Source organism: Rhizobium sp. WYCCWR 11128 (genome assembly GCF_013416305.1).
GTDB classification, from domain to species: domain Bacteria; phylum Pseudomonadota; class Alphaproteobacteria; order Rhizobiales; family Rhizobiaceae; genus Rhizobium; species Rhizobium indicum.
In genome coordinates this window covers 1,241,816-1,354,555 of sequence record NZ_JACCEZ010000001.1, presented here as the reverse complement: position 1 = coordinate 1,354,555, position 112,740 = coordinate 1,241,816, and the positions used below count along the sequence as shown (strand labels likewise).

At 60.8% G+C, this 112,740-nt stretch carries 114 protein-coding genes, 1 tRNA gene and 2 pseudogenes (2 of these 117 only partly in view); 71 read left to right on the top strand and 46 right to left on the bottom strand.

Features of this window, described 5'->3' with window-relative positions; translation table 11 throughout:
• A pseudogene (locus HX898_RS06580) lies at positions 1–33 on the top strand (isocitrate lyase/phosphoenolpyruvate mutase family protein); it begins 806 nt to the left of the window's first position.
• 83 nt (positions 34–116) lie between these two features.
• On the opposite strand, the gene HX898_RS06575 reads toward HX898_RS06580, so the two are convergent.
• Entirely contained in the window at positions 117–407 is a 291-nt protein-coding gene (locus HX898_RS06575; RefSeq protein WP_011651794.1) for a DUF982 domain-containing protein, read from the bottom strand.
• 408 nt (positions 408–815) lie between these two features.
• On the opposite strand from HX898_RS06575, the gene HX898_RS06570 reads away from it, so the two are divergent.
• A complete protein-coding gene (locus HX898_RS06570) occupies positions 816–995 on the top strand; it encodes a hypothetical protein (protein WP_131663925.1) in 180 nt (59 codons plus the stop codon).
• A gap of 189 nt (positions 996–1,184) precedes the next feature.
• Here HX898_RS06570 and HX898_RS06565 read toward each other — a convergent pair whose 3' ends face one another.
• On the bottom strand, positions 1,185–1,496 hold the full coding sequence (locus HX898_RS06565; protein WP_138329663.1) for a hypothetical protein: 312 nt from the start codon (positions 1,494–1,496) through the stop codon (positions 1,185–1,187).
• Between the two features lie 162 nt (positions 1,497–1,658).
• Complete coding sequence (locus HX898_RS06560) at positions 1,659–2,108, bottom strand: DUF3597 domain-containing protein (RefSeq protein WP_180194261.1); 450 nt, start codon at positions 2,106–2,108, stop codon at positions 1,659–1,661.
• A gap of 469 nt (positions 2,109–2,577) precedes the next feature.
• On the opposite strand from HX898_RS06560, the gene HX898_RS06555 reads away from it, so the two are divergent.
• Complete coding sequence (locus tag HX898_RS06555; RefSeq protein WP_180194260.1) at positions 2,578–3,183, top strand: hypothetical protein; 606 nt, start codon at positions 2,578–2,580, stop codon at positions 3,181–3,183.
• Positions 3,184–3,241: 58 nt separating this feature from the next.
• Here HX898_RS06555 and HX898_RS06550 read toward each other — a convergent pair whose 3' ends face one another.
• The 4 genes from HX898_RS06550 to HX898_RS06535 all read right to left on the bottom strand — a co-directional run bounded on the left by HX898_RS06550 (position 3,242) and on the right by HX898_RS06535 (position 7,539).
• Positions 3,242–4,015, bottom strand: a complete 774-nt coding sequence (locus tag HX898_RS06550) for an amino acid ABC transporter ATP-binding protein (RefSeq protein ID WP_180194259.1) — start codon at positions 4,013–4,015, stop codon at positions 3,242–3,244.
• A 35-nt stretch (positions 4,016–4,050) separates the two neighbouring features.
• Entirely contained in the window at positions 4,051–5,205 is a 1,155-nt protein-coding gene (locus tag HX898_RS06545) for an amino acid ABC transporter permease (protein ID WP_138329657.1), read from the bottom strand.
• A 1-nt stretch (position 5,206) separates the two neighbouring features.
• Positions 5,207–6,409: an amino acid ABC transporter permease gene (locus HX898_RS06540; RefSeq protein WP_138389279.1), complete on the bottom strand. Its 1,203-nt coding sequence runs from the start codon at positions 6,407–6,409 to the stop codon at positions 5,207–5,209.
• Between the two features lie 104 nt (positions 6,410–6,513).
• Positions 6,514–7,539: an amino acid ABC transporter substrate-binding protein gene (locus HX898_RS06535; protein ID WP_003559026.1), complete on the bottom strand. Its 1,026-nt coding sequence runs from the start codon at positions 7,537–7,539 to the stop codon at positions 6,514–6,516.
• 358 nt (positions 7,540–7,897) lie between these two features.
• On the opposite strand from HX898_RS06535, the gene HX898_RS06530 reads away from it, so the two are divergent.
• A complete protein-coding gene (locus tag HX898_RS06530; protein ID WP_180194258.1) occupies positions 7,898–9,088 on the top strand; it encodes a cystathionine beta-lyase in 1,191 nt (396 codons plus the stop codon).
• A 31-nt stretch (positions 9,089–9,119) separates the two neighbouring features.
• Here the strand turns inward: HX898_RS06530 and HX898_RS06525 are convergent, their stop codons facing one another.
• Together HX898_RS06525 and HX898_RS06520 are read right to left on the bottom strand one after the other, a co-directional pair.
• A complete protein-coding gene (locus HX898_RS06525; protein WP_180194257.1) occupies positions 9,120–10,274 on the bottom strand; it encodes an FAD-dependent monooxygenase in 1,155 nt (384 codons plus the stop codon).
• 28 nt (positions 10,275–10,302) lie between these two features.
• Positions 10,303–10,548 carry a zinc-finger domain-containing protein gene (locus tag HX898_RS06520; protein ID WP_003539274.1) on the bottom strand — a complete coding sequence of 82 codons (246 nt, stop codon included), beginning with the start codon at positions 10,546–10,548 and terminating at the stop codon, positions 10,303–10,305.
• A 159-nt stretch (positions 10,549–10,707) separates the two neighbouring features.
• On the opposite strand from HX898_RS06520, the gene HX898_RS06515 reads away from it, so the two are divergent.
• The 6 genes from HX898_RS06515 to clpA all read left to right on the top strand — a co-directional run bounded on the left by HX898_RS06515 (position 10,708) and on the right by clpA (position 16,566).
• The gene (locus tag HX898_RS06515; protein ID WP_180194256.1) at positions 10,708–11,493 is read left to right on the top strand and encodes an alpha/beta fold hydrolase; all 786 of its coding nucleotides are present in this window, start codon (positions 10,708–10,710) and stop codon (positions 11,491–11,493) included.
• Positions 11,494–11,621: 128 nt separating this feature from the next.
• On the top strand, positions 11,622–12,455 hold the full coding sequence (cysE, locus tag HX898_RS06510) for a serine O-acetyltransferase (protein ID WP_017960263.1): 834 nt from the start codon (positions 11,622–11,624) through the stop codon (positions 12,453–12,455).
• Between the two features lie 140 nt (positions 12,456–12,595).
• Complete coding sequence (locus tag HX898_RS33140; RefSeq protein ID WP_003539277.1) at positions 12,596–12,799, top strand: DUF3126 family protein; 204 nt, start codon at positions 12,596–12,598, stop codon at positions 12,797–12,799.
• Positions 12,800–13,073: 274 nt separating this feature from the next.
• Positions 13,074–13,436 carry a phasin family protein gene (locus HX898_RS06500; RefSeq protein ID WP_138329646.1) on the top strand — a complete coding sequence of 121 codons (363 nt, stop codon included), beginning with the start codon at positions 13,074–13,076 and terminating at the stop codon, positions 13,434–13,436.
• A 276-nt stretch (positions 13,437–13,712) separates the two neighbouring features.
• Positions 13,713–14,063 (top strand): ATP-dependent Clp protease adapter ClpS, encoded by a 351-nt coding sequence (gene clpS / locus HX898_RS06495; RefSeq protein ID WP_017988219.1) that lies wholly within the window; start codon positions 13,713–13,715, stop codon positions 14,061–14,063.
• Between the two features lie 10 nt (positions 14,064–14,073).
• The gene (clpA, locus tag HX898_RS06490) at positions 14,074–16,566 is read left to right on the top strand and encodes an ATP-dependent Clp protease ATP-binding subunit ClpA (protein WP_017993976.1); all 2,493 of its coding nucleotides are present in this window, start codon (positions 14,074–14,076) and stop codon (positions 16,564–16,566) included.
• A gap of 73 nt (positions 16,567–16,639) precedes the next feature.
• On the opposite strand, the gene HX898_RS06485 is transcribed toward clpA, so the two are convergent.
• The 5 genes from HX898_RS06485 to HX898_RS06465 all read right to left on the bottom strand — a co-directional run bounded on the left by HX898_RS06485 (position 16,640) and on the right by HX898_RS06465 (position 20,128).
• A complete protein-coding gene (locus HX898_RS06485) occupies positions 16,640–16,930 on the bottom strand; it encodes a Dabb family protein (protein WP_180194255.1) in 291 nt (96 codons plus the stop codon).
• Positions 16,931–16,987: 57 nt separating this feature from the next.
• Positions 16,988–17,419, bottom strand: coding sequence for an HIT family protein (locus HX898_RS06480; protein ID WP_138329641.1), 432 nt, complete (start codon positions 17,417–17,419; stop codon positions 16,988–16,990).
• 152 nt (positions 17,420–17,571) lie between these two features.
• The gene (locus tag HX898_RS06475) at positions 17,572–18,762 is read right to left on the bottom strand and encodes a GNAT family N-acetyltransferase (protein ID WP_138329639.1); all 1,191 of its coding nucleotides are present in this window, start codon (positions 18,760–18,762) and stop codon (positions 17,572–17,574) included.
• A gap of 179 nt (positions 18,763–18,941) precedes the next feature.
• Positions 18,942–19,661, bottom strand: coding sequence for a glycerophosphodiester phosphodiesterase (locus HX898_RS06470; protein ID WP_180194254.1), 720 nt, complete (start codon positions 19,659–19,661; stop codon positions 18,942–18,944).
• Complete coding sequence (locus tag HX898_RS06465; RefSeq protein ID WP_180194253.1) at positions 19,658–20,128, bottom strand: RidA family protein; 471 nt, start codon at positions 20,126–20,128, stop codon at positions 19,658–19,660. Before HX898_RS06465 ends, HX898_RS06470 begins: the two co-directional genes overlap by 4 nt.
• A gap of 136 nt (positions 20,129–20,264) precedes the next feature.
• On the opposite strand from HX898_RS06465, the gene HX898_RS06460 reads away from it, so the two are divergent.
• The 18 genes from HX898_RS06460 to lpxB all read left to right on the top strand — a co-directional run bounded on the left by HX898_RS06460 (position 20,265) and on the right by lpxB (position 39,100).
• Positions 20,265–21,101: a cell envelope integrity EipB family protein gene (locus HX898_RS06460; protein ID WP_020049770.1), complete on the top strand. Its 837-nt coding sequence runs from the start codon at positions 20,265–20,267 to the stop codon at positions 21,099–21,101.
• Positions 21,102–21,291: 190 nt separating this feature from the next.
• Positions 21,292–22,368: a toxic anion resistance protein gene (locus HX898_RS06455; RefSeq protein ID WP_180194252.1), complete on the top strand. Its 1,077-nt coding sequence runs from the start codon at positions 21,292–21,294 to the stop codon at positions 22,366–22,368.
• A gap of 14 nt (positions 22,369–22,382) precedes the next feature.
• Positions 22,383–23,951: a substrate-binding domain-containing protein gene (locus HX898_RS06450; RefSeq protein ID WP_180194364.1), complete on the top strand. Its 1,569-nt coding sequence runs from the start codon at positions 22,383–22,385 to the stop codon at positions 23,949–23,951.
• Between the two features lie 7 nt (positions 23,952–23,958).
• Positions 23,959–24,576, top strand: a complete 618-nt coding sequence (locus HX898_RS06445; RefSeq protein WP_138329632.1) for a 5-bromo-4-chloroindolyl phosphate hydrolysis family protein — start codon at positions 23,959–23,961, stop codon at positions 24,574–24,576.
• Positions 24,576–25,682: a substrate-binding domain-containing protein gene (locus HX898_RS06440; protein WP_180194251.1), complete on the top strand. Its 1,107-nt coding sequence runs from the start codon at positions 24,576–24,578 to the stop codon at positions 25,680–25,682. The genes HX898_RS06445 and HX898_RS06440 overlap by 1 nt, the downstream gene beginning before the upstream one ends.
• A 181-nt stretch (positions 25,683–25,863) precedes the next feature.
• Positions 25,864–26,631 carry a 30S ribosomal protein S2 gene (gene rpsB, locus HX898_RS06435; protein ID WP_003539287.1) on the top strand — a complete coding sequence of 256 codons (768 nt, stop codon included), beginning with the start codon at positions 25,864–25,866 and terminating at the stop codon, positions 26,629–26,631.
• 242 nt (positions 26,632–26,873) lie between these two features.
• Positions 26,874–27,800 carry a translation elongation factor Ts gene (gene tsf, locus HX898_RS06430; RefSeq protein ID WP_029873155.1) on the top strand — a complete coding sequence of 309 codons (927 nt, stop codon included), beginning with the start codon at positions 26,874–26,876 and terminating at the stop codon, positions 27,798–27,800.
• Positions 27,801–27,896: 96 nt separating this feature from the next.
• Positions 27,897–28,619, top strand: coding sequence for a UMP kinase (gene pyrH, locus HX898_RS06425; protein WP_003539289.1), 723 nt, complete (start codon positions 27,897–27,899; stop codon positions 28,617–28,619).
• 164 nt (positions 28,620–28,783) lie between these two features.
• The gene (frr, locus tag HX898_RS06420) at positions 28,784–29,344 is read left to right on the top strand and encodes a ribosome recycling factor (RefSeq protein ID WP_003559065.1); all 561 of its coding nucleotides are present in this window, start codon (positions 28,784–28,786) and stop codon (positions 29,342–29,344) included.
• A gap of 37 nt (positions 29,345–29,381) precedes the next feature.
• Complete coding sequence (locus HX898_RS06415; protein WP_003539291.1) at positions 29,382–30,125, top strand: isoprenyl transferase; 744 nt, start codon at positions 29,382–29,384, stop codon at positions 30,123–30,125.
• Positions 30,125–30,955 (top strand): phosphatidate cytidylyltransferase, encoded by an 831-nt coding sequence (locus tag HX898_RS06410; protein WP_180194250.1) that lies wholly within the window; start codon positions 30,125–30,127, stop codon positions 30,953–30,955. The genes HX898_RS06415 and HX898_RS06410 overlap by 1 nt, the downstream gene beginning before the upstream one ends.
• 28 nt (positions 30,956–30,983) lie before the next feature.
• Positions 30,984–32,117, top strand: a complete 1,134-nt coding sequence (gene rseP / locus HX898_RS06405; RefSeq protein WP_064654224.1) for an RIP metalloprotease RseP — start codon at positions 30,984–30,986, stop codon at positions 32,115–32,117.
• A 199-nt stretch (positions 32,118–32,316) separates the two neighbouring features.
• Positions 32,317–34,650, top strand: coding sequence for an outer membrane protein assembly factor BamA (gene bamA, locus HX898_RS06400; protein WP_180194249.1), 2,334 nt, complete (start codon positions 32,317–32,319; stop codon positions 34,648–34,650).
• A 50-nt stretch (positions 34,651–34,700) separates the two neighbouring features.
• Positions 34,701–35,765 (top strand): UDP-3-O-(3-hydroxymyristoyl)glucosamine N-acyltransferase, encoded by a 1,065-nt coding sequence (lpxD, locus tag HX898_RS06395; RefSeq protein WP_138329622.1) that lies wholly within the window; start codon positions 34,701–34,703, stop codon positions 35,763–35,765.
• Positions 35,758–36,225, top strand: a complete 468-nt coding sequence (gene fabZ / locus HX898_RS06390) for a 3-hydroxyacyl-ACP dehydratase FabZ (protein ID WP_003539296.1) — start codon at positions 35,758–35,760, stop codon at positions 36,223–36,225. The genes lpxD and fabZ overlap by 8 nt, the downstream gene beginning before the upstream one ends.
• Entirely contained in the window at positions 36,222–37,040 is an 819-nt protein-coding gene (gene lpxA / locus HX898_RS06385) for an acyl-ACP--UDP-N-acetylglucosamine O-acyltransferase (protein WP_003559078.1), read from the top strand. Before fabZ ends, lpxA begins: the two co-directional genes overlap by 4 nt.
• A gap of 3 nt (positions 37,041–37,043) precedes the next feature.
• Positions 37,044–37,925 carry an LpxI family protein gene (locus tag HX898_RS06380; protein ID WP_180194248.1) on the top strand — a complete coding sequence of 294 codons (882 nt, stop codon included), beginning with the start codon at positions 37,044–37,046 and terminating at the stop codon, positions 37,923–37,925.
• A complete protein-coding gene (lpxB, locus tag HX898_RS06375) occupies positions 37,922–39,100 on the top strand; it encodes a lipid-A-disaccharide synthase (protein ID WP_138329620.1) in 1,179 nt (392 codons plus the stop codon). Before HX898_RS06380 ends, lpxB begins: the two co-directional genes overlap by 4 nt.
• Before the next feature lie 30 nt (positions 39,101–39,130).
• Here the strand turns inward: lpxB and gltA are convergent, their stop codons facing one another.
• Positions 39,131–40,420, bottom strand: a complete 1,290-nt coding sequence (gene gltA / locus HX898_RS06370; protein ID WP_003539304.1) for a citrate synthase — start codon at positions 40,418–40,420, stop codon at positions 39,131–39,133.
• 290 nt (positions 40,421–40,710) lie between these two features.
• On the opposite strand from gltA, the gene HX898_RS06365 reads away from it, so the two are divergent.
• Positions 40,711–43,143 (top strand): ComEC/Rec2 family competence protein, encoded by a 2,433-nt coding sequence (locus HX898_RS06365; RefSeq protein WP_180194247.1) that lies wholly within the window; start codon positions 40,711–40,713, stop codon positions 43,141–43,143.
• On the opposite strand, the gene lexA is transcribed toward HX898_RS06365, so the two are convergent.
• Positions 43,124–43,843, bottom strand: coding sequence for a transcriptional repressor LexA (lexA, locus tag HX898_RS06360; protein WP_062943637.1), 720 nt, complete (start codon positions 43,841–43,843; stop codon positions 43,124–43,126). The two genes, HX898_RS06365 and lexA, sit on opposite strands and share 20 nt — an antisense overlap.
• 198 nt (positions 43,844–44,041) lie before the next feature.
• Here lexA and HX898_RS06355 point away from each other — a divergent pair, with 198 nt between their 5' ends.
• From HX898_RS06355 to HX898_RS06285, 15 genes are all read left to right on the top strand, one after another.
• Positions 44,042–44,935: a VOC family protein gene (locus HX898_RS06355; RefSeq protein WP_180194246.1), complete on the top strand. Its 894-nt coding sequence runs from the start codon at positions 44,042–44,044 to the stop codon at positions 44,933–44,935.
• A complete protein-coding gene (gene kdsA, locus HX898_RS06350) occupies positions 44,932–45,777 on the top strand; it encodes a 3-deoxy-8-phosphooctulonate synthase (protein ID WP_138389266.1) in 846 nt (281 codons plus the stop codon). The genes HX898_RS06355 and kdsA overlap by 4 nt, the downstream gene beginning before the upstream one ends.
• Before the next feature lie 149 nt (positions 45,778–45,926).
• Positions 45,927–47,201: a phosphopyruvate hydratase gene (eno, locus tag HX898_RS06345; RefSeq protein WP_033182549.1), complete on the top strand. Its 1,275-nt coding sequence runs from the start codon at positions 45,927–45,929 to the stop codon at positions 47,199–47,201.
• A gap of 136 nt (positions 47,202–47,337) precedes the next feature.
• On the top strand, positions 47,338–47,658 hold the full coding sequence (locus HX898_RS06340) for a septum formation initiator family protein (RefSeq protein WP_017988232.1): 321 nt from the start codon (positions 47,338–47,340) through the stop codon (positions 47,656–47,658).
• Positions 47,659–47,803: 145 nt separating this feature from the next.
• Positions 47,804–48,850 carry a pyruvate dehydrogenase (acetyl-transferring) E1 component subunit alpha gene (pdhA, locus tag HX898_RS06335; protein ID WP_180194245.1) on the top strand — a complete coding sequence of 349 codons (1,047 nt, stop codon included), beginning with the start codon at positions 47,804–47,806 and terminating at the stop codon, positions 48,848–48,850.
• A 15-nt stretch (positions 48,851–48,865) separates the two neighbouring features.
• Positions 48,866–50,251: a pyruvate dehydrogenase complex E1 component subunit beta gene (locus tag HX898_RS06330; RefSeq protein WP_171598836.1), complete on the top strand. Its 1,386-nt coding sequence runs from the start codon at positions 48,866–48,868 to the stop codon at positions 50,249–50,251.
• 15 nt (positions 50,252–50,266) lie between these two features.
• Positions 50,267–51,616, top strand: a complete 1,350-nt coding sequence (locus HX898_RS06325; RefSeq protein WP_180194244.1) for a pyruvate dehydrogenase complex dihydrolipoamide acetyltransferase — start codon at positions 50,267–50,269, stop codon at positions 51,614–51,616.
• A gap of 19 nt (positions 51,617–51,635) precedes the next feature.
• Entirely contained in the window at positions 51,636–52,277 is a 642-nt protein-coding gene (locus HX898_RS06320; RefSeq protein ID WP_180194243.1) for an SGNH/GDSL hydrolase family protein, read from the top strand.
• 2 nt (positions 52,278–52,279) lie between these two features.
• On the top strand, positions 52,280–52,861 hold the full coding sequence (locus HX898_RS06315; RefSeq protein WP_138329606.1) for a GNAT family N-acetyltransferase: 582 nt from the start codon (positions 52,280–52,282) through the stop codon (positions 52,859–52,861).
• Between the two features lie 16 nt (positions 52,862–52,877).
• Complete coding sequence (gene lpdA, locus HX898_RS06310; protein WP_180194242.1) at positions 52,878–54,326, top strand: dihydrolipoyl dehydrogenase; 1,449 nt, start codon at positions 52,878–52,880, stop codon at positions 54,324–54,326.
• Positions 54,327–54,423: 97 nt separating this feature from the next.
• Entirely contained in the window at positions 54,424–54,678 is a 255-nt protein-coding gene (locus HX898_RS06305; RefSeq protein WP_003539329.1) for a GlsB/YeaQ/YmgE family stress response membrane protein, read from the top strand.
• Between the two features lie 37 nt (positions 54,679–54,715).
• Entirely contained in the window at positions 54,716–54,964 is a 249-nt protein-coding gene (locus HX898_RS06300) for a GlsB/YeaQ/YmgE family stress response membrane protein (protein WP_003539331.1), read from the top strand.
• Positions 54,965–55,012: 48 nt separating this feature from the next.
• The gene (lipA, locus tag HX898_RS06295; protein WP_138329602.1) at positions 55,013–55,984 is read left to right on the top strand and encodes a lipoyl synthase; all 972 of its coding nucleotides are present in this window, start codon (positions 55,013–55,015) and stop codon (positions 55,982–55,984) included.
• 63 nt (positions 55,985–56,047) lie between these two features.
• Positions 56,048–56,350 carry a hypothetical protein gene (locus HX898_RS06290; RefSeq protein ID WP_281411917.1) on the top strand — a complete coding sequence of 101 codons (303 nt, stop codon included), beginning with the start codon at positions 56,048–56,050 and terminating at the stop codon, positions 56,348–56,350.
• A gap of 9 nt (positions 56,351–56,359) precedes the next feature.
• Complete coding sequence (locus HX898_RS06285; protein WP_129420805.1) at positions 56,360–56,812, top strand: type II toxin-antitoxin system RatA family toxin; 453 nt, start codon at positions 56,360–56,362, stop codon at positions 56,810–56,812.
• Between the two features lie 14 nt (positions 56,813–56,826).
• Here HX898_RS06285 and HX898_RS06280 read toward each other — a convergent pair whose 3' ends face one another.
• Positions 56,827–57,330 carry a CinA family protein gene (locus HX898_RS06280; RefSeq protein ID WP_171598834.1) on the bottom strand — a complete coding sequence of 168 codons (504 nt, stop codon included), beginning with the start codon at positions 57,328–57,330 and terminating at the stop codon, positions 56,827–56,829.
• Positions 57,327–58,544: a bifunctional 2-C-methyl-D-erythritol 4-phosphate cytidylyltransferase/2-C-methyl-D-erythritol 2,4-cyclodiphosphate synthase gene (locus tag HX898_RS06275; RefSeq protein WP_171598833.1), complete on the bottom strand. Its 1,218-nt coding sequence runs from the start codon at positions 58,542–58,544 to the stop codon at positions 57,327–57,329. The genes HX898_RS06280 and HX898_RS06275 overlap by 4 nt, the downstream gene beginning before the upstream one ends.
• A 145-nt stretch (positions 58,545–58,689) precedes the next feature.
• On the opposite strand from HX898_RS06275, the gene dusB reads away from it, so the two are divergent.
• From dusB to ntrC, 3 genes are read left to right on the top strand one after another with little or no spacing between them, the layout of a single operon-like run.
• Positions 58,690–59,706 (top strand): tRNA dihydrouridine synthase DusB, encoded by a 1,017-nt coding sequence (dusB, locus tag HX898_RS06270; RefSeq protein WP_173883528.1) that lies wholly within the window; start codon positions 58,690–58,692, stop codon positions 59,704–59,706.
• Positions 59,703–60,857: a nitrogen regulation protein NR(II) gene (locus tag HX898_RS06265; RefSeq protein ID WP_138389259.1), complete on the top strand. Its 1,155-nt coding sequence runs from the start codon at positions 59,703–59,705 to the stop codon at positions 60,855–60,857. The genes dusB and HX898_RS06265 overlap by 4 nt, the downstream gene beginning before the upstream one ends.
• On the top strand, positions 60,854–62,305 hold the full coding sequence (ntrC, locus tag HX898_RS06260; protein WP_003539347.1) for a nitrogen regulation protein NR(I): 1,452 nt from the start codon (positions 60,854–60,856) through the stop codon (positions 62,303–62,305). The genes HX898_RS06265 and ntrC overlap by 4 nt, the downstream gene beginning before the upstream one ends.
• Positions 62,306–62,420: 115 nt before the next feature.
• Here the strand turns inward: ntrC and HX898_RS06255 are convergent, their stop codons facing one another.
• The 7 genes and pseudogenes from HX898_RS06255 to HX898_RS06225 form a co-directional block, all read right to left on the bottom strand.
• Positions 62,421–63,215 carry a transporter gene (locus HX898_RS06255; protein ID WP_246697897.1) on the bottom strand — a complete coding sequence of 265 codons (795 nt, stop codon included), beginning with the start codon at positions 63,213–63,215 and terminating at the stop codon, positions 62,421–62,423.
• A 57-nt stretch (positions 63,216–63,272) separates the two neighbouring features.
• Positions 63,273–64,061: a hypothetical protein gene (locus tag HX898_RS06250; protein ID WP_180194241.1), complete on the bottom strand. Its 789-nt coding sequence runs from the start codon at positions 64,059–64,061 to the stop codon at positions 63,273–63,275.
• A 162-nt stretch (positions 64,062–64,223) separates the two neighbouring features.
• A complete protein-coding gene (locus HX898_RS06245; RefSeq protein ID WP_210273052.1) occupies positions 64,224–65,414 on the bottom strand; it encodes an alpha/beta hydrolase in 1,191 nt (396 codons plus the stop codon).
• Positions 65,415–65,627: 213 nt separating this feature from the next.
• Positions 65,628–65,840 (bottom strand): hypothetical protein, encoded by a 213-nt coding sequence (locus HX898_RS06240; protein ID WP_138329586.1) that lies wholly within the window; start codon positions 65,838–65,840, stop codon positions 65,628–65,630.
• Positions 65,837–66,642: pseudogene (locus tag HX898_RS06235) on the bottom strand (DUF2092 domain-containing protein). The gene HX898_RS06240 and the pseudogene HX898_RS06235 overlap by 4 nt, the downstream one beginning before the upstream one ends.
• 159 nt (positions 66,643–66,801) lie before the next feature.
• Positions 66,802–68,640 (bottom strand): adenylate cyclase, encoded by a 1,839-nt coding sequence (locus tag HX898_RS06230; protein ID WP_180194240.1) that lies wholly within the window; start codon positions 68,638–68,640, stop codon positions 66,802–66,804.
• A 263-nt stretch (positions 68,641–68,903) separates the two neighbouring features.
• Positions 68,904–69,293 (bottom strand): hypothetical protein, encoded by a 390-nt coding sequence (locus tag HX898_RS06225; protein ID WP_180194239.1) that lies wholly within the window; start codon positions 69,291–69,293, stop codon positions 68,904–68,906.
• Positions 69,294–69,772: 479 nt separating this feature from the next.
• On the opposite strand from HX898_RS06225, the gene HX898_RS06220 reads away from it, so the two are divergent.
• A complete protein-coding gene (locus HX898_RS06220) occupies positions 69,773–70,777 on the top strand; it encodes an HAD family hydrolase (RefSeq protein WP_180194238.1) in 1,005 nt (334 codons plus the stop codon).
• A gap of 26 nt (positions 70,778–70,803) precedes the next feature.
• On the opposite strand, the gene HX898_RS06215 is transcribed toward HX898_RS06220, so the two are convergent.
• A complete protein-coding gene (locus tag HX898_RS06215) occupies positions 70,804–71,076 on the bottom strand; it encodes a hypothetical protein (RefSeq protein ID WP_180194237.1) in 273 nt (90 codons plus the stop codon).
• A 301-nt stretch (positions 71,077–71,377) separates the two neighbouring features.
• Positions 71,378–72,331, bottom strand: a complete 954-nt coding sequence (locus tag HX898_RS06210) for a formylglycine-generating enzyme family protein (protein ID WP_138329577.1) — start codon at positions 72,329–72,331, stop codon at positions 71,378–71,380.
• A 275-nt stretch (positions 72,332–72,606) separates the two neighbouring features.
• Between HX898_RS06210 and HX898_RS06205 the strand changes: the two genes are divergently transcribed.
• The 8 genes from HX898_RS06205 to hflX all read left to right on the top strand — a co-directional run bounded on the left by HX898_RS06205 (position 72,607) and on the right by hflX (position 85,494).
• A complete protein-coding gene (locus tag HX898_RS06205) occupies positions 72,607–75,006 on the top strand; it encodes an arylsulfatase (RefSeq protein WP_180194236.1) in 2,400 nt (799 codons plus the stop codon).
• A gap of 379 nt (positions 75,007–75,385) precedes the next feature.
• Positions 75,386–77,044 (top strand): arylsulfatase, encoded by a 1,659-nt coding sequence (locus tag HX898_RS06200; RefSeq protein WP_138329573.1) that lies wholly within the window; start codon positions 75,386–75,388, stop codon positions 77,042–77,044.
• 836 nt (positions 77,045–77,880) lie between these two features.
• Positions 77,881–78,870: an aldo/keto reductase gene (locus HX898_RS06190; protein WP_138389253.1), complete on the top strand. Its 990-nt coding sequence runs from the start codon at positions 77,881–77,883 to the stop codon at positions 78,868–78,870.
• A gap of 312 nt (positions 78,871–79,182) precedes the next feature.
• Positions 79,183–81,453: a PAS domain-containing sensor histidine kinase gene (locus tag HX898_RS06185; protein WP_138329570.1), complete on the top strand. Its 2,271-nt coding sequence runs from the start codon at positions 79,183–79,185 to the stop codon at positions 81,451–81,453.
• Positions 81,443–82,807: a sigma-54 dependent transcriptional regulator gene (locus tag HX898_RS06180; RefSeq protein WP_003559163.1), complete on the top strand. Its 1,365-nt coding sequence runs from the start codon at positions 81,443–81,445 to the stop codon at positions 82,805–82,807. Before HX898_RS06185 ends, HX898_RS06180 begins: the two co-directional genes overlap by 11 nt.
• Positions 82,808–82,872: 65 nt before the next feature.
• Entirely contained in the window at positions 82,873–83,736 is an 864-nt protein-coding gene (locus HX898_RS06175) for a D-amino-acid transaminase (RefSeq protein WP_180194235.1), read from the top strand.
• A 112-nt stretch (positions 83,737–83,848) separates the two neighbouring features.
• Positions 83,849–84,091 carry an RNA chaperone Hfq gene (gene hfq / locus HX898_RS06170; protein ID WP_003539403.1) on the top strand — a complete coding sequence of 81 codons (243 nt, stop codon included), beginning with the start codon at positions 83,849–83,851 and terminating at the stop codon, positions 84,089–84,091.
• A 77-nt stretch (positions 84,092–84,168) separates the two neighbouring features.
• The gene (gene hflX, locus HX898_RS06165; protein WP_180194234.1) at positions 84,169–85,494 is read left to right on the top strand and encodes a GTPase HflX; all 1,326 of its coding nucleotides are present in this window, start codon (positions 84,169–84,171) and stop codon (positions 85,492–85,494) included.
• A 181-nt stretch (positions 85,495–85,675) separates the two neighbouring features.
• Here hflX and mazG read toward each other — a convergent pair whose 3' ends face one another.
• Together mazG and HX898_RS06155 are read right to left on the bottom strand one after the other, a co-directional pair.
• Positions 85,676–86,521 (bottom strand): nucleoside triphosphate pyrophosphohydrolase, encoded by an 846-nt coding sequence (gene mazG, locus HX898_RS06160; protein WP_180194233.1) that lies wholly within the window; start codon positions 86,519–86,521, stop codon positions 85,676–85,678.
• A gap of 64 nt (positions 86,522–86,585) precedes the next feature.
• Positions 86,586–87,173: a nucleoside deaminase gene (locus tag HX898_RS06155; RefSeq protein ID WP_180194232.1), complete on the bottom strand. Its 588-nt coding sequence runs from the start codon at positions 87,171–87,173 to the stop codon at positions 86,586–86,588.
• Positions 87,174–87,441: 268 nt separating this feature from the next.
• On the opposite strand from HX898_RS06155, the gene cysG reads away from it, so the two are divergent.
• Genes cysG through HX898_RS06130 form a run of 5 tightly spaced genes read left to right on the top strand, consistent with a single transcriptional unit; the run spans position 87,442 to position 92,647 of the window.
• Positions 87,442–88,878 (top strand): siroheme synthase CysG, encoded by a 1,437-nt coding sequence (cysG, locus tag HX898_RS06150; RefSeq protein ID WP_180194362.1) that lies wholly within the window; start codon positions 87,442–87,444, stop codon positions 88,876–88,878.
• A 2-nt stretch (positions 88,879–88,880) separates the two neighbouring features.
• Positions 88,881–89,195, top strand: a complete 315-nt coding sequence (locus HX898_RS06145; protein WP_011651871.1) for a DUF2849 domain-containing protein — start codon at positions 88,881–88,883, stop codon at positions 89,193–89,195.
• Between the two features lie 8 nt (positions 89,196–89,203).
• Positions 89,204–90,874, top strand: coding sequence for a nitrite/sulfite reductase (locus HX898_RS06140; RefSeq protein WP_180194231.1), 1,671 nt, complete (start codon positions 89,204–89,206; stop codon positions 90,872–90,874).
• 10 nt (positions 90,875–90,884) lie between these two features.
• Entirely contained in the window at positions 90,885–91,397 is a 513-nt protein-coding gene (locus HX898_RS06135) for a DUF934 domain-containing protein (RefSeq protein WP_138329556.1), read from the top strand.
• Between the two features lie 38 nt (positions 91,398–91,435).
• The gene (locus tag HX898_RS06130) at positions 91,436–92,647 is read left to right on the top strand and encodes a UbiH/UbiF family hydroxylase (RefSeq protein ID WP_138389247.1); all 1,212 of its coding nucleotides are present in this window, start codon (positions 91,436–91,438) and stop codon (positions 92,645–92,647) included.
• Here HX898_RS06130 and HX898_RS06125 read toward each other — a convergent pair.
• The 8 genes from HX898_RS06125 to HX898_RS06090 all read right to left on the bottom strand — a co-directional run bounded on the left by HX898_RS06125 (position 92,615) and on the right by HX898_RS06090 (position 99,862).
• Entirely contained in the window at positions 92,615–93,577 is a 963-nt protein-coding gene (locus HX898_RS06125; RefSeq protein WP_138389246.1) for an AEC family transporter, read from the bottom strand. The genes HX898_RS06130 and HX898_RS06125 overlap by 33 nt on opposite strands.
• A 220-nt stretch (positions 93,578–93,797) precedes the next feature.
• Complete coding sequence (locus HX898_RS06120; RefSeq protein WP_138330061.1) at positions 93,798–94,733, bottom strand: MBL fold metallo-hydrolase; 936 nt, start codon at positions 94,731–94,733, stop codon at positions 93,798–93,800.
• Positions 94,734–94,942: 209 nt separating this feature from the next.
• Positions 94,943–95,431 carry a cupin gene (locus tag HX898_RS06115; RefSeq protein WP_180194230.1) on the bottom strand — a complete coding sequence of 163 codons (489 nt, stop codon included), beginning with the start codon at positions 95,429–95,431 and terminating at the stop codon, positions 94,943–94,945.
• Between the two features lie 120 nt (positions 95,432–95,551).
• Positions 95,552–95,773: a hypothetical protein gene (locus HX898_RS06110; protein ID WP_180193656.1), complete on the bottom strand. Its 222-nt coding sequence runs from the start codon at positions 95,771–95,773 to the stop codon at positions 95,552–95,554.
• A 141-nt stretch (positions 95,774–95,914) separates the two neighbouring features.
• Entirely contained in the window at positions 95,915–96,706 is a 792-nt protein-coding gene (locus HX898_RS06105; RefSeq protein ID WP_180194229.1) for an SDR family oxidoreductase, read from the bottom strand.
• Positions 96,707–97,049: 343 nt separating this feature from the next.
• Positions 97,050–97,844 carry a potassium channel family protein gene (locus HX898_RS06100; protein WP_138329548.1) on the bottom strand — a complete coding sequence of 265 codons (795 nt, stop codon included), beginning with the start codon at positions 97,842–97,844 and terminating at the stop codon, positions 97,050–97,052.
• A 251-nt stretch (positions 97,845–98,095) separates the two neighbouring features.
• A complete protein-coding gene (locus HX898_RS06095; protein ID WP_180194361.1) occupies positions 98,096–98,866 on the bottom strand; it encodes a glucose 1-dehydrogenase in 771 nt (256 codons plus the stop codon).
• A gap of 246 nt (positions 98,867–99,112) precedes the next feature.
• Positions 99,113–99,862 carry a cytochrome c biogenesis CcdA family protein gene (locus HX898_RS06090; protein WP_025394453.1) on the bottom strand — a complete coding sequence of 250 codons (750 nt, stop codon included), beginning with the start codon at positions 99,860–99,862 and terminating at the stop codon, positions 99,113–99,115.
• Between the two features lie 253 nt (positions 99,863–100,115).
• Between HX898_RS06090 and HX898_RS06085 the strand changes: the two genes are divergently transcribed.
• Positions 100,116–100,191, top strand: a tRNA-Lys gene (locus HX898_RS06085).
• 190 nt (positions 100,192–100,381) lie between these two features.
• Here the strand turns inward: HX898_RS06085 and HX898_RS06080 are convergent.
• From HX898_RS06080 to HX898_RS06075, 3 genes are all read right to left on the bottom strand, one after another.
• Positions 100,382–100,687: an ATPase inhibitor subunit zeta gene (locus HX898_RS06080; protein WP_180194228.1), complete on the bottom strand. Its 306-nt coding sequence runs from the start codon at positions 100,685–100,687 to the stop codon at positions 100,382–100,384.
• A gap of 240 nt (positions 100,688–100,927) precedes the next feature.
• The gene (locus tag HX898_RS33135; protein WP_138329542.1) at positions 100,928–101,128 is read right to left on the bottom strand and encodes a hypothetical protein; all 201 of its coding nucleotides are present in this window, start codon (positions 101,126–101,128) and stop codon (positions 100,928–100,930) included.
• A 127-nt stretch (positions 101,129–101,255) separates the two neighbouring features.
• Positions 101,256–101,450: a hypothetical protein gene (locus tag HX898_RS06075; protein ID WP_138329540.1), complete on the bottom strand. Its 195-nt coding sequence runs from the start codon at positions 101,448–101,450 to the stop codon at positions 101,256–101,258.
• A gap of 253 nt (positions 101,451–101,703) precedes the next feature.
• On the opposite strand from HX898_RS06075, the gene HX898_RS06070 reads away from it, so the two are divergent.
• The gene (locus HX898_RS06070; protein WP_012757373.1) at positions 101,704–101,907 is read left to right on the top strand and encodes a CsbD family protein; all 204 of its coding nucleotides are present in this window, start codon (positions 101,704–101,706) and stop codon (positions 101,905–101,907) included.
• A gap of 89 nt (positions 101,908–101,996) precedes the next feature.
• On the opposite strand, the gene HX898_RS06065 is transcribed toward HX898_RS06070, so the two are convergent.
• Positions 101,997–102,224 carry a hypothetical protein gene (locus tag HX898_RS06065; protein WP_138329538.1) on the bottom strand — a complete coding sequence of 76 codons (228 nt, stop codon included), beginning with the start codon at positions 102,222–102,224 and terminating at the stop codon, positions 101,997–101,999.
• A gap of 146 nt (positions 102,225–102,370) precedes the next feature.
• Between HX898_RS06065 and HX898_RS06060 the strand changes: the two genes are divergently transcribed.
• Positions 102,371–102,541, top strand: a complete 171-nt coding sequence (locus tag HX898_RS06060) for a hypothetical protein (protein WP_012757375.1) — start codon at positions 102,371–102,373, stop codon at positions 102,539–102,541.
• A gap of 331 nt (positions 102,542–102,872) precedes the next feature.
• Positions 102,873–104,366 carry an FAD-dependent monooxygenase gene (locus tag HX898_RS06055; RefSeq protein ID WP_180194227.1) on the top strand — a complete coding sequence of 498 codons (1,494 nt, stop codon included), beginning with the start codon at positions 102,873–102,875 and terminating at the stop codon, positions 104,364–104,366.
• Positions 104,367–104,384: 18 nt separating this feature from the next.
• Here the strand turns inward: HX898_RS06055 and HX898_RS06050 are convergent, their stop codons facing one another.
• Positions 104,385–105,122: a hypothetical protein gene (locus HX898_RS06050; protein ID WP_180194360.1), complete on the bottom strand. Its 738-nt coding sequence runs from the start codon at positions 105,120–105,122 to the stop codon at positions 104,385–104,387.
• Positions 105,123–106,171: 1,049 nt separating this feature from the next.
• Between HX898_RS06050 and HX898_RS06045 the strand changes: the two genes are divergently transcribed.
• Entirely contained in the window at positions 106,172–106,462 is a 291-nt protein-coding gene (locus HX898_RS06045) for a DUF982 domain-containing protein (RefSeq protein WP_012757379.1), read from the top strand.
• A 184-nt stretch (positions 106,463–106,646) separates the two neighbouring features.
• Here HX898_RS06045 and HX898_RS06040 read toward each other — a convergent pair whose 3' ends face one another.
• Positions 106,647–107,474: a nickel-binding protein gene (locus HX898_RS06040; RefSeq protein ID WP_138329534.1), complete on the bottom strand. Its 828-nt coding sequence runs from the start codon at positions 107,472–107,474 to the stop codon at positions 106,647–106,649.
• Between the two features lie 548 nt (positions 107,475–108,022).
• Between HX898_RS06040 and HX898_RS06035 the strand changes: the two genes are divergently transcribed.
• The 3 genes from HX898_RS06035 (at position 108,023) to HX898_RS06025 (ending at position 108,824) form a co-directional block, all read left to right on the top strand.
• On the top strand, positions 108,023–108,280 hold the full coding sequence (locus HX898_RS06035) for a DUF982 domain-containing protein (RefSeq protein ID WP_011651896.1): 258 nt from the start codon (positions 108,023–108,025) through the stop codon (positions 108,278–108,280).
• Between the two features lie 107 nt (positions 108,281–108,387).
• Positions 108,388–108,558 (top strand): hypothetical protein, encoded by a 171-nt coding sequence (locus tag HX898_RS06030; RefSeq protein WP_162039352.1) that lies wholly within the window; start codon positions 108,388–108,390, stop codon positions 108,556–108,558.
• Entirely contained in the window at positions 108,558–108,824 is a 267-nt protein-coding gene (locus HX898_RS06025) for a hypothetical protein (protein WP_138389242.1), read from the top strand. Before HX898_RS06030 ends, HX898_RS06025 begins: the two co-directional genes overlap by 1 nt.
• Positions 108,825–108,997: 173 nt before the next feature.
• Here the strand turns inward: HX898_RS06025 and HX898_RS06020 are convergent, their stop codons facing one another.
• Positions 108,998–110,494 (bottom strand): FAD-dependent oxidoreductase, encoded by a 1,497-nt coding sequence (locus HX898_RS06020; RefSeq protein ID WP_180194226.1) that lies wholly within the window; start codon positions 110,492–110,494, stop codon positions 108,998–109,000.
• A gap of 44 nt (positions 110,495–110,538) precedes the next feature.
• Here HX898_RS06020 and HX898_RS06015 point away from each other — a divergent pair, with 44 nt between their 5' ends.
• Positions 110,539–111,063: a MarR family winged helix-turn-helix transcriptional regulator gene (locus HX898_RS06015; protein ID WP_138389240.1), complete on the top strand. Its 525-nt coding sequence runs from the start codon at positions 110,539–110,541 to the stop codon at positions 111,061–111,063.
• 111 nt (positions 111,064–111,174) lie between these two features.
• Positions 111,175–111,651, top strand: a complete 477-nt coding sequence (locus HX898_RS06010; RefSeq protein ID WP_180194225.1) for a DUF2938 domain-containing protein — start codon at positions 111,175–111,177, stop codon at positions 111,649–111,651.
• 249 nt (positions 111,652–111,900) lie between these two features.
• Here the strand turns inward: HX898_RS06010 and HX898_RS06005 are convergent, their stop codons facing one another.
• On the bottom strand, positions 111,901–112,542 hold the full coding sequence (locus HX898_RS06005) for a ThuA domain-containing protein (protein WP_168308854.1): 642 nt from the start codon (positions 112,540–112,542) through the stop codon (positions 111,901–111,903).
• An 18-nt stretch (positions 112,543–112,560) separates the two neighbouring features.
• Positions 112,561–112,740: the final stretch of a Gfo/Idh/MocA family oxidoreductase gene (locus HX898_RS06000; protein WP_180194224.1), read on the bottom strand. The gene runs 921 nt beyond the window's last position; 180 of the gene's 1,101 nt are visible here — the last part of the coding sequence; its start codon lies beyond the right edge, outside the window — the gene reads right to left on this strand; it ends in the stop codon at positions 112,561–112,563.

Genomic DNA, 112,740 nt, shown 5'->3' with positions numbered 1-112,740 from the left:
ATGTCACGGGAGAAACGCCAGGACAGGCTATGAGCTGGGCAGAAACCAAAGTCGCGGCGGATTTGCACTGCTCGAGCGTTTCCGCAAATCCTTCTCTGGAATCTGCTCGAGCGATCTCAGTGAACGACCGAGAGGTAGCGGATGCCGGCTTCATCAGCCGCTCTCATCAGCGCTTCCCGCGCGGCGCCCGGGGGCGTGGTTCCGCGGATGGCGTCGAGGCATGTCCTTACCGCCACGACATACTCCTCGCCGTCATCACCCGGCCATTCGGAAATGAGCATGGTGGCTGCATCGCCGAGGGTCCTGACGACGCTGTATTTTTCCTGGCCGCTCATGAGGATCCTCAGTGCGGGAAACTGATGCGATGTGTACCGATTCATTACATTTGGTCCTTGCATCATAAACATATTAGTAACTCTGCAAGAAGCGTTCCAACTGACACCGCAGGATGATTATCTTCTATGAATCGGCAAAAGCAGTCGGCAACGCTTCTCCAGGCAGGAAGCCGGGAACTTGTTTTCAACACATTGCCGTCATATTGATTCATCTATCGAAATTGCTTGTCGAGCTTGGTTTGCGCTCTGGCGTCCCGGCTGATCTTTCCTTTCAAAATCGATTTCTGCGCCGTCCGGCAGCCGCCGGAGGGTGATTGTCATGCCGGTTGAGGGGGAATCGTCATGAATGCAGGCAAGTCTTTGATCGACGCAAGCCTCCGCCAAACGCACATCGTCGCTGCCTGATATGCCTTCGGTCTTTGACCGCGGAAGTCAGTGCCGGCATTCCGGCTGGGTTTTCCAGCCATTGAGGAGAATTTCATGAGCAAGACCAATGCAGAGGCACTGTTGCGCAAAGCGCAGCGCCAGGTTGCCAATACCAGCGGCGGTGGCCATCTCGGCGGCACCAACTTCGGTCAGGGCAATGACGCCAAGACTGCGTCCGGAAGCGGCAATCGCCCGGCGGGCAAGGGCCGGCCACCAACTGGCGGCAAACGCTGACGACAGCGTCGCGCGTCTTTTGAGACGCGCAAAGGACGCTGCAGCACTTTGAACTGCTGCATAATTTTGTCCGTAAAACGATTCGGATTTAACGGAATTATGCAGTAGCGGCAGCATCGCGATTGAAGACAGACCCGCCAAGTTTGGCGGGTTTTTTGTTAGATAGGCCTCTGAAGGGCTCGGCTCTTCTCAGCGATCCAGGAAATGATCGAAGTAGACCTGGGGGATGGGGTAGGCGTAGACGCCTCTGTCGACGAAGCTGCGTCTATAGAGGCAATTTCTGAGAGCCGCGTTGTAATGCAGGCTTCGCGGGTCCGACGAGCCTCGTCGCCATGAGCTTGCCTCCGGCAGGCAGTGTTGGAGTGCCTTGTCGTATCGAGCCAGGAGGACCGGGTCGGTATCGACCCGAATGCCGCTGTAGGATTGATAGTTTGAAGGAGATTCTGCGGCCGATATACAGGCCAGGCTGAGTGCAACACCAACGACTGCCATCAATCTCATTGGACTTAATTCTCCCCTGATCGATTATCGAAGTATCGAGTGAAACGTTATTGGTTCCAGCGCCTGCGGGCAAGGGGACGCGCCTTGTTCCGGCGTCCCCTTGCCCGAGACGTTAACCGCATAGCTGCCGCCACAGAAATGGCGGCAGCTATCCGTCATCGATCAATCCAGGAGGTCGGCCGGTACCTTGCCGCCGTTGTCCGAAAGCCGCTTCATCAGTGCCTTGTGCAGCCACATGTTCATTTTTGCGGAATCGTTGGTGTCGCCGGTATAGCCAAGTTCAGCGGCAAGTTCCTTGCGCTCGGTCAGGCTCGCATCCATCCCGACGGCTTTCATCAGGTCTACGATCGAGCGGCGCCAATCGAGTTTCTGACCGCTCTTCTTTACCGCCGCGTCGAGGATCGGGACGATATCCACTGTAGCTGTGCCTGGTGCGGTGGCCGTGGGGACCGGCTTGCTCTGCGGGGCAGGGGCCGCAGGCGCCGGACTGGGGGCTGCCGACGGTGAGGCAGGCGCTTGCGCCGGCTCTGTCTTCGGTGCGCCGGCCGCAACGGGTTCGGCTGCTTTCGCCTCTCCGAAGATTGCATGTTTGATCTTGTCGAAAATGCCCATTCTAAACCTCCAGTTCCATCAGATGAGAACATGCTGAAACATGGACTTCCCGCTTGATATATCCAGGCGGAAAGGGAGTTATTTTTAGTATGTTCAATCGCTGATGGAAAAGCCGATGCCCGCGACAGCTGTGGTCGATCTCAAGGAAAAGCTGCCATCGGATTATTCGCCGCCGGTTGAAGATTGCTGGCGCCATCGGAGGGAATACTTCAGCAGCCTTCCGGCTGTCAGCCGACATGCCCGCTTTTGGCACAGTCGGTCGGGCGATTCGGAATTCAATAACCGCGAAACATCATTATACGCCGCCGAACCGACTTGCCGCGCCCTGTCGTGAAACATTCGTCATCTCTTCACGTTGCCTTGCCATGGACGTCCTGTAGTTGCAGGCGTCCGATCGATCGAAGGCACGCGCGTTCCTCGATTTCGAACTGCCGGGCAGATCGTTCGGCGGAATGAAACGGAGGAAAACATGACCCATAACCACAATAGACTGTCCTTTGCAGTGCTCGCATCCACCTGCGCCCTCCTTGCCATGCCGGCAAGCGATGCGCGTGCGATCGATGTCGGTGTGTCGGTGAATGCAGGCAATGCCGTCAGCGCCGATGTCGGGGCTTCGATTGGCAGTGGGAGCGGCATCAGCGCCGATGCCAATGCTTCCGTCGGCGGCTCGAACGGCGTCAATGCCGATGCGACCGCCAATGCCGGCGGTGGCCGGGGCATCGATGCCGATGTCAATGCCAGTGTCGGCGGCGGTCGCGGCGTCAACGCCGATCTCAATGCACGCACCGGCGGTTCCGATGGAATCGATGCCAACGCCACGGCCTCGATCGGCAGCGGTAATGGCGTCGATGCCAACCTCGCCATCGGCAGGGTAGATGGGGCAGGCAGCAGCGGCAGACCCGCGGGCGAGCGCAGCCTCAGCGCGTCCCAGATCCGCACCCTGGAGGCCTTCCAGGCGAGGCCTATCAATGAGCAGCGCAAGATGCTCGTCCGTTGCGCCGATATCTCCGCCTCCGGCGGTGATTCCGGTCTTGCCGGTCTCTGCAGTCTGCTGCAGGCGACAGCCTCCCGCTGAACGTGAAAGACCCGCCGAACCGGAAGGTGCGGCGGGTCTTTTCAAGGGACGCTTCGATCTAGTGCAGGATCTGGCTGAGGAACAGTATGGTGCGTTCATGCTGCGGATTGTCGAAGAACTCGGCCGGTGAATTCTGCTCGACGATCTGGCCCTGGTCCATGAAAATGACCCGGTTGGCCACCTGACGGGCAAAGCCCATTTCATGCGTGACGCAGAGCATGGTCATGCCTTCCTCGGCAAGACCCACCATGGTGTCGAGCACTTCCTTGATCATTTCGGGATCGAGCGCCGAGGTCGGCTCGTCGAACAGCATGATCTTCGGGTTCATGCACAGCGACCGGGCGATCGCCACGCGCTGTTGCTGGCCGCCGGAGAGCTGGCCCGGATATTTGTTGGCCTGCTCCGGGATCTTGACCCGCTTCAGGAAGTGCATGGCCACTTCTTCGGCCTGCTTCTTCGGCATCTTGCGGACCCAAATTGGCGCCAGCGTGCAGTTTTCGAGGATCGTCAGATGCGGGAAGAGGTTGAAGTGCTGGAACACCATGCCGACTTCGCGCCGCACCTCGTCGATCTTTTTCAGATCGTTGGTGAGCTCGGTGCCGTCGACGACGATCTTGCCTTTCTGATGCTCTTCAAGGCGGTTGATGCAGCGGATCATCGTTGACTTGCCCGAACCCGACGGGCCGGCAATGACGATGCGCTCGCCGCGCATGACCTTCAGGTTGATGTCGCGCAGCACGTGGAAATCGCCGTACCACTTGTTCATGTTGACGATCTCGACCGCCACTTCCGTTGCGGAAACGGTGAGCTTTTTCGCTGGAGCTTCAGCCATGACTATTTTCCCTCATTCTTATCGTTGTAGCGTTCTTATCGTTTGTGGCCGGTATCGAGATGGCGCTCCATGAAACCTGAATAGCGCGACATGCCGAAGCAGAACAGCCAGAAGATGAAGCCCGCGAAGATCAGGCCCGTGATCGGCGTGACGGCGCTTGCCCAATTGGCATCGGAGAAGTTCAGCTTAACGATGCCAAGCAGGTCGAACATGCCGATAATGGTGACCAGCGACGTGTCCTTGAACGTTCCGATGAAGGTGTTCACGATGCTCGGGATGACCAGCTTGATGGCCTGCGGCATGATGATCAGCCGGGTCTTCTGCCAATAGCCGAGGCCGAGTGAATCGGCGCCTTCGAACTGTCCCTTCGGGATCGCCTGAAGGCCGCCGCGGATCACTTCAGCCATATAGGCCGACGTGAAGATCGACACGCCGATCAGCGCCCGAAGCAATTTGTCCACGTTCCAGCCTGTCGGAAGGAAGAGCGGCAGCATGACACTTGCCATGAACAGAACGGTGATCAGCGGAACGCCTCGAATGACCTCGATGAAGGTAACGCAGAGCATCCGGATGACGGGCATCTTCGAGCGGCGTCCCAGCGCAAGCAGAATGCCGACGGGTAGGGAGACGGCAATACCGACAAAGGACAGGACGAGCGTCACCATCAACCCGCCCCAGAGCGGAGTCTCCACCACTTCGAGGCCGAAGCCGCCGTGAAGAAGCCAGAAGGCGATGACCGGCAGGACGGCGAACAGAAGAATGGCGTTCAGGCCCTTGCGCGGCGCCGACGGGATCAACATCGGAACCAGCAGCAGAATGAACAGGATCCCGACGATCGCCGGCCTCCAACGCTCACCGAGCGGATAGCGGCCGAAGATAAACTGATCGTACTTGGCGCTGATGAAAGCCCAGCATGCGCCACTCCAGCCGTCAGGCTGGATGCCGCCCTGGATCGTCGTCGCGCAGAATGTGCGGTCCGGGCCGGACCATACGGCCTGGATGAACAGCCAGTTGACGAGATGCGGCACGGCCCATGCGATGAGCGCAAGAGCCAGGATCGTCAGGATCACGTCCTTCGGAGTTGCCAGGAGATTGCGGCGTATCCAGGCGACGGCTCCCCTCTCGCCGGGGGGCGGCGGTTCGGCGGCAAGGATGGACGTTCTGACAAAGGGTTTATCGGCGACCGACATCTTATCTCTCCACCAGTGCCATCTTGGCATTGAACCAATTCATGAACAGCGACGTGAGAATGCTCAAGCTGAGATAGACGATACCCCAGATGCAGACGATCTCGATCGCTTGACCGCTCTGATTGAGGATCGTGCCACCGACGGCAACGAGATCCGAGAAACCGATCGCGATGGCGAGTGAGGAGTTCTTGGTCAGGTTCAGGTACTGGCTCGTCAGCGGCGGGATGATGATGCGCAGCGCCTGCGGCACCACGACAAGTCTCGTCACGCTCGACGGATGCAGCCCCAGCGCGCCGGCTGCTTCGGATTGTCCCTTAGGAACGCCGCGAATGCCGCCGCGAACGATCTCGGCGATGAACGAGGCGGTATAGAAGGACAGAGCGAGAAACAGCGACATGAATTCGGGGCCGACGACGGAGCCGCCCGTCAGGTTGAACTTTCCGGCGACCGGAACGTCGAAGGTGAGCGGAAAGCCGGAGACAACGAAGACCAGCAATGGCAAGCCGACGATCAGCGCGATCGCCGTCCACACGGTGTGGAACGGCTGGCCGGTTGCGGCTTGGCGTTTGTGAGCCCAACGCGCGATGATGATGGTGGCGACAATCGCAATCAGCAGGGCGATGCCGACCGCTATCATGCCTGTCTCGAAGATCGCCTTCGGGAAGGCTAGTCCTCTGTTGTTGAGGAACATGTTGAAGGGCAGGCCGACCGACTCGCGCGGCTGCGGCAAGACGGAGAGAACGCCGAGATACCAGAAAAAGATGACGAGCAGCGGCGGAATGTTGCGGAAAACCTCGACATAGACCGTGCAGAGCTTGGCAATCAGCCAATTGCGCGACAGCCGGCCGATCCCGATCAGGAAGCCGATGATGGTCGCCGTGAAGATACCGGTCACCGCCACCAGCAAGGTATTCAGAATGCCGACGAGAAGTGCGCGCGCATAAGTCGAGTCACTCGAAAAGCTGATCAGCGACTGGCCGATTTCGAAACCGGCGCGGCCGCGAAGAAAGCCGAAACCCGATGCCGTATTGCTGCGCGCAAGGTTCACGGCTGTGTTGTGGGCCACCCACCACACAAAGCCCACGAGAATAACGATTGTTAGGACCTGGTAAAATATACTCCGGTATTTCGGGTCGTACATTGCCGACCGGAAACTCCAGCCGGTGTCATGCAAAGGTGTCCTATCCACAGCCCCATGCGTCATGCCGCGCCAATCCCCTTGTGCCCGTTTTCGGGCTTTCTTTTTAACTTTTTGGAAGCGGGAAGGCGGCTTGGCCGCCTTCCCGGTATTTCATTGCCAGTGCTCGATTAACGAACCGGCGGTGCGTACTGGATGCCGCCCTTGTTCCAGAGAGCATTCAAGCCGCGTGCGATCTTGAGCGGGCTGCCCTGGCCGATGTTGCGCTCGAAGATTTCGCCATAATTGCCGACGCCCTTGATGACGTTGGCGGCCCAATCATTGGTCAGGCCGAGATCGGTACCGATCTTGGTGTCGGTCTCGCTGCCGAGGAAGCGCTTGATATCAGGATTCGGCGAGTTCTTCATCTCATCGACATTTGCCTGGGTGATACCGAACTCTTCGGCATTGATCAGCGCATAAGCCGTCCAGGAAACGATATCGAACCACTGATCATCACCCTGACGGACGGCCGGGCCAAGCGGCTCCTTGGAGATGATCTCAGGAAGGATGACGTGTTCGTCGGGATTCTTCAGCGTCAGACGCAACGAATAGAGACCGGACTGGTCGGTCGTGTAAACGTCGCAACGACCGGCGTCGTAGGCTGCGTTGACCTCAGGAAGATTTTCGAAGACGACCGGATTGTACTGTAGATTGTTCGTCTTGAAATAATCGGCGAGGTTCAGTTCCGTGGTCGTGCCCGACTGCACGCAGATTGCGGCGCCGGAGAGTTCGAGAGCCGACTTCACGTTCAGGCCCTTGCGCACCATGAAGCCCTGGCCGTCATAATAGGTGACGGGACGGAAATTGAAGCCGAGTGCGGTGTCGCGATTGATCGTCCAGGTCGTATTGCGCGAGAGGACGTCGATTTCGCCGGACTGCAGAGCGGTGAAGCGTTCCTTCGCATTTGTCGGCGTGTACTTGACCTTTGTGGGGTCGCCGAACACGGCCGAAGCGACGGCCTTGCAGAAGTCGACGTCGAAGCCGGCCCAATTGCCGGAAGCGTCAGGTGCGGCAAAGCCTGTAAGGCCGGTGTTGACGCCGCACTGAACGAAACCCTTTGCCTTGACGTCTGAGAGAGTGGTGGCGGAGGCGGCCGAGGCGCCAACTGCCAAAACTGCTGCGCCGATGGCGGCGGACAGGAGCTTATTTTTCATTTTCCCAACCTTTTCCGTTGTCTTATCTTTTCTTGTGGGGAGTGCGTGCCGACAATCCGTGCGCCTCCCCATTGTCTCGACACCCTCCCGGCGCGAGTGGGTCTATCACAGTCGTAAATGTCACTATGGTCAAGTGTCGCGCTCAATAATTGCGGCAAAATTCAGAATTTTGGTAGATCGCGCTGCATTCATGGGCACTTGGCCATGAAATAGGCGTCTGGTTGCGGAAAAATAACGCGAAAATCGACAATTCCATCATTCCAGGCCGTCGCTTGCATCAATCTTCAAGGGTTGACCGGAAACGGCGCGACGTCCAAAAGTCTGGTTTCGCGACCCTTCGCCAAAGGCTATTTCCGACATGAACGACAAAGACAGCTTGCTGCAGAATGCTGGCATCAACACCCGCCTGACCCATATCGGCAACGACCCCTTCGATTATCACGGTTTCATCAATCCGCCGGTCGTGCATGCCTCGACGGTGTTGTTTCCGAATGCGCGGGCGATGGAGACGCGCACGCAGAAATATACCTACGGAACGCGCGGCACCCCGACGACGGATGCGCTCTGCGAGGCGATCGACGCACTCGAAGGCTCGGCCGGCACGATCCTTGTGCCGTCGGGCCTTGCGGCCGTCACCATTCCGTTTCTGGGTTTCGTCGCAGCCGGCGATCATGCGCTGGTGGTCGATTCGGTCTATGGCCCGACGCGCCATTTCTGCGACACGATGCTGAAGCGCCTCGGCGTCGAGGTGGAATATTACCACCCGGAGATCGGCGCCGGCATCGAGGCGCTGTTCCGGCCGAACACCAAGCTCGTTCATACCGAGGCCCCAGGCTCCAATACTTTCGAAATGCAGGATATTCCGGCGATCTCGGCGGTTGCGCACCGCCACGGCGCCGTCGTCATGATGGACAATACCTGGGCGACGCCGGTCTATTTCAGGCCGCTCGATTACGGCGTCGACATATCCATCCACGCATCGACGAAATATCCGTCCGGCCATTCCGATATCCTGCTCGGAACGGTTTCGGCCAATGCCGAGCACTGGGAGCGGCTGAAGGAAGCAAACGGTGTGCTCGGCATCTGCGGCGCACCCGATGATGCCTACCAGATTCTGCGCGGATTGCGCACCATGGGCCTGCGCCTCGAGCGCCATTATGAAAGCGCGCTTGATATCGCGAAATGGCTGGAGGGCAGGGAGGATGTCGCCCGCGTGCTGCATCCGGCCCTGCCGAGTTTCCCCTCGCACCATCTCTGGAAGCGCGATTTCAAAGGCGCCAGCGGCATCTTTTCCTTCGTGCTTGCCGCCGACGGCCCCGAGAAATCAAGAGCAAAGGCGCATGCCTTCCTCGACGCGCTCAGGATTTTCGGTCTCGGCTATTCCTGGGGCGGCTTTGAAAGCCTCGCTTTGCATGCCTATCTCAACGATCGCAAGGTCGCCAAGGCGCCGATGGACGGCCCGGTCATCCGCCTGCAGATCGGCATCGAGGACGTGGCCGACCTCAAGGCCGATATCGAGCGGGGTTTTGCCGCGGCAAGCGCGGTCTGATCAGAGACGCTTTGTCGCCGATGGCGGCGCCTCAAGGCAGATCGACAGCCCGATAACCGTAGATCCAGTCGAGATCTGCCGCGAGGCTTAGCGGCGGCTTGAGGCCGAGCACGAGATCGCGGCCGATCCGGATCGGCCCTTTCGCATGATAGGCAAACCGGTTGAAGGCGCCGCGCTGGCGAAGCCTCGCAATGCGCGGCGCCCGATGTCTTTCGAACCGCGCCAGCGCTTCTGCCGCGGGACGGTTTGAAAGAAACGTCGCCAGTTCGTAGGCGTCTTCGATCGCCATCGCTGCTCCCTGTCCGGCAAAAGGCATCATCGCATGCGCGGCGTCGCCGATCAGAACCGTCTTTCGGCCGTCCTGCCAGGCGCCTGATGTGGTTTCGAACAGCGGCCAGAAGGTCAGCTTCCTATTTCTGTCGAGCAGCGAGACGATCGCTGAGTTCCAGCCGGAAAGGCGCGCCCGCAGCTGCGCCCGCTGTTCTTCCGTCGCCTCGCTTTGCCAGGCCTGCGGCGCGATATTGCCGGCGGTGATCGCCACCATGTTGAAGCTGCCGGTCTCCCTCAGCGGATAGCAGACGAGATGCGCCGAACCGCCGAGAAAAGCCGAAACGCTTGCCCGGTCGAGGAATCCGGGCGCTTCCGTTTCGGCAATCGTAAAACGGTAGGCGATATTGCCGGAAAAGCGCGGCGAGGGGCTGCCCGGAACGAATTGCCGGAGCTTCGACCAAACGCCGTCAGCGCCGATCACAATATCGGGCGTCCGCTCGAAAGGCGGTAGGGTCGAATCTATCCGCACGCCAAGGTGAAGCCGGCAGAGCGGATCGGCCGTGACCGCATCCAAAAGCGCTTTCTGCAATGTGGTGCGGTGGAGGACGCCATAAGGAGCACCCCAGCGTTCCCGCGCGAATTTGCCGGCCGGCACCGCCGCGAGTTGGCGCAGCGACCCACCCGATATCAGCCGGATCGCGTCCGGCTCGAGCCAGACCTTTGACAGTCCCTCAAGGATACCAAGTTCGGCAAGGATGCGGGAGGCGTTCGGCGAAACCTGTAATCCGGCGCCGATGTCGGTGAGTTCACCTGCCTGCTCGAATATCTCAGAGCTGATACCCCGGCGCGAAAGCGCAAGGGCAGCAGTCAGCCCTGATATCCCGGCGCCGATGATGGCGGCATGTTCGATCGGCATTGCCCGTCCGATCCCGGATCTGGACTGACTACGCCGCCTTCACGTGGAAAACGCAGCCGGCCGGATTGGTTTGGCTGGGCTTGAGCGCGGAATTGAAGCGATAGAGCGTCGAGCAGTAGGAACAGACCTTCTCGTTGTCGTCGCCCATGTCGATGAAGATATGCGGATGATCGAAGGGAGCCGAAGCGCCGGTGCACATGAATTCCTTGACGCCGACTTCGATAACGCGGTGACCGCCGTCGTTCTGGAAGTGGGGAATGTTGTGGCCGGCCATGTCGCTCTCCGAATGCTTTGAAATGTGCGCGAACCTTATAAGCCTTCGCCGCAAATGTGTAGAGCCAAACCGCCGCGCCGGGCACAGTTTTTAGCCACAGTTTTTGGCTTCACCATGAAAGGCCGCTCGACTATGGTCGCGCCCAAAAAGGAAGGCCCGATGAACCTGAATACGCCCACATTTTCGAGCTTCACCCATGACGGACTGCAGCTCGCCTTCTTCGATGAAGGCGATCCGGCCGGTGTGCCCGTGTTGTTGATCCACGGCTTTGCCTCGACCGCAAACGTCAACTGGGTGCATCCGGGCTGGCTAAAGACGCTCGGCGATGCCGGCTACCGGGTGATCGCCATGGACAATCGCGGCCACGGCGCAAGCGACAAGCCGCATGATGCCGAAGCCTATCGTCCCTGGGTCATGGCCGGCGATGCGATCGCCTTGCTCGATCATCTCGGCATCCCGGAGGCCAATGTCATGGGCTATTCGATGGGCGCGCGCATTTCCGTTTTTGCCGCGCTTGCCAATCCGCATCGCGTCCGTTCGCTGGTGCTCGGCGGCCTCGGCATCGGCATGACCGACGGCGTCGGCGACTGGGACCCGATCGCCGATGCGCTGCTGGCTCCTTCGCTGGAGGCGGTGACGCATGCCCGCGGCCGTATGTTCCGCGCCTTCGCCGAGCAGACGAAGAGCGACCGGGTCGCTCTTGCCGATTGCATCCGCGGCTCGCGCGATCTGGTCGCCCGCTCCGATATGGCCAAGCTCGATATGCCGACGCTGATCGGCGTCGGCACCAAGGATGATATCGCCGGCTCGCCGCAGGAGTTGGCGGCGCTGATGCAAAATGCCGAAGCACTCGATATTCCGGGCCGCGATCATATGCTCGCCGTCGGCGACAGGGTTTTCAAGCAGGCGATGCTGGCCTTCTATGCAAGGGTCGCCCATCGCTGACAACATCGTGATGCTGAAAAACCATGCTAAAAAACCATGGCGACGGCACCCATTTATGTTATTGGCGTTTTCCTCTATATATTGGCATTCCGAAAACGGCATTCCTTCCGGCAACGAGGAGAGCGGCGATGGTCGCAAAGACTGACATCCGTGCTTTTGACACAGGCCATCCGGTGAAGGTGATGGATCCCATCTGGGACAGCCTGCGCGAGGAAGCACGGCTCGCCGCCGAACGGGACCCGGTTCTCGCCGCCTTCCTCTATTCGACCGTGATCAACTACCATTCGCTCGAGGAATGCGTCATCCACCGCATCTGCGAACGTCTCGATCACCCCGACATGCAGGCGAACCTGCTTCGCCAGACCTTCGAGGAAATGCTCCTCGACTGGCCGGACTGGAGCTCCATCCTGCGCGTCGATATCCAGGCGATCTATGACCGCGATCCCGCCTGCCTGCGCTTTATGGAGGCGGTGCTTTATTTCAAGGGCTTCCATGCGCTGCAGACACATCGTCTCGCCCATTGGCTGCTGAACCGCGGCCGGCGTGATTTTGCGCTCTATCTGCAGAGCCGCTCCTCCAGCGTCTTCCAGACCGACATCAACCCGGCCGCCCGTATCGGCAAGGGCATCTTCCTCGATCACGCCACCGGCCTCGTCGTCGGCGAGACGGCCGTCATCGGCGACAACGTCTCGATCCTGCACGGCGTCACACTCGGCGGCACCGGCAAGGAGGGCGCTGACCGCCATCCGAAGATCGGCTCCGGCGTCATGATCGGCGCCGGCGCGAAGATCCTCGGCAATATCGAGATCGGCTACTGCTCACGCGTCGCCGCCGGCTCCGTCGTCCTGAAGGCGGTGCCGCCCAAGAAGACGGTGGCGGGCGTGCCGGCCAAGGTCGTCGGCGAGGCCGGTTGTTCCGAGCCGTCGCGCAACATGGACCAGGTGATCGGCGCCGATATCTGAGCGCCCATTGGAAACAAGGATAGGAAAAGTCGGCGGGATCCGAGCGGGGAGGGCCATGAGCAAACGGCAACCTTGCCTTTACACCGCTGCATTTCCTGTGCAAGAAGCGGCCAATCAAGACCGCTTACGGAGATGACAGAGTGAAGCCAGAAGAAATCAAGAAGCTCGACGCCTATTTCAAGCGCATGTTCAACCCGCAGATGATCGTCAAGGCGCGTCCGCGCAAGGATGATTCTGCGGAAGTCTATCTCGGCGAAGAATTTCTGGGTGTCGTCTATATCGATGACGAGGACGGCGACCGCTCCTACAACTTTTCGATGGCGATCCTCGACGTCGATCTCTGATCGCGCTCGAAAGTGTCAAAAGGACCGAATGGCGCGATCCGTTCGGTCCTTTTTTCGTTTTTTCGATTCGGAACGAGAATTTATTCAAAACTTCCGGTTGCGGCATTCTGATATATTTTAGCAAAATCAATTAAAGACGTACGTGCCCCGGCGCGCCGGCTTTGTTATATTATTGTAATGCAACTACTGGATGTTTTGCAATGCACAAGACTACTTGACTATTTGTGCATTGCAGCTACCCTGCCGCCACCAACAGCCCAACGGAGGATGGCTCATGTTCAACATTGAAGACGCCAACAAGAAGAGCAAGGAAGCCGTCGACACGGCCCTGAAAACTTATTCCGACACGACCAAGGGCTTTCAGGCGATCGCCGCTGAAGCCACTGAATATTCGAAGAAATCCTTTCAGGACGCGGTGACGCATTTCGAAACGCTGGCCGGCGTCAAGAGCTTCGAGGCCGCTTTCGAGCTGCAGACGAACTACGTCAAGGCGTATTTTGAAGGCTTTGTCTCCGAGACGACGAAGCTCAGTGAGATGTATGCCGATCTCGCCAAATCAGCCTATAAGCCCTATGAAGCGCCGATCGCCGCTGCCGTCGTCAAGACCGCCAAGTCGGCGACGCCTGCTGCTGCATGAACTGATTTCAAAGGCGCAACCTGCGCTACATATTGAAAAACGAGGACCGGCTACGCATCTGTAGCCGGTCTTTTTGTTTCCGCTTTCGCTGCAGCGCCCGCATGGGATCGACCAGGGACTTTTTTGGTCTTTCCCGTGCATGCTGGCCATTTCTTGATTGCAGTGTCTGACAGGGGGCTTAAAATCAGCCTATTATGAACTAAGTTAGTGTTTCAGATATTCGGCGGGAAAAGCACCCTCCCATGCTCCGCCGGATTGCTTGAGGAATGAATGACAATGATCGCAAAGCCGATCCGGATGCAGAACGACAGCGAAAGGAACGGGGACAACGCAAATCGAACCTCGGTCATCACACGCACCAAGCCGAAGACCAAGAAGCCCAATCTTTATCGTGTGCTGCTTTTGAATGACGACTACACTCCCATGGAATTCGTCATCCATATTCTGGAGCGGTTTTTTCAGAAGGATCGTGAAAGTGCCACCCGCATCATGCTCCATGTCCATAACCACGGCGTCGGCGAATGCGGAATATTCACATACGAGGTAGCGGAAACGAAGGTCAGCCAGGTGATGGACTTCGCCCGGCAACACCAGCATCCGCTGCAATGCGTCATGGAAAAGAAGTGAGGATCTGAACGTGCCAACATTTTCGCCTAGTTTAGAGAAGGCGCTCCATCAGGCACTGACCTTTGCCAACGAGCGGCACCACGAATATGCGACGCTCGAGCATCTGCTGCTCGCCCTGATCGACGATGCCGATGCGGCCGCGGTCATGGGTGCCTGCAATGTCGATCTCGACGCGTTGCGCAAGACGCTCGTCGAATATGTCGATAACGAACTTTCCAACCTGATCACCGGATATGACGAGGATTCGAAGCCGACCTCCGGCTTCCAGCGCGTCATCCAGCGTGCCGTCATCCATGTGCAATCGTCCGGCCGCGAAGAGGTGACCGGCGCTAACGTGCTGGTCGCGATCTTCGCCGAGCGCGAAAGCCATGCCGCCTATTTCCTGCAGGAGCAGGAGATGACCCGCTACGATGCCGTCAACTATATCTCCCACGGCATCGGCAAGCGGCCGGGCGCTTCGGATGTGCGTCCCCCGCGCGGCGCCGAGGATGAGGCCGAAAGCAGCAAGCCGACGGCGCGCGGCGGCGAGGAAGAGGGCGGCCCGAAGAAGCAGCAGGATGCGCTCAAGGCCTATTGCGTCAATCTCAATGAGAAGGCCAAGGGCGGCAAGATCGATCCGCTGATCGGCCGTCACGCCGAGGTCAGCCGCACGATCCAGATCCTGTGCCGCCGTTCGAAGAACAATCCGCTCTATGTCGGTGATCCCGGCGTCGGCAAGACGGCGATCGCCGAAGGCCTTGCCAAGCGCATCGTCGAAGGCAAGGTTCCAGAAGCGCTCGCCGATGCGACGATCTTCTCGCTCGACATGGGCACGCTGCTCGCCGGCACGCGCTACCGTGGCGACTTCGAAGAGCGCCTGAAGCAGGTCGTCAAGGAACTGGAAGAATATCCGGGCGCCGTGCTCTTCATCGACGAGATCCACACGGTGATCGGCGCCGGCGCCACTTCGGGCGGCGCAATGGATGCATCGAACCTCCTGAAGCCGGCCCTGTCATCGGGCGCGATTCGCTGCATCGGATCGACCACCTACAAGGAATACCGCCAGTTCTTCGAGAAGGATCGGGCGCTGGTCCGTCGTTTCCAGAAGATCGACGTCAGCGAGCCGTCGATCGAAGATGCGATCGAGATCATGAAGGGCCTGAAGCCCTATTTCGAAGAGTATCACCACCTGCGTTATTCGAACGACGCCATCAAGTCGGCCGTCGAATTGTCGGCCCGCTACATCTCCGACCGCAAACTGCCCGACAAGGCGATCGACGTGATCGACGAAACCGGTGCGGCGCAGATGCTGCTGCCGCCGTCCAAGCGCCGCAAGCTGATCACCGAAAAGGAAATCGAGGCAACGGTCGCGACGATGGCGCGCATTCCGCCGAAGACCGTCTCCAAGGACGATGAAGCCGTGCTTGCCAATCTCGAGAAGGAACTGCGCTCGGTCGTCTACGGCCAGGATATCGCCATCGAAGCGCTTTCGACCTCGATCAAGCTGGCGCGCGCCGGTCTTCGTGAGCCGAACAAGCCGATCGGCGCCTATGTCTTCTCCGGTCCGACCGGCGTCGGCAAGACCGAGGTGGCAAAGCAACTGGCATCGTCGCTCGGCGTCGAACTCCTGCGCTTCGACATGTCGGAATATATGGAGCGGCACACGGTTTCGCGCCTGCTCGGCGCGCCTCCCGGCTATGTCGGCTTCGACCAGGGCGGCCTTCTCACCGATGGCGTCGATCAGCACCCGCATTGCGTGGTTCTGCTCGACGAAATCGAGAAGGCGCATCCCGACATCTACAATATCCTGCTGCAGGTCATGGACCACGGCACGCTGACCGACCACAACGGCAAGAAGATCGACTTCCGCAACGTCATCCTGATCATGACGACCAATGCGGGTGCATCCGAAATGGCCAAGGCGGCGATCGGCTTCGGCTCGTCCAAGCGCACCGGCGAGGACGAGGAGGCGCTCACCCGCCTGTTCACGCCGGAATTCCGCAACCGTCTCGACGCGATCATTCCTTTCGCGGCGTTGCCGACGGCCGTCATCCACAAGGTCGTGCAGAAGTTCATCATGCAGCTGGAGGCCCAGCTTTCCGAAAGGAACGTCACCTTCGACCTGCATGAGGACGCGATCGCCTGGCTGGCGGAAAAGGGTTACGACGAGAAGATGGGCGCCCGCCCGCTTGCTCGCGTCATTCAGGATACGATCAAGAAGCCGCTCGCCAACGAAATCCTCTTCGGCAAGCTGAAGAAGGGCGGCGTCGTCAACGTCACTGTCGGCCCGAAGGAAGACGGCAAGCCCGGCATCGTGCTCGAAGCCATTTCGGAAACGGCGCCGATCAAGCCGAAGCCCGAAGCTGAAGTCGTGCATCCCGAAGGCGATGATGGGGATGACGGCGAGCTGAAGACGAAGGCGGCCCGCAAGACCCGCGCCAAAGCAGTGCCGCAGGCCGAGCCCGAGGTTCGCGACGCCCCGAAGAAGGGAAGCGCGGTTCCGAAGGTTCCACGCAAGAAGTAAGATACCGTCACCGAATTGGAAAAGGCCGCGTCACCCGCGGCCTTTTTCGTTTTCGGATCTGCATGCGCCCTTTTCAGAGCCTGGTGTAGTCGATCTCGAGAAAGTCGGCGACCTCGGGCACCCAGCGGTCGCGCACGAAGGCGACATGCAGGGGATGGAGGTTGTAGACGTCATAGCCAGCCTGATCGTCGAATTCCATCGAAAAGCCGAAGGCAAAAGCATTCTTTGGACTCGTCTGCCGAAGCTGCTCGAAATTCCGCACGCTCGGGATCTTGGCAAGCACCAGCGCGTCGGTGAGGAACGACGTTTCTTCAGCCGAGCCGGCTTCGTGTTTCAGGCGGAATGCGACAGTATGGCGGATCATGATTGTGTTCCAAATGATTGTCCGGATTGAATTCTCTGAAATCGACGGGTGTTGACCCTACGCCAGTGCGGCCCTGATCTTTTCGGCATTGGCGGCGAGCACGGCGCCGTCCTCCATCTTGCCGGAATGCGGCTTCAGCGCCGCGCCCTCATGCCGCGGGATGACGTGGAAATGCAGATGGAACACCGTTTGCCCGGCGGCCGGCTCGTTGAACTGGGCGATGAATACGCCATCGGCGTCGAAGACGTCCTTCACCGCATTGGCGATCTTCTGGACGACAGTAATTGCGTGGGTGAGGGTGGCTGGATCGGCATCGAGGAGATTGCGGGACGGCGCCTTGGGAAGGACGAGCACATGGCCCGGCGCTTGCGGCATCACATCCATGAAGGCGATGGTATGCTCGTCCTCGTAAACCCGGTGCGAGGGGATTTCGCCGCGGAGGATCTTGGCGAAGATGTTGTCGTCGTCGTAATCGGCCTGCCTAGTCATCGCTAAATCTCCTCGTTTTTCGCAGGGCGTGCGTCTTTGCAAACGTGCACAGGACGCCGTAGCACTTTGAATTACTGCATAATTTTATTCCTAAATCGATTCCGATTTAGAGAGTTATGCGTTGATCGGGTAACGCGGCCGGTGCGGCGGCGTCAATCCTCCTGCAGGCGCTCGCCCTTGCGGAAAGGACTGTGTTCGGTCAGCAACTCGCTCATCTGTTCGACATCGGCGCGCTCTCGCGCGAGATAGTCGCCGATCGCCCGGCGAAGGCCGGCATGCGCGACATAATGGGCGGAATGCGTTGTCACCGGCAGGTAACCGCGGGCGAGCTTGTGTTCGCCCTGCGCTCCGGCCTCGACCCGTTTCAGCCCTTTCGAAAGGGCGAAGTCGATCGCCTGGTGATAGCAGACCTCGAAATGCAGGAAGGGATGATCCTCGATGCAGCCCCAGTGACGGCCGTAGAGCGTATCGCCGCCGATGAAGTTGATCGCGCCGGCGATATAGCGTCCGTCGCGCTTGGCCATGACGAGCAGGATATCGTCTGCCATGCGTTCGCCGATCAGCGAATAGAACTTACGGGTGAGGTAGGGCCGGCCCCACTTGCGCCCGCCGGTATCCATGTAAAACTTGAAGAACTGGTCCCAGATGCGTTCCGTCAGGTCGCGGCCGGTCAGCCAGTCGATGCTGATACCGTTTTCGAGTGCGGCGCGGCGCTCCTTGCGCAATGCCTTGCGTTTGCGCGAGGCGAGCGTTTCGAGAAATTCCTCGTGATTGGCATAGCCGTCATTGATGAAATGGAACTGCTGGTCGGTGCGGTGCAGATAGCCATCCATCTCGAAGACGCCGATCTCTTCGTCCGGCACGAAGGTGATATGGGCCGAAGAGATGCCGAGCCGGCGCACCACCTCCTTCAGGCCTTCGGCGATCGCGCTCTGGATCGGCAGCCGCTGCAGCCCCTCGGCGACGAGAAGACGCGGGCCTGTCGCCGGCGTGAACGGGATCGAGCACTGAAGTTTGGGGTAATAACGCCCGCCGGCCCGCTCGAAGGCGTCGGCCCAGCCATGGTCGAAGACATATTCGCCCTGGCTGTGGTTCTTGAGGTAGCCGGGCAGGGCGCCGATCAGTTCGCCGCGCCCGGTCTCGAGCAGCAGATGATGACCGAGCCAGCCGCTCTCGGCGTCGGCCGAGCCCGATTCTTCCAGCGACGATAAAAAGGCGTGCGAAACGAAAGGGTTGTAGGCAATCGTAGCGCAGGTCTTCGACGCCCCGGAAAGCCTGGACCAGCTCTCCGGGGAAATCGCGGTGAAGGAGCGTTCTACGCGAATGGATAATTCATCAGTCATGGGACAAATGCGAAACCTGTGGGAGGATAGTCTCGGCTCTGCCTTACAGCGCCGTGCGTCTTTCAGACGCGCAAAGGACGCTGTAACACTTCGAGTTCCTGCATAATTTTATCCTGAAATCGATCCGATTTAAGGAATTATGCAGCAGTCTGCGCATGATCTTGGCCTAAAAGCGAGCGTCAAGCAGCCACACGCGGATCGAAGCCTTCGAAGGTCATCTGGTCTGCGTTTGCGAATGTATGCCGGCGCGCCTCTTCGTCACGCACCGTCCAGGTAATAACGGGAATGCCCTTTTCGCGTTCGCCGGTGATAAAGGCGTTCGGCAGGTCGCCATAATGATAGGAGATGAAATCGAGACCGATCTCCATCGCCTTCGCATGCGCCTTGAATTCCTCCGGCGTGTTGCCGTTAGCGGTTAGCCCCAGCGGGTAGGGTGAGCCAAGCGCCTTCAGGTCGCGCAGCAGCCAGTGGTCGAAGCTCATCAGCGCCGCCTTGCCCTGATAACCTTCGAGGACCTCGAGCACAGCTTCGGCGAAACCTTCGTCATCGGCCTCGCGCCCCTTGAGCTCCAGCACCAGCGGCACCTTGCCCTCGACGAGGTCGAGGAGTTGGCGCAACGTCGGCACCTTGTCGCTGGTGCCGCCGACGGCGATCAGTCCGAGTTCCCGAGAGGTGCGCTCGCGGATGTCGCCGTGGAGGTTGCATAGGCGCTGCAGATCCTCGTCGTGAAAAATGACCGGCACGCCGTCGGAGGCGTAGTGCAGGTCGCATTCGATCGCAAAGCCCGCTTCGACGGCGCGCGAGAATGCCGAAAGCGTGTTTTCCCAGACATGCGTGTTGAGGTCGTGATAGCCACGATGGGCGACCGGCAGGTCCCTGATCCAGGCAACATTGGTCATTCTGCGATTTCCATGATAGCGTCTATCTCGACGGCGGCATTCAGCGGCAGGGCCGCCATGCCGACGGCGGCACGCGCATGTTTGCCTGCTTCGCCAAGCACGCCGGCAATCAGGTTCGAAGCGCCGTTGATGACGAGATGCTGCTCGACGAAGTCGGGCGCCGAGGCGACGAAGCCGTTCAGCTTGATGACGCGCCGGACGCGGCCGAGATCGCCGCCAAGTGCCGCCTTCGCCTGGGCAAGGATGTTGATGGCGCAGAGTTCGGCGCCGCGCTGGCCCGTTGCAACGTCGATGGTCTTACCGAGATGGCCCGAGACGGCGACCTTGCCGCCTTCGAGCGGCAGCTGGCCGGAGATGTAGAGAAGATTGCCGCTGATGACATAGGGAACGTAATTTGCAGCAGGTGCTGCGGCTTCGGGCAGGGTTATCCCCATCTCAATCAGGCGCGCTGCAATTTCATCGGACATTTTCGTCTCCGCTTTTGTTGTCAATTCTTCAAAAATTATGCATCAAGACTAGAATCTTTAATATGACAGTTTCGAGCCTCGATTTGGCCGAAAGCGTTCTTATAACATCGCGACCGAGTCCAACAGGAGTTAATGAATGTTCCGATCGAGTCTTGTCGCTCTGCTTCTCGCCAGCGTTTCCGCCAATGCATGGGCGGCTGCGCCCGCGGTGAGCGCTGCGATCGCGACCGGCCTCGTCGCCCATCGCGCGGTCTACGATCTGGAACTGAAGGACGCTTCGGACCGCTCCGGCATCGCCGGCATGTACGGTCGCATGGTCTATGAGTTCGACGGCAGCTATTGCCAGGGCTTCACCACCAATTTCCGCTTCGTGACGCAGATCGACACCGGCGACAGCGTGCGTGTCAGCGACCAGCAGACCAAGACCTTCGAGAACCTGAAGGACGGCAAGTTCACCTTCGACACCAAATCCTTTACCGACGAGCAGCTCGATAAAGAGGTCAACGGTGCGGCGCAGGACCAGCCTGATGGCGTCAAGGTCGATCTCAAGCAGCCGGCGAGCCGCGAGCTGCAGCTTTTAGAAAGCCGTTTTCCCACGGAACATATGCTCGATGTGATCCAGCACGCCAAGGACGGCAAGCGCTTCTTCGAGGCGCGCGTCTTCGACGGTTCCGACGACGGCGACAAGTCGCTGGCGACGACGACGATCGTCGGCAAGCAGGAGACGCCGATCGCCGAGGAGGCCGATGCCGGCAATGCCGGCGCCTTCTCCAAGACTGCCTTCTGGCCGGTGACGATCGCCTATTTCAACGAAAGTGCGAAATCGGATGCTTTGCCGGTCTACCGCATGTCCTTCAAGCTCTATGAGAACGGCATTACCCGCGACCTGACGATGGATTACGGCGATTTCGTCCTGACCGGCAAGCTCGCCAAGCTGGAGCTGCTCGACCGCAAGGCCGAGGTTTGCAAGTAGGCGAAGGGCTTTCGCCTGTCATAAAACTGTATCATAAAATTCACTATGGTTCGGCGATCAGCGATGACTGAGTCGCCGTCTGTCGTGCTGCTTTTCGGGTCGGTGCGATCCTGGCGGCCAAGCCATTGCGATGACGTCTATCTGCTAGACTGCGTAGCCATTACGCATCGCAAGCTTGAAAGCCCGAACCATGGCCGACACCGATCTCGCGACTGTTCAGAATGCCGCCCTGCCGGTTGTTGTCGCTGATCCGGCGGAAATTGCCCGCATTTCCGATAGCATCAATATCACCGACCGTGCCGGCATCTCGGTCTATGGTGACCGCGCCCAGCAGGCGGTCAGCGATTATGCCGACAGGATCCTGCGGGAAGTCCGCAACAAGGACCTCGGCGATGTCGGCCGCTTGCTGACCGACATCATCCTCAAATCGAAAAGCCTCGATCCGGCATCGCTGAAGGATAAGGGTTTCCTCAGCCGCATGTTTCTCTCGGCCAAGGCCCGGCTCGAACGCTTCAAGGCGGAGTTCGAGGACGTGGCCGGCCAGATCGACCGGATCGGCCTGGAGCTCGACCGTCACAAGGATACGCTGAGGCGCGACATTGCACTGCTCGACGACCTGCATGAGGAAACCAGGCAATCGATCATGCGGCTCGAGGCCTATGTTCAGGCCGGCAAGACTTTCGCCGAGCGTTTCCGCAGCGTCGAGCTGCCGAGGCTGAAGGCGCAAGCCGAGGCGGCGGCGACCGGCCCCGGCGGCGGCATGCTGGAGGCGCAGACCTATCAGGACAGCCTGCAGGCGCTCGACCGGCTGGAAAAGCGGGTGTTCTACCTGCAGCAGGCCCGCCAGCTCGGCATCCAGCAATTGCCGCAGATCCGCATCGTTCAGGCCGGCGACGAGACGCTGATCGAGAACCTGCAGGCGACTTCGGCGCTGACGGTGCCGGCCTGGAAGCAGAAGATGGTGATGCTGCTCGGCCTGACGCGGCAGAAATCGGCGCTCGACCTGCAGAAGGCGGTGACCGACGCCACCAACGACATGATCCGCCAGGCATCCGAGATGATGAAGGACCAGGCGATATCAATCGAGCAGCAGTCGCAGCGCGGCATCGTCGATATCGACACGCTCGCCAAGGCCAACAGGGATCTGATCGATACGATATCAGGCGTGCTGCAGGTTCAGGAGGAGGGGCGCCGCAAGCGGGCGCTCGCCGAGCAGCAGATGGAGCAGATGACGATCGAACTCAAGAAGGCGATGACCCAGGCGTGATCGGCAAGATGACGATGCGAGCACTGCTTTCAGGCCTGGCACTTCTTGCCCTTCTGCCCCTTGCCGGCTGCAATCCCTTCGGCCAGGGGCCGGACTTCTCGATCGTATCGGGATCGGAGAACACCGTTCTGCAGCCGATCGTCGAAGAATTCTGCAAGCAGAAGAACGCCACCTGCACCTTCAAATATGAAGGCACGCTCGATATCGGCCTGGCGCTGCAGAGTGAGCAGGGCGTCGCGCAGGATGCGGTCTGGCCGGCCTCCAGCGTCTGGGTCGACATGTTCGACACCAAGCGCCGCGTCAAGAGTCTGACCTCGATCGCCCAGACGCCGGTGGTCTTGGGCGTGCGCAGGTCGAAGGCGCAGCAGCTCGGCTGGATCGGCAAGGACGTCTTCATGAAGGACATTCTCGCTGCCGTCGAGAGCGGATCACTGAAGTTCCTGATGACCTCGGCGACGCAATCCAATTCGGGCGCCAGCGCCTATCTTGCCATGCTGTCGAGCGCGCTCGGCAACAAACCGGTGATCGAACCCGGCGATCTCGACGACAGACACGTCCAGGAGAGCGTCCGATCGCTGCTGTCAGGTGTCGTGCGCTCTTCCGGCTCTTCCGGCTGGCTTGCCGATCTCTATGTCGAATCCGCCGGCAAGGGCACGGTCTATGACGCGATGTGGAATTACGAGGCGGTGCTGAAGGAAACCAACGACAAGCTCGCCGCCCTGTCGCAGGAACCGCTTTACGCGATCTATCCGGCCGATGGTGTGGCTATGGCGGATTCGCCGATCGGTTTCGTCGATCATGGCCGCGGGCCTGAAGTCCAGACCTTTTTCAACGATCTGCTCGCCTATCTCAGCTCGGCCCCCGTGCAGCAGCGCATCGCCAATACCGGCCGGCGCATTCCGCTGACCGGCGTAGCCGCAAAACCGGAGTCGAGCTGGAATTTCGATCCCGCCCGGCTGGTGACGGCAATCCGCATGCCGGAGGCGGGCGTCATCCGCCAGGCGCTCAACCTTTATCAGGCCGCGCTGCGCAAACCGTCCCTGACCGCGCTCTGCCTCGATTTTTCCGGTTCGATGCAAGGGGAGGGCGAGGACCAGCTGCAGAAGGCGATGCGTTTCCTGTTGACGCCCGACGAGGCGAGCAAGGTGCTGGTGCAATGGTCGCCCGCCGATCAGATCATCGTCATTCCCTTCGACGGCAGCGTGCGCAACACTTTCATGGCGAGTGGAAATCCGCTGGAGCAGGAAGGGCTGCTGAACGAGATTTCCCGGCAGAAGGCCAATGGCGGCACGAACATGTATGCCTGCGCCGAACGGGCTCTGCAGCAGATTGCCCGAACCGACAAGCTCTCGACTTATCTGCCTGCCATCGTCATCATGACCGACGGCAAGTCCGATGATCAAAGCCAGGCCTTCACCAGCGAATGGAACGCGATGGAGCCGCATGTGCCGATCTTCGGCATCACATTCGGCGATGCCGACAAGACCCAGCTCGACAGCCTCGCCAAGCTGACCTCGGCGCGCGTGTTCGACGGCGGTTCGGATCTCGCCACCGCCTTCCGAACTGCGCGAGGCTACAATTAGGACAGGCATGCGCAACTGGCTCGGCAATGACGGCAACTGGATCGTGGCGGGGCTGGCGGCGGCAATCACCGTGCCGCTCTTGAGCTTTGCCGCCGGCATGCCCTTCTGGATCGCCATCATCATTGCCCTTCTGGTCTTTGCCGGCCTCGTCATTCTGCTCGCACCGCGCCGGCTATTCGAAGGCCTCGATATCAAGAGCATCGGCAGCGGGCGCGTCGCCTTTGCCCGCGACCTGCTGGAGGCCGCCGTTCCCTTCGCGCAGAGGCTGGAGACTGCCGCCGACACGATAAACGATCGTCAGATGGCGGCCGCAGTCCGGCATCTCGCTGAAATTGCCGCCGATGTCTTTCGCAAGGTCGAGGCCAAGCCCGAGAGCGCCAATGCAGTACGGCGGTTCCTCTCCTACTATCTGCCGCGTGCCGCCGAGGTGGCGGAAGGTTTTGCCGTCATCGAGGCCAAGCGCGTTCCCGACCCCAAGCAGCTGGAGGAGGTGCGCGGCGTGCTGGTCAAGCTCGAAGAGGCCTTCGTCCATTACGCCGACAGCCTGGTCGATGAGGAACTCGGCACGCTCGACACCGATCTGCGCCTCATCCAGGCATCGCTCAAAGAGGATATTGGACGCTGATGGCCCTTTCTCGTCGCGCCTTTGGAGTGGGACTGCTCGGAGCAGGCGTCGTCGGCACCGGCGGTTATTTCGCCGTCCGGGATCGGCCGGAATTGCGGGGCCTGCTCGGCAGCCGCACGACGCTGTTCGGCTTCGTCGGCGGCGAGAAGGAGGCCTTCCTGGCCGACCCCGACGTCATCAGGGCGCTCGGCGGATACGGATTGACGGTGAACAGCCGTGTCGCCGGTTCCGTCGAGATGGTCCGCGAACAGGCGCTGCTGTCGCAGCATCCGCAATTCCTCTGGCCGTCCTCCTCGATCATGGTCGATATCGCCAGGCAGAACGGCATATCTATCCGCAACGACCGCGTCGTGCTGAACACGCCGATCGTCGTCTATTCCTGGCAGCCCGTCGTCGATGGACTGATGAAAGCGGGATTGGTGACGGTGACGAACGAAGGCCATCATCAGCTCGACCTCAAGGCTTTGCTTGATGCGATCCTTGCCGGATCCGACTGGTCGAAACTCGGCGTCAATTCGCTCTACGGCCGCGCCCGCATCGTCTCGACCGATCCCAACCGCTCCAATTCCGGCTTCATGTTCGCAGGCCTGGTGCTCAGCTTGTTCAGCGGCAATGTCGCGACTTCAGGCGATCTCGCCACCTTCGGCGGCAAGGTGCAGGCGATTTTCCGCAACATGGGCTTCAAGTCGCCGTCCTCAGGCAAACTTTTCGACCAGTATCTGGCAGGCGGTCTTGGCGGCGAGCCGATGATCGTTGGCTATGAAAACCAGCTGGTCGAATGGATCCTCGCCGATCCCGCACGCTGGGAGCGCATCAAGGCGAGCGCCGGCGCAAAGCCGGTGGTGCTCTATCCGCGCCCGACCGTCTATTCGGCGCATCCGCTGATCGTCGTCGACGAGAATGCCAACCGGCTGATCGAAGCGCTGGTGAGCCCGAAGCTCCAGGAGCTTGCCTGGGCGAGACACGGCTTCCGCGGTCCACTGGGGACCGCCACCGGCAACGCCGACAGCGCGATCGGCACCCTGCTGCCGGCCGAGGTCGATGCCATCCTGCCGATGCCCGACGCAGGCGTCATGCTGTCGCTGCTGCCGACGCTGGCAAGCTGAGCCGCTAGGTTTTTTCGGCATAAGCCTTGCTTTTGCGCCCAATCGAATGTATGGGCACCGGCATTCCACACGTAAGGCATGGGATCGTCCGGGAGAAATCCGGGCTGTTCCGCCCGGTGGCATCCTCGAAGAGGGTGCTGTTCGCCTTGCGGAGGTTCAACCGGAAAAGGAGTAACAAGGCATGGCATTGCCTGATTTTTCTATGCGCCAGCTGCTTGAGGCAGGCGTCCACTTCGGCCACCAGACGCATCGCTGGAACCCGAAGATGAAGCCGTACATCTTCGGCGATCGTAACAACATTCACATCATCGATCTGGCCCAGACCGTTCCGATGCTGTCGCGCGCCCTTCAGGTCGTCAGCGACACCGTTGCCCGCGGCGGCCGCGTTCTCTTCGTCGGCACCAAGCGCCAGGCATCTGAGATCATTGCCGACAGCGCCAAGCGCTCGGCCCAGTACTACGTCAACTCGCGCTGGCTCGGCGGCATGATGACGAACTGGAAGACGATCTCCAACTCGATCCAGCGTCTGCGCAAGCTCGACGAGATCCTGAACGGCGAAGCCCAGGGCTTCACCAAGAAGGAACGCCTGAACCTCGAGCGCGAACGCGAAAAGCTGGACAAGGCACTTGGCGGTATCCGCGATATGGGCGGCACGCCCGACCTGATGTTCATCATCGACACCAACAAGGAAAAGATCGCGATCGACGAAGCCAAGCGCCTCGGCATCCCGGTTGTTGCCATCATCGATTCGAACTGCGATCCGGACCTGATCGACTATCCGATCCCGGGTAACGACGACGCATCGCGCGCGATCGCTCTTTACTGCGAGCTGATCTCCCGCGCCGCCATCGACGGCATCGCACGCCAGCAGGGCTCTTCCGGCCGCGATCTCGGCGCATCCTCCGAAGTTCCGGTCGAGCCGGCTCTCGAGGAAGCAGCCGAAGGCTGATGAAGGCGGGCGGATCGAAAAGGTCCGCCAAATGCTTGCAGAGACTGGGAAAGGCCGCTCGCGACTCATCGAAGTTCGGCGGCCTTGCCTGTTTCAAGGGGAGGGCATCAGGCTCTCCGTCCGATAAGTTTCGTTATGACGCGTCTTCATCACGCTGTCATACATACAGGTACATTTCGTGCCTCAATCCGGTGCCGAGCCGCGCTTTGCGGCCCACCGTATGAACCGACAAGAGGAAGCTAATGAGCGAGATTACGGCTGCAATGGTGAAGGAACTGCGCGAAAAGACCGGCGCAGGCATGATGGACTGCAAGAAGGCTCTTGCTGAAACCGGTGGCGACATGGAAGCGGCGATCGACTGGCTGCGCGCCAAGGGCATCGCCAAGGCCGACAAGAAGTCCGGCCGCACCGCTGCCGAAGGCCTCATCGGCGTTTCGAGCCAGGGCACCAAGGCCGTCGTCGTCGAAGTCAATTCGGAAACCGACTTCGTCGCCCGTAACGATGCCTTCCAGGAACTCGTCCGCGGCATCGCCAAGGTCGCCGTATCCACGGACGGCACCGTCGATGCCGTTGCCGCTGCGACCTACCCGGCATCCGGCAAGTCGGTTTCCGACACGATCAAGGATGCGATCGCAACGATCGGCGAGAACATGAACCTGCGCCGTTCGGTCGCTCTCTCGGTCGAGGATGGCGTCGTCGCCACCTATATCCACAATGCTGTTTCCGACGGCCTCGGCAAGCTCGGCGTTCTCGTCGCGCTGAAGTCGACCGGCGACAAGGAAGCCCTGAACGCCATCGGCCGCCAGGTCGCCATGCACATCGCCGCCACCGCGCCGTTGGCGATCCGCCCGGAAGAAGTCGATGCCGCCGTCGCCGAGCGCGAGCGCAACGTCTTCATCGAGCAGTCGCGCGCTTCCGGCAAGCCGGACAATATCATCGAAAAGATGGTCGACGGCCGCATGCGCAAGTTCTTCGAGGAAGTCGCCCTTCTCTCGCAGGCTTTCGTCATCAATCCGGATCTGACGGTCGCCGCCGCCATCAAGGAAGCTGAAAAGGCCGTCGGCGCGCCGATCGAGGTTGCCGGCATGGCCCGTCTGCTGCTCGGCGAAGGCGTCGAAAAGGAAGAAACCGACTTCGCGGCCGAAGTCGCGGCTGCCGTCAAGGGTTGATCTTCCAGCCATAATTGGGAAAACACGAAGGGCATCGCGTGACAACGCGGTGCCCTTCGTGTATCGGGCATTCACGGCAATTTACGAGGAGCCAAGATGTCTTTAGAGCCTGTCTATAAACGTGTTCTACTCAAGGCTTCCGGCGAAGCGCTCATGGGTGGCCAGGGTTTCGGGATCGATGTGACGGTGGCGGACCGCATTGCATCCGACATCGCCGAGGCACGGCATATGGGCGTGGAAGTCGGCGTCGTCGTCGGTGGCGGCAATATCTTCCGCGGTGTCGCGGTGGCGTCCAAGGGCGGCGACCGGGTCACCGGCGACCATATGGGCATGCTCGGCACCATCATCAATGCGCTGGCGCTGGCGACCTCGCTGCGCAAGCTGAACATCGATACGGTGGTGCTTTCGGCCATCTCCATGCCCGAGATCTGCGAGAGCTTTTCGCAGCGCGCAACCCTTTATCATCTGTCGATGGGCCGCGTGGTGATCTTTGCCGGCGGCACCGGCAACCCCTTCTTCACCACCGATTCCGCCGCAGCACTTCGTGCAGCCGAAATGGGTGCGGAAGCGATCTTCAAGGGCACGCAGGTGGACGGCATCTATACCGCCGACCCGAAGAAATATCCCGATGCGACTCGCCTCGACCGGCTGACGCACCAGGAAGTGCTGGACAGGGGGCTTGCGGTGATGGACGTTGCCGCTGTGGCGCTCGCCAGGGAGAATTCCATTCCGATCATCGTCTTCTCGATCCACGAGAAGGGTGGTTTTGCTGAAATCTTGACGGGCGGTGGTCTCAAGACCATCGTCTCCGACAACTGATATAAGCTGCGCCGCGGATTCGGCGCAGCCCTCGCTAGAACATGATGATTTAGGCCCGTTTGGCCTGAAAGCTGAATCATGTTCTACATTAAATAGTAAGAGCATGATGTCGCCCGAAAACCGCTGACACTTTTCGGCATCATGCTCTGGACGGGAGCATCGACATGAGTGAAGGTATCGACATCAAGGAACTGAAGCGCCGCATGGACGGCGCGATTTCCGCATTCAAGAGCGACATCGCATCGCTGCGCACCGGCCGTGCTTCGGCCAACATCCTCGACCCGGTGACGATCGAGGCCTATGGTTCGCGCATGCCGCTGAACCAGGTCGCCAACATCACCGTGCCCGAGCCGCGCATGCTCTCGGTTTCCGTCTGGGACAAATCGATGGTCAGCGCCGTCGAGCGCGGCATTCGCGAATCCAATCTCGGCCTCAACCCGATCATCGACGGCCAGAACCTGCGCATTCCGCTGCCGGAGCTGAACGAGGAGCGCCGCAAGTCGCTCGTCAAGGTGGCCCACGACTATGCCGAAAAGAGCAAGGTGGCGATTCGCCATGTCCGCCGCGACGGGATGGACGGCCTTAAGAAAGCCGAAAAAGACGGCGTAATCGGCCAGGACGAGAGCCGGGCGCAGTCGGAACGTGTACAGAAGATGACGGACGAGACGATTTCCGAAATCGACCGCTTGCTTGGCGAGAAGGAAAAGGAAATCATGCAGGTCTAGTGGATCTGTGCCTTTGCCTGGAAAGACCGGACGGGAAATGTCGGAATCTGTATTTGTGACTGTGCCAGAGCATGTTGCCATCATCATGGATGGTAATGGCCGTTGGGCCAAGCAACGTGGCCTGCCGCGCACGATGGGCCATCGCAAGGGCGTCGAGGCGGTGCGCGAGACAGTCCGTGCCGCCGGTGCGGCCGGCATAAAATATCTGACCCTCTTTGCCTTCTCCTCGGAGAACTGGCGCCGGCCCGAAGCCGAGGTCTCCGATCTGCTCGGCCTGCTCAAGGCTTTCATCCGGCGCGACCTCGCCGAGCTTCATCGCCAGAACGTGCGGATCAAGGTGATCGGCGATCGCCACAGCCTGCGCAGCGACATTCTGGGCCTGTTGCTGGAGGCGGAGGAGACGACCAAGGACAACACGTCACTGACGCTCGTCATCGCCTTCAACTACGGTTCGCGCGACGAGATCGCCCGCGCCGTCGTCAGCCTCGCCCGCGACGTCGAGGCCGGCCGCCTGAGAGCACAGGATATTACACCGGCGCTGATCAACGCCCGTCTCGACACGGCCGGCATTCCCGATCCGGATCTCATCATCCGCACCAGCGGCGAAGAGCGGCTTTCCAATTTCCTTCTCTGGCAGGCCGCCTATTCGGAATTCATCTTCCTTCCGGAATATTGGCCGGATTTCAGCCCCGAGATCTTCCGCTCGGCGCTCGAGACATTCGCCTCTCGTGACCGGCGCTTCGGCGGCCTGTCGTCGCAGGCGGCCGCGGTCGGCACCTGATGCAGAGGGAATTGAAGCTCCGTATCGTTTCAGGGCTGATTCTCGCGGCCATTGTTCTGGCCGCCACTTGGTATGGAGGCCTTGCCTTCCGTATCCTGGCGGTCGTGATCGGACTGCTCATCTACTATGAATGGTCGAAAATGACGGGCATCGCGCGGGATTGGGTCGCCAATGCCGTCGGCTGGATCGGTGAGGCGGCGATTGCCTTTCTCGTGCTTGTCGGCAACTTCGAATTCGCCGCCGGCATGCTGGCCGGCGTCACCGCCGTCGGTATCGCCCTGATCATCCTGCAGGGCACGAGCCGCTGGTTGCCAGTGGGCCTGTTTTATGCCGGCGCCACCGGCCTGGCGCTTGCCGCAATCAGAGGCGATGACCGGCTTGGCCTTTACGCCATGCTCTTCGTCTTTGCCGTCGTCTGGGCAACCGATATCCTTGCCTATTTCGTCGGCCGGGCGCTTCGCGGGCCGAAGCTTGCCCCTTCGATCTCGCCCGGAAAGACCTGGTCGGGCGCAATCGGCGGCGCCGTTTCGGCGGTCGTGGCCGGCGTCGTTCTCGTCCATTTTCTCCTTCCGGGCGCTGAAATCATCGCCGCCGGCGTGGCGTTCGTTCTCTCGGTTTGCAGCCAGTCGGGCGATCTTTTCGAATCGTTCATCAAGCGGAAATTCGGTGTCAAGGATTCGAGCCGTCTCATTCCGGGCCATGGCGGCGTCATGGACCGTGTCGACGGACTGATTTTCGCCTGTTTTTCGGCGTTCTTGCTTGCTGGGCTTTTTTCCCTGATAAAGGGGGCCGGAATGACGTCGCTTGGTGCGGCATTGTTCGGACTCTGACAACGCGGCGGTCTGACGGAAGGGACTCATGGAAACGATGAGCGGCATATACGCATTTCTGATGGGGAACATCGTTACCTTCATCCTCGTGCTGTCACTGCTCGTCTTCGTGCATGAGATGGGCCATTACCTTGTCGGGCGCTGGAGCGGCATTCGCATCCTTGCCTTTTCCGTTGGCTTCGGTCCGGAGATCTTCGGCTTCACCGACCGCCACGGAACACGCTGGAAGATTTCGGTGATCCCGCTTGGCGGCTACGTCCGGTTCTTCGGCGACGAGGATGCCTCGAGCAAGCCCGACACCGACAAGATCGCCGCCATGTCCGAGGAGGACAGGGCGCGCTCCTTTGCCGGCGCCAAGCTGTGGAAACGCGCTGCAACCGTCGCGGCTGGCCCGATCGCCAATTTTCTGCTGGCGATCGCCATCTTCACCATTCTTTTCTCGGTCTATGGCCGCACGATCGCCGATCCCGTCGTTGCCGAGGTCAAGCCCGACGGCGCTGCCGCTGCCGCCGGCATCCTTCCAGGCGATCTGCTGGTCGCCATCGATGGCGGCAAGGTCGAGACCTTCGACGACGTGCGCCGCTATGTCGGCATCCGCCCGAGCCAGAAGATCGTCGTGACGATCGAGCGCGCCGGCCAGAAACTTGATGTGCCGATGGTGCCGCAGCGCGTAGACACGACCGACCAGTTCGGCAACAAGGTCGAGCTCGGCCAGATCGGCATCGTCACCAGCCGGGAGGCCGGCAACTTCCGCCTGAAGACCTATACGCCGCTGCAGTCGCTGCGCGAGGCTGTGATCGAGACCCGCGATATTGTCACCGGCACCTTCAAATATATCGGCAACATCTTCAGCGGAACGATGCGCGCCGATCAATTGGGCGGGCCGATCCGCGTGGCGCAAGCTTCGGGCCAGATGGCGTCGCTTGGAATAGGCGCAGTGTTGCAGCTTGCGGCGGTGCTTTCTGTTTCGATAGGATTGCTTAACCTGATGCCGGTTCCGGTACTTGATGGCGGCCACCTGATGTTCTATGCGGTGGAAGCGGTGAGGGGGAAACCGCTCGGCTCTTCGGCCCAGGAAATTGCATTTCGCATCGGCCTGGCGATGATACTGACATTGATGGTTTTCACGACCTGGAACGACATTGGCTCGTGGATAGGGTAAACGAGCAAGGCGAGGTCAATTACTATTTATTTACGATGTTTCAAGGCTGTAGTGGCGAATGGGTCACGCTTGCAAATGAAGTAAACAGAAATTAACGACCTGCCTTGCTTGTATGTCAAAAGCGGGTAAAACGACACACGTGACCGGAATCGGGTTCTCCTGGAGCCGGGGACGAGGGAAACAAAAGGTAATGGGTGAAATGAAGGCTGGTTCAAAGTTTTTGAACGCAGTATCGGCGGTTGCGCTGTCTGCTGGTGTTGTTGCTTCGGGCGCAGGTGCTGTGACGTTCGTTTCCGCTACGGCCGCTGAGGCCGCGGTCATCCAGCGCATCGATGTGCGCGGCGCAAGCCGTGTCGGCGCGGAAGCCGTCCGGTCGAACCTCACCATCGCTCCCGGAAAGAGTTTTTCGAACAGCGATATCGATGCCTCGGTCAAGCAGCTCTACGGCACGGGTTACTTCTCCGACGTCAAGATCTCGGTTTCCGGAAGCACGCTCGTCGTCAGCGTTCAGGAAGCCCAGCTCGTCAATCAGGTCGTCTTCAACGGCAACCGGAAGATCAAGGACGACAAGCTCGCGACGATCGTCCAGACCCACGCTGCCGGTCCCTATAGCGACACCCAGATTCAGGCTGACATCCAGTCGATCAAGGAAGCTTACGCTGCCACCGGCCGCAGCGAGGTCGAGGTCACGACGCAGGTGGTGCCGCTCGGCGAAGGCCGTGTCAACCTCGCCTTCGTCATCAACGAGGGCGATCGCACCAAGATCGATTCGATCAACTTCGTCGGCAACAATGCCTACAGCGCCGGCCGCTTGGCTGCCGTCATCGCCACCAAGCGTTCGAACTTCCTGTCGTTCCTGACTCGCAAGGACGTCTACAACGAAGACAAGCTCCACGCCGACGAAGAAGCGCTGCGCCAGTTCTATTACAATCGCGGCTATGCCGACATGCGCATCGTCTCTTCCGATGCCACCTTCGACGACGCGACCAACAAATACACGCTCACCTTCAACATCGAGGAAGGCCAGCGTTACGACTTCGGAACGGTGACCGTCCAGTCGACCGTCGAAGGCGTCGGCTCAGAGCAGCTGCAGCCGCTGGTGCGCACCCGCGAAGGCCAGGTCTACAACGCCAAAGAAGTGCAGAAGTCGATCGAGGCGATCTCCGATCAGGTGGCGTCTGCCGGTTATCCCTTTGCGCGCGTCACGCCGCGCGGTAACCGCGACCTCAACAACAACACGATCGGTGTCGAATATCTGGTCGACCAGGGCGAGCGCGCCTATGTCGAGCGCATCGAGATCCGCGGCAACAGCCGCACGCGCGACTACGTCATTCGCCGCGAATTCGACATGAGCGAAGGCGACGCCTTCAATCAGCAGATGATCACCAAGGCCAAGCGCCGCCTCGAAGCGCTCGGTTACTTCTCCTCGGTCAACATTTCCACCCAGCCGGGCAGCTCGCCGGACCGCGTCGTGGTGGTCGTCGACGTGCAGGATCAGTCGACCGGTTCGTTCGGTGTCGGCGCGGGTTATGCCGCCGGCGGCGACGGTCTGCTGCTCGAAGCCTCGATCGAGGAAAAGAACTTCCTCGGTCGTGGTCAGTACATCCGCATCTCGGCCGGTGGCGGCCAGGAAGGCTCGCGCGCCTACGGCGTCAGCTTCACTGAACCCTATTTCCTCGGCTACCGTCTGGCGGCAGGCTTCGACGTCAACCGCAGCGAAACGTCGAGCAACGACGACTACGATTACGAAGAAACCAGCGTCGTCCTGCGTGTGACTGCGCCGATCACCGAAGATCTGGCGACGACCTTCCGTTATAACTACAAGCAGATGAAGTATGACGGCGATACCTCTGATCTTTCGGCGACCTACGCCAATCTGGTCGACGAGAGCCCGTGGACGCGTTCTTCCGTCTCGCAGACGCTGACCTACAACACTCTTGACGACACCGTCCTGCCGCGTGAAGGCATCTATGCGACGGCGACGCACGAACTTGCCGGCCTCGGCGGCGACTCGCAGTTCTACAAGATCTACGGCAAAGCCCGTTATTATCACCTGCTCGCTGACGATGCCGATATCATCGGCTCGGTCTCCGCTTCGGCTGGTTATGTCGTTCCCTTGGGCGACCATCTGAACGTCTTCGACCAGTTCACGCTGACCAACGGCGATATTCGCGGCTTCGAGAACAAGGGTATCGGCCCGCGCATTCGCGGGGATCACGATGACCCGCTCGGTGGCACGACCTATTTCACGGCGTCTGCGGAAGCCACCTTCCCGATGCCGGGCTTCCCGCGTGACTTCAACCTGCGCGGCGCAGTCTTTGCCGATGCCGGTACGCTGTTCGGCAATGACGTCGAGCTTCTTGGGTCAGACCAGGCCGACGGTACCAGCGCTTCGCTACGCGCCTCCGTCGGTGTCGGCGTCGTATGGCAGTCTCCCTTCGGTGCATTGCGTCTGGATTACGCGATCCCTGTCCTCAAGGAAGACTTCGACAAGACGCAGAACTTCAAGTTTGGCATCAACAACCAATTCTGATATCGGCAGTCCGGAACTGTAAGACTCAATTCCGTTCTGGAGCATTGCCGATGGAGCAAAACGTTTTTTTTCTGCCCCATGAAGGTCTGAAGCTCGCTGAGCTGGCAGAGTTTCTTGGGGCGGAACTCGCGAATTCCGACTATGCCGATGTTATCGTCAGGTCCGTTGCCCCCATCAGCCGGGCCCGGGCGGGCGATGTCTGTTATATCCTGTCGCGTCGTAACCGCGATGAACTGGCGACATGCGAAGCCTCGGCAGTGATCTGCGACAAGGCGCTCGTCGATCTCGTACCCCCCCATATCCCGGTCATCCTCTCGTCCAATCCACATGCGGCTTTCGCGATGGCGGGCGGCCTGTTTTATCCCGCGGCATTGCGCCCGGTCGTCTTTTCCGGTGAAAGCGACATCGCGCCAAGTGCGGTGATCGATCCGAGCGCCAAGCTTGAAAAGGGCGTGATCGTCGAGCCGCTGGCCGTCATCGGAGCGCATGCCGAGATCGGCGAAGGGACGCGCATCGGCGCCCACAGCATCATCGGTCCGAATGTCAAGATTGGCCGGGATTGTTCGATTGCGGCCGGCGCCAGCATTCTCTGCGCGCTGCTCGGCAATGGCGTCATCATCCACAACGGCGCCCGCATCGGCCAGGATGGTTTCGGTTATGCGCCGGGCCCGCGCGGCATGATCAAGATCGTCCAGATCGGCCGAGTGATCATCCAGGATAATGTCGAGATCGGCGCCAACACCTCGATCGACCGTGGCACCATGGACGATACGGTCATCGGCGAAGGCACCAAGATCGACAACCAGGTACAGATCGGCCACAACGTTCAGATCGGCCGCCATTGCGCCATCGTAGCGCAGGTCGGCATAGCCGGCAGCGCGAAGATCGGCAATGGCGTTCAGATCGGCGGCCAGGTCGGTATCAAGGGGCATGTGACGATCGGTGACGGCGTGCAGATCGCCGCCCAAAGCGGTATCATGACCGATCTTGCCGCCGGCGGACAATATGGTGGTACACCTGGGCGCCCGCTGAATGACTATCTGAGAGATGTCGCGCAACAGATGTCAAGGACGAAGCTGCGCGGGACGAAACCTGGAGGCAAGCAAAATGACTGAGGAAGCCACGACAACGCTTTCTTCGGCTGACATCATCGAGATCATGAAACTGCTGCCGCATCGCTACCCGTTTCTCATGGTCGACAAGATCATCGAGATTGACGGCGACAACACGGCGATCGGCATCAAGAACGTCACGGTGAACGAACCGCATTTCACCGGTCATTTTCCGGAATCTCCGATCATGCCCGGCGTTCTCTTGATCGAGGGCATGGCCCAGACCGCGGGTGCGATCTGTGCCAAGAAGGATGGCCAGCCAGGCAACCTCGTCTATTTCATGACCATCGAGAATGCGCGCTTCCGCAAGCCCGTCGTACCCGGCGATCGTGTTGAATTCCATGTCAGGAAGCACAAGCAGCGCGGCAATATCTGGAAATTCCATTGCGACGCCAAGGTCGACGGCGCACTTGTCGCCGAAGCCGATATCGGCGCGATGATCGTTCGTAAGGATCAGGCATGAGCACTATCGCCGAAAGCGCTCGCATTCATCCGATGGCTGTCGTCGAAGACGGCGCGACCATCGGTGAGGGCGTCAAGATCGGTCCCTTCTGCCATGTCGGGTCGCACGTCGTCCTGCATGCGAATGTCGAGCTTTTGTCGCATGCGGTCGTGACCGGCCGCACCGTGGTCGGCAAGGGCACACGCATCTTCCCGATGGCGGTCGTTGGCGGCGATCCGCAGAGCGTGCATCACGGCGGCGAGGAGACGACGCTGACGGTCGGCGCCAACTGCACGATCCGCGAAGGCGTGACGATGAACACCGGCACGGCCGATTTCGGCGGCCAGACGATCGTCGGCGACAACAATCTCTTCCTTGCCAATTCGCATGTCGCGCATGACTGCCGGGTGGGCAACCATGTGATCATGTCGAACAACGTCATGCTCGCCGGCCATGTCGTCATCGAAGATCGCGTCATCCTGGGCGGCGGCTCGGCCGTTCACCAGTTCACCCGCGTCGGCCGTCAGGCCTTCGTCGGCGGGCTCTCGGCAGTCAGTTACGACGTCATTCCCTACGGCATGCTGAACGGCAATCCCGGGCTGCTGAGCGGCCTCAACGTCGTCGGCATGACGCGCGCCGGCGTCGACCGCGCCGTCATTCACAGGGTGCGGCGCGCCTACAAGTCGATCTTCGAAGGACCGGGCTCCGTCCGCGAAAACGCCGCCGCCATCCGCGAAGAATATGCTGATTGCGAGCAGGCGGTCCACATCCTCGACTTCATCGCCGCCGACAGCGACCGCGCCTTGTCCTCGCCAACCCGGGGGCAGAAGGGCTAGTCCGTGACTCTTTCCGGCGATACCGCTGCGGGCCGGCTGGCGATCATCGCCGGCGGCGGCCTTCTGCCTTCTTATGTTGCTGAAGCTGCGCGCGCGGCGGGCGAAAATCCCGTCATCGTCGCGCTGAAGGACGAAAGCGACCGGCGCTGGGAAGGGTATGACCATGCCGTCATCGGCGTCGGCGATTTTGCAGCACTCGAGGGCCTCTTGAACCGCTACGGCATCGGCCGTGTCGTCATGTCCGGCAGCGTGCGGCGCCGGCCGGAATGGCGCGAGGTGCGCCCGACGCTGCGCACTCTGATGAAGATGCCGGCCACGATCCGCACCTTGCTGTCCGGCGGCGACGATAGGGTGCTGCAGATGGTGATCCGGCTGATCGAGGGAAACGGCCGGCGTGTCGTCGGTGCCCATGAGATCGCCCCCGACCTTCTTGCCGCCGTCGGCCCGCTCGGCACGGCGATACCGGGCGAAGAAGACCGGCGCGATATCAACCGCGCGGCGCAAGCCGCCGAAATGCTCGGCCGGCTCGATGTCGGGCAGGGCGCCGTCGCCATCGGCGGGCGTATCGTCGCGCTGGAGGGTCTTGAGGGCACGGACGAGATGCTGGAGCGTGTCGCGGATCTTAGAGCCGCCGGGCGCATCTCGCCGCGCCGCCGCGGCGCGCTGGTCAAGCTCTGCAAACCGCAGCAGGATATTCGCGCCGACCTGCCGGCGATCGGCGTTTCCACGGTCCTGAACGCAAGGAAAGCCGGCCTTGCCGGCGTCGCCGTCGAGGCCGGCCGCTCGCTGGTGCTCGATCGCGCCGCCGTCATCAAAGCCGCCGATGAGGCCGGGCTTTTCGTCTGCGGCATCGATCGCGGCCTGCCGGCATGGGGGCTCGAATGAACGGGGCGCCGTTGAAGATCGCCGTCATTGCCGGTGAGGTGTCGGGGGATCTGCTCGGTGCCGATCTCATCGCCGCCCTGAAGCGGATTCATAGCGGACCGGTGGAACTCGTCGGCGTCGGCGGTGAGGGGCTCCAGGCCGAAGGCATGAGATCCCTGTTCGATTTCTCCGAGCTGTCGATTATGGGCATCACCCAGGTGCTGAGCCGGCTGCCAAGGCTCTATACCCTGATCCGCCAGACGACGGCTGCCATCATCGCCGCAAGGCCGGATATTCTTCTGATCATCGACAGCCCGGATTTCACCCATCGCGTCGCAAAGCGTGTCCGCACCGCGCTGCCGGATCTGCCGGTTGTCAATTATGTCTGTCCGAGCGTCTGGGCCTGGAAGGAATATCGCGCCACGCGCATGCTCGCCTATGTCGATCATGTGCTCGCCGTCCTGCCCTTCGAGCCGGCAACAATGCGTGCGCTCGGCGGGCCTGAGACCACCTATGTCGGCCATCGCCTGACCGCCGATCCGGCGCTGCTCGAAGCGCGGCGGCAGCGCGCCATGCGCGCACCCGTCGAGGGAGCCGGCAAGGCGATCCTGATGCTTCCTGGATCTAGATCCTCCGAAATCGCCAAACTGCTGCCGTTCTTCGAGGATGCGGCCAAGGAACTTGTCGCCCGCAACGGCCCGATGCGATTCCTGCTGCCGACCGTGCCGCACAACGAAGCGCTGGTGAAGGGGCTCGTCGCCGGCTGGGCCACGCCGCCGGAGGTGGCGGTCGGGCCGGCGCAGAAATGGAAGGCCCTTGCCGAGGCGGATGCGGCGATGGCAGCTTCCGGCACGGTGATCCTCGAACTCGCCCTTGCCGGCGTGCCGACGGTGTCCGTTTACAAGACGGATTGGATTATCCGCCTGCTCGCCCGGCGCATCAAGGTATGGACGGGCGCATTGCCCAATATCATCGCCGATTATGCCGTCGTGCCGGAATATCTGAACGAGATCGTCCGCGGCGCCAGCCTGGCGCGCTGGATGGAGCGGCTGTCGGCCGACACGTTCCAATTGAAGGCGATGAACGAGGGCTACGATCTCGTCTGGCAACGCATGCAGACCGAAAAGCCGCCCGGCGAGCACGCCGCCGAGATCCTTCTCGACGTGCTGAAAAAGAAAAAACCCGGTCGTTTCTGACCGGGTTTTCTTTTGGGTCGTTGGAAGCGATCAGCGCTTCGAAACCGGGATGTAATCGCGCTTCGGTTCGCCGACATAGAGCTGGCGCGGACGGCCGATGCGCTGTTCCGGATCCTCGATCATCTCGTTCCACTGCGCGATCCAGCCGACGGTGCGGGCAAGCGCGAAGAGCACGGTGAACATGGTCGTGGGGAAGCCCAGCGCCTTCAGCGTGATGCCGGAATAGAAGTCGATGTTCGGATAGAGCTTCTTCTCGATGAAATATTCGTCGGTGAGCGCGATACGCTCCAGCTCCATCGCCACTTCGAGCAACGGATCGTCCTTGATGCCGAGTTCGCCGAGCACTTCATGCGTCGTCTTCTGCATGATCTTGGCGCGCGGATCGTAGTTCTTGTAGACGCGATGACCGAAGCCCATCAGGCGGAACGGATCGTTCTTATCCTTGGCGCGGGCGACATATTCCGGAATGCGATCGACCGTGCCGATTTCGTTCAGCATGTTGAGCGCTGCTTCGTTGGCACCGCCATGCGCGGGCCCCCAGAGGCAGGCAATGCCGGCGGCGATGCAGGCGAACGGGTTGGCACCCGACGAACCGGCGAGACGGACGGTCGAGGTCGAGGCGTTCTGCTCGTGATCGGCATGCAGGATGAAAATGCGGTCCATGGCGCGGGCAAGAACCGGATTGACCACATATTCCTCGCAAGGCACGGCAAAGCACATGCGCAGGAAGTTCGAGGCGTAGTCGAGGTCGTTCTTCGGATAAACGAAGGGCTGGCCGATATGGTACTTGTAGGCCATGGCGGCAAGCGTCGGCATCTTGGCGATCATGCGCAGGCTGGCGACCATGCGCTGGTGCGGATCGGTGATGTCGGTGGAGTCGTGATAGAAGGCCGACAGCGCGCCGACGCAGCCGCACATGACGGCCATCGGATGCGCATCGCGGCGGAAGCCAGTGAAGAAGCGGCTCATCTGCTCGTGCACCATGGTGTGGTGCGTGACGCGGTAATCGAAATCCTTCTTCTGCACGGTGGTCGGCAGTTCGCCGTAAAGCAGGAGGTAGCAGACCTCGAGGAAGTCGCCGTGCTCGGCGAGCTGCTCGATCGGATAGCCGCGATGCAGCAGGACACCTTCGTCGCCGTCGATGTAGGTGATTTTCGATTCACAGGATGCGGTCGAGGTAAAACCCGGATCGTAGGTGAAGGAAGCTGTGTTCTTGTAGAGGGCACCGATATCGATGACGCTCGGGCCGATCGTGCCGCTTTTGACAGCAAGGTCGACAGACTTGTCACCGATTTTTATTGTAGCGCTTTGATCCGTCATGCTGATCCTCCGAAATGGCGGTGGCGCCATAAAAGCGCCATAGGGGTTAAGCGTCCTCACCGATAGCTATATGATCGCGAAGCTAATGCCAAGTTACCGTGATGGCATTTTGTGCATTGCGGTATCACCTTTTAGGCACTGCAGCGATGAGCCGCACGCATATCGGAAGCTGATGATTCGACTGGTCTTTTGGCGCTCGCGATTTTCCCTCATATTTCAATCGATTATTCTTGCCGGATTTGATTGGAGGTTGCATTCTGGCCGCCTTCGCAGCCGGGCTTGGGCGGTTCATGCAGGAGTTGACGACAGTCGAATTGCGGCCGGAAGCAGGCGAAGGCCTTGCCGACTCCTCCAGTTTTTCACCACCTGTCGTGGTGACGCGACCGACACGGACGCAGTCGGCGACACCATTGCGCCACCGGCTGCCGGCCGCAGCCTCGCAATTGCTGCGTGCCGGCATGCGCATGCTGGGCGAAGAGGCGGACCATGGCCGCCTGCTGCTGTTTTCGCCGGTCTTCCTCGGCGCTGGGTCAGCCGTCTGGTTTCTCGCGGCATCGGATTTTTCCCTCGTTGCATCACTGCTCTGCCTGTCGGCGGTGACAGTGGCGGTTCTCATCGCCAGCCGCAGCCGGGCGGCAGTGCGGGCAACGCTGCTGGCGCTCTCGCTCGTGGTCTGCGGCATGGTCACGGCGCAGTTCGAGAGCCGGCGGGCTTCGACCGTGATCCTCGATTCATCAGTGACGACCACGGTGACCGGCCGTGTCGAGCGGCGCGAAGGCGATGGTCGCGGGCGGTGGCGCTACATTCTTGCGGTCACCGGCACTAGGGCACCGGAGCTGAAGCGGCGGCCGGAACGCATCACCGCCATCGCCCGCGGCGCGGACGCGGCCTTCGAGATCGGCGATATCATTACCGGCAGGGCGCGGCTGACGCCGCCGGCAGGTCCGGCACTTCCCGAACTCAACGACTTCTCCTTCGGTGCCTATTTCGATGGCATCGGCGCCAACGGCTTCTTCTACGGTGCACCGACGAAGGTCGATGCGCAGGCTGGTCCCCAGGCTGCCAGATCGACGGCTGAAACGCTGCTCGAAGGGCTCTACCGGCTGCGCAGCGGCATTGGTGACCGCATAAGGTCGATCCTGCCCGGCGACACCGGCGCTTTCGCCGCTGCTCTGGTGACGGACGAGCGGCGTGCCATCTCGAATGAGACGACGGAGGCGCTGCGCCAGTCCGGTCTGGCTCATATCATCGCCATCTCCGGCCTCAACATGGCACTGTCGGCCGGCATCTTCTTCGTCGGCTTCCGGATGCTGCTCAGCCTCTTTCCCGGCATTGCTGAGGCCTACCCGACGAAGAAGATCGCTGCCGCCGGCGCGCTCATCGCTGTCACCGCCTATTTCCTGATTTCGGGCTTTGCGGTCTCTGCCGAACGCGCCTTCATCATGATGGCCATCATGTTGGTTGCCGTCTTCTTCGACCGGCCGTCGATCAGCCTGCGCAATGTCGCTCTCTCCGCGCTCGTCATCATCGTCATTTCGCCGTCCGAGGTTTTGGGTCCGAGCTTCCAGATGTCTTTTGCAGCGACATTGGCGCTGGTCTCGGGCTATCAGCTGTGGAAGGACCGGCGCGTCCGCGAAAACGCCTTCCTGAAGCTGCCGATCATCAGGCCATTCGTTACGGTTGCGGGCTTCTTCGGCGGCATCTTCCTGACCTCGCTGATCGGCGGTTTTTCCACCGCGCTGTTTTCGATCGAGCATTTTCATCGCCTGACCGCCTACGGCCTGCCGGCAAACCTCGCGACAATGCCGATCATCTCCTTCATCATCATGCCGGCCGGCCTGCTGGCGATGCTGCTCATGCCTTTCGGCCTGGACGTTTTGCCTTGGAAGGTGGTGGGATTCGGCCTCGATCTGGTGATCGCGGTCGCAAAGACGGTGTCCGGCTGGGATGGCAATATAGACGTCGGCCGCTTGCCCGCCTGGTATTTCGCCGTCGCCGTGGCAGGCTTTCTGCTGCTGACGCTGCTCCGCACCCGGTTGCGCCATGTCGGCACATCGATCATCGCGGTCGCAACGCTCATCCTGCTGCTTCTGCCGGGTCCCCGTCCGCCGGATTTGGTGATTTCGGAGGATGGCAGTCTCGTCGCAATCGTCGAGGCGGCAGCCATGGCGTCCAACCGTGAAAGACCGCCGGATTTCATCTTCGACCAGTGGCAGAGAGCGCTGGTCCTGCCGAGGCATGATCCGCCGAAGATGCTGGATGGTCCTGCTATCCCGCCTGAGGGAGAAGACCGCCGCGTCAGGCTTTCCCGCGATCAGCAGAACGAAGCAAGGACCGCGATGCGGGCGGCCACAGCGGGCGGTGACGCAAACCGCTTTTCCTGCGTCAAGAAGGCCTGGTGCACATCAAGGCTCGCCAATGGTCAGGTGGTTGCTGTCATCGACAATGCCGCCTATCTCGGTCCGGCATGCGACGCGGCCGATATCGTCGTGACCTCGGTCCGCCTTCGCTTCAACAGCTGCCGCTCGGGTGCGACGCTCTTCACCGGTGAGACGCTGCGCAGGACCGGATCCATCGAGTTGCGCTTCACGGACGCCGGCCTGGAGGTCGCAACCGCATTCGATGCATTGTCGCGGCCATGGATGCGCCATCGCGCCTATGACTGGCGCAGCAACAGCTTTACCGAATCGGGCCTAGCCAATGTCAGTGATAGCGGCGAATGAGACCGACGAGTTTACCCTGAACCTTGACACGGTCCGGCCCGAAAATCCGGGTCTCGTAAGCCGGGTTGGCGGCCTCCAGCGCGATCGAGGCGCCCTTGCGGCGGAAGCGCTTGAGTGTCGCTTCTTCGTCGTCGACGAGAGCAACGACGATGTCGCCAGGACTTGCGGTGCTGCCGTTGCGAATGATCACGGTGTCGCCGTCGAAGATGCCTGCGTCGATCATCGAATCGCCCTTGACCTCCAGCGCATAATGTTCACCGGAGCCGAGCATGTCGGCCGGAACGACGATGTCGTGGGTATTGTTCTGGATCGCCGAGATCGGCACACCGGCAGCGATTCGGCCCATGACCGGCACGGAGACCGAGTTGCCGTTGTCGGCGACGGGCTTTGCGGGAGCAGGGGCGGTGACCGGCTGCGGTTTGCCGAGGCTGCCCTCGATGACGCTCGGCGAAAAGCCGCGCCGGGGCTGAATGCTGGGGCTGTAGGCCTCCGGAAGCTTGATGACCTCAAGCGCGCGGGCGCGGTTCGGTAGGCGGCGAATGAAGCCTCGCTCCTCCAGCGCCGTAATCAAGCGATGAATCCCGGACTTGGAGGCGAGGTCCAGGGCATCCTTCATTTCGTCGAAAGATGGCGGAACGCCGGATTCCTTCATGCGCTCATGAATGAAAAGGAGAAGCTCCTGTTGTTTGCGCGTGAGCATCGACGTTGTGACCTCGTGATTGAAACAAATCCAGAACAGACACTATATGTTCCATATGTGTTCCGCAAGTAGCTAAATTTCCGTAAAACTTGGCGCCAACTCGTTGAGATTTTTATTTTCATTCGCCGGATTGGCACACAAGTCTTGCCTTGGGCGGCACTCTCACACATCTCTGCCGTGTTAGGAGAGGGGGATATCATGAACGAGCACTCCGCCAAACCGCACCCGCTGGATCATGTCGTGCTGCCGGTCGTCAATATCGATCTGGCGCGCGAGAGGCTCGGCAAGCTCGGCTTCACTGTTGCCGCCGATGCGCGCCATCCCTTCGGAACGGAGAATGCCTGCGTCTTCTTTGCCGACAAGACCTATCTGGAGCCGCTCGGGATTGCGAGCGTCGAGGAGAGCGAGGCATCAGCGCGGCAAGGCAATGTCTTCACCGCCCGCAACCAGGCCTTTCGCTTCCGCTGTGGCGAGGAGGGGCTTTCGGGGCTGGCTTTCGGCAGCAAGGATGCCGGCATCGATCATCAGAATTTCGTCGGCAACGGATCGAGCGCCGGCGAGATGCTGCAGTTCACCCGGCCGATGACGATGCCGGACGGTTCCGAGACGATTGCCGGCTTCAAGCTGGCTTTCGCCGGCGACCTGCGCGCGCCTGATCTCCTGCTCTTCACCGTCGAGCGCGTCACGCTGCCGGCTGACCGCGCCGCGCTGGAGACGCATGCCAATGGCGTCACCGGCCTAATCGAGATCGCGCTTTGCACGCCGGAGCCGGCCGCCTTCGCTGCCTTCGTCAGCCTTGCCGTGGCGCAATCGGCAGTCGAGAAGACCGGGTTCGGCGTCAATATCGCAGCATCGAATGCGAAAATCAGCCTGATGACGCCGGAAGGGCTGGAGGCCTATTTCGACATCGCCGGCTCATCCGCAGATCGCGGCCTGCGCGGCCGGGCAATCCTCTTCACTGTCGCCGATCTTGCCGTGACAGAAGCGCATTTGGCTGCTAACGGGGTGACATACACGCGCAAGAACAATCGCATTCTGGTGAAGCCCGCGCCCGGGCAGGGCACGCTCTTCGCCTTCGAGGAAACACGATGAGCACTGATACGAATTCCGAAGTCAGGATCGGCGAAGGCCAAGGCCAGGTCACTTTTTCCAATACCGGCCGCCTGTCGCTGATTGCCGGTCCCTGCCAGATGGAGAGCCGCGACCACGCCTTCATGGTTGCCGGCACGCTGAAAGAGCTTTGCGGAAAGCTCGGCATCGGCCTCGTCTACAAGAGCTCCTTCGACAAAGCGAACCGGACCTCGCTTTCGGCCGAACGCGGTATCGGGATCGAAAAGGGCATGGAGGTCTTTGCCGACCTCAAGAAGGAATTCGGCTTTCCCGTCCTGACCGACGTTCATACCGCCGAGCAATGCGGGGAGGTGGCAAAGGTCGTCGATGTCCTGCAGATCCCGGCCTTCCTTTGCCGCCAGACCGACCTTCTTATCGCCGCCGCCAAGACCGGCCGCGTCGTCAATGTCAAGAAGGGCCAGTTCCTCGCTCCCTGGGATATGAAGAACGTCCTGAAGAAGCTCAATGCCAGCGGCAATCCGAACGTGCTGCTGTGCGAGCGCGGCGCCTCATTCGGCTACAATACGCTGATTTCCGACATGCGTTCGTTGCCGATCATGGCGGCGATGGGCGCGCCCGTTATCTTCGATGCGACCCATTCCGTGGCGCAGCCGGGCGGCCAGGGCGAATCCTCCGGCGGTCAGCGGGAATTCGTGGAAACCCTGGCGCGCGCCGCTGTGGCTGCCGGTATTGCTGGTGTCTTCGTCGAAACCCATCAGGACCCCGACAATGCCCCTTCCGACGGCCCGAACATGGTCTATCTCAAGGACATGCCGCGGCTTCTCGAAAAGCTGCTTGCCTTCGATGCGGTCGCCAAGGCCTAAGGTTCAGCTTGACGTTCAACAGTCTGACATGATCGTACTATAGGCCACATCCGAACGCTGGTCCGAAGGCTATTGCAGCATTGTAATTTGCACGCCTTCGACTAAGACAGGTTTCGAACCATTTATCACCCACCGAGCAGGAAGAACCCATGACTGCAATCACCGATATCATCGCCCGCGAGATTCTCGATAGCCGTGGCAACCCCACCGTCGAAGTCGATGTCTATCTCGAAGATGGCAGCATGGGCCGCGCGGCGGTTCCCTCGGGCGCCTCGACGGGCGCGCATGAAGCGGTCGAACTGCGTGACGGCGGCAAGCGCTACCTCGGCAAGGGTGTCGAAAAGGCGGTCGAAGCCGCCAACACCGAGATCTTCGACGCGATCGGCGGTATCGACGCCGAAAACCAGATCCAGATCGACAACATCATGATCGAGCTGGACGGCACGCCGAACAAGTCGCGCCTCGGTGCCAACGCCATCCTCGGCGTATCGCTCGCCGTTGCCAAGGCTGCGGCCCAGGCGTCCGGCCTGCCGCTCTACCGTTATGTCGGCGGCGCTTCCGCCAGCCTTCTGCCGGTGCCGATGATGAACATCATCAATGGTGGTGCTCATGCCGACAACCCGATCGATTTCCAGGAATTCATGATTCTGCCGGTCGGCGCCGATTCGATCGCCGAAGCCGTGCGCATGGGTTCGGAAGTCTTCCATACGCTGCGCAAGGAACTTGCCGCGCAGGGCCATAACACCAATGTCGGCGATGAAGGCGGTTTCGCACCCGGCCTGAAGAGCGCGCCGGAAGCTCTCGACTTCATCATGAAGTCGATCGAGAAAGCCGGCTACAAGCCGGGCGACGACATGTGCCTCGGCCTCGACTGCGCCTCGACCGAATTCTTCAAGGACGGCAAATACGTACTCGAAGGTGAAGGCCGCACGCTGGAGTCGGGCGCCATGGCCGAATACCTGGCCGAGCTCGCCGCCAAGTATCCGATCATCTCGATCGAGGACGGCATGGCCGAAGACGACTGGGATGGCTGGAAGACGCTGACCGACCTGGCCGGCAAGAAGACCCAGCTCGTCGGCGACGATCTCTTCGTCACCAACTCCGCCCGTCTTCGCGACGGCATCCGCATGGGCGTCGCCAACTCGATCCTCGTCAAGGTCAACCAGATCGGCACGCTGACGGAGACGCTCGATGCCGTCAACACGGCGCACAAGGCGGCCTATACCGCCGTCATGTCCCACCGCTCCGGCGAGACCGAAGATTCGACCATCGCCGATCTCGCGGTCGCCACCAACTGCGGTCAGATCAAGACCGGCTCGCTGTCGCGTTCCGACCGTCTTGCCAAGTACAATCAGTTGATCCGCATCGAAGAGGGCCTCGGCCCGCAGGCCCAGTATGCCGGCCGCTCGATCATTCGCGGCTGATCGGATCTGATTTCTAATGGCTTGACCCGCGCCTCCCGGCGCGGGTTTTTTGTTGCCCGTTTTTTAGAGTCAACGAACGGTTAATCTCTGCGCGTTAGATTGAACGAATTGGTAATGCGTTCAAGAGCATGCGTGTATGTGGACAAAGCATCATAAGAAGAGAAAGATCGGTCGCTTCGTCATTCCGGCCATGACGGTCGCCTTCCTCTCCTATTTCGGTTATCATTGCATTCATGGCGATTACGGCCTGCGCGCGACGGAGACGTTCGAGCGTCAGCGTGTCGCCCGCGAAAAAGAGCTTGCGGTCTTGAAGGCGAAGCGCGAACATCTGGAAAATCAGGTCGCGCTCCTGAGTGACGGCTCGCTCGACAAGGATATGCTGGACGAAAAAGCGCGTTATCAGCTCAACATGTCGCGCGCGGACGAGATCGTCGTATTCAACCACTATTCCAATTAACCGGAAACAGGTTAATTGGAATTTTCCTAGTTTTTCCAACAATTTAGCGCCGAATACGAGCCATGCAATTATGGCATTGCTGTGGTCATATTTCTTCCCTATGGTACGCGCCACCAAGAAACGACAAACCCATAGGGAGGGTTGAATGGCGCCGCGAAAGACCGCGACCGTTTCCAGCCGCAAAACTGCAGCAAAACCGGCAGCCAAAGCATCGAATGGAGGCCCGGTAGCCGACTTCGATCGCGATGAAGAGCTGAAGGCCTATCGCGAGATGCTGCTGATCCGCCGCTTCGAGGAGAAGGCCGGTCAGCTTTACGGCATGGGCTTCATCGGCGGCTTTTGTCACCTCTACATCGGTCAGGAAGCTGTCGTCGTCGGCATGCAGATGGCGCAGAAGGATGGCGACCAGGTCATCACCGCCTATCGCGATCACGGCCATATGCTGGCAACCGGCATGGAAGCGCGTGGCGTCATGGCGGAACTGACCGGGCGCCGCAGCGGCTATTCCCATGGCAAGGGCGGCTCGATGCACATGTTCTCGAAAGAGAAGCATTTCTACGGCGGTCATGGCATCGTTGGCGCCCAGGTCTCGCTCGGAACGGGTCTTGCCTTCGCAAACCGCTACCGCGGCAACGACAATGTCTCCATCGCCTATTTCGGCGACGGCGCTGCCAACCAGGGCCAGGTCTACGAGAGCTTCAACATGGCTGCTCTCTGGAAGCTGCCGATCGTCTATATCGTCGAGAACAACCGTTACGCCATGGGTACCTCGACCGCCCGCGCCACCGCGCAGTCGAACTACTCGCTTCGCGGATCCGGCTTCGGCATCCCGGGCATTCAGGTCGACGGCATGGACGTTCGCGCCGTCAAGGCGGCGGCCGACGAGGCGCTCGAACATTGCCGCTCCGGCAAAGGCCCGATCATCCTCGAAATGCTGACCTATCGTTATCGTGGTCACTCGATGTCCGATCCGGCGAAGTATCGCTCCAAGGAGGAAGTGCAGAAGATGCGCTCCGAGCAGGATCCGATCGAACAGGTGAAGGCACGTCTCATCGAAAAGGGCTGGGCTTCCGAAGACGATCTGAAGGCGATCGACAAGGATGTCCGCGACATCGTCGCCGACAGCGCCGACTTCGCCCAGGCCGATCCGGAGCCGGATGCATCCGAGCTCTATACCGACATTCTGCTCTAATCGGGGAGGGAACCCATGCCTATCGATATCCTCATGCCCGCCCTCTCTCCGACCATGGAAGAAGGCACACTGTCCAAATGGCTGAAGCAGGAAGGTGACAAGGTCACCTCCGGCGACGTGATTGCCGAAATCGAAACCGACAAGGCGACGATGGAAGTCGAAGCCGTCGATGAAGGGATCATCGGCAAGCTGCTCGTCGATGCCGGCACCGAAGGCGTCAAGGTCAACACCAAGATCGCCGTGCTGCTGCAGGACGGCGAATCGGCCTCGGATCTTTCCGCCGCCAAGCCGGCCGCCGCACCAGCTCCGGAAGTTGCCCAGGAAGAGAAGCCGACCAACACCGGTTCTGCCTCCGCACCGCTTCCGGCCGAGCCGAAGGCCGTCGTTCCGAACGACCCTGAAATCCCGGCCGGCACCGAAATGGTGTCGACGACCGTGCGCGAAGCGCTCCGCGACGCCATGGCCGAGGAAATGCGCGCCGACGAAAACGTCTTCGTCATGGGTGAGGAAGTCGCCGAATATCAGGGCGCCTACAAGGTCACGCAGGGGCTGCTGCAGGAATTCGGGCCCCGCCGCGTCGTCGATACGCCGATTACCGAGCATGGCTTTGCCGGCGTCGGCGTCGGTGCCGCCATGGCCGGCCTTCGCCCGATCGTCGAATTCATGACCTTCAACTTCGCCATGCAGGCGATCGACCAGATCATCAACTCCGCTGCCAAGACGCTTTATATGTCCGGCGGCCAGATGGGTGCTCCGATCGTCTTCCGCGGCCCGAATGGTGCAGCGGCCCGCGTCGGCGCCCAGCACAGCCAGGATTATGCTGCCTGGTATAGCGCCATTCCCGGCCTGAAGGTCGTCATGCCCTATACGGCATCCGACGCCAAGGGCTTGCTGAAGGCCGCGATCCGCGATCCGAACCCAGTCATTTTCCTCGAAAACGAAATTCTCTACGGCCAGCACTTCGATGTGCCGAAGCTCGACAATTTCGTTCTCCCGATCGGCAAGGCCCGCATCCATCGTCCGGGCAAGGACGTCACCGTGGTCTCCTTCGGCATCGGCATGAGCTATGCGACCAAGGCTGTCGCCGAACTCGAGAAGATCGGCATCGACGTCGAACTGATCGACCTTCGCACCATCCGCCCGATGGACCTGCCGACCGTCATCGAATCGGTGAAGAAGACCGGCCGCCTGGTAACGGTCGAGGAAGGCTATCCGCAGTCTTCCGTCGGCACCGAAATCGCTACCCGCGTCATGCAGCAGGCCTTCGACTATCTCGATGCGCCGATCCTGACGATCGCAGGCAAGGACGTTCCGATGCCTTACGCCGCCAATCTCGAAAAGCTCGCCCTTCCGAACGTCGGCGAAGTGGTCGATGCGGTGAAGGCTGTTTGCTACAAATAAGGGGAGGGTGTTTCGATGCCGATCAATATCACGATGCCCGCCCTCTCTCCGACCATGGAGGAAGGCAATCTTTCCAAATGGCTGGTCAAGGAAGGCGACAAGGTCAAGTCCGGCGATGTGATCGCCGAGATCGAGACCGACAAGGCGACGATGGAAGTCGAAGCCGTCGATGAAGGCACGGTCGCCAAGCTCGTCGTTGCCGCCGGCACCGAAGGCGTCAAGGTCAATGCGCTGATTGCGGTTCTCGCCGCCGATGGCGAGGATATCTCCGCTGCGGCAAGCAGTGCGGGTTCGGCCGCTCCGGCACCGAAAGCTGACGGTGCAGCCGCGCCGAAGGCCGAAGCTGCACCGGCTCCGGCCCAGTCTACTCCGGCTGCGGCTCCTGTAGCCGCCGCCGCAACCGCCTCAGCTTCATCTGATGGCAGCCGCGCCTTCTCTTCGCCGCTTGCCCGCAGGCTGGCCAAGGAAGCCGGTATCGATCTTTCGGCAGTCGCAGGCTCCGGCCCGCACGGCCGCGTCGTCAAGAGCGACATCGAGGCCGCCGTTGCCGGTGGCGGCGCCAAGGCTGCTGCGGCGCCCGCACCCGCTGCCGCCGCGCAGGCTCCGGCCGCTGCCGCACCGAAGGGCGCGTCCGAGGAAGCCGTGCTCAAGCTTTTCGAGCCGGGCTCTTACGAGCTCGTGCCGCATGACGGTATGCGCAAGACGATCGCCAGGCGCCTGGTCGAATCCAAGCAGACGATCCCGCATTTCTACGTCAGCGTCGATTGCGAGCTCGATGCGTTGCTGGCGCTGCGCGCCCAGCTGAACGATGCAGCTCCGCGCAAGGACAACGCTCCGGCCTACAAGCTCTCGGTCAACGACATGGTCATCAAGGCCATGGCACTGTCGCTGCGCGACGTTCCGGATGCCAATGTCTCCTGGACCGACAGCAACATGGTCAAGCACAAGCACGCCGATGTCGGCGTTGCTGTCTCGATCCCCGGCGGCCTGATCACCCCGATCATCCGCAAGGCCGAGGAAAAGACCCTGTCGACGATCTCCAACGAGATGCGCGATCTCGGCAAGCGGGCCAAGGACCGCAAGCTGAAGCCTGAGGAATATCAGGGCGGCACCAGTTCGGTCTCGAACATGGGCATGATGGGCGTGAAGAACTTCGCAGCCGTCGTCAATCCGCCTCATGCGACGATCCTCGCGGTCGGCGCCGGCGAACAGCGGGTCGTCGTCAAGAAGGGCGAAATGGCGATTGCCACCGTGATGTCAGTCACGCTCTCGACCGACCATCGCTGCGTCGATGGCGCGCTCGGCGCCGAGCTGCTCCAGGCCTTCAAGGGCTACATCGAGAACCCGATGGGCATGCTTGTCTGATAGCGTCGCGGAGGCGGAAATGACCAAGACCGTTCTTTGCTATGGTGACTCGCTGACCTGGGGTTATGACGCCGAGACGATCGGCCGTCATGATCACAAGAATCGCTGGCCGAGCGTGCTTCAGGCAGCGCTCGGCGGTGACGCGCGTATCATCGCCGAAGGCTTGAACGGTCGCACCACCGCTTTCGACGACCATCTCGCCGATTGCGACCGCAACGGTGCGCGCATCCTGCCGACGATCCTGCAAACGCATGCACCGCTCGACCTCGTCATCCTTCTGCTCGGCACCAATGACATGAAGCCGGTCGTGGCAGGCTCGGCCTTTGCCGCATGCCAGGGCATCAGCCGGCTCGTGCGGCTGATCCGCAATCATGCCTGGCCCTTCGAATTCGATGGGCCGGAGATTTTGATCGTGGCGCCGCCGGCGATCCGCGCGACGGGCAATGTGCCCTTCGCCGCATCGTTTCCCGGCGGCATCGAGGAATCGGCAAAGCTTGCAACGCTTTATCGTGATCTTGCCGACGAACTCGGTTGTGGCTTCTTCGACGGCAATTCGGTCGCCAAGACCACACCGATCGACGGCATTCACCTCGATGCGGAGAATACGCGTGCGCTTGGACGCGGGCTGGAATCGATCGTGCGGATGATGCTGGGGATCTGAGCATGACCTCCTTCATCGCCCTCCGGCAGGCCTCACGGCGGGATGCCTCGGAGCTGGCGATTCTGGCGGATATCGCATCGCGCGGTTTTGCCTCCTGGCTCTGGTTTGCCGGTGTGGAAAACGGCGTGAGCGACACGCCGCTGGAGCAGGGCCGGCTGAAGATGGGCGAGGAGGAGGCTGTCGGCGGCTGGCGGGATGCCGTCATTGCCGAGGCCTATGGCGAGGTCGCGGGTGTGGCGATCGGACATGCGCTGGGTGAGGGGATAGGCGATATCGAGGCGACTATTCCGGCAACCGCACCGATGCTTGTCTTGCAGAAGACGGTGGTCGGAAGCTGGTTCATCGGCAGTCTCGGAGTCTATCGCCATCTGCGCGGCATCGGCATCGGACGCAGGCTGCTGGACGATCAGATCGAAAGGGCCGATCGGCGGCCCGTCAGCCTGATCACCGCCAGCGACAACGAAGCGGCTTTGTCGCTTTATGGAAGAAACGGATTCCTGGAGGCTGCGCGCGCCGATGCCGTGCCGCTCTTCGAAAACAGCAAGAGACATGCGTGGGTGCTCATGACCCGCAGCGCAGCGTAACAAAGGCAGGAAACACATGGCTGAATCCTACGACGTCATCATCATCGGTTCGGGTCCTGGCGGCTATGTCGCTGCCATCCGTGCCAGCCAGCTCGGCCTCAAGACCGCGATCGTCGAGCGCGAGCATATGGGCGGCATCTGCCTGAACTGGGGCTGCATCCCGACCAAGGCGCTGCTGCGCTCGGCCGAGGTGCTCGACCACGCCAATCACTTCAAGGATTTCGGCCTCGTTCTCGAAGGCACGGTCAAGCCGGATGCCAAGGCCGTCGTCGGCCGCTCGCGCGCCGTCTCCGCTCGTCTGAATGCCGGCGTCGGCTTCCTGATGAAGAAGAACAAGATCGACATCATCTGGGGCGAGGCAAAGATCACCAAGCCCGGAGAGGTCGTCGTCGGCAAGTCGTCGAAGCCCGTCGTCGAGCCGCAGCACCCGCTGCCGAAGAACGTCAAGAGCGGCGAGGGTACCTATACCGCCAAGCATATCATCATCGCCACAGGCGCCCGTCCGCGCGCGCTGCCCGGCATCGAGCCGGATGGCAAGCTGATCTGGACCTATTTCGAGGCGCTGAAGCCGGATGTTCTGCCGAAATCGCTGATCGTCATGGGCTCGGGCGCGATCGGCATCGAATTCGCCAGCTTCTATCGCTCGATGGGCGTCGACGTCACGGTCGTCGAAGTCATGCCGACCATCATGCCGGTAGAGGATGCCGAGATCACGGCGATCGCCCGCAAGCAGCTTGAAAAGCGTGGCCTCAAGATCTTCACCAGCGCCAAGGTTTCGAAGGTTGAGAAGGGTGCCGGCAGCGTCACCGCTCATGTCGAGACGGCCGATAGCAAGGTGCAGCAGATCACTGCCGACCGGTTGATTTCGGCCGTCGGCGTTCAGGGCAATATCGAAAACCTCGGCCTCGAAGCGCTCGGCGTCAAGACCGACCGCGGCTGCGTCGTCATCGACGGCTACGGCAAGACCAATATCGCCGGCATCTATGCGATCGGCGATGTCGCCGGCCCGCCGATGCTGGCGCACAAGGCAGAGCATGAGGGCGTCGTCTGCGTCGAAAAGATCGCCGGCCTTCCCAATGTCCATCCGACCGACAAGGGCAAGGTCCCGGGCTGCACCTATTGCAATCCGCAGGTCGCCTCCGTCGGCATCACCGAAGCGAGGGCCAAGGAACTCGGCCGCGACATCCGCGTCGGCCGCTTCTCCTTCGCAGCGAACGGCAAGGCGATCGCGCTCGGCGAAGACCAGGGCATGGTGAAGGTGATCTTCGACAAGAAGACCGGCGAACTGCTCGGCGCCCATATGGTCGGCGCCGAAGTCACCGAGCTCATTCAGGGCTTCGTCGTCGCGATGAACCTCGAAACGACCGAGGAAGAGCTGATGCACACGATCTTCCCGCATCCGACCGTGTCGGAATCGATGAAGGAAGCGGTGCTCGATGCTTACGGCCGCGTGCTGAACGCTTGATAATTTCCAAATCCGCCCTGTATCACGGGGTGGCAAAGCCATCCCCCCGGAGTGGAAAGCCACTCCGGGGGGATGGAAAACAAGAAAGGAAATCATCATGTCTATGGAGACGCAGGCGTTGCTGGTGTTTTTGCTGATCGGCCTGGTTGCAGGCTTCCTCGCAAGCCTGGTCGTCGGTGGCGGCGGGCTGATAAGATGCCTGCTGAGCGGCATCATCGGCGCCTTCGTCGGCGGCTATCTGTTCAGCGCGCTCGGCATTTCGCTGGGCATTGAAAACGCGCTGGTCGTGCAGATCATCCACGCCACCGTCGGCGCCATCATTGTGGTTCTGATCGCAAGAGCGGTCGCTTGAGGCGTAACTGAGGGCCAACTTGAGGGTAGGGGAAGGCATGGAAAGCGTCGGCTGGATTTCGGCAATCATTATCGGCGGGCTTGCGGGCTGGCTCGCCGGCAAGCTGATGGAAGCGCGATACGGGATTTTCCTGAATATCGTGCTCGGCATTGTCGGCTCGGTCGTCGCAAGCGCCATCCTCGCGCAGTTTCATCTCGAGGTGGTCGGCGGGCGGCTCGGCTATTTCGTGACGGGTTTCCTCGGCGCCTGCTTGTTGATATTCCTTGCGCGGCTGGTGCGGCGCTAGATCCGAATGAGATTTGCCGCATAGGGGCGGTAGAAGGCTGAAACTGCAATGGTGACCATCCTCGATACGATCAATCCCGACGCCAAGCGCGTGCGGCATCCGGAGAAGGCGCATCGGCCGGACACGGAAGTCATGCGCAAGCCGGACTGGATTCGCGTCAAGGCGCCGACCTCCAAGGGTTATGCCGAGACCCGTGCGATTGTGAAGGAGCACAAGCTCGTCACCGTCTGCGAGGAGGCCGGCTGCCCGAATATCGGCGAGTGCTGGGACAAGAAGCACGCGACCTTCATGATCATGGGCGAGATCTGTACCCGCGCCTGCGCCTTCTGCAACGTCGCCACCGGCAAGCCGAATGCGCTCGACATGGCCGAGCCGGAGAATGTCGCCAAGGCGGTCAAGGAGATGGGCCTATCCCACGTCGTCATCACCTCGGTCGACCGTGACGACCTGGAGGACGGCGGCGCCGAACACTTCGAAAAGGTGATCTGGGCAATCCGTGCGGCCTCGCCGCTGACGACGATCGAGATCCTGACACCCGACTTCCTGAAGAAACCCGGTGCGCTGGAACGCGTCGTCGCCGCCAAGCCCGACGTATTCAATCACAATATGGAAACGGTGCCCGGCAATTATCTGACGGTTCGCCCCGGCGCCCGATACTTCCATTCCGTCCGTCTGCTGCAGCGGGTGAAGGAACTCGATCCCACCATGTTCACCAAATCGGGCATCATGGTCGGTCTTGGCGAAGAGCGAAACGAAGTCCTCCAGCTGATGGACGATCTGCGCACAGCCGATGTCGACTTCCTGACGATCGGCCAGTACCTGCAGCCGACCCGCAAGCACCACAAGGTCGAAAGCTTCGTCACGCCCGACGAGTTCAAATCCTACGAGACGGTCGCCTACAGCAAGGGCTTCCTGATGGTCGCCTCCAGCCCGCTGACCCGCTCTTCTCACCATGCCGGCGACGATTTTGCCCGGCTGAGAGCGGCGCGCGAGAAGAAGCTGTTGATCGCAGCCGAATAAGATCCATCACTTGCTTTTTGATTGCACCGCGGCGATTTTCGCCGCGGCACGAACCCGTCCTCCTTGGACATTCGGCTGCCGCGCACCAATTTCGTCGTCTGGGTCCGCATGCCCCGGCTTCTCTGCATCTGGGGCGCGATCAGCCGTTGGGCGAAATGGATCGGCCGTACCCGACCGGAAATGGCGCCGGGCTGCATCGAGAAGGTCGATTGGGAATTCCTCCGCTTCATCTGGACCTTCGAGGAGAAATTTGCGCCGCGCCTGGTCGCCGGCATCGCCGCACATGGCCCTGACGTGCCGGTCCTTCAGCTAAAATCCCGTCGCCAGATGCGCGAGCTTCTTGATCTTCTCGGCCGGCCCGATTAATTGCCGCTTATGCCGCAATTCGAAACGCACCGTCCCGTCCCGCACACGCCCGAGCAGATGTTCGATCTCGTCGCCGATGTCGAGCGTTATCCGGAATTCCTGCCGCTCTGCGAAGCGCTCGCCATCAGGAGCCGCAAGGAGCGCGACGGCAAGATCCTGCTCGTCGCCGACATGACGGTCGGCTATAAGGCGATCCGCGAGACCTTCACGACACAGGTGCTGCTCAACCGGGCCGAACACGTCATCGAGGTCAAATATATCGATGGCCCGTTCAAATATCTCGACAATCGCTGGCACTTCGCCGAGATCCCGTCCGGCGGCTGCACCGTCGATTTCTTCATCGACTACGAGTTCAAGAGCCGTATCTTGGGCGCGCTGATGGGCTCGATGTTCGACCGCGCCTTCCGCATGTTCACCGAAGCCTTCGAGACCAGGGCAAACAGGATCTACACGCCGGTTTGATGCGCGAACCCGCGTCAGGCAGCAAGGAGCGAGCGCACCATCTCCAGCGCCGTCCTGATCGTCGCCACCCGGACCTCGCTGCGGCCGATATCGCCATAAAGCATTTTCCGATGGATGAGCGCGCCGGAACGCGATTTAGCGGCAAGATGCACCAGGCCGACCGGCTTTTCCGCCGATCCGCCGCCGGGGCCGGCAATGCCCGTGACGGCAACGGCGATCCCGGCGCGTGAGCGGAAGAGGGCGCCATGCACCATCTGCCGCGCCGTTTCCTCGGAGACCGCCCCGAAGCGCAGCAGCGTTTCCGCCTGCACACCGAGCATCTCGATCTTTGCGCTATTCGTATAGGTGACGAAGCCGCGGTCGACGACGGCTGACGAACCCGAAATCTCCGTCAGCGCCCCGGCGATCAGCCCGCCGGTGCAGGATTCGGCGGTCGAGATCATCAGCCCTGCAGCCGTAAAGTCACGGATGATCGTCTCCGCCGTCGAAAGGATATCGTCGGGAAAAAGGCTCATCATTTCCTCCCGCGATAGACGACGGTCGCCGTGGCGATCGCCGCGATGCCTTCGCGCCGGCCGACGAAGCCGATCGTCTCGTTGGTCGTCGCCTTGACCGAGCAACGCTCGATATCGATGCCGAGATAATCCGACAGTTTCGTCCGCATGGCGTCGCGATGCGGGCCGACCTTCGGTGCCTCGGCGATCAACGAGACGTCGGCATTCATGATCGTGCCGCCGCGCTCGCGCACGATCCGGGCGGCATGCTCGATGAAGATCCGCGAAGGCGCGCCCTTCCATTGCGGGTCGGACGGCGGGAAATGATCGCCGATATCGCCGGCGCCGCAGGTGGCGAGCAGCGCGTCCGTCAGCGCATGCAGCGCAACGTCGGCATCGGAGTGACCTTTCAGCTTCTGGTCATGCGGAATGAACACGCCGCAGAGCGTTACGCCATCGCCCGCGACGAGCTGGTGCACGTCGTAGCCGTTGCCCGTGCGCACGTCTGGAAGCAGCGAAGACGAGAGCTTGTCGTCGGCCATGGCGATATCGTCTTTGACCGTCAGCTTGACGTTGTCGGCCGTGCCCTCGACGATCGTCACCGGAATGCCCAGCCATTCGGCGATCGAGGCATCGTCGGTAAAGTCGCTTCGTCCGCTCGCCGCCGCTTTCTCATGCGCCTCGAGGATCGTTTCGAAGGCGAAGGATTGCGGCGTCTGCGCAGCGTAAAGATGCTCGCGTGAAACCGTCGTCAGCACGGTGCCTGTGTTGTCGGCGCGTTTCAGCGTATCGGTGACCGGGATCGCCGGCAGGACCGCCTGCGCGCCGGCATCAAGGCTCTCGGCGATGCGATCGAGAAGCGCATGATCGAAGAACGGCCGCACGGCATCATGGATCAGCACATGGCTGATTTGCTTGTCCTTGAGGTATCTGAGGCCTGCAAGCACGGATTGCTGCCTGGTCGCACCCCCATGCACCGTTTCGATCGGCGTTGCCGAGATGATGTGGCGGAAGGCTCTCGCAAACAGCGCCTCGTCATCGGGATGGATGACGACGACGATCTCAGTTGCCGCTTCCCATGTCATGAAGTTTTCAAGCGTATGCACGATAACCGGCTTGCCGCCGATCATGCGATATTGCTTCGGGCCTTCCTTGGATGATCCCGCGCGCTCGCCGCGGCCGGCGGCAACAATGACAATTCCAGCCGATATCGGTTGCTTAGAAGGCATTTGCAGCATAAATCCCCTAAATTATGCGGAATTGACCGGAGTGCTCTAACGTCTTGCTTTGGCCTTTTCCAGCATCTGCCCGAAAAATATCAATTCCGGTTCCAGCCCCCTTGGCAAGCCAGGGAATAGTGGCTAAAAATAATGCAGTTCTATTGTGTGCCCGAAAGATAATCATTTGATTTCCAAGGACCTCGCAGCGCCTTTCCAAATCGGACCCGTGTCCGTGCGGAACCGCGTTGTACTGGCGCCGATGTCCGGCGTCACGGATATGCCCTTCCGCGAGCTTGCCTGGCGCTTCGGCGCCGGCCTCGTCGTCACCGAAATGGTGGCGAGCCGCGAGCTGGTCAATGACACGGCCGAATCCTGGTCGCGGCTGAGGGCTGCGGGCTTCCGGCCGCATATGGTGCAGCTTGCCGGGCGCGAGGCGCATTGGATGGCGGAGGCAGCCAAGATCGCCGCCGATCACGGCGCCGATATCATCGACATCAACATGGGTTGCCCGGCAAAGAAGGTGATCGGCGGTTATTCCGGCTCGGCGCTGATGCGCGATCCCGATCACGCGCTCGGTCTCATCGAGGCGACGGTCAAGGCCGTCGACATTCCTGTGACGCTGAAGATGCGCCTCGGCTGGGACGAGAATTCGATCAACGCGCCTGACATTGCGCACCGCGCCGAGGCGGCCGGCATCCAGCTTGTCACCATTCATGGGCGCACCCGCATGCAATTCTATGAAGGCCGGGCCGATTGGGATGCGATCCGCGCCGTCCGCGAGGTGATCTCCATTCCGCTGATCGCCAATGGCGATGTCGAAACCGCAGGCGATGCGCAGGAAATATTACGCCGCTCCGGCGCCGATGCCGTGATGATCGGCAGGGGCTGCCAGGGCAGGCCATGGCATGCCGGCGTCATATCAGGGGCGCCCGAGCCGCTACCGCAGGAGATCGCCGATATCGCCGTCGAGCATTACCGGATGATGCTGGATTTCTACGGCGAAGCGGTGGCAATCCGCCACGCCCGCAAGCATCTTGGCTGGTATCTCCAGCGTTTCGCGCCGGCTCTGTTGGGCGCTGAAAAGGCGGAGATTATGACCTCGCGCGATCCGCGCGAGGTGGCCGCGCGTCTTTACGATGCATTGGCAACCAGTGTTGTCGACAGCCGGGAGGCGGCATGAAGAAGGATATGACATCTCCGTCCGATCACACCGGCGGGACCGTCGCCATGGCCGTGTTGAACGCCATCCAGAACCCCGTCGTCATGGTCGACGAATCCGGCTTCGTCGTTTTCGCCAATTGGGAGGCGGAGGCCTTTTTCGGCGCCAGCGCCTCGCATCTGGCACGTTACCGCATCTCGACCTTCATTCCCTTCGGCAGCCCGCTGCTTGCCCTGATCGACCAGGTGCGCGAGCGCAAGGCGCCGGTCAACGAATATCGCGTCGACCTGAGTTCGCCTCGCCTGGGCCAGGATAAGCTCGTCGATCTCTACGTCGCCCCTGTGCTCAGCGAGCCCGGCGCCGTCGTCATCGTCTTTCAGGAACGGTCGATGGCCGACAAGATCGACCGGCAGCTGACGCATCGCGCCGCCGCCCGCTCGGTGACCGGCCTTGCCTCGATGCTGGCGCACGAGATCAAGAACCCGCTCTCCGGCATCCGCGGCGCCGCCCAGCTGCTCGAACAATCTGCGGACGACGACGATCGGGCGCTGACCCGGCTGATCTGCGACGAGACCGATCGCATCGTCTCGCTGGTCGACCGGATGGAAGTCTTTTCCGACGAACGCCCTGTGGACCGCATGCCGGTCAACATCCATTCCGTGCTCGATCATGTGAAGGCCGTCGCCAAGGCGGGTTTTGCTCGCAACATCCGGGTCACCGAGAGTTACGACCCGTCGCTGCCAGCCGTCTATGCCAATCGCGACCAGCTCGTTCAGGTCTTTCTCAATCTGGTGAAGAACGCCGCCGAAGCGGTCGGCGATCGGTCGGACGGCGAGATCATGCTGACGACGGCCTATCGCCCCGGCATCCGTCTTTCGGTCGCCGGCACGCGCGAAAAGATCTCGCTGCCGCTGGAATTCTGCGTCCACGACAACGGCCCCGGCGTTCCCCTCGATCTGTTGCCGCACCTCTTCGATCCCTTCATCACCACCAAGCCGAACGGCAGCGGCCTCGGCCTGGCGCTGGTCGCCAAGATCATCGGCGATCACGGCGGCATCATCGAATGCGATAGCCAGAACAGCCGCACGACATTCCGCGTTCTCATGCCGGCGTCGAAGGACGCCTCGCTCGAAGACGCCTCTATAGCAAGCTCGACAGGACCTTCTCGATGACAGCCACGATCCTCGTTGCAGATGATGATGCGGCCATCCGGACCGTGCTCAACCAGGCTTTGAGCCGCGCCGGTTATGACGTTCGCATCACCTCCAACGCCGCTACCCTCTGGCGCTGGATTTCGGCAGGCGAGGGCGATCTGGTCGTCACCGATGTGGTGATGCCCGACGAGAACGCCTTCGATCTGCTGCCGCGCATCAAGAAGGCGCGGCCCGACCTGCCTGTCCTCGTCATGAGCGCCCAGAACACCTTCATGACTGCCATCAAGGCCTCGGAAAAGGGCGCCTACGACTATCTGCCGAAGCCCTTCGATCTCACCGAGCTGATCGGCATCATCGGCCGTGCGCTGGCCGAGCCGAAGCGCAAGCCCGCCAAGCTTGAAGACGACATGCAGGACGGCATGCCGCTCGTCGGCCGGTCGGCGGCGATGCAGGAAATCTACCGCGTGCTTGCCCGCCTGATGCAGACTGACCTGACGCTGATGATCACCGGCGAATCCGGCACCGGCAAGGAGCTCGTCGCCCGCGCGCTGCACGATTACGGCAAGCGCCGCAACGGCCCGTTTGTCGCGATCAACATGGCGGCGATCCCGCGCGACCTGATTGAATCCGAACTCTTCGGCCATGAGAAGGGCGCCTTCACCGGCGCCCAGACCCGATCGACCGGCCGCTTCGAGCAGGCCGAGGGCGGCACGCTTTTCCTCGACGAGATCGGCGACATGCCGATGGACGCCCAGACGCGGCTCTTACGCGTCCTGCAGCAGGGCGAATATACCACCGTCGGCGGCCGCACGCCGATCCGCACCGATGTGCGCATCGTCGCCGCTACCAACAAGGACCTGAAGCAGGCGATCAACCAGGGCCTCTTCCGCGAGGATCTCTATTACCGCCTCAATGTCGTGCCGCTGCGCCTGCCGCCGCTGCGCGACCGCGCCGAGGACATTCCCGATCTGGTGCGCCATTTCATCCAGCAGGCGGAAAAGGAAGGCCTCGGCTCCAAACGCTTCGATCAGGAAGCGCTCGAACTGATGAAGGCCTATGCCTGGCCGGGCAACGTCCGCGAACTGGAGAACCTCATCCGCCGCCTGATGGCGCTCTATCCGCAGGATGTGATCACCCGCGAGATCATCGACGCGGAACTGCGTTCCGACGTGCCCGACAGCCCGATCGACAAGGGGCCGATGCGCAGCGGCTCGATGACGATCGCGCAAGCCGTCGAGGAGAACATGCGCAGCTATTTCGCAGGCTTCGGGGACAATCTGCCGCCGCCCGGCCTCTATGACCGTGTGCTGACCGAAATGGAATATCCGCTGATCCTCGCCGCCCTGACGGCGACGCGCGGCAACCAGATCAAGGCGGCCGATCTTCTCGGTCTCAACCGCAACACCTTGCGCAAGAAGATCAGGGAACTTGGCGTCTCGGTCTACAGGAGTTCCCGCACCGCCTGAGCCTGTTCGGGCTTGCACGGTGCTGCAGTGAGGTCTGAGAAGATCGCTCTCTGATCCTCATCCATCAGCGTTCCACGCAATACCGTTCGGCCGAGCGCATCGTCGATCTGCGAATTCACTTTGGAAAGAGGAACGTGAGCGCGAGCCGGAAGCCAAGTCCTTCCGGGCCGTTCTCCGGAGCGTCTGCCCAATAGCGGATACCTGCCGTCAGACTGATCGGCTGCTTATCGATGGTGATCAGCTTGGCGACTGCGAAGTTGATTGGCACCGACCAATTGTTCGTTTCCCAGTTATAGGTGGACTCAGTATTCAGCGAGAACGTCCAGGCGTCCTTGGTCGTGTAGGAGATGAACGGCTGGAGGAACGTCGAACTCACATCTTCCCGGTCGCTTTGACCAGCGAACGACCAGATGTGGTTCCCAAGAATGCCGTAAGTCCAGGGGCCGTCCTGTTTGAGAACGACTGCTGTCGGTCCAGCGCCCCATTTGCCGCCACCGAGGAGCTCGTCGGTCGCGGTGGGAAGGAGGAACACCGGTCCGGCACCCCAGACGATACCGGTCTCCGTCGGTTTAGCAGGGGAGAGAAAGAAACTCTGCAACGTGTCGCCGAGACCGAACTGCGTTCCTGATGGCCCGGCGATGTCGTTCTGCCATGTGACCGGGAGGATGGTCCTCGATATGAGGTTCCAGTCCTCGTTCAGAGAGAATGGAATGACAGGCTGGATGTTCAGCGTTGCCTTGTCACCATCTTCGGGACCGTAGCCGTGGTCATAGTTGAACTGGAACGGGACGCTGATCAGCGAAGCGATCGGATTCGACAGCTTCTTCGCGAGTTCTTCGCTCGACTGGGCGTTGGCTGCACCTGATGACAGAACCAGCGCCGCGGCAAGCTGCATCAGCCGAAAAATCATGAGCTTCATTGACGTCTCCACCGTACAAAACTCGATCTGCTGTCCCGGACGTCGTTCTCAGAAGTGGATGACGACGCCGAGGATCGGACCCTGCTCGACGACGTCGAAGACGAAGCCGTCGTTGTCGTAGTCGACGCCGAGTGCGCGGTATCCCGCAACGGCTGAGATCGTGTCGGTGAACTTGTAGCCGAGCGCGAGCGCCACATCCCAGTCGAGATCCGCGCCGCCGGCGCCGACGAGACCCCATCCTGTCAGATAGATCTCCGGCGTGAAGAAGTAGTTGCCTCGGACGCCCACCAGACCGTCGACCCAGGTCGCGCTGTCATCTTGCTCGACGCCACCGAGGATCCCGCCACTGAAGGAGATGTTGGTGTCGACCGACCACACCCGGATGCCGCCGACGACATCGAGGTGTCCCGACTGGTCCTCCAGCACCGAGTAGCCGACCCCGAGAAGTCCGGCGAAGGTCTTTGAGGTGACGTCGACGCTGTCGGCGAGGATGCCAAGCGGCGTATTCGCGTCTGCGCCAAGCTTGGTGTAGATGATGTCGCCGAAGATGCTGAACCGGTCGTACCGCGCTTCCCCCGCGGCCATGAAGGCGAAATCGAGGTTCTGCAGGATGTCGTCGAAATCGGAGTCGATATGAACCTCCGGCAATCCGAACTGTGCAATGTCTCCGGATATCCCCGCCATCCAGAAATACGGCGCGACGGTGAACGTCCAACCGCTCGGGCTCTCGACCACTTTGGCATCGGGTGTCAGCGGCGTCGGATCGGCTGCCCAGGCGGGCGAGGAGGCTACGAGACCCGCGCAAAGGACCGCCGCGCGTAGAAGAAAAGCCGTCATGAAACTCCCCCTGCGTTGTCGGTCTCCATCGTGGTCGCCGACGAATCGAACATATCATCGATCTCCGCTCAACTCTGGCGCAACACCCGCCTGCGGATAAGTATGTTACAGTAATATCTGTCTGTCTGCGGCATTGCCGCGCTCGTCCTGCCGATGTCGGAGTTAGGGCTTGCAGCTCGGCGTTGGCCGTACCTCGTCGCAGTTTTTCAAAATTGCTGGCTGCGGTTTGGCAGTGCCCATCAGGCCACTGACCTGGCCGGCGTAATTGTCCCGCGTGTCCTGATCGACAGCAGCGACGGGAGCGGCAAGGATCAGTCCAGCAACGTTCCCGGCTGCCGCCGCCGTTCCGGTTGTCGCCACCAGAATCTGGTCGCCAAGTCCAATCCTGCTGTCGGTGAGCGTCTGCCCCTCCGAGATGCGTGATCCGATGAGCTGAACGATCTGCGGCGATTCCGCGAATTTGCCGTGGTTCATCCGATCGCCAGATTTGATCTTGGTGAGATCGATCACCACGATCTTGTTGGCCTCGAACTCCGCCTTGTAGCGCGCCTGTTCGGGATCGATGGCTCCAAGTCGGGATACGTCACCCCAGACCCGACGCGAGAACGCCAGTGCACGGTCGTCACGGGATACGAACAAGGTGAACTGCGGATGCTGTTTGCCCATGTCGCCGATCTGCTGGCGGAACACGTCGACATCGACGTCCGGAGCCGCGAGCATGACATTCTTGAACTTGGCGGGCAGTCGGCCATTACGAATGGCCATCTGGCGCAGCGATTCCAACGCCAGCCAGTTCCCCATGGAATGAGCGAGGATGGACACCTCCTTCACTTCCGGATCCTTTGCGAGATACTGGAAGAGTGTCTCCAGAGCATTTCGCGTATAGTTCGTGCTCTCCCGATCATAGCCGTAGGCGAGAAGGCTGCCACGCGACGGCCAGGTCACCAGCACGGGAGCGCTGTGCACACCTGAGTCCTGAACGATCTGGGCGAAGCGGTAGACGGAGTCTTCGAACCGATTGTTGAAACCATGGATGAACACCAGGACACTGTGGTCGGGGCTCTTGCGGACGCTGGCGCTCAGCCAGCGTTTGGCCTCATCGATATTGAGATCGTCGGCCTTTAAAGTCGCGAAATCTGTCGCCGGATTGGAGGGAAGCCTCTTTGGCCAGGCGACCTCTCCCTCCTTGCGGATCGTGTTCGGTGGGATGGACACGGTGATATCGGCGAATGCCGGGGTCCGCGCCCGTTCTCCGTTGAACATCTCTCCTGGCACCGGAGACCTGCTGCGTGTCGTGGCGATCAGCAAGTTGACCTTGGTCGACTTCGGAGACGTGTCTGCAACAGGCGTCATCACATCCTTCGGATGACCGCCGCACCCAGGCAGAATGACGATCAATGCGCACAGCAGAAGCCACCGAACATACCCGGCAACTATCGACCCTATTCCCGTGTTGTTTTTGCTTCCCACCGATTTCCCTCATGCTGGGCGCTTGTCGAATGCGTTCGCCGGGCCTGTTTTTCTAGCAATAATAGACGCCGACGGCGCAACGCCGGACCTGTTTTTCTAGCAATAATAGACGCCGACGGCGCAACGCCGGACCGTGCGGCGCGCAACTCCAGCGACACTCACCGGCGTCAGCGGGCGGCCGATCCTGGCCTCTGCCGGCGTGAAGACGCCATTCAGTCCCGGAATCGAAAGTCCGTTTCCAAGTTCGAGGCCGGACACGCCGATCGCCGCAGCAAGCAGCAGGAGTTTCAGTTTTCTGACGACGGTCATTTGGTGCCTCCCATGGCAAAGTGATCAGGAAGCTCGTCAATATCGGCAAGCTTCGTCAGGTCGACTTGGCGTTCGTGGTGTTTTTGAAACCGAAATCGTTGGCAACGACATCGGTGCCTGTCTTCCAGTCACTGATCTGGATGCTGTATTGTGGGCCTTGATCCACCTGGCTTGCGGTAATGACATATCGACAGGGATACGGATGCTCGCCTTGAGCGATCCATATCTGCCAGTCGACTTCCTTGGTGCGGAATGCAAGGTGGTCGCATTCGACGCCGCCGATGACACCGCTGCCGAGGTCCTTGACGTCGACCACGTCGCGCATCAGCTCGTCATAGGCATCCGGGAGCAGAAGATCGGCACCCGGTATGGGTCTATGGAGCTTGTCCCGCAATTCGTCGATCAGGTGATTTATGGTGCCTGGGACTTCTGCCTGGGCATAGAGGTTGGCGTTCTTGCCGAGCAGCGAGAGCGTCTTGCCGTCGAATGCGACCTCAACGTTGGCGAACCCACCAAACCGGGTAACCTGGAGTTTATCCGGTCGGCCCATTTCGATCTTGCCGGAACTTGCCAGCAGAAGCTTCTGATGGTCGACGGTGACCACCTCCAGGTTGGTGTCATACGAAAAGGAGATCGCCTTTTCTGCGGCCAGGTAGTCGGACATGGTTTTCACCAGCTTCTTGGCGTCTGCGTCGGCAGCGCTTGCGGCCGATCCACATCCCAAGATGATCATCAAGCCGAGTGCCGCGGACGACACCGCCGCCACGGCAGGGTGCAAGGCTCGCTGCGGTGCTTTGGTCATCGACGAATCCCTTCTAAATGGTTTGGTCGGACGACTGAGGTCGCTCCCTGGGTCTCGGCCATGAAAGAACGATTATCAGCGACCACAGCCTACACGGAGACGACGGCGTGCGCGTGTAACCATCGGGTATGTTCTGTGCTAGTTGTCCTGACAGCAGCGCTACCGCGGCTGAAGGGCCTTGGAACCGTCGATCGGCAGCGACATCGTCGCCTGCACCTCGTCCATCGCAGGAAGCCCGGCCGTTCGCAGATCGGCAATCATCCGTGCCCGATCCTGTGGCTGGAAATTGCGCGCCTTGAGTTCGGCCACGATGCTCGGAATGAAGTCGGGTCTCATTTCGTTGAACCGCGAGGCCTCGTTGCGGGCGTCCTCGATCATTCCGGCGTCGACGTAGATGACGGCAGCCACCGCATGGAATAGCGGGAACTTCTGCAGGTCCGCCTGCCTGATCTCGATGACCGCGGTCTTGTCGTCGTGCAGCATGTAGGCTGCAAGTGCGCGCGTTCCGCGATAGTAGCCGCCGCCGGCAGGGTTGAGAGCAATGGCACGATCCAGCAGCGCTGCCCCGCGCTGCCATTCCCCGCTCATCGCCACCCGGGTACCAAACTCTCCTAGCAATTCGGTGTCGTTCGGATTGGTCGCAAGTGCCCGTTCGCCGATCTGAAGTGCCTCCGGAACCCGCTGGCTGAAAAACAACGCCGTCATCAACGCCTGAAGGGCGCGGGTGTTGCCGGGATCCAGTTGAATGGCACGGCGGGCGGCCTGAAAGCTGCGATCTATCGGCGCGGACGAAATGGGCTTCCGATTGAACCTGAAACGATCCTCGTCGAGATAGAGGATGGACAACATCGCCCAGGCGGTCGCAAAGGATGGATAGCGGGCGACAGCGCTTTCGAGGCAGTTTCGAACCTCTTCGTGCCGCTCGATGCTCAACTCGGCACGGTAAGTGTAAAAGCTCAGCGTGCAGCCGTAGATGCCAAGATCATCAGGCGGCGGGTTGGAGACATCGGCCTGGGCCATGATGCCATAGGGCTGCGCCACGGCGGTCGCAACCTTGTTTGCGACGTCGGACTGGATGGTGAACAGGTCGCGGACGCCGATGTTGTCGTCGTAGGTCTGCGACCAGAGGATCTCATCGGTCTGCGTGTCGAGCAGACGTGCCGTCACACGCACTCGGCTTCCGGAGACGCGAACACCGCCTGCCAGCAGGAAGCGTGCGCCAAGTTCTCCGCGAATCCGCGATGTCTCCACCTCTGGCGGCAACGATCTGGATGTCTCGCGACCGAAGACTTTGATCTCCTTGAAGCGGGGAAGGGCGGTGAGGAGTTCCTCGGTGAGGCCTGTCGTATAGAGTTCCGCCTGAGGACCATCACCGAGATTAGCAAATGGAGCGATCACCAATGTCGGTCCATCAGATCCTGTAATGTCGGCAGCCGCGAAGGGCCAGATCGAGCCAAATCGAATGGAGGTCAAGCCAGCCAGAGCTGAAGTGCCGCCCACGATCACGATCAATCCAAGAGCCACTGCCCACATATGCCGTCTTAAGCCGGGAAAAAGGGAATAGGCGCGCTCCGACGGCAGACTTTGGTCTTCAGCATCGGAATTGTCAGCAATCGGATTATTCCAGGCAAAGGTCGGCACGTAACCGCCTTTCGGAATGTCTATTCGGATCGGATCGCGTTGACCCGCTGTAAAATAATAGCGCTCGAGCACCCGCCTGAGCCTTCCGGCCTCGATCCGAACAACCGGATCATCCTGCGTGAAGCCGTTGGGGCGCTTGAAAACCTCGACGGCGATAGAGTAACCCTTGATCCGGTCTGCGCGGCCTGCAAGCGTCTCCTCCACGGCATAGGTAAGAAATGCAGCACTCCGACCGATATGCGGAAATTGCGGGCTGGTAACGATTCGCTCAAGCTGAGCCCGAACATCATCGTGGGTCGGGGGTGGTCGCGTCGAATCCGGCGCGATATCGCGCCTTGATGGCAATGAATCCTGCACGACTTGCTCCTCACCCGCTCTTGAGGGACGTGACTACCGGAGATTTTATTAACTACCACTTTTGTAACCTACCGCAGAAACTGATCCTCGTCCATCAAAGGCACCGTATCAGGCCCGTTCGACGACTTCGCAGATCGAGGGAAGGGGACTTCAGGCGCGTGAACTGCAGAAGCGGACATCGCGTCTTCGCCGCCTCGTAGCAGCCCGCGACCCAAAGCGGCCAAAGCCGTAAATGACCACCCAAGGTGCCACGACGACTCGGTCTAACGCGCCCGCCAGATAGCGAGCAAGCACCACAGGGAAGTCGCCGCGTGATAGAGGATCGCAGGCCACAACAGGACGCCGATCATCTCCAGAACGAGGGCGGAATAGGTCAAGACGGCCGTGGTCAGGAAATTGTAGAGCGTCACTCCGACGAGGAGCCCCAGGGTGCCTTGCCTGTCTTCGGCGTCACGCGCACCCCAGCTTGCCGCGGCAAGAGCGAGCAGCGCCGCACCGCAGATCCGCCCTATCAGTGGTGCCTCTGAAGCGACCTGCTTTGTGTCAAACAGCAGAACGAAGAGGATCGACGGCGCCACGACAAGCCCCAGTCCCATCGCACCTTCTGCGATCGCAAACAGGGTCAGAAGCGTGCGTCGGTGAGCTGTGTTCATGGCGCAGAATCCCCGGGCCCGGTCAACGTCACTTTCGGCACGGGCCGCCTTGACGATGGGGCGCTCTGCGCTGGACCTCTTGCCCCAAGGTCGCGGCTGAAGTTCCGTCTTCAAGCTGCTCAGCTTGCCGTCGAAGGCGAATGGTGCCTGGTAGTCGTTATCGTCGACACCGGTTCCGCGTGATGTGGACCGTTTTATTTGGGGAGGGTATGGCGCATATCGCGTGCGCGCCAGTAACATACAGTATGCACTGTTGATCCGCGTTCGCTCCAACGGTCACATTGGAGACCGCGTTGCGGACCCGATTTCCGACCGACGGCCGAACGGTTGATCGTCCCGCTGCCGCGGCGTCGGACTGACAGATACTACGGTATGATACGCGCAAAGCTCTCTTGGAGCGAATATTGTTGCGGACGGGCGCTGGTCTGGGCCGGACATCGCTTCGCCTGCCGGTCCATGTTTCCGACAGAGGGTTCATCATGAACACCAATCCAAAGCAGGCCTATCTCACGGCGGTGTTGGTCAGCACCACATTTTTCGCGGCCACGATCGTCCAGGCGGCGGAGACGCTGCCATCCTGGAACGATGGCAAGGCCAGACAATCGATCCTCGACTTCGTCGCCAAGGTGACCAAGGAAGGCTCGCCGGAATTCGTCCCGCCCGCAGAGCGCATCGCCACCTTTGACAATGATGGGACGCTCTGGGCCGAGCAGCCGCTCTATTTCCAGCTTTTCTTCGCGCTGGAGCGGGTCAAGGTTCTCGCACCCGAACATCCGGAATGGAAGACGAAGGAGCCTTTCGCATCCGTATTGAAAGGTGATCTGAAGAGTGCGCTTGCGGGCGGCGCTCCGGCGCTGCTTGCAATCGTCGGAGAGACGCAGGCGGGTCTGACGACCGACGAATACGCAACGGTCGTCAAGGAATGGCTTGCTACAGCCAGGAACCCCAAGACGGACAAGCTGTTCACCGAGATGGCGTATCAGCCGATGGTGGAGCTTCTCGACCATCTGCGTGCCAACGGCTTCAAGACCTTCATCGTCTCTGGTGGCGGCAACGAATTCATGCGCACCTTCGCCGACGAGACCTATGGCATTCCACCCGAACAGGTGATCGGCAGCAGCGGCAAGCTGCAGTTCGAGCTGCGCGACGGAAAGCCCGCCCTCGTGAAGCAGCCCGAACTGTTTTTCTATGACGACAAGGATGCCAAACCGATCGCCATCCAGACTTTCATCGGCCGCCGACCCATCGCTGCGTTTGGCAATTCAGACGGCGACCTGCAGATGCTTCAATGGACGTGTAGCGGTCCTGGTGCACGCTTCTGCCTCTATGTGCATCACACCGACGCCGAGCGCGAATTTGCCTATGACAGGAAGTCCAGCATCGGCCAGCTCGACAAGGGCCTGGACGAAGCACATGCTCAGGGGTGGACGGTTGTCAACATGAAGGACGATTGGAAGACCATCTATCTGACCGATCAGAAGTAACCGTCTTTGATGCCGGAGTCTGGTCCTCAACGGCGAGGGAGAAGCTTGATCACGGTCACACTGGCGCTTTCCAGAGCGGCTTCGATCTCGCTGCGCAGCGTTTCCACGAGTTCGACGAATTCCGCGTGGCGCTCATTTCGCTCTGCGGCGGAGGATGTTTCCCATTTTCTCCGCAATTCATCTGCAACGGAGAAGTCGGCACAGAGTTCACGGAAGTTATCGTCACGGGCGGCCAATGTATCGATGGTTTTGGCGCTGGCTGGAAAGATGCGCTTGGCGAACCGTGTGTCGTAATCCATCCATCCTACCTCCAAGGCGGCCTCTGCAAGTCCGGCGGCCGCATCGCGTTATAAGTGGTGCATGATGATCCGGAATAGGGCGGAAGCAACGTAGTTTACAGTAAGGAACGGGAACGAAAGCGGAATTCGCCGTTCAGAGCATGTCCGACACGCTTGAACTCCAGTTTCGCGCTGCCGCTGCTAACCGCAATCGACGGGAGTACGCCCATAACCTGCGGACCACGAAGGATATGTCATGAAAGGTCTTGTCACAATCGGTGGCTTTTGTTCCGCCGACGCGACATGTGACCATGACGCCGCCTCACACGCGCTTGACACATCTGAAGCCGACATGACTTGTGGACGTGTCCTCAGGCTCTGCATGTCTGGCGGCGGGACGATAGCGCTTGCAGTAGTTCGGCGCGCAGAGGTGGGATCCGCCCTTGAGCACGCGCCGCGGGATCCTGATGTCAGGCAGCCGCGGATCATAGCTGGCGTCGGCGTCGCCTCCGCGGGGATTGCTGGGGATGCAGCATGAATGGCTGGCAGGCTCGGGATGGCGTGTCGACCAGAAGTCAGAGGTCCATTCCCAGACATTGCCGATCATGTCGTAGATGCCGTAGCCGTTTGATGGAAAGGATCCGACCGGGGACGTTCTGTCCGCACCGGCTGGCTTTGTGCTCAGCGTAGGGAAGGTGCCCTGCCAAGTGTTGGCCATGAGCTTTCCTTCCGGGTTCAACTCGTCGCCCCAGGCAAATTCCGCATCATCAAGGCCGCCGCACGCCGCCAGTTCCCACTCTGCCTCGGTCGGCAGATCTTTTTCCGCCCAGAGCGCATAGGCCATGGCGTCGCTATAGGCGACATGGACGACGGGATGATCGAGCTTGCCGCGGATGTCGGTGCGGCCGCCGTAAGGGTGTCGCCAGTCCGCGCCGAACTTGAACGACCACCACTGGGTAATGTCGGGGCCGACTATGGCTTTCGGCGGCGTGAACACCAGAGATCCGGCTCGCAGCATTTTAGGAAGCGCTCCAGGATAGTCGGCGGCACGGGGTGCCCTTTCGGCGACGGTCACATGTCCGGTGGCTTTGACGAACGAAGCGAACTGGCGGTTGGTGACGGGGGTGGCGTCGATCCAGAAGCCGTCGACGGCTACCGGATGAGCAGGCGCTTCCTCCGGATAATGCTCGTTCGATCCCATGGTGAAGGTTCGTCCGGCCACCCAGACCAGGCCTGAAAATCCCGCGTCGTCGGTCGCGCGCACGTCGGATGTCATTTTGTCATTCCCGCAGGTTATTGCCGTTCACGTACGGGTGCGTGCCCCGCCCATTCACCTATATAACTACCCCTCGGAGCCGCAGTTCTTATAGTAGGTTACAGTAATATACGCGACGCGTTGGTAGCAATCTGCCACTCTCTGCAATGTCATCGCTAAGCTGATGGCTATGTCAGCCGATCTGACTCTCGCCGGCGCATGCGAGCATCATTGAGAGCGGGAAAGTATTGCTCGCTCTGCCTTTCTACCTTGGGTCCAAAAGGGAGCAATCAACAATGAATACGCGCGTTTATCTAGCCGTTCTCGCCGCCAGTTGTTTTTCAGCATTTCCCGCCGCCGCCCAGGATCTCACCGGAGCAACCGGTTCACCCAGCGCTACGTCGACGATCAACGGCCAGTCGCTGCCGGCAGCACCTCCGGCGTTCGGCGGAACCATCAACCTGGACGCCAAGGACTCGATTCCGTGGTGGCCACCCAAGGTGGTGCCGCCGAAGGGCGCGCCGAATATACTGCTGATCATGACCGACGACGCCGGCTATGGCGTCTCCAGCACCTTCGGCGGCGTTATCCCGACACCGACGCTCGATCAGATCGCAGCCAATGGACTGCGCTTCACGCAGTTCCACTCCACCGCGCTGTGCTCGCCCACGCGCGCCGCTCTCATCACCGGGCGAAACCACCATTCGGCGGGCTTCGGGGTGATCGCCGAGCAATCCACCGGCTATCCCGGCTATGATGCGATTATTGGCCCGAACAACGGCACGATCGGTTCGATACTCAGGGATCACGGTTATGCCACCTCATGGCTCGGCAAGAACCACAATACCCCGACCTACGCGCTATCCGCCTCGGGACCGTTCGACCAGTGGCCCTCCGGCATGGGCTTCGACTATTTCTATGGCTTCCAGGGCGGCGAATCCAACCAGTGGACGCCCTGGCTGTTCCGCAACCACGACCAGATCTACCCGTGGCTCGACAAGCCCGACTACAATCTGGTCACCGGCATGGCCGATGACGCCATCGACTATCTGCGCAAGGTGAATGCCGCGACGCCGGACAAGCCGTTCTTCATGTACTATGTTCCCGGCGCAACCCATGCCCCGCACCATCCGACGAAGGAGTGGATCGAGAAGTTCAAAGGCAAGTTCGATGGCGGCTGGAACGCCATGCGGGACGAGATTCTCGCCAACCAGAAACGGCTCGGCGTGGTTCCGGAGAATACCCAGCTGACGCCGTGGCCGGATGACCTTCCGAAATGGGATACGCTATCGGCAGACGACAAGAAGATGTTCGCCCGTCAGGCGGAGGTCTACGCCGCCTTTGTCGCCTATGCCGACTTCGAGATCGGCCGGGTGGTCGATGAGGTTCGCAAGCAGGGCAAGCTCGACGATACCCTGATCATCTATATCGAGGGCGATAACGGCACCAGCGCCGAAGGTACGGCCATCGGCACGGCCTTCGACCTGGCCGCGATCCAGGCCATCAGCATGCCGGTCGCCGACCAGCTGAAATTCTACGACGCCTGGGGCGACCCGACGACGGAGCCACATATGTCAGTCGCCTGGTCCTGGGCTTTCGACACGCCGTTCAAATGGACCAAGCAGGTCGCCTCCCACTTCGGCGGCACCCGACAGGGCATGGCGATGTCTTGGCCGGGTCACATCACCGACAAGGGCGGCATCCGCAGCCAGTTCCACCATGTGATCGACATCGTGCCGACGATCCTCGAAGCCACCGGCATCCAGGCGCCGCTCACGGTGAACGGCATCGCCCAAAAGCCGATCGAAGGCGTCAGCATGGCCTATACCTGGTCCAAGGGCGCCAAGGACGTCCCCTCTGCACGCACGACACAGTATTTCGAGATGTTCGGCAATCGCGCGATCTACCACGAGGGCTGGATCGCCTCCACGACCCCACCCGCCGCGCCCTGGCTGATGGGACTCGGCAAACTGCCCGATGTGGTCGATGGCTATCAGTGGGAACTCTACAACCTGACCGAGGACTACTCGCAGTTCAACGATCTCGCCGCCAAGGAGCCGGACAAACTGCGCGATATGCAGCAGCTCTTCCTCGTGGAGGCCGCGAAATACCAGGTGTTGCCGCTTGATAACTCCGTCATCTCGCGTGCCACCGCGCCGCGGCCAAGCGCCACCGCTGGCCGAACCGAGTTCGTCTACTCAGGCGAACTCTCGGGCCTGCCACCGGCCTCGGCGCCCGATCCGCTGGCCCGCTCCTACACGATCACCGCCGAAGTCGACGTCCCGCAGGGCGGCGGAGACGGAATGCTTGCGACGCTTGGAGGCCGCTTCGGCGGCTACGGCCTTTATCTCCTCAAGGGCAAGCCGGTCTTCACCTATAACCTGCTTGGACTGGAGCGCTTCCGGTGGGCCGGCGAGACCGCGCTGACAGCAGGCAAACACAGCGTCGTCTTCGACTTTACCTACGAGGGACCCGGTTACGGGAAGGGCGGCAAGGGTGTGCTTAGCGTCGATGGCACGATGGTGGCCGAGCAGTCGATCCCGCATACCATCCCGTTTCTGGTGACGGTCGACGAGTCCTTCGACGTGGGGGTGGATACCCGCAGTCCTGTCGACGACAGCGACTACCAGGTGCCGTTCCGGTTTACGGGTACGCTGGACAAACTGACGGTCAAGGTTGGGCCGCCGCAAATCTAGTCAGCGTCAGGCGCGGGCCTCGCAGGGCCTGCGCCATGACTGAGTTCGCCGCGTCGGGGGCGACCCCGACAAGCCAAGCTACCGATTTCCGATATGGGCGATGTCGCCTTCACGCTATCGGTGTTTCTGGACGACTGTCGCCCGGACATTGGTTCCTGCCTATCGGCGGTTTCGCCTGTAGGTTACCGTAAGATACTTGCTCTCCTTATATTTGTTATGCCTTATGTACGCGTCCAGGCAAGCCGACAGGCCCTGTTATTCTCAACGCGGCATGCACTTTCGCTCGGCTATCTCAAGAGCATTCGAGAACCTCGGTCGGACCGTATTCAGCATCCGTTGCAGTGTTGAGCTTTGCTTCGCCTGACCAAAAAAGGGAGAAATGGGCATGACAGAGAACGCGACTCCAACGAGGCGGGATATCTTGCTAACCGGCGGATCTTTGCTCGCCATGTCGGCGATTGGCACGGCTGCGAGCACCACCATGAGCCGGAATGCAATGGCTCAAGCCACGGGCAAAAAACCCAACATAGTAGTCATCATGGCCGATGATGTCGGCATCTGGAATATCGGCGCTTACAATCGCGGCATGATGGCCGGTCGTACCCCACATCTCGACAGGCTTGCGGCAGAGGGGATGCTCTTTACCGACTACTACGCCGAGGCGAGCTGCACCGCAGGGCGAGCGAACTTCATCACCGGCGAGCTTCCGGTTCGAACTGGCATGACCACGGTTGGCCAGGCAGGCTCGCCCATCGGCCTTCCTGCTGCGGCGCCAACCATTGCCACCGTGCTGAGGTCTCTGGGCTACGCCACGGGACAGTTCGGCAAGAACCATCTTGGCGATCTCAACGAGTTTCTGCCAACGGTTCATGGCTTCGATGAGTTTTTCGGCTATCTTTATCATCTTGATGCGATGGAAGACCCCGCGCATCCGGGCTACCCGCAGGAACTGCTGAACGTAGTCGGCCCGCGCAACATGGTCCATTCCTGGGCCACGGAAACCGATGACCCCACGGAAATGCCGCGATGGGGCAAGGTCGGCAAACAAAAGATTGAAGATGCTGGCACGCTCTATCCGGAAAGGATGAAGACGGTCGACGACGAGATTCGCGATCTTTCCTTCAAGTTTATCGACAGGGCCAAGGCCGATGGCAAGCCGTTCTTCCTTTGGCTCAACCCGACACGGATGCACATTGTTACTCATCTATCGGAAAAGTACGAGAAGATGCGTAATTCCGCGAATGGTTGGACCATCCATGAAGCTGGGATGGCGCAGCTTGACGACATTGTTGGCGATACCATGCAGAAACTGAAAGAAATGGGCGACGATGAGAATACGATCGTCGTGTTCACGACTGACAATGGCACCGAAAACTTCACCTGGCCGGATGGTGGTCAGACACCATTTTTCGGCGGAAAAGGCACGACATACGAAGGCGGCTTCCGCGCCCCCGCAATGGTCCGCTGGCCGGGGCACGTTCCTACCGGTTCGATTTGCAATGGGCTGATGTCCGGCCTCGACTGGTTCCCCACCCTTGCGGCCGCCGCTGGAAGCACCAATATCGCCGTCGAGTTGAAAGCGGGGAAGGAACTCAATGGCCAGACCTACAAGGTTCACCTGGACGGCTATGATCAGACCAGCATGATCACCGGAACTGGCCCGTCGAACCGTCATGAAATCTGGTATTTCGCCGAAAGCGTGCTCGGGGCGGCCCGGATTGATGACTATAAATACACGTTCATGGAGCAGCCGGACGGTTGGATAGGCAGCACGGTGAAATTGGACGTGCCGACCGTTGTAAACCTGCGCCTTGATCCGTTCGAGCGTACGGCCTTTTTCAAGGGTAACGTTGGTTCACAAGAATACTTTGAATGGTACAAGTTCGAATTCTGGCGTTTCGTCCTCGTTCAGCAAAAAGTTGAAGAGCTGGCGAAGACTGCCATTGAATTTCCGCCGATGCAGAAGGGCGCAAGCTTCGGAATAGACGCAGTCAAGGCACAAATCGCCGAGGCCATGCGCAAGCAACACGCACAGTAAGCCAAGTTGCACGTCGCGTGGCGCGGCACGTCAATGCGGATGGAGGGCTTTTCTGCCTCCGGCCGCATTGAACCAGCTTTTGTCGAGGCGCGAGCGGATGACGTACGGCCGTTAGGAACCAGATCAAGGCGGCCGATCTTCTCGGTCTCTACCGCAACACCTTGCGCAAGAAGATCAGGGAACTTGGCGTCTCGGTCTACAGGAGTTCCCGCACCGCCTGAGCGTGTTCGGGGGGCGCGATAAAAAAGAAGGCGGCGGGCCCTCATGTTGCCCACCGCCCACCCCTCCCGGCGTCCGCCGCCACGGTCGGGAGGAGAGGTGAGCCTATCTGAGCGAAGTCGCGGTTTATATCCAAGCAGACAAACAAAAATGCGGTGTCATTCAACAGTCACATAAGCATTTGTGAGGAGTGATTTGACGCTAGGCGAATGTCATTGAAGTTGCTGCGGTCGTCGTCGCCGTGCCTGTGGATAAGCTGTGGATATCCGGTGGACGACAGGATCAATCAGCGGTCGATAATGTCGCAGATTCCAATCGCATGTTGCCTATCCGTTCCGAATCTCATCATTCTGCCGTTGCTGCCGTCGACCTCCGCCGCAAACGTCGTCGATCGCATGCCACGGGCGCTCCGACTGATGTCGTGGAGCGCCCATTTTCTTTACGGTCGGGGGCTGACGGGAACTGCGACATCTTGTTCTATGCCGGTGAACTTGGCGGGCTGAGCCTCGCATATCGTTGCGCATGCCATAGATTACGCGAATCGGTCGTCGATCAATCGGGCGACGCCGACCCCGGTGACAGGCCGGTACATATTCATAATTTGCGGGAGTTGCATGATGGAATATCGACGTTTGGGAAAGTCGGGCCTGAAAGTGAGCGAGTTCTCCTTCGGCTCATGGGTGACGTTCGGCAAGCAGGTCAATGGAGGCGACGCCGTCGACCTCATGAAGCTTGCCTATGACAACGGGGTGAACTTCTTCGACAATGCCGAAGGATATGAAAGCGGCAAATCCGAGATCGTGATGGGCGAGGCGCTCAGCAGGCTCGGCTGGAGTCGTGACAGCTTCGTCGTCTCCAGCAAGGTCTTCTGGGGAGGCCAGAAGCCGACGCAGCGCGGCCTGTCGCGCAAGCATGTGACCGACGCCTGCCACGCAGCACTCAAGCGGCTTCAGGTCGACTACCTCGACCTTTACTTCTGCCACCGCCCGGATATCGACACGCCGATCGAGGAAACGGTCCGGGCGATGCACGATCTCGTCGCCCAGGGCAAGGTGCTCTATTGGGGCACGTCGGAATGGTCGGCGCAGCAGTTGACGGAAGCCTACGCCGTTGCCCGGGATTTGCGCATCACGCCGCCGACCATGGAGCAGCCGCAGTACAACATCTTCGAACGCCAGAAGGTCGAGTCTGATTATCTGCCGCTGTATGACCTGATCGGCCTTGGCACCACGATCTGGTCACCGCTCGCCTCGGGCGTCCTGACCGGCAAATACAATGACGGCGTGCCGGCCGACAGCCGTATGAACCTGCCGGGCTATGAATGGCTGAAGGAAAAATGGTCCAGCGATGCCGGCCGCGCCCAGCTCAAACAAGTCGGCGAGCTTGCAAAGCTGGCGGACGAGATCGGGATATCGATCACGCATCTCGCCCTTTTGTGGTGCCTCGCCAACCGCAACGTCTCGACCGTCATTCTTGGAGCCTCGCGCGCCAGCCAGCTGCAGGACAATCTCGCAGCCCTCTCACACCGAGAGAAGATGACGTCTGACGTGCTGGACCGGATCGACACGATCGTCGGAAATAAACCGGAAGGACCACGTCGCTTCTAAAGCATGTCGCGCGATAACGACATGCGTAAAAACAAAGACCTAAGCGCGAGGAGCGATCTGAAAGATTGCGACGCGCTTCAGGTGAAACAACTTCCCTCGACGGGTCAGATTAAGGCTCGCCGAGGGAAGCAGGGCTTGACAATGTGACGACACGCGTTGCATTTTCGCCACAATGCGTTGCTTAAAGGTCACGCAAGGGTTTTGAACATTCGCTCCCGATCGAGTCGTTACGGCGCTGGCTTTTTTAAGCCGGCGTTGCTTGGTTTTCGATCGGATGGCGAGGGCGGCGGGTGCCGCCTGAAGAGAGGCCGAATGACGCAGGATGGGGTATCGCCGGCGGCGGCGGGCGAGACGGTGACGACGGTGACCGACCGCCGCGCCCTTTTTGCCGTGCCCGGCCTCGTGCTCGCCGGCGGCGCGCTTCTCTGCGCCACGGCGACGTTGTTCGTGCTGCTCGGTCTGACGCCGATCGCCCCGACCTCGCATGTCGTCATCACCTCGGTGATCGTCAATTCCTTCTTTGTCCTGACGCTGCTCGCCTTGATCGGCCGCGAGGTGGCAAGGCTGCTCAAGGCGCGCACCCGCGGCCGTGCGGCAGCCCGCCTGCATATCCGCATCGTCGTGCTCTTTTCGATCGTGGCGATCACGCCGGCGATCCTCGTCGCCATCTTTGCCAGCATCACGCTGAATGCCGGTCTTGACCGCTGGTTTGCCCTGCGCACCCAGTCGATCGTCAGCTCGTCGCGCAATATCGGCCAGGCTTATATGATGGAGAATGCCAGCTACCTGCAGGGGCAGACGGTCTCCATGGCCAACGACCTGGAGCGCAACCGCGCGCTCTACAGCCTCGACAGGACGGGTTTTGCCGACCTGATGACCCGCCAGGCGAGGGGGCGCGGCCTGCTCGGCGCCTTCCTCGTCGAGCGCGACGGCTCGGTGATCGTCCAGGCCGATATCGCCACCGAAAAGCCGCTGCCGGCCATTCCGCAGGACGCATTGGAAAAGGCCGCCGCCGGCCAGCCGACGCTGATCCCGCCCGGCGTTACCAATCTCGTCGGCGCCATCATCAAGCTCGACGCCATCCAGGGCACCTTCCTCTATACGGTGCGCGCCGTTGATCCCAAGGTCATGGGCGCCATGCGGATGATGGAGGAGAACGCCACCGAATACCGCTCGATGGAGGCCAACCGCTTCTCGCTGCAGGTCGCCTTTGCCGTGCTCTATATCGGCTTCGCGCTGATCGTGCTCCTGGCGGCGATCTGGACCGCAATCGCCGTCGCCGACCGCATCGTCCGGCCGATCCGCCTGCTGATCACCGCCGCCGACAGCGTTGCATCGGGCAATATGGATATCGTCGTGCCGGTGCATGCCGTCGATGGCGACGTCGCCAATCTCTCGCGCACCTTCAACAAGATGATCTCGGAAATCCGCACCCAGCGCGACGAGATCCTCGAGGCCAAGGACGAGGTCGATGACCGCCGTCGCTTCATCGAGGCGGTGCTGTCGGGCGTCACCGCCGCCGTCATCGGCGTCGAGCAGGACCGCCGCATCGCCATCGTCAATAGTTCGGCCGAAACGCTGATGTCGCTGTCGGCCGACGAGATGCTCGGAAAGCAGCTGGTCGACATCGCGCCAGAGGTCGATCACGTGCTGACCGAGGCGGCGGTGCGTTATCGCGGCGATTTCCGCAAGCAGATCGCCCTCGTGCGCGGCGGTACGGTGAGGACGCTGAGCGTGCAGGTTACCCGCGAGGAAGTGCGCGACATGAGCGAATCCTACGTGATCACGCTCGACGACATCACCGATCTCGTCATCGCCCAGCGCTCGACCGCCTGGGGCGACGTGGCAAGGCGCATCGCCCATGAGATCAAGAACCCGCTGACGCCGATCCAGCTTTCCGCCGAGCGCATCCAGCGCCGCTACGGCAAGCAGATCGACCCGGGTGACCGGACCGTCTTCGACCAGTGCACGGATACCATCATCCGCCAAGTCGGCGATATCGGCCGCATGGTCGACGAATTCTCCGCCTTTGCCCGCATGCCGAAGCCGACCAAGGAGCCGAGCGACCTGCGCAATATCCTGCGCGACGCGATCTTCCTGCGTGAGATGGGCAACCATCACGTCACCTTCGAGCAGGATTTCGGCGACCAGCCGCTGGAGGGCCTGTTCGACAGCCGCATGCTCGGCCAGGCCTTCGGAAATCTCATCAAGAATGCCGTCGAATCGATCGAGGCCGTTCCGAGCGACGAGCGGGACGAACGCAAGATTCTCGTCCGCGCCGCACTCGATACCGGCCGCGACCGCTTCACCGTCGACGTGATCGACAATGGCCGCGGCCTGCCGGTGGAGAACCGCCACAGCATTCTGGAACCCTATATGACGATGCGCGAGAAGGGCACCGGCCTCGGCCTCGCCATCGTCAAGAAGATCATCGAGGAACATGGCGGGCAGCTCGAGCTGCATGATGCGCCCGCCGATTTTGACCGGGGAAGAGGAGCCATGATCCGCGTGCATCTGCCACGCCTGGATCCGACGTCTTCTGCCCCCGCAGCCAATGACAAGGAAAGCGTTTATGGCCTCTGATATTCTCGTCGTCGACGATGAGCACGATATTCGCGAGATCGTTTCCGGCATTCTCTCGGATGAAGGGCACGAGACGCGCACGGCCCACGACAGCGACAGCGCACTGGCGGCGATTTCCGATCGCGTGCCGCGGCTGATCTTCCTCGATATCTGGATGCAGGGCAGCAAGCTCGATGGTCTGTCACTGCTCGACGAGATCAGGACCCGCCATCCGGAATTGCCCGTCGTGATGATCTCAGGCCATGGCAACATCGAGACCGCCGTCTCGGCGATCAAGCGCGGCGCCTTCGATTTCATCGAAAAGCCCTTCAAGGCCGACCGGCTGATCCTGATCGCCGAACGCGCGCTGGAGAATTCCAAGCTGAAGCGCGAGGTCTCAGATCTGAAGCGCCGCACCGGGGACGCGCTGGAGCTGATCGGCACATCGGTTGCCGTTTCGCAGCTGCGCCAGACGATCGAGAAGGTTGCACCGACCAACAGCCGCATCATGATCCTCGGCGCGTCGGGCTCCGGCAAGGAGCTGGTGGCGCGGATGATCCACAAGAAGTCGGCTCGCGCCAACGGCCCCTTCGTTGCGATCAACGCCGCCAACATCACGCCCGAACGCATGGAAGTGGCGCTGTTCGGCACCGAGGGCACGCCCGGCCAGGCGCGCAAGATCGGCGCGCTCGAGGAAGCCCATCGCGGCATCCTCTATCTCGACGAAGTCGGCGAAATGCCGCGCGAGACGCAGAACAAGATCCTCCGCGTCCTGGTCGACCAGCAGTTCGAGCGCGTCGGCGGTTCCAAGCGTGTCAAGGTCGATGTTCGCATCATCTCCTCGACGGCCTATAATCTCGAGAGCCGCATCGCCGAGGGCTGGTTCCGCGAGGATCTCTACCATCGCCTTGCCGTCGTGCCGGTGCGTGTGCCCGCACTTGCCGAACGGCGCGAGGACATTCCCTTCCTTGTCGACCAGCTGATGCGCCAGATTTCCGAGCAGGCCGGCATCCGTCCGCGCCGCATCGGCGACGACGCCATGGCCGTGCTGCAGGCGCATGATTGGCCCGGCAACATCCGCCAGCTGCGCAACAATATCGAGCGGCTGATGATCCTTGCCCGCACCGACGGCCCGGATGCGCCGATCACCGCCGACATGCTGCCGACCGATCTCGGCGACATGCTGCCGAAGGTGTCCGCCAAGAACGACTATCACATCATGACGTTGCCGCTGCGCGAAGCCCGCGAGATGTTCGAGAAGGACTATCTGATCGCCCAGATCAACCGCTTCGGCGGCAATATCTCGCGCACCGCGGAATTCGTCGGCATGGAGCGTTCGGCGCTGCACCGCAAGCTGAAGTCGCTCGGCGTCTAAGTGCATCCGGCGCGGCCCGACGCCGCGCCGCGTCCCCTATTGCTTCCCGGAAGACCAGGTTTCCCATGCCGAGAATTGCCTATGTGAATGGCCGCTACGTCAAGCATTCCGATGCCAGCGTGCATATCGAGGATCGCGGCTACCAGTTCGCCGATGGCGTCTACGAGGTCTGCGAAGTTCGCCACGGCTATATCGTCGACCTCACGCGCCATATGAACCGTCTCGACCGATCGCTTGGTGAGTTGCGCATCGCCTGGCCGATGGGCCGGGCGGCGCTGACGCAGGTCATTCGCGAGACGCTGCGCCGCAACCACGTCCGCAACGGGCTTTTCTACATGCAGGTGACGCGCGGCGTCGCCCGCCGCGATCATGTCTTCCCGGCCGAGGGAACGCCGCCCTCGCTTGTCATCACCGCCAAGAGCACCGATGCCAAGATCATCGCCGCCAAGAACGCCAACGGCATCAAGGCTATCACCCTTGTCGACAATCGCTGGGACCGCGTCGATATCAAGTCCGTCGGCCTGCTGCCGAATGCCATGGCCCGCCAGCAGGCCAAGGAGGCCGGCGCCCAGGAAGCGATCTATGTCGACGGCGACGGCATGGTGAAGGAAGGGGCGGCGACCAATGTCTGGATCGTCGATCCGGACGGAACGCTGGTCACACGCCCGGCCGAACACGGCATTCTGCGCGGCATTACCCGCACCACTCTGATCGATGTCGGAGCCAAGCTGGGGTTGACGATCGCCGAGCGGAACTTCTCCGTTTCGGAGATGCTCGCAGCCCGCGAGGTCTTCCTCACTGCAGCCACAAGCATTTGTTTTCCGGTCGTTTCCGTCGATGGCCAGGCCATTGCCAACGGCCATCCGGGTAGCGTTTCGCAGAAAGTCCGCGAGGCCTTTTTCGACGTTGCGGAAAAGATTGCGATTTGATACCAAGATTTGCTGGACAGGTGGAATGAGGATGCCACCGGTCTTTGCATGGTGAGGTTGATTGATATTCTACCGGCCAGATCAGGTCGGCAATAAAGAAAGAAGCGGCGCGATGGCGGAACGTTCTCAGAATCTTCAGGACTTATTTCTCAATACTGTTCGCAAGCAAAAGATTTCCCTGACAATCTTTCTGATCAACGGCGTGAAACTCACGGGCGTTGTTACGTCTTTTGACAATTTCTGTGTTCTTCTTCGCCGTGACGGCCATTCGCAGCTCGTGTATAAGCATGCGATCTCGACGATCATGCCGGGCCAGCCCATGCAGATGTTCGAGAGCGAAGAAGCAGCGTCCTAACAGGATCAGCCGTCATTTCGACACGCGATACCAAGAACGATTCGATCATCCCTGAGGCCGCCAAGCACAGGGACGACATGCGCGCGACTGTCGTCGTGCCGGTTCTGAAATCGCGCAGTCGCGGCGGCCAGGGCGAATCGGCCTCGACCCGCACACCGGAAAGCCGGCTCGAAGAGGCGACGGGCCTTGCCCAGGCGATCGACCTCGATGTCGTCAACGGCTCTATCGTCCCGGTCAACGATCCGAGACCGGCCACACTGCTCGGCACCGGCAAGATCGAGGAGATCAAGGCGCTGCTCGACGAGCGCGATTCCGGGCTCGTCATCGTCGATCATCCGTTGACGCCGGTGCAGCAGCGCAACCTCGAAAAGGTATGGAACGCCAAGGTCATCGACCGGACGGGCCTCATCCTCGAAATCTTCGGCCGCCGCGCCTCCACCAAGGAAGGCACGCTGCAGGTCGATCTCGCCCATCTGAATTATCAGAAGGGCCGTCTGGTGCGAAGCTGGACCCACCTTGAACGCCAGCGCGGCGGCGGCGGCTTCATGGGCGGCCCCGGCGAAACCCAGATCGAAGCCGACCGGCGGATGCTGCAGGACCGCATCATCAAGCTTGAACGCGAGCTGGAGCAGGTCGTGCGCACCCGCCAGCTCCACCGCGCCAAGCGCCGCAAGGTGCCGCATCCGATCGTGGCGCTGGTCGGCTACACCAATGCCGGCAAGTCGACGCTGTTCAACCGTATCACCGGCGCCGGCGTGCTGGCTGAAGACATGCTCTTTGCCACGCTCGACCCGACGCTTCGGCGCATGAAACTGCCGCACGGCCGCACCGTCATCCTGTCCGACACCGTCGGCTTCATCTCCGACCTGCCGACCCATCTGGTCGCCGCTTTCCGGGCGACGCTGGAAGAGGTGCTGGAAGCCGATCTCATCCTGCATGTCCGCGATATGTCCGATGCCGACAACCAGGCGCAGAGCTCCGACGTGATGCGCATCCTGAACGATCTCGGCATCGACGAGGCCGAAGCCGAAAAGCGGCTGATCGAGGTCTGGAACAAGATCGACCGGCTGGAGCCCGAGGTGCACGACACCATGGTGCAGAAATCGGCTGGCGCCAGCAACGTGGTGGCGGTTTCCGCCGTCAGCGGCGAGGGCGTCGATACGCTGATGGAAGAGATCAGCCGCAGGCTGTCCGGCGTGATGACCGTGGCGACGATCCGCCTTCCGGTCGACAAGCTGGCGCTGCTGCCCTGGCTTTACGATCACGCGATCGTCGACGGCCGTGAGGACAATGAAGACGGCACGATCACCCTCGATCTGCGCCTGTCCGAAACCGAGGCGACCGAACTCGAGCGCCGCATCGGCAATGGCCAGAAGTTTTCAAAGGAAGATTGGGAGCGGTAAGGTCGGCGAGACCAGCCCCTCATCCGGCTGCCGCCACCTTCTCCCCGTAAACGGGGCGAAGGGACAAGCCGCAATGTCTCGGCTCCCGCGCATTTCTGGTATGGCACGTCCCCTCTACCCGTTTACGGGGAGAGGGTTAGGGTGAGGGGCAGCCATCTGCACGAACCGGACAGGCGATAACTCACTCAGCCCCCGACGTCACAACCCGCTCGATCGCCTTCGCCGCCTGCCAGATTTCCTCCATCCGCTCCAGCGTCGCGTCTTTCAGCGTCTCGCCTTCTGCTTCAAGAACCTGTTCTATATGGCTGAACCGACGACGGAATTTCATATTCGTACCGCGCACTGCCTGTTCCGGATCCGCCTTGACATGCCGGCCGATATTAACGACCGCGAAGATCAGGTCGCCGAGTTCGTCGCTGACCTTTGCCTGATCGCCTTCGCGGAGGGCTGCCCGCAATTCGCCGATCTCCTCCTCGATCTTGTCGAGGATCGGCTCCGGCGCTGACCAATCGAAGCCGACCTTGGCTGCGCGTTCCTGCAGCTTCAGGGCTTCCGTCAAGGCCGGGAAGCTGCGCTGCACGGAGCCGAGGAAGCCGCTGTTGAAGTCCTCGGTGATGCCGCGCCGTGACCGCCGCTCGGCGCGCTCGCGTTTCTCCGCCTGCTTGATCTCGTCCCATTGTATCTTCACCGCGTCCGGTGTATCCGCCGCCGAGCGGGCAAAGACGTGCGGGTGGCGGCGGATCATCTTGGCGGTGATGGCGTTGACCACGTCGCCGAAGGAAAATTCGCCGGCCTCCTCGGCCATGCGGGCGTGAAAGACCACCTGCAGCAGCAGGTCGCCCAGCTCGTCGCAGAGATCGTCCATATCGCCGCGCTCGATCGCATCGGAGACCTCATAGGCCTCCTCGATCGTATAGGGCTTGATCGTCTCGAAGTTCTGCACGATGTCCCAGGGGCAGCCGGTTTCGGGATGGCGCAGCGCCGCCATGATCTCGATCAGCCGCGAAATGTCTTTGGAAGGTTCCATGTTGCCTCGGTTCAGCGGGCTTCAGTTCGGTGGGCCAGTTCAGCGGCCCTCAGTTCAGGGGCCCTCAGTTTAGGGGGATGTCGTTGGCGCTCTTCGACGATTGGTAGCTGGACGACAGCGCGTCGTAGCGCGCCTTGATGCCGGCGGTCTGCGCCTTCAGCGCGGTCTTCAGCTGAGCCTCTTCGGTCTCGACAAGATCGGCGATGGCAAAGCTGTTCCAGAAGGCGTTTTGCCTGCGATAGCCGCCGGGTTCAAGCCCGAAGACCTCCTTCAGGATCTTCAGGTCGTGCGGAATGGCGAAGGCGTCGCGGGAATCCTCATGGCTGAAGAAATAGTAGAAATTATCGAAGCCCGCCCAGGTGATCGCCGACATGCACATGGTGCAGGGTTCGTGCGTCGACAGGAAGATCAGATCCTTGGTCGGCGGCTTGTCGCCAAGCTCGTAGAAGCGCTTCAGCGTATGCACCTCGCCGTGCCAGAGCGGATTCTCCAGCTCGTTATTGGTCTCGGCGACAACGAGCGAAAGATCGGATTTCCTTAAGATCGCCGCACCGAACACCTTATTGCCAAGCGAAACGCCACGCTCCGTCAGCGGCAGGATATCCTCTTCCATGACCTGAAGCAGGCGGGAGGCAATGGTCTTATCAGGCATGAGGGCCCTCCAGTTTTCCTAAGTCTATCGCCTTGGCGGCGCGAGTGAAATGCGGGAAGCAGCGGTGGACGTCTTTTGTCACAGGCTTTATACTGCGCTGCAGCAAGCGGGCTGAGAATATGCGGCTTTTTGGCAGCACGGGTGACTTTTCTCAAATCACTGACGGCACGAGCAAAAGAATACCTGCTTGCTTGGGCTTTCGAATTTCTGTTCCTTCAATCCCTTGTCGATCAAGGGCATATTCCGGCAACCTCGAAGTGGATTGATGATGCCTTCCAAGACTGAACAGCTTTCGGTATTTCCCGCCTTCTTCCGCGTGGAAGGCCAGAAGACGGCTGTCTTCGGCAATGGTGACGAAGCGTTCGCCAAGGTGCGGCTGCTGCTGAACACAAAGGCGCGGATTGTCGCCTATGCCGACCGGCCGGAAGCCGATTACCACGCTTTCCTGATCGCCAACCGGATCGAGACCGTGCGCGCTGCCTTCTCAGCCGAACAGGCCGACGGTTCAGCGCTCGTTTTCGCCGCAACCGGCAATGAAGCTGATGACCGCAGCATCGTCGATGCCGCTCGCGCTGCCAGAATTCCGGCCAATGCCGTCGATCAGCCCGATTACTGCGATTTCTTCACGCCGGCGCTGGTCAACCGCGCACCCGTCGCTGTTGCGATCGGCACCGAAGGGGCAGGGCCGGTTCTGGCGCAGATGATCCGCGCGCAGATCGACCAGCTTCTTTCGCCCTCGCTCGGCCGCCTTGCCGGGCTGGCGACGAGCTACCGCAAGGCTGTCGAACAACTGATTCCCAGAGGCGTCTCCCGCCGGGTCTTCTGGCGCCGCTTCTTTTCCGGTGCCGTTGCCGATGCGGTCGCCAACGGCAACCTGCCGCAGGCCCGCCATGCCGCCGACCGGCTGCTGCACGCGATGGACAAGGTCGCCGGCCACGTCTGGCTGGTCGGCGCCGGTCCGGGTGCCGAGGATCTGCTGACGCTGCGCGCTCAGCGCGTGATGATGGAAGCCGACGTCATCGTCTATGACGCGCTGGTGCCGCAGGCGATCGTCGATATGGGCCGCCGCGATGCCGAGCGGCTTTCTGTCGGCAAGCGCAAGGGCTGCCACTCGAAGTCCCAGGAAGAAATCAACGACCTGCTGGTCGAGCTCGGCCGCCAGGGTAAACGTGTCGTCCGTCTGAAATCCGGCGATCCGCTGGTCTACGGCCGGGCAGGGGAAGAGATGGCCGCACTGCGTGCTGCCGGTATCACCTATGAGGTCGTGCCTGGCATCACCTCGGCTTTCGCCGCCGCTGCCGATTTCGAGCTGCCGCTGACGCTGCGCGGCGTCGCCTCCTCGCTGGTCTTCACCACCGGCCATGATCTCACAGGCGACGTGCTGCCCGATTGGGCAAGCCTTGCCGTTTCCGGCGCGACGATCGCCGTCTATATGGGCCGCACGGTTGCCGCCTCCGTCGCCGAGCGGCTGATGCAGGCGGGCATCCCCGCCGAAACCACTGTCGCCGTCATCGAAAATGCCAGCCGCGCCGATCGCCGCCTGCTGCATGGCACGCTTGCCGATCTGCCCGATCTGCAGCACCGCGACGAGTTGACCGGGCCCGTCATGGTCATCATCGGCGATGCGGTCGCCGGCGCCAATTTCGAACTGTCCGAGCCCTTGGTGCGCGCAAACGCCCGGCTCGAGGAACTTGCAAGGAGCTGAATATGGGTGACAAGGTTCTGACCGCCAACCGGCTGACGGACGGCATTGCCGTCTGGCTGGATGCGAACGGCAAGTGGTCCACGTCGTTGCAGGAGGCGCTCGTTGCCCGTCATGCCGAGGCCGTTGCGGCGCTGGAGGCGATCGGCAAGAAATCCTATGCCGACAACGAGGTCGTTGACGTCGCCGTCGTCGACGTTCAGGAAACCAACGGCATTCTCTGGCCGCTTCGCCTTCGTGAGCGCATCCGCGCACAAGGCCCGACCATGGAATATGCCCCGGGCTACGCTCCTGCCGATCCCGAATTCATTGCAGTCTGAGGAAGACGATGTACCGTTACGACGAATTTGACCATGCCTTTGTTACCGAGCGCGTCGAGCAGTTTCGCGATCAGGTCCAGCGCCGCCTTTCCGGCGAGCTCGCCGAGGACGCGTTCAAGCCGCTGCGCCTGATGAACGGCGTCTACCTGCAGCTCCACGCCTACATGCTGCGCATCGCCATTCCCTATGGCACGCTGAGCTCGCGCCAGCTGCGCATGCTCGCCCATATCGCCCGGACCTATGACCGCGGCTATGGCCACTTCACCACGCGCCAGAACCTGCAGTTCAACTGGCCGAAGCTGTCGGATATTCCAGATGCGCTGGCAGACCTCGCGAGCGTCGAAATGCATGCCCTGCAGACCTCGGGCAACTGCATCAGAAACGTCACCGCCGATCATTTCGCCGGTGCTGCCGCCGATGAGATCGCCGATCCGCGTCCTTACGCCGAAATCCTGCGCCAGTGGTCGTCGGTCCACCCGGAATTCTCCTTCCTGCCGCGCAAGTTCAAGATCGCCGTCACCGGCGCCGAGCGTGACCGCGCCGCAATCCAGGTCCATGATATCGGCCTGCATGTGAAGACGAACGACAAGGGCGAGATCGGCTTTGCCGTCTATGTCGGCGGCGGCCAGGGCCGTACGCCGATGATCGCCAAGCTGATCCGCGACTTCCTGCCCGAGGAAGACCTGCTCTCCTACACCACGGCTATCGTGCGCGTGTACAATCTGCACGGCCGCCGCGACAACAAATACAAGGCCCGCATCAAGATCCTCGTGCACGAAACCGGCACCGAGGAGCTGACGCGCCAGGTGGAGGCTGAATTCGCCGCGCTGAAGGATACCGAGCTCAAGCTGCCGGAAAAGGACGTCCAGTCGATCGCTGCCTATTTCGCGCCGCCTGAGCTGCCCGAGCGCGCCGAAGGCTGGGAAAACCTCGCCCGCTGGAAGAAGGCCGATTCCGGTTTCGCCCGCTGGGTCCAGCAGAACGTGCAGCCGCACAAGAACCCCGATTACGGCATGGTGACGATCTCGCTGAAGCCGATCGGCGGCATTCCGGGCGATGCCTCGGATGCGCAGATGGATGCGATCGCCGATCTTGCCGAGGAATATGCCTTCGATGAAATCCGCGTCAGCCATGAGCAGAACCTCATCCTGCCGCATGTGGCGCTTGCCGATCTCGAAGCCGTCTATCGCGGCCTCGTCGCCATCAATCTTGCCGAAGCCAATGCCGGCCTGATCACCGATATCATTGCCTGTCCGGGGCTGGACTACTGCGCGCTCGCCAATGCGCGCTCCATTCCGCTGGCGCAGGAAATCTCCCGCCGCTTCGGCAATGCCGAACGCCAGGCTGAGATCGGTGAGCTGAAGATCAAGATCTCCGGCTGCATCAATGCCTGCGGCCATCACCATGTCGGCCATATCGGCCTGCTTGGTGTCGAGAAGAAGGGTGCCGAACTCTACCAGATCACGCTCGGCGGCTCCGGCGACGAACATACCTCGATCGGCGAAATCATCGGCCGCGGCTTCGAGCCGGACCGGGTGACGGACGCGATCGAGACGATCGTCGACACCTATCTCGGCCTGCGCCTCGATCATTCCGAGAACTTCCTCGCCGCTTATCGCCGTGTCGGACCGCAGCCGTTCAAGACTGCGCTCTACGGCTCGGCCGCCGAAGCGGCATAAGGAGGGGATGATGACGAAGATCTGGAGAGAAACCGGTTTTGTCGAAAACGATCCCTGGGTGATCGAAACCGACGAGGTGAAGGCGACCGAGGAGCAGAAGCCACTGCTCGGTCTCGATGAACTGATCGCCAGGGCCGACGAAAGCAACGATGTCGGCCTCGGCGTGCTGATCAAGCCGGCCGACGACGTGCGCCGGCTGGAGCCCTATCTCGATCGCCTCGAAATCGTCGCCGTCGCCTTTCCGGCGTTCAACGACGGCCGCGCCTTCAGCCACGCCTCGCTGCTGCGCCAGCGCCTCGGCTACATCAATGAGCTGCGTGCCGTCGGCGACGTGCTGATCGATCAGGTGCCGCTGATGCTGCGCGTCGGCATTGACAGCTTTTCCGTCACCAACGCCACGGCGCTGAAGCGGCTTTCCGAAAACCGTCTTCCCGCCATTCCCCATCATTATCAGCCGGCGGTGCGTGACGCCGACGCCGGCAAGGGCTATAGTTGGCGCCGTCAGGCGAAGCCGGCCGCATAAGCGGCTGGTCAGCCGTTTTACCTTGACGGAACGGTAGCATGAAGAGATTCGAAGTGGCGGTGATCGGTGGCGGTCTCGCCGGCATGATCGCCGCAATCGCGCTGGCGCGCGGCGGTCGCAATGTCGCGCTGGTGGCACCCCTCGCTCCGAAGGAGGATCGGCGCACCACGGCGCTGATGGATCAATCGATCCGCTTCCTCGACCGCCTGGCGCTCTGGGAAAAGCTCCGCCCCGCAGCCGCCCCTCTCACCAGCATGCGCATCGTCGACGGTACCGATCGGCTGCTGCGCGCCCCGACCACGACTTTCCGTGCGGCCGAGGTCGGCCTCGATGCCTTTGGCTACAATTTCCCCAACAAGGCGTTGACCGGCATTCTCGAAGAGGCCGCGGCCGGCGAGGGCAATATTACCCGCTTCACCGATATGGCCGAATCGATCGAAGTATCGGTCGAGGCCGTCTCGATCACGCTTGCCGGCGGCGAGACGCTGTCGGCTGATTTTGCCGTCGGCGCCGATGGCCGCGGCTCGAAGCTGCGCGAGACCTCAGGCATCACCGTGCGCAACTGGTCCTATCCGCAATCGGCCATGGTGCTGAATTTCGCCCATTCGCTGCCGCACCAGAATATCTCGACCGAATTCCACACCAAACATGGCCCCTTCACCCAGGTTCCGCTGCCGGGAAGCCGCTCCAGCCTGGTCTGGGTGCAGGATCCGGCCGAGGCGGCGAGCCGGATGGAATTGCCGCTTGCCGATCTCAGCGCCCTTGTCGAGGCGCGCATGCAATCCATGCTCGGCAAGGTTGATGTCGAAGAGGGCGTCCAGGTCTGGCCGCTCTCCGGCATGATGGCGCATCGTTTCGGCAAGGGACGGATCGCGCTGATCGGCGAGGCCGCCCATGTCTTCCCGCCGATCGGGGCGCAGGGGCTGAACCTCAGCCTGCGCGATATCATGGCGCTTGCCGATATCCTGTGCGACAGGGCGGAATTGCCGGTGCCGGCCGATGCCGGCGAAAGCTTCGACCGCAGGCGCCGCGCCGACATCATGACGCGCACGGCAAGCGTCGATATCCTCAACCGCTCGCTGCTTTCGGATTTCCTGCCCGTCCAGATGCTGCGGGCCGCCGGCCTGCATATCCTCTCGTCCATACACCCGCTGCGCAACATCGTCATGCGCGAGGGCATCGAGCCCGGCCGCGGCTTTCGCGATATTCCGGATGCGCTACGGGAAAAGCTGAAGCGGAAGAAGGCCTGATCGGATCACGATCAGCCAGAGCGAGACAGTCACCACCGAAAACACGGTGGTGATCAGGATCGTCGCCGAGGCACGCTCCTGCCAGACGCCATATTGCTGGCCGATGACGAAGACATTGGTCGCCGTCGGCAGTGAGGCAAGCAGCACGGCCGCCTGGATCCAGACCGGCTCGAAACCACCAACCGCTGTCAGCGCAATGAAAACCGCGATCGGATGCAGGATCAGCTTCGCCGGCACGATATAGGAGATCTCAGCCGGGATCCGTTTCAGCGGCCGGAGCGCCAGCGTCACGCCCATGGCAAAGAGCGCGCAGGGAGCTGCCGCCTGGGCGAGATAGTCGACCAAGCGCTGAAACGCCGTCGGCTGGTCGATGTGCAAGGCGGCCACAGCAAAGCCCAGCGCCGTCGACAGGATGAAGGGATGCAGCGCGACCTTCCGCACGATATCGGCGGCGAGTTGGCCTGTTGAACGCTTGTCGTCGCCGGCCGCGGCCATCAGCGCCGGCGCCACGATGAAATGCAGCGCGTTCTCGAAGCAGATGATCAGCGCCACCGGCACGGCCGCGCCTTCGCCGAGCGCCAAGAGTGCCAAGCCCGGCCCCATATATCCGATATTGCCATAGGCGCCGGCAAAGGACTGGATGGTGCAATCGGCCAGCGAATTGCCGCGCACGACGCGGCCGATGACGAAAAGCAGGATGAAGACCGCATAGGTCGCCGCGATATCGGTGACGATGAAATCGACCCGCGTCAGCTCCTCGATCGGCGTACGCGAGACGAGCTTGAAGAACAGAGCGGGCAGGGCGGCATAGATGATGAAGGTATTCAGCCAGCCGAGCGCTTCGGCCGGCTGCTTCGTCGCCTTGGCGGCGATGTAACCGATCAGGATCAGGCCGAAGAACGGCAATAGCAGGCTGACAATATCGGCCAAGAGGTCTTCCAGGGCGCGGGGATGATGGGCGGGTCAGGATCTGACTTAAGCAATTCCAGCAAAAGTGTGTAGCGGTTTTCGTCCGGAATTGCACAGAAACAAGAGCAATTCCGAGTGAAAATGTGTAGTGGTTTAGCGTTCGGAATTGCTCAAAAACAAACCAGTAGAGCGTGGACTCATTCACGCGATGAGCACACGCTCTACGACCCCCAACAAGCGATTAATAGTCCCAGAAGGCCGCCACCCAACGAAAGGCATCGCCGTCGACCGCCACCCGGCCGACGGACGGGAACGGCAGGTGAGTGGCCACCAGCTGCTCGCCGGTCTCCGCCAGCTCCCGCAAAAGACGGATCCGAACGCGCGCCGCCTCCTCGGGGTCATGTTCGAAGCCGTTGAACCAGTCGGGGTGTTCGAACCCCACCGCGAACACGGCGTCGCCGGCAAACATCAGCCGGTCGCCGCCGGACGCCAGGCGGATCACGCTGTGCCCGGGGGTGTGGCCGCCGGTGCGATGGACGACCACGCCCGGCGCCACCTCGTACTCGTCATCGAACAGCCTGAAATGGCTGCGATACTCTTTGGCGAACCGCTTGGCGGTCGCCCGAAGCGCGTCCGGGAACCCCGGCGGCATGGAGACCCGGGAGAAATCGGGCGCCTCCCAGAACTTGACCTCGGCCGCCGCCACGTGGATCCGCAGGTCCGGACGCAGCTGGTCCTTCACTCCGTCGACGAGCAGCCCGCCAATGTGGTCCATGTGCATGTGGGTCAGGACCACGTCGGTCACCGACGCAAGATCGATGCCGGCGGCCTCCAGTCGCTTGATCAGCTGCCCGGCCTTCGGCAGGTGCAAGTCCGGGTCGAGCCCCAGCCCGGCGTCGAGGAGTATGGTCTGGTCGCCGCTGCGCACCACGACCACGTTCAGCGCCCAATCCAAGGCGTCCGGCGGCAGGAACATGTCTTTCAGCCAGGCCGCTCGGACGGCGGGATCGATGTTGTGTCCCAGCATCGCGGTTGGGAGCGGTAGCACCCCATCGCTGACCACCAGCACCTCAATCTCGCCGATATTCAGCGCATAGCGCGACGGAACCAACTCGTCGAGCGGGGGTCTACCGGGATGAAATGTGTTTTCCTGGCTCATGCTTGTCTCGAGGCTCATGTCTGTCTCCTTCTGACCGCCGCCTATGCGCGGCATCGACGACGCTACATGGAGGCGTGTTTGCGATCGATTGGGTCGAGGGATAAGGGCGAGTGGGTCGAGGGACAGGCCGAGCCATACCTCGGCATAGGTGCAGGCCTCGCTTTTTGCTGCCGGCGTGGTGCTGATGGGGGCGGCGTCGATCAGATTGGCGAACGCGGCAAGCCCTGCTACCGCCATTTCTCGATGAGAAATCCCGATGGTCCTTGAACGGGATCGGTGTGGGGTAAGGGTACTGACGAGATTTTCGTCAGCGTTTCGCTAGAAGCAGCCGAAGTCTGAATGTCGGCATGCTGTCCCTTAGGATAAGCGCCGATGACCTGGAAGTTCGACGTGCAGCCGAGATTCTGATGCCCTGTCCCGGCTGGAAGCACCAGACAGTCTCCGGCCGCCACCGCTATTGCTTGACCGCCGGGACCACCAATCAGCAGCGTGGCGCTACCAAGTCCAATCCCCAGCACTTCATGGGCACCGGAATGGTAGTGCTGATAATCGAAGACACCGTTTGCCCAGATGCCTGTCCAACCGTTTGCCGCGAAGCGACGTTCGAAATCGGTCGGTCCGCCGTCGGCAAACAGCCCTCTGTAAAGCAATACAGGAAGATGCGGGTTGTTCGGGACCCAGTCGCTCGGCTCGAAAATTATCGTCTCGATGTTCATGCTGAATTCCCAAGGTAGTGGTCGATTGCCGCGACGCAACGGCCATCGAGCCGTCGACGTTGTTCGCCCAAGTCTTTCGTTGCGTTTTCCATTGAACTCATCTGCGCTGATGGCTCGAGGCTAAACCTTGGCGGTCGCCAGCGGTTCCTTGACGTGCCGTGGTTTCGGAGACGACGCATTGAGGTTAAGCTCATCAATGATGTTGGGATCGCCGGCGGCGGCCACGAATGTGGGGAACCATTCGAGGCCGGTTATGATGCCGTTTTGCAGACTGCCGGGAGGCACCTTGCCGGGCCAACGGACCATGGTAGGCGCGCGAAAGATCAAGGCTACTTCGAGCACCGTCTTTTCGATAAGCTACTGGTCTGCGAAAGGGTGAGAATTGGAGGGCTTTGGAAAGGCCGCCAAAATAGCCCGCCACTGCAGCGCATCGCGGAGACAACTTCCAACGAAGACGGTGCAGTGGCCGGTCGGTGAAGTCCGTCAGAGCGTGTCGATCAGGCCTCCGTCCACGCGCATCGAAGCTCCAGTCGTGGCGGACGCCAAAGGGGAGGCCAGATAGGTGACGAGATTGGCAATTTCCTCGACGCTCGCGGCGCGTTGGATGATCGAACCGGCGCGGTGCTTCTTGACGAAATCCGCCGCCACCTCCTCGATCGGTTTCCCTGTCTTCGCACGTTCCTCGGCGAGCATCGCCTCGACGCCTTCGGACAGCGTGGGGCCGGGAAGGACGGAGTTCACGGTGACGCCCGTGCCAGCCATGCGTTTGGCAAGGCCGCGGGCAACCGCGATGTCTGCGGTCTTGCTGACACCGTAGTGGATCATCTCGACCGGTATGTTAAAGCCGGATTCCGACGCGATGAAGATGACGCGGCCCCAATCGAGCTTCTGCATGCCCGGAAGATATACGCGCGAAAGCCTGACGGCGGACATGACGTTCACCTGCCAGTGGCGGTCCCATACCTCGTCGTCCGCATCGAAGAAGTCTAGCGGCTGGAAGATGCCCGCGTTGTTGATGAGGATATCCACGTGAGGAACTTGGGCGACAAGAGCGTCACATCCGCCAGCGGTTGCGAGATCCGCTGCCGCCGCGGTCACGCTTCCCTTGGCGCCTTCGCCTTTCAGGCGGTCGGCGGCCTTCGCGGTCTTTTCCTCGGACCGGCCGTTGACCACCACGTTCGCACCCGCCCTCGCGAGCTGGCGGACGATTGCGTATCCAATGCCTTCGGTGGATCCGGTAACCAGAGCGGTCTTGCCTGTAAGGTCGATCTTCATCTTCTGCTCCTGTGAGGTTGGATGACAGAACGTATGAACTGGCGACCGGTCTCGCAACAGCCCACGATGCGGATAATCCTCTCGCGAGAGGATGATGTCGACGGCTGCGTGCTCCCCGGCATGGGCGGGCTGCAATCCGACGGACCCGATTTGAAATGGTGCGCCGGGGCGGCGCAAGCCAATGAGCTGGCACAACAACATCCGCGGGGCTGCGCTCCAACCTGAAGACGTGGCTCGCTTGCAAGATTCCGCGTTCACTGGTTGTCCCAATACGATCTTGGGCGCCCTCTCAGACGACGACTGCGTGCGATTTCCTGGCGTATCGTCCAGCCAGGGTCGACGGTCACGATCCCTCGTCCGGTATGTTCAAGACCTCTCCGCACGCCTTGCAATGAACGGCGTCGGCGTCATGGCGCTGAAGGCCGCATCGGTGGCAGGAATAGGTCACCTTGTGAGGGCGGACGACTGCCTGAGCAAGCCTGACGAATAGGGAGATGCCGACGATCATCGTCACAACGGAAGTGAGCTTGCCCAGCGTTCCCGGAAGCGTGATGTCTCCGAATCCCGTCGTCGTCACCGTCGCGACCGTGAAGTATAGCGCATCGACGAATCCTTCGCTTCCCTCCCTGTTGTAGAAGAAGGACGTATAGACGAACCCGGTTGCCATGAAGAGGAACACAAGCAGATTGATCACCGCCCGGACGACGTCGAGAAGGTATAAATAGCCGGCCTTGCGCAGCAAGTCCTTGAGCAGCGGACTCGTGCCGATCGCCCAGAGCCGCATGATCCGCAGGAAAGCGAAATTGAAGAGCAGGTCCGGCAGCAACAGCGTGGCCAGCACCACGAAGTCGATCCAGGTCATCGGCCGCCGAATCCACTCGCGCACAGAGTATGCGGCGACCGCCCGGCCGACCATCTCGGCGGCGATCCACACTGCTATCGCATAGTCGATGATCAGATAGGACGGACCGGATCGCAGGTACGGGCCGAGCAGGAAGAAGGCGAGAATGGCGACGTCAATGGCAGCAAATACCAGCCGAAAGGTGACCGCCTGCCTGCCGTCGGCCCTATCGAGCCTTCGCAGCACCTGACGAAGCGAATTCTGCCGAGAGCCGTTGTCGGATTCGAAGGTTTTCATCCAGGGAATGTAGATCCCTCATTGGCGTCCGCAAGTCGCCAAGAGATCGAACTCCTCGGTGACAGTCTTTCTGCTCGACCACTCTTTCGCTCCGGGCCGAATTCGTGGCCAGTTTGCGTGAGAGCTATTGATGCTGGTCGAAATCTTAGATCAGCATCGCCAGCGCCTTTGCCGATGACGTAGGGCGATCCTTGTCCGGCAATTCGTTGTTTTCGTCTGGACAAGACTTGCACTGCAGGGGCGCCTCGATCTCAGGCGACGGACCATCCACCGTCCACCAGCAGGTTCGCGCCGGTGATCAGGCTCGCGGCCGGGGATGCAAGGAAGACCACGGCGCCCACCACATCATCGGTTTCACCGATCCGGCCGAGCGGAATGTGACCAAGCGTCGCTTCGCGATTGTCGGCATCGGATAGAAAAGGTGCTGTGCCATCGGTGTGAATGAACGTCGGCGATACGGTATTTACGGTGACATTATAGCGTGCCCATTCGGCTGCGAGGCAGCGCGTAAGGTGATTGATCGCCGCCTTGCTCATGCAATAGATTGCCTCGCCGCGCAGTGCCACGGTACCGGCCTGTGAGCTGATGTTGATGATCCGGCCGCCATTGCGTTTGATCATGTGCCGGCCCACAGCCTGCGTCATCAGAAAGGTACCCTTGATGTTGACATCGAGTATCTCGTTAAGATCCTTCTCCTCAACGAGTTCCGCGAGATTGCCCGGAGCCACGCCGACATTATTGACGAGGATGTCGATCCGACCGAACGTCGCAAGCGCCGCGTCGACGGCTTGCGCGATATGGGCCTTGTTGGGAATGGCCAGTTCAACGGGCAGAACCTTTCGTCCCGCGCCCTCCAGTTCAGCAACCAGGCTCGCCGACGCTGCGACATCGCGGACCCCCAAAACAATATCGGAACCTGCTGCGGCACAGGCAAGTGCGCAAGCTCGACCGATGCCACGGCTCGCTCCCGTCACTAAGGTCACCTTGCCCTCAAGGCTGAAGTCCGGCGCATTCTTCTGCATCACGATGCCTCCCTCGATGAAGCTCATTTATGGCAGCGTCGGCGTGCGGATGCCAGAGGTTCTGCGAGTGCGGAGGAGTGTCCCTTTGACCAATGGGCTATAGCGCAACGTGGAACGCTTTTCTCGATAGGCCCCGCAAAAAGCCGCATTGCCCGTCGGTTCCTGCACACGACGACCGACGGCGCTGGAGGACGCGGAGGAGCCCATGCACCTGCACGATGGCCTGGAACATCGGCAACCGGTGGCCTAGCCGATCTGCATCAGGATCGGAAAGGTCTGCTGGAACCAGATCGCCACATTGCTGACCCATCCGAACAGGAAGGCGAGACCGGTAAGCACGAGGAACAGACCCATCACCTTTTCCACCGTGCCGAGATGGCGGCGGAAGCGCGACAGGAAGCGCATGAAGGCGCCGGAAAAGCCGGCGGCGATCCAGAAGGGGATGGCAAGGCCGAGCGAATAGATGGCGAGCAGCCCGGCGCCGGAGCCGACCGTCTCGCGCGAGGCGGCAACGCCGAGGATGGCCCCGAGCACCGGGCCGATGCAGGGCGTCCAGCCGAAGGCGAAGGCAAGGCCCATGATATAGGCGCCTGTCAGCGTCGCCGGCTTGCCGCTGCCCTGGAAGCGCGCCTCACGCGCCAGCACCCCGATTCGAAAGAGGCCAAGGAAGTTCAGCCCCATGACGATGATGATCAGCCCGCCGATCTTCGACAGCAGGTCGAGATGCTGGCGAAGCGCCATGCCGATGCTCGAAGCACCGGCGCCGAGTGCCACGAAGACGGTGGCAAAGCCGAGCGTGAACAGCAGAGCCGAGAAAAACACGCCGCGCCTGACGTCGGGCGCCACCGCCACCGCACCGCCGCCGCGGAACTGCTCGACGGAAATGCCGGCCATATAGCAGAGATAGGGCGGAACGAGGGGCAGCACGCAGGGCGACAGGAAGGAAAGCGCCCCGGCAATGAGCGCGCTCCACAGGGAAATATCGGCAATCGACACGCATTCTCTCCGGCTGCAATCTGCGTGATGTTCCTAGCTTTGCAGCCAAGCGATTGCCAATCACCTTTTTGCGCGCGCAAGAAATCTGTCTTCGCTCGTGCAGGACATCGGTCTTTGCACGCAAGCCATTTGTCTTTGCGCCCGCAAGAAATGTGCCGGGCGCAGAAAAAGGCAAATTTTTCGGTTGACCGCAATGGGTCGCCTGCCTATGTTCCGCCCACTTCCAGCCGGGGTGGTCACACCCGCGGAGAGGGAGAGCGTAGCTCAGCTGGTAGAGCAACTGACTTTTAATCAGTAGGTCTCGGGTTCGAACCCCGACGCTCTCACCAAAATTTCAAGCAATATCAATACTGTAGTATGTGTAAAGGGCGTCAGTGATTGGGGCCCTTTTACGCACTTTACGGCACATGACGCAGTTTTACGGCACATGACACATGGGCATGTAAAAAAACCGCCGGCTGGTGAGGCCGACGGCTACATATCGTACGAAACGCGCCCGCAGTGCAGGTCGCTTGGTGCTTAAGGCTGTCCAGCGGCCTCGACCAGAAATTCACTCATCTTTGCTGCCACGTCCTGCTCGCTGACGTTCTGACCAACCGCTTGAAGATCCGCCATAGCTTTCGAGAGAACTCCAGCGTCTCCACCCCCTTTAAAGCGGGCATCAGTGATTTCAGCGCCGTAGCCCGCAACATCATCCCGACCAATGAGGCCTGCAATCCATTGCGCCAAAAGCTTGTCCATGCGAGATTTGAGCTTGATGGACCTCTCGGCGTCTTGGAAGTATTGATCCTCCATCGCCTTTTTGCGGTCTCCTAAGTCGGCCATCGTTGTTTCTCCCTGATTTGTGTCATCTCCGCCTACAGAGTATTTTTAGCACATTAAACGCCACACCATCTGATTTAACGTGATGATTGGCGTTCACGACGAAGTCATCATCTCTTTGGACATCGTGTGCACGGGATTCTATCCGCACCTGCCGCAAGCGAGAGCCTCACGAAGCATCGCTTTTCGTAATCATGAACGGGTTGGCAAGCGCCGGTATAAATTTCACGGAAAGAAGCGATCCTAGATCAACAGTCGCAATAACGCGCCCTCATCCTTCACGCCATGCTGGTACGAATGGATAACCCGCCGAGCCAGATCTTCACGCTCGGTGTCTGTTGTGATTCGTCGCACTGAACTGATGTGGTCGAATACTCTCTGGCAGAGAGCAACCTCTTCGTCGCCCAACACTGTTTGTGCTTCGGCTATCTGGGATAGGATCATGATCGCTCTCACTTCCTTCGGATCGATAGGAGGGTGGAACATCTGCTTTTTGAGCGAATGAAGGGAGACACAAGGTCGTGAGGTCTCGCGCCTATTTTCGGGATAGGTCTTTGTCCCAATCTGACAACTAGTTCTCGTTCGGCCCGCTCCACACATAGGCAGACGCCGGCTTTCTCTGGGCATTCCAGATCACTTCGTACCCCATCTTCTCAAGCGACAGTAAAGCGCCAAGCCTGTCGTCATCTGACAGGCTTCGCAGAGAAACGTTAAGTGCGTCCAAGCCACCTAAATTGTAGAGGTTCACGAATACATCGAGTGCCATTGTTGTTCTCCCTGTGGAGCAGTATAACACAAGAGGAGAGGAATATTTTCTTTATGCATAGATAAATATTTCATAAATCTATTCGTTCTTCACGAATTATTTATGGTTTTCTTCATTAGGGTGTGGATGTTGACATGGGCAGCGCCTTGCGTCTTTACCGCTGGAATTGAGCTTCGCGGAAATCCGCTGAGACTCAGGAACCAATTTCCACTGCGATCCGTTTTCTCCTCATCAACAACAGGAGAAATCCACCATGGATTGGAATCGTATCGAAGGAAACTGGAAGCAGGCGAAGGGCAAGGTCAAGGAGCAGTGGGGCAAACTCACCGACGATGATCTCGACCAGATCGCCGGCAAGCGCGACCAGCTGGAAGGCAAGATCCAGGAGCGGTATGGCATCGAAAAGGACCGTATTAAACGTGACATCGATGACTGGTCTGGTCGCCAGACTTGGTAATGCCAGACTTGGTAATGACTGAACAAAAACCCGGTGAAAGCCGGGTTTTTGCTGCCGAAGGAGTTAAGCCGGCTGATGACTGTCGGATGTCATGAATATCCGCCAAAAGCCAGGAGAAGGGCGCCGAGTGCGATAACGGCGAGCGCCGGCCAGTTTTGCGATATCCCAAGGAACCTGAGGCCTTGGCGCCGTGGTTCCAGCGTGGTGCCGCCTTGCGGCATTTTATGCGGATCACTCGGTCTTCGACCAAGCACCGAGGTAAAGAGAAAAACAAGTCCGCCGATGATGAGAGCGGCTCCGGTGAGGATTGCCCACATGATGGCCTCCGCTAGCGATGACGATGCGGATTAAACAAAATCCGGACCTGATCGTTCCGTGAATGCTACTCACGTGAACAACCGCCGCGTCGGAACCAAAAGCGCTCGCGTTGAATTTGACCGCTGAGCAATCCTGGAGATCTCTCATGGATAAGACACCGAAGACAGCCATCCGCGGAATGATGTTGTACGTGCTCGCTCTTCTCGTCCTGGGGGTGCTGGCAGGCGCCGCCTACACGATCTATGGCCATCCCGCCGATCCGTCCGAGCGACCGGCGGCCGAGACGATTCCGCAAAAAGCTCCGGCTCCGCAGTAAGATACCTCTTTCCGAGGATTGATTGATCCGCTTCGAGAGCAACGACCCCGGACGGCGCCTGCCGCATCCGGCGCCCACCCGGTTAGGTCGTATTGAAACGCTTGGGCTCCTCAGCAAGAGACCCGCAAGTGGCAGCCAATAGGGCTTTGGAGAGCAAGCCCGACATCCTGTCGCAAGTCCTTCCAACCAGTATGGAACTCTTATTATAGGAGGAACAACCTACGACAGAGAAAATCGGCATCTGCGCAGAAGCAATGAGATTGGGGAGAAGCAGTGGGGCCAGCTCTGTCTGGAATCCTGAAAGAGTGCGTCGGAACAGGGGAGTTTGCGGATGAGGGAACATGAAGTCGTGATATCAGGGGCAGGGCCGACAGGCCTGATGCTGGCAGGCGAGCTGGCCTTGGCGGGCGTCGACGTCGCCATTGTCGAGCGGCGCCCTGACCAGGGGCTTGCCGGCATGCGTGCCGGCGGTCTGAGCGCCCGCACGCTCGAGGTTCTCGATCAGCGCGGTATCGTCGACCGGTTCCTCGTGGAAGGGCAGATAGCCCAGGTCACGGGGTTTGCGGTCACGCGTCTGGATATCAGCGATTTTCCGACCCGGCATAATTACGGGCTGGCGCTGCGGCAGAAGCATATCGAGCGCATTCTGGCCGGCTGGGTCGGCGAGCTGGCGGTGCCGATCTATCGCGGCCTCGAGGTAACGGGTTTCACGCAGGACGATACCGGCGTCACCATTGAACTCTCCGATGCCGCGTTGCTCAGGGCAGGCTATCTCGTCGGCTGCGATGGAGGCCGCAGTCTGGTTCGCAAGGCTGCCGGCATCGAGTTTGAAGGATGGGATCCGACGACCGGCAACATTCTGGCCGAAGTAGAGATGGAAGAGGAGCCGCCGTTGGGCATCCATCGCACCGCCCTTGGTATCTATGCCTTCGGCAGAGAGGAGTACGAAATCCAAGACGGCAAGATCGTCTTTGCCAAAGAAGGTCCGATCGGCCTGATGGTGCCCGAGAAGAATGCCGGCGCGACGAGCGAGCCGACGCTCGGAGATCTCAAGGAAGCGCTCATTGCCGCCTTCGGAACGGATTACGGACTCCATCGTGTCAACTGGATTTCCAGGTTCACCGACATGTCCAGGCAGGCGACGGCCTACCGCAAGGGCCGGGTACTCCTCGCCGGCGATGCCGCCCATGTGCATTCTCCGGTCGGCGGGCAAGGCCTGAATACCGGTGTGCAGGATGCCGTCAATGTCGGTTGGAAATTGGCCCAGGTGGTGAAAGGCACGTCGCCTGACGCCTTGCTCGACACCTATCATGCCGAGCGGCATCCGGTTGCTGCCCGCGTGTTGCGCATGACAATGGCGCAGGTGGCGTTGCAGCGGACCGACGATCGCACCGAAGCCTTGCGTGACGTGGTAACGGAGCTGCTTGGCATGGAGGAGCCGCGCAAACGGATCGCTGCCGAAATGTCCGGATTGGCGATCCATTACGAGTTCGGCGAGGGGCATCCGCTGCTCGGCCGCCGCATGCCTGACCTCGATCTCACCACGCCTGATGGTCCTCTGCCTCTCTTTACGCTGCTCCAGGATGCGCGGCCCGTGTTCTTGAACCTCGGCCCGCCCGGCAGCTTCGACATCGGGCCGTGGTCGGACCGCATCAAGTTGGTCGACGCCGGATATGACGGCGCCTGGGAACTGCCGGCGCTGGGCTTGGTCTCCGCGCCAACGGCAGTGTTGATCCGGCCCGACGGATATGTGGCCTGGGTGGGTGACAGGATGCAGGATGGTTTGCAAGAGGCGATGAATAGCTGGTTCGGTCCACTCGGCTAAACACCGAAAAAGCGCTGACTAAGCGGCGAGCGAGTTCAGAGCGCAATCCGATATCGTCGCGGCATCCGGCATCGGTTTGCCGCGGCGTTCCCATGTCCGGCGGCTGATGCCGAAAGCCTCCCAGGGGCGCACTTGGCTGAAAGAATTGGCTAGATAATCGGCTCTGGAAAGCGCGCCGTCGGCACGGCGCTGCTCCTCTTTTCGGCTTCGGTCCCGCTGCCGCCGCTTTTCCTTTTGAAGTTTTGCTCTCTTCCGTTTCGGCACATCGAACGCACCGATTGTGCGGATATCGAGGGCGCTCCGTTCTGCGTAGCTTAAGTGCAGAGCATGGCCGAGGGCGTCGGCGGACAAGTCGGAAAAGCGCACCTTTGTCCGCTCGTAGATGACGTCCTCTATGTCGGCTTTCCCAGCCCAGGGAAGCCATCGCGCCGCCCAGCCGAGGACCAACTCAACAAACTCTTCCTTGAATTCGACAAGGGCGAGGCCGGCGATCACCTCGACGTAAATCAATGCGTCATCGGCCTCGGGCACGATGTCTCCATGGCGATGCCGGATCAATTTTTCGATCTCGCGCATCCGGCCGCGGAAATGGTTCCAACGGCTGGCCCGCATGCGGCGCTGGACGGCTTTGTAACCGAGCAGACAGTCGCCGATCTTGATGGCTGTAACATCCCGCGCCAAGCCCTCCGGCCGATCGCCTTTTGCAGTCTGCTTTTCCGATTGAGCCGCTTCATCCGGACCCACAAGACCAGCCATCGATTGTCCTTTACCATCTGCCTTGAGAGGTCGAAACGGCTTACTGTAAAGGAAGACCGAGGGGGTGATCATCCACTTTTTGCGCTGATCACACGCCATTCTGCGGATAGTCGAAGAAGCGGCGGTAGTCTCGATTCGAGCCCGACGCTTTGAGTAATCTGGCGAAAGACATTGCGGCAGCACTCGGCAAAACGCCGCTCGACGTGCAAATGTCAGCCCAGCCCCGCCAAGTAGGACGAGCGCTCTCAATCCCTATGGATCCATCGGCGCAGAGGATTTCATCGTCCCTCTGATCGCCGGCAGGAGAAGGCGCGGTTGAGCCGCCGCACTTTACTTAAGCAACGTCTGTAATCAGCGGAAGCCGAAGAAACTCAAAATCGCGAGCACGATAACGACAGCGCCGACAAGCCAGATCAAATTGTTCATGGGAAACCGTTCTCCTGTTGAGTGTCGGGCCGTTGTGACCCGATCACTTAACGGTGAGGCAGGGCTTGGAGTTCCCAACCGGTCCAATTGCTGTAGCGTGCCGCCCAATTTCCGGCTCTATGCCTTTCAATAGCTGCACGAGCGAGCATTGCTGGGTCTGAACCCATCCGCACATGCCGGGTTTACCGATGTATTCCGCTGATATTGAAAGTCCTGGTGATCCTGCCTTGCAGGCGACGTGCAGGAAGACGTGAACGCGGACACACCGATCAGCACTCCCGCTACCAATGGAAAAAATCGGTTCATCTGAACGTCTCCTCATAAGCTTGTCATGGTCGCAATCTACCATGCCAACGCGAGCCTATACGAAAACTTCTGGCCCGCTAGATCACGCTCACCTGAGCCGAAACATTCGCACGATTGATCAATCAATCTATAATCGTGATGCGTCGCGCCTCAGTCGATGATTAAAGTCACGTAAGTCTAGCCTGGTCGGGCTATTCTGTCGTTATGGAAGTAGTTTCACGACGTTAATAGTCAAGCGGACGCGATTTCGACTTGAATAGATTGTGGTTTTTGAGTAAAATTACACCATAAAAAAGTAATATAAATGGGAGGATACTATGTCGTCAACTCGGTTCGATCCGATTCTGCTTCATCGTCAACATATCATCGATGAGGTCACGTGCCTCGATGAAATCTTCGATGTTCTGGACGGGTGGCCGGAGGACAAACGGGGTTTGGCATATGACACGCTGTTGAAGGCGTGCAGAGATGCGGCCAACGGGCGTTTCCCGCTGAGCGCTGCGCGCGAGAATTTCCGGCGGTTCCTGAACATGGCTGGCGTCCTTGCGAAGGTCGAGGGTGGCCCCAAATTCGACGGACCGATGAACCATCAAATTGGTAATGCTTAGTCAGATATAGGCCTGTTGGGGGCTGTCTGCATGGCAGGGAGGGCGCGCCGTCACATCAGTTGCGGCGCGTTCTGGTTTCCATATCAACAGATCGTATGATCGCCTATTTCTTGGCCACAAAGCGCCGCGGCAAGCCCTGCCAGGAGGCAGCCGGCAGTTTGGTGGGTGTCGGATCCAACAGATCCTAGTTTACGCCGGCATTGGCCCAGTCGCATCGGAAGACCAGCATGGGCTTCGAGAACCCCTTGAACCGTCGGCGCGTTGCGTGAGCGAAGAGATCGGCGGCGCCGTACTCCCGAAAAATATTCTCCGAGACGAGGATCTGGTCGCTGGAGGCTGCCGAGCATAGTCGCGCGGCAAGTTGCACGGTCGAGCCGAAGAGGTCGTTGCTGTCCTCGACCGGCTCGCCGCAGTCCAGTCCGATGCGGATATGGATAGGCTCGGTGTTTCCGCCGTTGTAACGCTCGAATTCCCGCTGGATCGCCATGGCGCATTCGACGGCTGCCGTTGTCGCGGCGAAGGCGGCCATGATGCCGTCGCCGGTGTGTTTCACCTCCCGACCTGAATTCTGGCTGAGGCATCGGCGCACGATAGAGTCATGGGCTCGGACCATTTCGGTCGCAATCCGGTCGCCGAGGCGCGATGTCATCGCTGTCGATCCGACGATATCGGTAAAGAGGATTGCCCGGTGGCCGGGATCCACCTGAGCGGAGGATTGGCCGGGCGCCGGCTCAGGGTCATGGATTCGGCCAAGAAAAGCCTCGACCGCTGACAAGGCGACCTCGACGATCTCGCCGGCGACGAAGCCGTGCGCCTCGCGATGCACACATTGCGCAGTTTCGGCATCCGGCGCATCCACGAGGCAAAAGGCGGTCCCGCGCCGCTGATCGAACCAGTAGGTCAGGAACTTGACGCCGTACTTGTCCTGGATATCGAGATCCATGCGATGTGCCTGAGCAACGTCAGCCGCTGACGTTCCTTCAAGAAAGTGTCGATCCATGAAAATAGGCATCGCGCGCTCCTCCCAGATCCGGCGCGTGCAGGATAAATCGCATTGTACGACCCGGATGAAACTCCGTCCACCTCTGGCACAATCCATGAGTGATTAGAGAGGTTCTTGCTTCCAGCAATGCATATGAGTTGCTGTAATCATTATAGAGTATAAAAGGAAAGACTGAGTTTTAATCAGCGGACGTGGGATGTAAGCCCGATATTTACCATAATCAGTCGCTTAATGACTGGTCGGGGGAGCTGTCGGGGTCTTCAGGCGTTCCATGTTCTCAAGCGCGGCTGTTGCCGGATCCGGGAGGGATGGAGAAACACGTCTGTGACGGCCATGATTGACGAGAGCATGATGCCGAAAGTGTGAGCGGTTTTCGGGCGACGTCATGCTCTAACTATATAATGTAGAACAGGATTCAGATTTTAGGCCGACCTAGTCTAAAATCATCCTGTTCTATGATCAAAAGCCACGCTTCGGCCGGTAGGCGGCTTGCCAACGGCACGCAAATTGCATCGTATTCCATGAGCTCCACCGAAATTGGGAAAAGCTATAGCAAAGTGAGACAGACGGCACATTTTCGACCGGTTGGCTTGGCCTCAATGGGGCTCGGCCATTATGCCGTTATTAACTCTGTGTGGGACGCCGCGCGCACGCTCCTGCGCGACTGGCCGGTAGACGACGGCGAAGAGTATTTCGAGGCCGTCAAGTCGTGCCTGGATGCGATTATCGGCGATCTCCCACCGGAACACGTGCGGGCCGCCTTCATCAGGGCGGCACAGGAGGCCGGCATTGCCGTCATAGAAGCGGCGGACTGAATACGCTCCGCGCTTCCCCACCTATCCTCAAAGCCAGATCGTCCCGACGCTTGACTTTTCCTGCCGAAGTTCTAACTTAGAACAAAACAGGAACATTGGAGATGATCATGACGCATACGGAACAGGTGATCGCCAACGCCCTCGCGCTTGTCGAAGCGTCCCGCGCAGCCCGCGAGCGAGATCAACAGCGACGTGCCGCCTGGCAGAGAAAGGTCGAACTCAGCCGGCCGCTGCCGCCCTTGCCGCGGCCGGTTCAATTGCCATTGGCGCTGAACTGATGCAGCCGGCAAAAACCTTGGAACCCCATCGGGCACGCCCCGAACAAACTGGACCTGGTCAAGCCTGGCCGGACCAAACCTGGCCCGATCAAGCCTGGGAAGTCGAAGCCGTGCTTGCCTGGCATGACGACAATGCCAAGGCGGCGATACGCTCGCTGCTCGATGACTGCAAACATCTCCGCCAGCAATTGGCGCTGGCGGAAAGCGTGATGAGCCGCGGGATGGCCCGCGGATGGGCGCCGCGATACGAGCGGGATGCTCTCTGAAAGATTCGATGCCGCTTGGTCTATGGTGCGGCATCCTCCAACGCTCCTCAGGATGAGGCTCTCTTGGGCCTTGTGCGGCGGCTAGCAAACGAAAGCGCGCTACTCGGCGTGGCGATTGGCTACGGCACACCTGTTTTCAGACGCGCCGAGACCGTGGCGCTTTGAGTTGCCGCTTACGCAGCAAGGCCGACATTTGCGAGATAGGCTTCCAGAGCCCAGGCGTGAGCAGACGCAATGATAGCGCCCACGTAACCGTCCGGACGCACGAGCACCCAGTCGCCCGATTCCAGACCGTAGGCATCATGGAAATGCCGGCCTTCGTCGATGACATCTCCGCGCTCGCCGATCCTGTGGATATGCAGGCCCGGGCGCGGCGGCACGGCGGCTTGCTCGGCCTCGTAGCCCAGCAGCGTCCAGTGCGGCCCCCTGAACAGTTCGAACAGACGCGTCGGCTGGCCGGTGACACCTTTGAGCGGCGCATCGGGCGCACGGTCGCCCGCAAGCAGGCCGGCGTTCCGCTCCGGCTTTTCCAGCGCGAACGAGGAGGAGGGATAGCCGATATCGAGTTGATGCACATCGCGGCCGCGCCGCATATCGCCTCGCTTCATGGCGTCGAGAAGATTGGTCGCCAGACCGAGCACGGCGGCGGCGACCGGGCGGCGCTCTTCCTCGTAGCTGTCGAGCAGTGCGTCGGGAGCACCGGCAGTGACCGCAGCCAGTTTCCATCCGAGATTATAGGCGTCCTGAACGCTGGTATTCAGACCTTGTCCGCCGGTCGGCGGATGCGTATGGGCGGCATCGCCGACCAGGAACACGCGGCCGAGCCGGTAGCGATCGGCAAGCCGGGCGTTCATATGGAAGGCTGACGCCCAGGAGACCGATTGGACCTCGATGTCGTCGCGGCCGGTGCGTTCCTTCACCAGGGCGGTCAAGCCTGCCGCGGAGAGGTCGACCTCGCCTTCGAGCGGGATGGGTCCCTGGATCTGGAACAGATCCGTCCCCGCGAGTGGGCAAATGGCGATCTGCTGCTGCATGTCGCCATCGCCGAAGCGATGCCATACCTCTCGGTCCAACCCTGTCAGAATGACATCGGCGACCATGGCGCGCACGCCGAGCGTCTTGCCGGGAAAGCCGATATCCAGCGCATGGCGCACGAAGCTGCGGCCGCCATCGGCGCCGACGAGCCAGCGCACGCGGATGGCCTCTTCACCGGATGTGCCCTTAAGCCGAGCAGTCACGCCCGCCTCATCCTGTTCGAAGCCGATCAGTTCGCATCCAAATTCGGGGCGATGCCCAAGTTCGAGCAGGCGCTCGCGCATCACGCCTTCGGTCAGGAACTGCGGCACCATCAGCGGAAGATGATAGGGCTCTGCCGGTGTCGGCTCCCCACCCACCACGGCGTCAGATTCGCTGACGCTGCCGTCGTCACGATATTCCCGCTGCCTGGGATAGGTGCCGCCTTGGGCGACGATCCGGTCGAGAATGCCGAGATCCTCAAACACTTCCTGGCTCCGCGGCTGAATGCCCTTGCCGCGGGAACCGCGGAACGGGTCGTTCAATTTTTCGATCAGGCGGAAGGATACGCCCCGCCGCGCCAGCTCGATTGCCAGCGTCAGGCCGGCAGCCCCGCCGCCCGATATCAGCACGTCGACTGTGGAATTCTCTGTCATTGATCTCTCCATGTGTGTATTATGCACATAATAGGAGAAACGGCATGACGTCAACAAAGAATGTGCAAAATACACATATAAGCGGAAAACTGCGCGAGTTGCATGGGGCTTTGATCGAGATCGTCAGCGTCATGAACCGCCCGCAGCGCGACGAGCAGATGGTCCGCGAGGCGGGGATTTCGCTCGATCGCGCGCTGTTTCCGCTGCTGGTCACGATCGAACGGCTCGGTCCCATCGGCGTGGTCGAACTCGCCGACCGCGCCGGGCGCGACTACACCACCGTCAGCCGCCAGGTCGCCAAGCTCGAAAGTCTCGATCTGGTGGAGCGCCGCGGCAATGCCGCCGACCGCCGCGTGCGCGAGGCGGTCATCAGCCCGAAGGGCAAGGCAATGACCGATCGCATCGACGTCGCCCGCGAGCGGATGGGCCGGGCCATTTTCGAGAGCTGGGACGAACACGACTTCAATGAACTCGTGCGCCTCATGCGGAAGTTTGCGGAGGATATCAGCGGCGATATCGGCAATGGCGCGGGTAAGACGCAGGGCGAGGACGGACCGCAGGCAGATTAGGCTCTGAATCACTCCGGAATGTGCCTTTTGAATTCACCGGAGCCATTGCGCCGGCGCGTCTGCAATGATCTTGTAGCGTCCTGCAATCGCAACGTTTTCCGGTGATTCCCAATGTTCGATATTCTGTGGCGCGGCCTGGTGATCGGCGCCGGCGCAACCATCCTCATGGACCTCTGGGCGATCCTGCTCACCCAGTTCGGCCAGTCGGCGCCCAACTGGGCTCCTGTGGGACGCTGGTTCTGGCACCTTGGCCGCGGCAAGGTCTTTCACGAGAGCATTGCCGACGCCGAGCCCTATGCTCATGAACTGGCGCTCGGCTGGATCAGCCATTACGCCGTCGGCATCCTCTATGGGGTGATCTTCGCCATCATCATGGGCTCGGCCTGGCTGGCGGCCCCGACATTTCTTCCCGCCTGGATCTTCGGCATCGTCACCGTCGGGGCAGGGTGGTTCCTGCTGCAGCCGGGCCTCGGCATCGGCTGGGCCGCCTCCAAACATCCGACCCCGAACAAGGTCCGCTGCTTCAATCTGCTGGCTCATACGGTTTTTGCGCTGGGGCTCTACGGGACGGCATTGATCATCCGCTGAGATCGCGGGCTGCCCCTCACCCTAACCCTCTTCCCGTAAACGGGGCGTGGGGACGTGCCCTGCGAAAAGTTGGCGAGGAACGGAGAGGTCGCGGCATCCCCCTTCGCCCCGCAAGCGGGGGTCCGAAGGACGGGTCGAGACCCGTGGCTCGACCCCTGTTGGTGCCGGCAGGCGGATGAGGGGCAACCCTTGCCAGAGGGCTCCATGTCTTGGCCCCTCCTCATGCGGCATCCGCCTCAACAGCCTAGCCTACCGCGCAGCCCAGTTGGCGCCGCGGCGGAAGATGGTCTTCATCTGGGGAACGTCGAATTCCTTGGCCTGATGGCCGAGCGAGGAATAGAAGACGCGGCCCTTGCCGTATTTCCGCTTCCAGACGACGGGCATGACGACGCCGTCGATCCAGTAGGCGTGTTCGCCGGTGAACTTGGTCGTCGCCAGAACCTCGTTCGACGGGTCGACATGCATGTAATATTGCTCTGAGGTATAGGGAAAATCGGCAATACCCTCCATGAGCGGATCGTCGGGGCGGGTGATGTTGACGGTATAGTCGATGATGTTGCCGGGATGAGCCACCCACTGGCCGCCGATGATGAACTGGTAGTCGACGGATTCGCGGAAGGCGTCGCCCGCGCCGCCGTGATAGCCGGCGATACCGACGCCGCTTTCGATTGCGGTGGCGAGGTTCTTGACCTCTTCCTTCTCGATCTTCGACATCGTCATGATCGGCACGACGAGGCTGAGATCATGGACGGAAGGGTCGGCAAGCGCCTCGGTGCCGTGTTCGAGGTAGACCTTGAAGCCGTCCTCCTCGAGCATGGTCTTGATGATTTCGGCGCACTCCTGCGGCTCATGCCCGCTCCAGCCGCCCCAAACGATCAGTGCTTCACGCATAGTCTTTCCTCCTGAAACTTATTTCGCCAGCCGTCCGTCGACGATGGAATCGGACAGCGGAGCAGGGCGCTCCGTTGCCGTGGTGATCGCGACCGTCCGGCCGGTTGCGGCAGCGGTGTGGAACGCTTCCATGACTTCGAGCACATGCAGTGCCAGATCGCCGTTGGCGCGGTGCGGCCGGTTGGAGCGGATCGCATG

Excerpts from the sequence above, each read along its gene's own strand:
- lpxD (WP_138329622.1), top strand. The coding sequence starts at position 34,701 with ATGGAGCAAAACGTTTTTTTTCTGCCCCATGAAGGTCTGAAGCTCGCT.
- tsf (WP_029873155.1), top strand. The coding sequence starts at position 26,874 with ATGAGCGAGATTACGGCTGCAATGGTGAAGGAACTGCGCGAAAAGACC.
- HX898_RS06145 (WP_011651871.1), top strand. The coding sequence starts at position 88,881 with ATGGGTGACAAGGTTCTGACCGCCAACCGGCTGACGGACGGCATTGCC.
- HX898_RS06265 (WP_138389259.1), top strand. The coding sequence starts at position 59,703 with ATGAAGAAGGATATGACATCTCCGTCCGATCACACCGGCGGGACCGTC.
- HX898_RS06025 (WP_138389242.1), top strand. The coding sequence starts at position 108,558 with ATGCAGCCGGCAAAAACCTTGGAACCCCATCGGGCACGCCCCGAACAA.
- HX898_RS06460 (WP_020049770.1), top strand. The coding sequence starts at position 20,265 with ATGTTCCGATCGAGTCTTGTCGCTCTGCTTCTCGCCAGCGTTTCCGCC.
- HX898_RS06250 (WP_180194241.1), bottom strand. The coding sequence starts at position 64,061 with ATGACGGCTTTTCTTCTACGCGCGGCGGTCCTTTGCGCGGGTCTCGTA.
- HX898_RS06565 (WP_138329663.1), bottom strand. The coding sequence starts at position 1,496 with ATGAGATTGATGGCAGTCGTTGGTGTTGCACTCAGCCTGGCCTGTATA.
- HX898_RS06225 (WP_180194239.1), bottom strand. The coding sequence starts at position 69,293 with ATGAACACAGCTCACCGACGCACGCTTCTGACCCTGTTTGCGATCGCA.
- HX898_RS06445 (WP_138329632.1), top strand. The coding sequence starts at position 23,959 with ATGCGCAACTGGCTCGGCAATGACGGCAACTGGATCGTGGCGGGGCTG.
- eno (WP_033182549.1), top strand. The coding sequence starts at position 45,927 with ATGACTGCAATCACCGATATCATCGCCCGCGAGATTCTCGATAGCCGT.
- HX898_RS06240 (WP_138329586.1), bottom strand. The coding sequence starts at position 65,840 with ATGACCGTCGTCAGAAAACTGAAACTCCTGCTGCTTGCTGCGGCGATC.
- HX898_RS06540 (WP_138389279.1), bottom strand. The coding sequence starts at position 6,409 with ATGACGCATGGGGCTGTGGATAGGACACCTTTGCATGACACCGGCTGG.
- mazG (WP_180194233.1), bottom strand. The coding sequence starts at position 86,521 with ATGGAACCTTCCAAAGACATTTCGCGGCTGATCGAGATCATGGCGGCG.
- HX898_RS06200 (WP_138329573.1), top strand. The coding sequence starts at position 75,386 with ATGGGCATGACAGAGAACGCGACTCCAACGAGGCGGGATATCTTGCTA.
- HX898_RS06020 (WP_180194226.1), bottom strand. The coding sequence starts at position 110,494 with ATGACAGAGAATTCCACAGTCGACGTGCTGATATCGGGCGGCGGGGCT.
- HX898_RS33135 (WP_138329542.1), bottom strand. The coding sequence starts at position 101,128 with ATGATCCTATCCCAGATAGCCGAAGCACAAACAGTGTTGGGCGACGAA.
- HX898_RS06520 (WP_003539274.1), bottom strand. The coding sequence starts at position 10,548 with ATGGCCGGCCACAACATTCCCCACTTCCAGAACGACGGCGGTCACCGC.
- HX898_RS06285 (WP_129420805.1), top strand. The coding sequence starts at position 56,360 with ATGCCGCAATTCGAAACGCACCGTCCCGTCCCGCACACGCCCGAGCAG.
- hfq (WP_003539403.1), top strand. The coding sequence starts at position 83,849 with ATGGCGGAACGTTCTCAGAATCTTCAGGACTTATTTCTCAATACTGTT.
- HX898_RS06300 (WP_003539331.1), top strand. The coding sequence starts at position 54,716 with ATGGAAAGCGTCGGCTGGATTTCGGCAATCATTATCGGCGGGCTTGCG.
- HX898_RS06305 (WP_003539329.1), top strand. The coding sequence starts at position 54,424 with ATGTCTATGGAGACGCAGGCGTTGCTGGTGTTTTTGCTGATCGGCCTG.
- pdhA (WP_180194245.1), top strand. The coding sequence starts at position 47,804 with ATGGCGCCGCGAAAGACCGCGACCGTTTCCAGCCGCAAAACTGCAGCA.
- HX898_RS06030 (WP_162039352.1), top strand. The coding sequence starts at position 108,388 with ATGACGCATACGGAACAGGTGATCGCCAACGCCCTCGCGCTTGTCGAA.
- HX898_RS06065 (WP_138329538.1), bottom strand. The coding sequence starts at position 102,224 with ATGTGGGCAATCCTCACCGGAGCCGCTCTCATCATCGGCGGACTTGTT.
- HX898_RS06210 (WP_138329577.1), bottom strand. The coding sequence starts at position 72,331 with ATGACATCCGACGTGCGCGCGACCGACGACGCGGGATTTTCAGGCCTG.
- HX898_RS06155 (WP_180194232.1), bottom strand. The coding sequence starts at position 87,173 with ATGCCTGATAAGACCATTGCCTCCCGCCTGCTTCAGGTCATGGAAGAG.
- HX898_RS06100 (WP_138329548.1), bottom strand. The coding sequence starts at position 97,844 with ATGAAAACCTTCGAATCCGACAACGGCTCTCGGCAGAATTCGCTTCGT.
- fabZ (WP_003539296.1), top strand. The coding sequence starts at position 35,758 with ATGACTGAGGAAGCCACGACAACGCTTTCTTCGGCTGACATCATCGAG.
- HX898_RS06130 (WP_138389247.1), top strand. The coding sequence starts at position 91,436 with ATGAAGAGATTCGAAGTGGCGGTGATCGGTGGCGGTCTCGCCGGCATG.
- HX898_RS06475 (WP_138329639.1), bottom strand. The coding sequence starts at position 18,762 with ATGACTGATGAATTATCCATTCGCGTAGAACGCTCCTTCACCGCGATT.
- rseP (WP_064654224.1), top strand. The coding sequence starts at position 30,984 with ATGGAAACGATGAGCGGCATATACGCATTTCTGATGGGGAACATCGTT.
- HX898_RS06570 (WP_131663925.1), top strand. The coding sequence starts at position 816 with ATGAGCAAGACCAATGCAGAGGCACTGTTGCGCAAAGCGCAGCGCCAG.
- lpxB (WP_138329620.1), top strand. The coding sequence starts at position 37,922 with ATGAACGGGGCGCCGTTGAAGATCGCCGTCATTGCCGGTGAGGTGTCG.
- HX898_RS06480 (WP_138329641.1), bottom strand. The coding sequence starts at position 17,419 with ATGACTAGGCAGGCCGATTACGACGACGACAACATCTTCGCCAAGATC.
- HX898_RS06045 (WP_012757379.1), top strand. The coding sequence starts at position 106,172 with ATGTCGTCAACTCGGTTCGATCCGATTCTGCTTCATCGTCAACATATC.
- HX898_RS06185 (WP_138329570.1), top strand. The coding sequence starts at position 79,183 with ATGACGCAGGATGGGGTATCGCCGGCGGCGGCGGGCGAGACGGTGACG.
- frr (WP_003559065.1), top strand. The coding sequence starts at position 28,784 with ATGAGTGAAGGTATCGACATCAAGGAACTGAAGCGCCGCATGGACGGC.
- HX898_RS06465 (WP_180194253.1), bottom strand. The coding sequence starts at position 20,128 with ATGTCCGATGAAATTGCAGCGCGCCTGATTGAGATGGGGATAACCCTG.
- HX898_RS06325 (WP_180194244.1), top strand. The coding sequence starts at position 50,267 with ATGCCGATCAATATCACGATGCCCGCCCTCTCTCCGACCATGGAGGAA.
- HX898_RS06560 (WP_180194261.1), bottom strand. The coding sequence starts at position 2,108 with ATGGGCATTTTCGACAAGATCAAACATGCAATCTTCGGAGAGGCGAAA.
- HX898_RS06455 (WP_180194252.1), top strand. The coding sequence starts at position 21,292 with ATGGCCGACACCGATCTCGCGACTGTTCAGAATGCCGCCCTGCCGGTT.
- HX898_RS06545 (WP_138329657.1), bottom strand. The coding sequence starts at position 5,205 with ATGTCGGTCGCCGATAAACCCTTTGTCAGAACGTCCATCCTTGCCGCC.
- HX898_RS06120 (WP_138330061.1), bottom strand. The coding sequence starts at position 94,733 with ATGAGCCTCGAGACAAGCATGAGCCAGGAAAACACATTTCATCCCGGT.
- lexA (WP_062943637.1), bottom strand. The coding sequence starts at position 43,843 with ATGCTCACGCGCAAACAACAGGAGCTTCTCCTTTTCATTCATGAGCGC.
- HX898_RS06245 (WP_210273052.1), bottom strand. The coding sequence starts at position 65,414 with ATGACGCCTGTTGCAGACACGTCTCCGAAGTCGACCAAGGTCAACTTG.
- HX898_RS06180 (WP_003559163.1), top strand. The coding sequence starts at position 81,443 with ATGGCCTCTGATATTCTCGTCGTCGACGATGAGCACGATATTCGCGAG.
- HX898_RS06005 (WP_168308854.1), bottom strand. The coding sequence starts at position 112,542 with ATGCGTGAAGCACTGATCGTTTGGGGCGGCTGGAGCGGGCATGAGCCG.
- HX898_RS06050 (WP_180194360.1), bottom strand. The coding sequence starts at position 105,122 with ATGGCTGGTCTTGTGGGTCCGGATGAAGCGGCTCAATCGGAAAAGCAG.
- HX898_RS06215 (WP_180194237.1), bottom strand. The coding sequence starts at position 71,076 with ATGGATTACGACACACGGTTCGCCAAGCGCATCTTTCCAGCCAGCGCC.
- clpS (WP_017988219.1), top strand. The coding sequence starts at position 13,713 with ATGATCGCAAAGCCGATCCGGATGCAGAACGACAGCGAAAGGAACGGG.
- HX898_RS06205 (WP_180194236.1), top strand. The coding sequence starts at position 72,607 with ATGAATACGCGCGTTTATCTAGCCGTTCTCGCCGCCAGTTGTTTTTCA.
- bamA (WP_180194249.1), top strand. The coding sequence starts at position 32,317 with ATGAAGGCTGGTTCAAAGTTTTTGAACGCAGTATCGGCGGTTGCGCTG.
- HX898_RS06275 (WP_171598833.1), bottom strand. The coding sequence starts at position 58,544 with ATGCTGCAAATGCCTTCTAAGCAACCGATATCGGCTGGAATTGTCATT.
- gltA (WP_003539304.1), bottom strand. The coding sequence starts at position 40,420 with ATGACGGATCAAAGCGCTACAATAAAAATCGGTGACAAGTCTGTCGAC.
- hflX (WP_180194234.1), top strand. The coding sequence starts at position 84,169 with ATGCGCGCGACTGTCGTCGTGCCGGTTCTGAAATCGCGCAGTCGCGGC.
- cysE (WP_017960263.1), top strand. The coding sequence starts at position 11,622 with ATGGTCGCAAAGACTGACATCCGTGCTTTTGACACAGGCCATCCGGTG.
- HX898_RS06115 (WP_180194230.1), bottom strand. The coding sequence starts at position 95,431 with ATGAACATCGAGACGATAATTTTCGAGCCGAGCGACTGGGTCCCGAAC.
- HX898_RS06280 (WP_171598834.1), bottom strand. The coding sequence starts at position 57,330 with ATGATGAGCCTTTTTCCCGACGATATCCTTTCGACGGCGGAGACGATC.
- HX898_RS06530 (WP_180194258.1), top strand. The coding sequence starts at position 7,898 with ATGAACGACAAAGACAGCTTGCTGCAGAATGCTGGCATCAACACCCGC.
- HX898_RS06550 (WP_180194259.1), bottom strand. The coding sequence starts at position 4,015 with ATGGCTGAAGCTCCAGCGAAAAAGCTCACCGTTTCCGCAACGGAAGTG.
- HX898_RS06220 (WP_180194238.1), top strand. The coding sequence starts at position 69,773 with ATGAACACCAATCCAAAGCAGGCCTATCTCACGGCGGTGTTGGTCAGC.
- HX898_RS06470 (WP_180194254.1), bottom strand. The coding sequence starts at position 19,661 with ATGACCAATGTTGCCTGGATCAGGGACCTGCCGGTCGCCCATCGTGGC.
- HX898_RS06075 (WP_138329540.1), bottom strand. The coding sequence starts at position 101,450 with ATGGCACTCGATGTATTCGTGAACCTCTACAATTTAGGTGGCTTGGAC.
- ntrC (WP_003539347.1), top strand. The coding sequence starts at position 60,854 with ATGACAGCCACGATCCTCGTTGCAGATGATGATGCGGCCATCCGGACC.
- HX898_RS06330 (WP_171598836.1), top strand. The coding sequence starts at position 48,866 with ATGCCTATCGATATCCTCATGCCCGCCCTCTCTCCGACCATGGAAGAA.
- HX898_RS06535 (WP_003559026.1), bottom strand. The coding sequence starts at position 7,539 with ATGAAAAATAAGCTCCTGTCCGCCGCCATCGGCGCAGCAGTTTTGGCA.
- HX898_RS06055 (WP_180194227.1), top strand. The coding sequence starts at position 102,873 with ATGAGGGAACATGAAGTCGTGATATCAGGGGCAGGGCCGACAGGCCTG.
- HX898_RS06365 (WP_180194247.1), top strand. The coding sequence starts at position 40,711 with ATGCAGGAGTTGACGACAGTCGAATTGCGGCCGGAAGCAGGCGAAGGC.
- rpsB (WP_003539287.1), top strand. The coding sequence starts at position 25,864 with ATGGCATTGCCTGATTTTTCTATGCGCCAGCTGCTTGAGGCAGGCGTC.
- HX898_RS06175 (WP_180194235.1), top strand. The coding sequence starts at position 82,873 with ATGCCGAGAATTGCCTATGTGAATGGCCGCTACGTCAAGCATTCCGAT.
- HX898_RS06315 (WP_138329606.1), top strand. The coding sequence starts at position 52,280 with ATGACCTCCTTCATCGCCCTCCGGCAGGCCTCACGGCGGGATGCCTCG.
- HX898_RS06410 (WP_180194250.1), top strand. The coding sequence starts at position 30,125 with ATGCAGAGGGAATTGAAGCTCCGTATCGTTTCAGGGCTGATTCTCGCG.
- lpdA (WP_180194242.1), top strand. The coding sequence starts at position 52,878 with ATGGCTGAATCCTACGACGTCATCATCATCGGTTCGGGTCCTGGCGGC.
- HX898_RS06135 (WP_138329556.1), top strand. The coding sequence starts at position 90,885 with ATGACGAAGATCTGGAGAGAAACCGGTTTTGTCGAAAACGATCCCTGG.
- HX898_RS06485 (WP_180194255.1), bottom strand. The coding sequence starts at position 16,930 with ATGATCCGCCATACTGTCGCATTCCGCCTGAAACACGAAGCCGGCTCG.
- HX898_RS06515 (WP_180194256.1), top strand. The coding sequence starts at position 10,708 with ATGAACCTGAATACGCCCACATTTTCGAGCTTCACCCATGACGGACTG.
- HX898_RS06070 (WP_012757373.1), top strand. The coding sequence starts at position 101,704 with ATGGATTGGAATCGTATCGAAGGAAACTGGAAGCAGGCGAAGGGCAAG.
- HX898_RS06015 (WP_138389240.1), top strand. The coding sequence starts at position 110,539 with ATGACGTCAACAAAGAATGTGCAAAATACACATATAAGCGGAAAACTG.
- HX898_RS06060 (WP_012757375.1), top strand. The coding sequence starts at position 102,371 with ATGGATAAGACACCGAAGACAGCCATCCGCGGAATGATGTTGTACGTG.
- HX898_RS06450 (WP_180194364.1), top strand. The coding sequence starts at position 22,383 with ATGCGAGCACTGCTTTCAGGCCTGGCACTTCTTGCCCTTCTGCCCCTT.
- HX898_RS06255 (WP_246697897.1), bottom strand. The coding sequence starts at position 63,215 with ATGATTTTTCGGCTGATGCAGCTTGCCGCGGCGCTGGTTCTGTCATCA.
- HX898_RS06105 (WP_180194229.1), bottom strand. The coding sequence starts at position 96,706 with ATGAAGATCGACCTTACAGGCAAGACCGCTCTGGTTACCGGATCCACC.
- HX898_RS06440 (WP_180194251.1), top strand. The coding sequence starts at position 24,576 with ATGGCCCTTTCTCGTCGCGCCTTTGGAGTGGGACTGCTCGGAGCAGGC.
- pyrH (WP_003539289.1), top strand. The coding sequence starts at position 27,897 with ATGTCTTTAGAGCCTGTCTATAAACGTGTTCTACTCAAGGCTTCCGGC.
- HX898_RS06340 (WP_017988232.1), top strand. The coding sequence starts at position 47,338 with ATGTGGACAAAGCATCATAAGAAGAGAAAGATCGGTCGCTTCGTCATT.
- HX898_RS06040 (WP_138329534.1), bottom strand. The coding sequence starts at position 107,474 with ATGCCTATTTTCATGGATCGACACTTTCTTGAAGGAACGTCAGCGGCT.
- HX898_RS06190 (WP_138389253.1), top strand. The coding sequence starts at position 77,881 with ATGGAATATCGACGTTTGGGAAAGTCGGGCCTGAAAGTGAGCGAGTTC.
- cysG (WP_180194362.1), top strand. The coding sequence starts at position 87,442 with ATGCCTTCCAAGACTGAACAGCTTTCGGTATTTCCCGCCTTCTTCCGC.
- HX898_RS06575 (WP_011651794.1), bottom strand. The coding sequence starts at position 407 with ATGTTTATGATGCAAGGACCAAATGTAATGAATCGGTACACATCGCAT.
- HX898_RS06095 (WP_180194361.1), bottom strand. The coding sequence starts at position 98,866 with ATGCAGAAGAATGCGCCGGACTTCAGCCTTGAGGGCAAGGTGACCTTA.
- HX898_RS06320 (WP_180194243.1), top strand. The coding sequence starts at position 51,636 with ATGACCAAGACCGTTCTTTGCTATGGTGACTCGCTGACCTGGGGTTAT.
- HX898_RS06140 (WP_180194231.1), top strand. The coding sequence starts at position 89,204 with ATGTACCGTTACGACGAATTTGACCATGCCTTTGTTACCGAGCGCGTC.
- lpxA (WP_003559078.1), top strand. The coding sequence starts at position 36,222 with ATGAGCACTATCGCCGAAAGCGCTCGCATTCATCCGATGGCTGTCGTC.
- HX898_RS06525 (WP_180194257.1), bottom strand. The coding sequence starts at position 10,274 with ATGCCGATCGAACATGCCGCCATCATCGGCGCCGGGATATCAGGGCTG.
- HX898_RS06010 (WP_180194225.1), top strand. The coding sequence starts at position 111,175 with ATGTTCGATATTCTGTGGCGCGGCCTGGTGATCGGCGCCGGCGCAACC.
- HX898_RS06080 (WP_180194228.1), bottom strand. The coding sequence starts at position 100,687 with ATGGCCGACTTAGGAGACCGCAAAAAGGCGATGGAGGATCAATACTTC.
- HX898_RS06355 (WP_180194246.1), top strand. The coding sequence starts at position 44,042 with ATGAACGAGCACTCCGCCAAACCGCACCCGCTGGATCATGTCGTGCTG.
- HX898_RS06500 (WP_138329646.1), top strand. The coding sequence starts at position 13,074 with ATGTTCAACATTGAAGACGCCAACAAGAAGAGCAAGGAAGCCGTCGAC.
- lipA (WP_138329602.1), top strand. The coding sequence starts at position 55,013 with ATGGTGACCATCCTCGATACGATCAATCCCGACGCCAAGCGCGTGCGG.
- HX898_RS06415 (WP_003539291.1), top strand. The coding sequence starts at position 29,382 with ATGTCGGAATCTGTATTTGTGACTGTGCCAGAGCATGTTGCCATCATC.
- HX898_RS06555 (WP_180194260.1), top strand. The coding sequence starts at position 2,578 with ATGACCCATAACCACAATAGACTGTCCTTTGCAGTGCTCGCATCCACC.
- kdsA (WP_138389266.1), top strand. The coding sequence starts at position 44,932 with ATGAGCACTGATACGAATTCCGAAGTCAGGATCGGCGAAGGCCAAGGC.